The organism is Bacillus salipaludis, assembly GCF_030938565.1.
Lineage (GTDB): Bacteria > Bacillota > Bacilli > Bacillales > Cytobacillaceae > Neobacillus > Neobacillus salipaludis_A.
The window spans coordinates 1,449,387-1,547,500 of the sequence record NZ_JAVGVR010000001.1 but is presented as its reverse complement, the minus strand read 5'-3'; the positions used below and the strand labels follow the sequence as shown (position 1 = coordinate 1,547,500).

Genomic DNA, 98,114 nt, shown 5'->3' with positions numbered 1-98,114 from the left:
AGCGTTTCTTCACTATTGACAAGTTCTTCATATAGTTTAAAGATTTCCGGCTCAATTTGCTTTACCTGGTGCCAAACCGTTAATTCCGGATGAAGTCCATTTTCAATAATGGCTAATCTTGCTAAATGGTGCAAAGAGTGAACAACATAGTTATAAGCATCTAAATATAGATGATTTTCAAATAACGCTTTTCCATCCACATACCGCCGAATTAATTTGGCGAATTCCATCCCCATTTTAATTTTTCTTCCGTAAAACGGAAATTCCCGCAACTCTTTTTTTAGATTTACAACATATTCATTACGATCAAATAAAATTCTAGCATCATCGATCCATTCAAATATCTTCCGATTCGAACCAAGTAGGATCCATTCCTTTAATAAATCCTCAACTATTATATGCATGGCCGCTTTTTTGTCTTGATAAGTATAATGCTTTATAAGTAACGGCTTTTCTGCCTTTTTTACAATAATCAAAAGAATATCGTCAAACGAGTCGGTTGTATGGCTTGATTTTTGTTTTTTCTCCACCATCAAAACTCCAAGAGTATTGGCTTGGCTTGCTCTTTCTTGATAAATCGGCCGAAGGATATCTTCCATTCTTAATTCCTCCATTTTTTTCAGGTAGCATAATATTTTCGACAATAACACGAAAACTCCTTCTTAAAATTGAGACAAATTTCGACATTTCTTTCCCGTAGTAATTTTTCTATTTTCATAAATATGGTATAGTTTCATTAGGAGGGGTAATATGGCTAAATATTCAAGTAAAATAAATAAAATAAGAACCTTTGCTCTAGCTCTAATCTTTATTGGATTCATTGTTATGTACGGAGGAATTTATTTTCGAACTTCACCACTTATTATGACCATCTTTATGCTTTTTGGTCTTCTATTTATTATAGCAAGCACGGTTGTATATTTTTGGATTGGAATGTTATCAACGAAAACCATTCAAGTAAAATGTCCCAGCTGTGGCAAACCTACAAAAATGCTAGGCCGGGTGGATATGTGCATGTATTGCCGTGAACCTCTTACCCTCGACCAAAACCTCGAAGGAAAAGAATTCGACGAATCCTATAATAGAAAATCAAGAACATAAACTAAAGGTGTCCACATAAAAAGGACACCTTTTTTCATATCCCTGTGTTAAATAACAATGTTGAATTTTAAAACCAAGGTGATTGGAGCGGAAATCAACGGACAAGTTAAGAGAACCATACACAAAAAGGGGTGCCCTTAAAAGTTATACTTTCGGGACATCTTTTTCCATAAAAAAGAACCAATTCCATCGAATTAGTTCTTTGCTTTTATTAATGAACTTCTTTATCGGAACACTCCGGGCAGATTCCATAAATTTCCATACGGTGGTTATCTACTTTAAAGCCTGTTACATGTGAAGCTAAATGTTCCACTTCATCTAGGCCAGGATAGTGAAAATCGACAATTTTTCCACAACTTTCACAAATAACATGGTAATGCTGTGTGGTTATAAAATCAAAACGACTAGAGGCATCACCATATGTTAATTCGTTGACAAGACCAACCTCACGAAATACTCGTAAATTATTGTAAACCGTCGCCACGCTCATGTTAGGGAATTTCCCTTCTAAAGCTTTATAAATATCGTCTGCAGTAGGATGTGACATCGAGTTTATTAAATATTCAAGTATCGCATGACGTTGCGGAGTGATTCTTACCCCAGTTTCCTTCAAGGTATCCAACGCTTCTTTTAGCTGATTCATCGCCATGCACCTCTTTTCTTAAAAAATATTATTAGATTATAATTGTTATAATTAGTTTACTAATTTTTTTATACTTTTGTCAATATTGTTACCTCACAAATAGGTCCACATTTGATCAAGAATGCAAGGTTTGCTCTTTTTGTCCGAGCTGATGGTTCACATACCTCGCTGTTACAAACAACAGATCCGAAAGACGATTCAAGTAGGCCAAAACAATCGGATTCACATCTTCCCCTAGCGTTACAGCACATCTTTCAGCACGTCTTGCCGTGGTTCTGGCCACATGAAAGGCAGCTCCTGCGGGATGTCCCCCTGGTAAAATAAAATTGGTTAATGGTGGGAGAATTTCATTCCATTCGTCGATTTGTTTTTCCATCTCTTCGATATCAGCAGTTGAAAGGGACCATTTTACTTCCCTTCCTTTTGGTGTAGCTAATTCTGCACCGACATGAAAAAGATTTGTTTGTATTTTATGATACGCTTTTTCAATTATTTCTTTCCCTTGAAAAATTTCCTTGTTTAAATAGCTTATTGCAAGCCCAATCATCGAATTGGTTTCATCACAGGTTCCGTAAGCTTCGACGCGCAGATCGTTTTTAGCCACCCTTTGACCGTAAATTAACGAGGTAGTTCCCTTGTCCCCTGTTTTTGTATAAATTTTCATTCCTTGTACCCCCTTTTACTCCTGTTTTATATGTATGATGTAATATCAAAAAAAAACAATTCGTCATGAATACTTTTATAAACATATTATAAAGCTTGAAATCATGATTGAATAGAACGGCATAAAAAAAGGGGCCACTATGGACCCGAAATTTTTATCTGAGGAGGTATGCCCTAATAAAATGATATTCAAACCTTGTATTATTGCATTGGACAAATGCCTTTACTGATGAAAATAGGCTTGAAATTGAAATAAAATTATTTAAGATTTTCGCGTATGTAGCTTAATGCTGCGTCAACATGGCCTTTTACTTGCACCTTTCGCCATTCCTTCACCAATTTTCCTTGTTTATCAATGATGAAAGTTGAACGCTCAATCCCCATATACTCTTTTCCAAAGTTCTTCTTTAGCTTCCATACATCAAAGCTTTCGGCGACTGCATGTTCTGTATCCGCAAGAAGTAAAAATGGCAGTCCGTATTTCTCAATAAATTTTTGATGCTTATCAATCGGATCTGGACTGATTCCTAATATTACAGCATCTACATCTGTAAAGTCTTGAATTCGATCACGAAAATCGCAAGCTTCTGTCGTACATCCCGGGGTCATATCTTTTGGATAAAAATAAACAACGACATTTGTTCCGCGGAAATCCGATAACTTTACTTTTTCACCATTACTGGCCTCCAACTCAAAATCCGGCGCAGTTACACCCAATTCTACAGTCATTAAAAACACCCCAATTCATTCGTTTATATTGATAGACTATCCAATTATAGGAAACAATGCAAACGATAATCACTTCTCCCGATTAAGCATCGCTCTTGCCACAAATGCCGCAGGAAGGGTATAGCCGATTAACGCTTCCGTTACCGCAATAATTCTCCCAATCCCCAAAGGTATAATGTCCCCGTTTCCAACTGAGAACAGCATCATCGCACTAAAGTAAAAACTGGATTCAAATATATTATTCCCGTGTTCATGATTGATTTCTTTAAGTAGTGGTATACCCTTTAGCTCGAAAAGCACATAAATCAAACCATAACCGATGATGACTGTTAAATAAATGCACCCCAGGTATAAAAAATTTTCTACAGAAACAAATTTCCCTTTTACTGTATTTGGAACAAAGAGAGTTTTTAAACTCATAAAAATACAAAACACCACAATCGGAAGCAAGAAATAGATCATGTTAAACCACCTCTATAAGAAACATCCGTTACACTATCTCTATGCAGGCTTGGCCCATAAAATATCAAAAACCAGACATTTTGCCTGGTTTTCTCCAAATGTATTTAATTCCCTGCTCCCCGATATTTTTTTACTCCTTGATTCCAAAGCAGGATGGAAAGGGCAAAAAAGATTATACCGATTACTGGAGTTAAAAAGGCATAAACGAACCATTCCTTTTTTCCAAGAAAATACGCCGCCGGATACACTCCCACAAAGGCAAACGGAAGCACCCATGTTAACACAAAACGAATAATTTTATTGTAAATATCAACAGGATAACGGCCATAATTACTAATGTTGTACATCATCGGCATAAGTGAAGTTCTTGCATCTGCCCAAAAACTGATGCAGGCGATCATGATAAAGACTCCACCATAAACTAGGGCACCGCCAACGACAAAAATCAGGAACAAGAAGGGATCATACCATTTCACATCAAGACCGAGTTTAGCCCCCGAGTAAAACATAACAGCAAGACCGGTAATAGCACCTAATAACGATTCGAGTTCGATCCGCTCAAGGATAATTTGAAAAAGACTGTGAATAGGTCTTGTTAAAATCCGGTCTAGCTCCCCTTTCACAATATAGCGTTCGTTAAAATCCCAGATATTAAAGAAGGCTGAAAAAACAGCATACGGAACAAGGAAAAAGCCATAAATAAAAATAATTTCATCTCGATTCCAGCCGTTTAGTAAACTTGTATGACCAAATACCACTAATATAAAGATTAGATTGATCGCTTGAGATAATAAATCCGAGAAAAATTCTACAAATAAATCACCACGATATTGAAATCTTGTCTTTAAATATTGAGAAATATATTGAAAAAACATGGATGTGTAAAACACTTGCTTACCCCCCTTGTATGATTAGCTGTTTTTTTGCCACAGACCACAGGAACTGAATAGGAATAATTAAGATTACTACCCAGAGGATCTGTTGAAAGATGGCCTCCATTGCCTGTGAATGGGAAAAACCGCCAGTAAAAATCATACTTGGAATATAGCTAATCCCCTGAAAAGGAAGATATTTCATGACTCCCTGCGCCCATCCAGGGAAAAAGCTGATGGGAAGGAGGAGACCGGAAAATAAATCAATAACCACTCGTTTAGCCCGAATCAATCCAGCATTATTATATAAGAAGAAGGTTGTAATTCCAGTTAGTAAATTCAGTTGTGTATTAATGAAAAAACTTAATATCGTAGATAACGCAAATAACCCCCAAATCCCCGGGTCCCAAGTGAATTTAATTGGAAAAATAAACGAAACAATGATTAATCCTGGAATCGAGAAAAAGAAAAGCCGAAAAATCCCTTCGCCCAATCCCTGCATCGTTTTCATGCCAAGATAACTGTAGGGACGAATTAATTCAATGGCCACTTTTCCTTCCATAATTTCTAGCGCCATTTCCCGATCCAGATTATTAAAGTAAAAGGCACGGGCCATCCATGAAACGGCAACATAGGTAGTCATTTGAACAACGGAAAGGCCTTCAATATGCTCCTTCGACCCATATATAGCAGACCATAAAAAATAATAGGCACCAATATTAATACTGTAAATCACAATCCCCGTATAATAATTAGTCCGGTAGGCAAGCATCATTAAAAAACGGATGCGGATCATTTCAAGATATTTATCCAAGATTAATTGCCCCCTTCTACTTCCACCGTACCTTTTTCATAAATATTACGGATAATTTCCTCAGTAGAGATTTCATTAATTTTAATGTCCTTAATTTTAAATGCACTGACCACTCTAGCGATCAGCAGGGAAATCAATTCTTCCGTATCCTCAATATTGGCAATATAAATGGCTTCCTTTTCATCTAACTCCCATTTAACAGGAAGTCCCCCAGTTATATCTTTAAGTTTCGCAATCTCAATCTTTTCAAGAAATTGAAATTGCAATTCCTTACGTTCCCCCCATTTTTCTTTAAGGTTTCTAAGAGCACCGTCATAAATGATTTTCCCCTCATCGAGCATAATCACCCGTTCACACAGCGCTTCAATATCTGACAAGTCGTGTGTCGTTAAAAGGATGGTTGTATTATATTTCTCATTTATTTCCTTTAAAAATTCCCGGATTTTTAATTTAACCAGCACATCCAGCCCAATCGTCGGTTCATCTAAAAACAATAACGGCGGATTGTGGATGAGTGCTGCAGCGAGTTCACATCTCATTCTTTGGCCAAGCGATAATTTCCGTACTGGTTTATCTAAAAGCGGTTCAATATCCAATGTTTTAATCACGTGTCCCATGTGGTTGTCGTAATCTTCGTCCGATACTTTGTAGACCTTTTTCAAAAGACGAAAGGATTCCTGAACAGCAATATCCCACCAAAGCTGTGAGCGCTGGCCAAAAACAACACCAATCGTTTGAACAAATTTCTCCCGCTCCTTATGCGGGTTCATTCCATTGACAGTGATTTGACCGGACGTTGGCGTTAAAATCCCTGTCAGCATTTTAATTGTCGTCGATTTCCCTGCTCCATTTTCGCCAATATATCCAACCATTTCTCCCTGTTTTACGGTGAAGTGGATATCATTGACTGCAGGAACCACTTTATAATTACGGGTAAAAAGATCTCGGAAGGCACCTTTTAACCCCGTTCGACTTGAATACGCTTTAAACTCTTTTCGTAATTTATTAACTTCTATTGCATTTTCCATCGATCTTCCTCCTGAAACTTTCCCTAATGTGTTAGTTTAGCCAAATCACAACAGTAAAACAACCGTTCTGCTTGATTTTAGGATTGATTTTATAAGGGAAACTGGCTTGATCCCCAAACCCCTTATGGTTTGTGGTTTCAGTCGCTTCGACCCCCAATTGGCTACCCCTTGGTTTTATTGCCCGTTCCAGCTGGTTTCACCTATTAAAGGGAAAAGGAACTCTGGTTCATTGCCCGTTCCGGCTGGTTTCACCCGAAAGAGGGAAAAGGAACTTTGGTTCATTGCCCTTCCGTGCTGGTTTCACCCGAAAAAGGGAAAAGAAACCTTCTTTCGGTTGCACAGCCCCCCATTGGCAACCGAACCCCCAATGCTGTTTCATTTTAATCACAAATCCGCCAATGCAATGATCAAAAAAATAGCAGGAAAACACTAAAATAAGTGCTAAAATAAGAAAGAATCGAATTTCAGGAGGAAATATTATGCAATTTACTAATTCAGAACGAATACATAGTGAAGCGCTTGAGCACATTGTTGGCGGTGTAAACAGCCCGTCCCGTTCCTACAAAGCTGTAGGTGGTGGTGCCCCAGTGGTTATGGAACGCGGTCAAGGCGCTTATTTTTGGGATGTCGATGGCAACCAGTATATCGATTATTTGGCAGCATACGGCCCCATTATCACAGGACATGCACACCCACATATTACGGAAGCAATCAAACGTGCAGCTGAAACAGGCGTACTTTACGGTACTCCTACACTCCATGAGGTAAAGCTTGCAAGAATGCTAAAGGAAGCCATACCATCAATGGATAAAGTCCGCTTTGTCAATTCTGGAACCGAAGCGGTTATGACAACCATTCGCGTAGCGCGTGCCTACACAGGAAGAGATAAAATTATTAAATTTGCCGGTTGTTACCACGGCCACTCTGACTTGGTCCTTGTTGCAGCAGGATCCGGACCTTCCACTCTAGGAACACCTGATTCAGCCGGAGTGCCAAAAAGTATCGCTCAAGAAGTCATAACTGTTCCATTTAATGAGATTGAGCCACTTAAAGAAGCATTAGAAAAATGGGGCGACCAAATTGCGGCAGTACTAGTAGAACCGATTGTCGGTAACTTCGGGATTGTTGAACCAAAACCGGGCTTCCTACAGCAGGTTAATGAGTTAACGCATGCAGCAGGTGCTCTTGTCATCTATGATGAAGTCATCACGGCGTTTCGTTTCATGTATGGCGGTGCACAAGACCTTTTAGGAATCCAGCCTGATTTGACTGCACTTGGAAAAATTATCGGCGGGGGTCTGCCAATTGGAGCCTATGGCGGACGTAAAGAAATTATGGAGAAAGTGGCACCGCTTGGCCCTGCCTATCAAGCTGGAACAATGGCAGGAAATCCCGCTTCAATGCTATCTGGAATCGCATGCCTTGAAGTGTTGAAACAAGATGGAGTATATGATTATTTAGACAGATTAGGAGCGAAACTTGAAGAGGGAATTTTAGCGGCAGCAAAGGAACACGGAGTTTCAATCACGATCAATCGATTAAAAGGGGCTTTAACCGTTTATTTTACAACAGAAAAAGTTGAAAACTACGAGCAGGCGGAAAATACCGACGGCGAAACATTTGCCAAGTTTTTCAAGCTAATGCTTAACCAAGGAATTAATCTAGCACCTTCTAAATATGAAGCATGGTTCTTAACCATTTCTCATACAGCAGAAGATGTTGAAGCAACGTTACACGCGGTTCACAATGCATTTTCCTCACTTCGAAATGAATAATTATACATTTTTTATGCACCAAAAGGGAGTATTTCCCACTCCCTTTTTCTTAAAAACCCCATGAAAACGTTTACAACAATATATTACCATCTCAATCTGATATGATTTTAATCTAATATTGATATGCAATTTTCTGTATATTTATTTGATTTCTGAAAATTCATATGATACTATAAGATTATTAATTTTCCCATTATACTTTACGCCTCAGATCAGTGGCTTACCACAAATATCATTCTCAATCTAGAAATTTCTTAGGAGGTGAATCGGCTTTAGAGGACACCCTTTTAAAGCCCGACCACAAATGACACAAAAATATAATCCTTCCATTTTTAAAGATTTCCATAAACATGAACACGATTCATGTGGTATTGTTGCCTGCCTTGAAAAAAGCAAGATCCCAACAAGAAAGAATATCTTCGATTGTATCAATGCTCTTGTAACGATGAATCACCGGGCCGGCTTTATTAACGGTGAAGGGGATGGCGTTGGTATTCATATGGATATCCCTGTTGCCCTTTGGAAAGAAAAATTACAAAACGCAGGAATTGATCCTGTGCTCGCTGAAAAAGAGGAGTTTGCTGTCGGGCATGTTTTTATCAGTCAAAAAGCAAACTGGAATTCTACTAAAAATGAATTGCTTCAAAAACTTGCAAAATATGAATTAGAAATGATTTTTGAAACAACAGAAGTTACAGACCCTTCTGCACTTGGACCCATTGCCATCCAGGAAAACCCTGTTTTCTGGCAATTTGCATGTCTTTCTAAAAAAAGCGGCCAAGAATTAACAAAGGTCCTCTTTGAGGCATTGGTTGATTTTGAAATCAACGATCAAATCCATGTTGCATCACTTAGTCAGAGCCATGTAGTTTACAAAGTAATGGGGGCAGGTGATATTCTCCCGCGTTATTATCAGGACCTTTCTAACCCGCTTGCCGCTTCAACTATCACTTTAGGGCACAATCGTTATTCAACAAATACCCTTTCCAGCTTCTTCAGAGTCCAGCCATTTAGTGTACTTGGACATAATGGTGAAATCAATACAATTGCTAAGCTTCGGGATGAAGCAAGAATGATTGGGATTCCACTTGTAAAGGATGGCAGTGACTCACAGGATTTAAGCCGGACAATGGAAACCTTAATCTCAAGGGATGGATATTCTTTATTTGAAGCCATGGATCTTCTATTTCCGCCAATTATTAATGAAATCAAAGCCTATCCTGAAAAACTGCAGGATTTATATACCTACCTTCGCGAAGCTTGGGGGCATTACGCACAAGGTCCTGCCGGAATCATCTCAAGATATGGCGATGAAGCTGTATTTAGTGTGGATGCACTTGGTCTCAGACCGCTATGGATGCTTGAAACGGAAACCTCCTATCTGTTTTCCTCAGAACCAGGGATTATTCCTTCAAGCGAATATGTAAATGATCCAAAACCGCTTGCACCTGGTGAAAAGGTTGGCTTTAAATGGCATGGAGATCAATTGGATGTATATGAGCAAAATCGTTTCCAAAATGAAGTCTATAATCGAATCTCTAAGCGGTTAACAATTGCTAGTTCACGGAATCGATTACAAGCACCTAGCTTAAATAAAACAGTAACCATGAATTATCCGGATAAAATCCATAATGGACAATATAAGGCTTTCGGATGGGAACGTGACCATATCCAATTAATCGAACAAATGGCGGAAAAAGGGGTCGAGCCAATCCGTTCATTAGGTCATGATGCACCACTAGCAGCTTTAAACCCAGAACGAAAAAATATCGCTGATTACTTTAAAGAAAGTGTAGCGGTTGTTACAAACCCTGCGATTGACCGGGATCGTGAAACAGAACATTTTTCGACACGTGTGGTAATTGGCAAACGTCCTTCTCTTTTCGTAAAAGAGGAAACGAATACCGTTCTAGAACTAATCACTCCTGTCTTAGTAGAAGGAAAAGCAGGTTTTAATTGTTCTGGAGAAATCGGACAGCCAAGCTTTGACCAAGTGATTCAATATTTTAATGAACAAAAACTAGCTTCGTTTATCTCAACGACCTTCCGTAAAGATGAAGAAATCAACTTGGCACTTGAAAGAATTGCCTCTGAAGCGGTTCAGGCTGTTCAATCGGGAAAAACATTACTTGTTCTCGATGATGCCAAAGCACATCAAGACGATTTTTATTGGATTGATCCACATTTAGTAACTTCAGCAATCGATCAGGCATTGGTAAAAGCTGAACTAAGAAGAGACTGCTCTTTAGTTTTACGTTCTGCTGCTATCCGTTCCTTGCACGATATTATCACTGTTTTAGGGTTAGGCGCTGATTTAATTAGTCCTTACTACATGTTTATGACTGTTCTCGATGAATCGACTAAGCCATTGACCAATTTGTACAGTGCATTAACAAAAGGACTGGAAAAAGTAATTTCAACCATTGGAATTCATGAGTTGCGTGGTTATGGAAGACTGTTTTCAAGTATCGGTCTTCACGAAGATATCGCAAAAGTTTTAAATATTGTAAACTTCTTTGGTTCAAAGGAACTCGAATTTGGCTACGAGGCTATGAAACTGGATGCATTTTCTAGGGCTGAAGATTACCAGAATGAAAAGGAAAGAGTCGGAAAGACCTTCCACCTCTTCCCGCGGATTTGGAAAGCAATCGGTGAAGTAGCCGCAACCGGTGATTATAATCTGTACCGGGATAAAATCTCAGAGCAGGAGTTGGAAAATCCAACGACCATTCGTCACTTGGCTAGCTTAAAAGTATCCAATCATCCAATTTCACCTGATGAAGTAGATATTCGTGTAGGTGATCATGATTTACCGTTTTTAATTTCATCCATGTCATTCGGGTCGCAGAATGAAATTGCCTTTAGAGCATATGCAGAAGGCGCTGACCGTTTAAATATGGTGAGCTTAAATGGTGAAGGCGGCGAAATTAAAGATATGCTTGGTAAATATCCAAAAACGCGGGGACAGCAAATCGCCTCCGGTCGTTTTGGAGTAAATGCCGAGCTGTTAAACTCTTCGAACCTGTTAGAAATTAAAATTGGTCAGGGTGCAAAACCTGGTGAAGGCGGACATTTACCTGGCTCAAAGGTAACAGCAAAGGTTGCTGCTGCACGTAATGCAACATTAGGCTCTGATTTGATTTCGCCATCAAACAACCATGATATTTATTCGATTGAAGATTTAGCGCAAATGATTCTAGAATTAAAAACAGCAAACGATCAGGCAAAAATTGCTGTTAAAGTTCCTGTTGTTCCAAATATCGGTACGATTGCAGTTGGAATTGCGAAAGCAGGCGCAGATATTATTACATTAAGTGGTTTTGACGGTGGTACAGGTGCCGCAAGAATTCATGCTTTACAACATGTTGGCTTGCCAGTAGAAATTGGTGTAAAAGCAGCACATAACGCCCTATTAGAAAGCGGCCTCCGCCATAAAGTTGAAATTTGGGCAGATGGCGGTATGAAGAGTGCAATGGATGTAATCAAAATCATGCTTTTAGGGGCAAACCGTGTTGGCTTTGGAACATTAGCCATGCTGTCAATCGGCTGTACAACATGCCGCGGATGCCACTTAGATACTTGTCATGTTGGGATTGCAACTCAAATTGAATCAGAGGTTCAAGCGAAGGAACATGGACTACGACGTTTTGTTCCACGCCAATTGGATTTAGCTGTACAAGGAATTATGAATCTTTTCACTGCTTTCGGGCAGGAATTAAAGGTGCTTGCAGCTTCCCTTGGAATTCGTGACCTGCAGGAAGCAGTCGGCCGCTCGGATTTATTAGTCCAAACAAGCGGACACCAAAACTTAGACCTTTCTTATTTGCTAAAAACTCTTGAAATCAGCCAATTTACGAAGGCCGAGGTATCAAAAACAATTGCTGAAGCACATATGCAGGTAGCCGTTGGTGCAGAATATCTTGATGCAAGCATTGATCAATTGCATAGTTCCCGTGAGTTTGAAAGTGTTACATCAGAGCAAAGGGTACTGGGAAGCCGTGTATCTTGCCACCGTGTTAGAGGCAGACTTGATGGTTCATACAAACAGTTAAAGCCTGTACAGTTGAAATATCGGGAAGGTTCCATTCCAGGAAATGGATTAGGGGCATATAACAGTGAAGGCATCGTAATAACCGTTAATGGCGGCGGTCAAGATGGTGTTGGTAAGACATCCTTCGGAGGTAATATTCAAATCCTGAAAGCGAAAGGTAAGAATGGCCGTTATTACAATGGCTCAGTTGGAAAAGGCTTTGGATACGGTGCCCAAAAAGGACTTTTAATTGCACAGGGGAATGCTGATGCCCGTGCTGGAATTCGTCTGTCAGGGGCTGATTTAATCATCGGCGGTTCAGTTAAAAAACAAATCCCTGAGCAGGAAAATGGAAACATCGGCGCCAATGCAAACATTAAGGGATTTGCATTTGAATATATGACAAACGGCCGTGGTCTTGTTCTAGGAGACCCAGGTCCATGGATTTGCGCAGGTATGACCGGCGGTGTCGTGTATACACGCCTTCAACCTGAAATGGGATTAACAAAAGAGGCGATTCAAAGAAGAATTGCCAAAGGGGCTAAGGTTTCTGTTAACCCATTAAACGAAAATGGAAAAAATGATGTGAATGAACTTTTAGGTCAATACATCAGCTTACTCGAGAATGATGGCCAGGTTGAAGAAGCAAAACAGCTTCAATCCCTTCTCGCTAATCTCGAAGGCCATTTCGTACAAATTGTTCCGGTTAAAGAGCAAGCAGATCCATCCGTTTCAACAGAATGATACAAAAAACGTCCGCATCATACAGCGGACGTTTTTTTTGTAGAAAAATATAACATAAAATTCATATTAATTCTCTTGATTATATGTTTTAATCCATGTATAGTCATTTATTGTTTCACATTGAACAAACTAGTATTAGACAATTTTTTGAAAGGAATTCATTTTTTTATGAAGTTAGGCGCCCGCATTTTAAAAACGGGAATAGCAATCATTTTGTCCCTTTATCTTGGTCAGCTGCTGCATTCGCCATCACCGGTATTTGCCGGCATCTCTGCCATCTTTGCGATTCAGCCAACCATTTATCGTTCGTATTTAACTATTATTGAACAAATTCAAGGAAATATCATCGGGGCATTACTCGCGGTATTTTTCGTTCTCACATTAGGAAATCATTTTACTGTCATTGGATTAGCAGCCATTATTGCCATAAGTATCAATCTTAAGCTGAAACTAGAAAATACCATCGGTCTTTCCCTCGTCACATTGGTTTCGATTATGGAAACCACTGGCGGGAATTTCATACCGTTTGCGGCCATCCGGTTCTCTACCATCATGATCGGGGTATTTTCAGCTTTTATTGTCAATTTAGTGTTTATGCCGCCAAAGTATGAAAGTAAGCTTTATTTTAAAATATCGAGCACCACCGAGGAATTAATCCGGTGGATTCGCCTAAGTACCCGGCATGATTTTGAACATCATCTTCTGAAAGAAGAGATTGAAAAGCTCAAAGATAGTCTCATTAAAATGGAACAGTTTTATGGGATGTACAAGGAAGAACATAATTATTTTAAGAAAAAAAACTTGGAAAAATCACGCAAGCTGGTGGTTTACCGGCAAATGATTTTTACGGCAAAAAAAGGTGTCGATACCTTAAGAAAACTTCATCGCTTTGAAAATGAAATTCTCCTGCTGCCGGAACATTTTCAACAGGCGATTCAAGAGCAGCTGGATAACCTCATTTACCACCATGAACAACTCATGCTTCGATTTATTGGGAAAGTGCCGGAACCTGCAACCGAATCAGGCGGAAATGATTTTCTAAATAAAAAAGAGCTTTACGATCTTTTTATCACTCACCAAAAGGAGTACACAGATCCAGATAATCCGCATCTTTACCATATCATGCAAATCACTGCCTTTATTATTGACTACGGAGAACAACTTGAGCATCTTGACACATTAATCTCGAGCTTCTATTCCTATCATGATAACGAGGTTCCCATTGAAGAAAAAAGCCATGAATAAAAAACCGAAGCAGATTTATGCTTCGGTTTTTTCCTTTTGATCCAGCTGTTGTACCTGGAATAATTTATAATAATTCCCTTGTTTCGCCATTAATTCTTCATGGCTTCCTATTTCGACAATTTCACCATGTTCGATGAGAACAATCCGATTGGCATGGGTAATCGTTGATAATCGGTGAGCAACAATAAAGGTAGTCCTGTCCTTTGCAAGCTCCTCAAGGGATTCTTGAATAAGATGTTCACTTTCCAAATCAAGGGCTGATGTTGCTTCATCCAAAATTAAGATAGGCGGATTCTTTAAGAATACGCGGGCAATCGCAATTCGTTGTTTCTGGCCGCCAGAAAGCTTTACACCCCTTTCCCCTACCCGAGTGTTATACCCCTCTGTAAGATTTAATATAAATTCATGAGCATTTGCCGCTTTTGCCGCTTGAATGACCTCTTCATCTGAAGCATCTGGTTTTCCTAACAATATATTTTCTTTCACCGATTCACTAAAAAGAATATTATCCTGAAAAACCACTCCAATTTTGTCTCGTAAGGATTGAACTTTAAAGTGACGGATATCAACCCCATCTAGAATGATTCTTCCTTCTGTTACATCATAAAACCTAGGGATTAAGCTTACGAAGGTTGATTTTCCACCGCCGCTCATCCCAACTAAGGCAATGGTCTCCCCCTTTTTAACATCTAAGGAAATATTCTTTAATACTTTCTCTTCTGCTGCTCCATACGAAAAATTAACTTTTTCGAATGAAAGGTCTCCATTAACGGTTGTACAGTCAATGGCATTCGGTGCATCGACAATATCATATTTTTCATCCATAAATTCAAACACACGGTCCATCGATGCGAATGATTGAGTAATGGTTGTTGAAGAGTTAACCAATCTTCTTAATGGATTATAAAGCTTATCGATATAAGCGAAAAAGGCCACCATTGTCCCTAAAGAAAGATCATGATGGATGACCAAATAGGCAGAATAACCAATGACAATTAAGGGGGCAATATCCGTAATCGTATTAACTGCAGAGAACGCCTTTGCATTCCAGCTTGTGTGCTGTAGTGCTTTTTCTAAAAAGTTCTTGTTCTGCTTATCAAATTGAGTCTGCTCGTAGTCCTCAATCGCAAAGCTCTTAATAACAGGCATCCCTTGGACCCGTTCATGTAAATAGCTTTGGACCTCAGCAAGAGCCTGTGAACGAATTCTGGTAAATTTACGCAGATTTCCAAAAAAGTATCTTACAGAAATAGCGTAAAGCGGGAATAGCAGGATGGATACAATCGTCAGCTTCACATTCATCGAAAACATAATAATAATGGCAATGACAATGGTTGCAATATCCAACCATAGATTCATCAAACCGGAAATAACGAAGGTTTTCGTTTGCTCGACATCATTTATCACACGAGATATAATTTCACCGGCTCTTGTGTTTGCATAATATCTAAAGCTCAATTTTTGAATATGGGTATATAGCTGATCGCGGATATCATAGAGAATTTTACTTGAAGTCCATTGTGCAAAGTATTGTCGATAATATTCAATTGGCGGCCTAAGAATGACGAAAATTACAATCATTGCTCCCAGCATGGTCATTAACTTATGAATTTTCGCCTCATCGGCTAATGAGTGATTGTTAATAATATCATCGACCACGTATTTAATCAGCATTGGGATGATTAACGGGATTCCGAATTTTATAACCCCGATCATAATGGTTCCAAGGATTTGCACCCTGTATGGCTTAACAAACTGTAGGTACCTGCGTATACTATTCAAAGAATTCTCCCCTGTTCTACATATGCTTTTCCATCCAAATAAAAACCTGTTGATGATTGTTTCAACAGGTCTAAAAAGCATTTTTTATCTAGCGTCGATATGTTAAATAACGTTCGTACCAAATATCAATGAAGTCTGGCGCAAAAGGACCTTTTCGCTGACGAATCCAGCGAATGAGCTTATCTACGTTTTTCTTCAGAATTTGGTCGATTACTTCAGGGTATTTCATCTCTCGGCGATGGCGCTCATATTCATCTTCATCTAATAAATTGAATGTCATATCAGGATACACCTTTATATCCAAATCATAATCAATATATTTCAGCGCTTCCCCGTCAAAAATAAACGGAGAACTTAAGTTACAATAATAATAAATCCCGTCTTCCCGAATCATTCCAATCACATTGAACCAGCATTGGGAGTGAAAGTAACAAATAGCCGGTTCCCTAGTAATCCATGTTCTTCCATCTGATTCTGTTACAATCGTCCGATCATTTCCGCCAATCACTAAATTTTGCGATCCTTTTAAAACGGTTGTTTCTTCCCAGACCCGATGGATGTGCCCATTGTGTTTATAGCTATGTATTTGTACTGGTTCTCCTTCGATGGGTACGCCCATATTCTCCCCTACCTTCATTCCTGAACGCTTTGTAACCTATTCGAAAAAATTTTTAAATACCGGTAAATGGCAACAAAGTACAATTCCTCTTTTATATTATTATAACGGTTGAACAAGGATTTTAAAACAAAAGAGCCATTGAATTCAATGACTCTTAAGGAAAAATTTACGTATTTTCTTATATTTATCCTTTTTTCTCTACCTTGAAGGGGTTAAGTTTGTTACTTGATAGGACTGGATGACTTCTTCTGTTTGTTTTTCAAATATTAATTGAATCTCTTTTAATTCCTTTTTCATTTGTTGAATATCAGTCTGAATACTCTCAAGCTCCGTTTCATTTTGCAGATTTTGCAATTCTGCTTCAATCTCAAGACAGCGTTCCAGCTCGGCTTGAAGGTATAATAATTTTTCCATTGTGATCATTTGTTCGGAAACTAATCGGTTAAATTGATCCATTTCCCTCACCGCCTTATATTTTGTACTTTATAAATATTCTTGAACAAATCCATTTATCCTTTGACTATTTATGTAAACTTTATGGAACATTTGTCGAATTTGAGAAGATGTTTCTAAAAGGGACTTATTTGATCTATTTTACGATTACCTGATGAAGACCATATCCCACAACTTCTCCCTTCGTTTTGGCCTTCATCTACGTGATGAGGACCATATCTCCCGACTTCCGCTTCGTTTTGGCCTTCCTGTACATGATGAAGACCATACCTTCAAGCTTCCCACTTCGTTTTGGCCTTCATGTACGTGATGAAGACCATATCCCCCGGCTTCTCGCTTCGTTTTGGTCTTCATGTACATGATGAAGACCATTTCTCTCAGCTTTTCGCTTCGTTTTGTCCCTCATGTACGTGATGAAGACCATATCTCGCGGCTTTTTGCTTCGTTTTGGCTTTCATGTACGTGATGAAAACCAAATCTCGCGGCTTCTTGCTTAGTTTTGTCCTTCATGTGCGAGATGAAGACCATATCTTGCAGCTTCCCGCTTCGTTTTGTCCTTCATGTATGTGATGAAGACCATATCTTCCAGCTTCTCGCTTAGTTTTGTCCTTCATGTATTTGATGAAGACCATTTCTCTCAGCTTTTCGCTTAGTTTTGTCCCTCATGTACTTGATGAAAACCAAATCTCGCGGCTTCTTGCTTCGTTTTGGCTTTCATGTACGTGATGAAGACCATTTCTCTCAGCTTTTCGCTTAGTTTTGTCCCGCATGTACGTGATGAAAACCAAATCTCGCGGCTTCTTGCTTCGTTTTGGCTTTCATGTACGTGATGAAAACCAAATCTCGCTGCTTCTTGCTTAGTTTTATCCTTCATGTGCGAGATGAAGACCATATCTTGCAGCTTCCCGCTTCGTTTTGTCCTTCATGTATGTGATGAAGACCATATCTTCAAGCTTCTCGCTTCGTTTTTGCCTTCATGTACGTGATGAAGACCATTTCTCCTGGCTTCCGCTTAGTTTTGTCCTTCATGTACGTAATGAAGACCCTATCTCCCGGCTTCCGCTTAGTTTTGGTCTTCATGTACATGATGAAGACCATATCTTCCAGCTTCCCGCTTCGTTTTGGTCTTCCTGTACATGATGAAGACCATATCCCCCAGCTTCCTGTGATAAATACAAAAAGAAGAAGGCACTCTTCCGATTGAGAGCGCCTTCCATCTGTGTTAACTTATATTAGCTTTGACCAAATTGGCCAGAACCCTGGTTTTTACGAGCTTCTGCAGCTTGGTTTTGCTTTCTAACCTCTGCAGCATTTGTTTCGCTACCGAATTCTGTACCAAATGCTCCAGCTGCACCTGCTGCACCTGCTGCACCTGCACCAGCATTAGCACGAGCTGATTGAGCATTTTGTTGTCTTACTTCTTGAGCATTTGTTTCACTCGCAAATTCAGTTCCAAATGATCCTGCAGCACCTGCACCTGCTTGAGATTGTGCATTTTGTTGTCTTACTTCCTGGATGTTAGTTCCAGCAGATGTTCTGTTAGCTTGTTGGTTGAATTTTGCCAACTTTAATCACCTCCACGAGATTAATATACCCCCGAGGTGCGTGGACTATCCAAATTATTTTTTAAAAATAACTTTTTCTTAAACCAATAAGGAAATACCGCCATCCACAATAATGGTTTGTCCTCTAATCATGCTTGATGCATCTGATAATAAGAACATAACCGTATTCACCATATCATCAATTTCGACCATTCTTCCCGCAGGTGTTTTGTCTTTTGCTTCCTGAAGGAGTTCTTCGCGATTTGGAAAATGCTTCAGTGCCTCGGTATCAACCGCTCCACCGGAAACAGCATTCACGACAATATTTTTCGAAGAAAGCTCGACCGCTAAATATCTTGTTAAAGCTTCAAGTGCAGCTTTAGATACACCGACTACCGTATAATTTTTTAGATAGCGAATGGAACCTAGTGAGCTTATGCTGACAATTTTTCCGCCACCGTTCTTCTCCATCAACTTTGCTGCTTCTTGCGCGCAAAATAATAATGCCTTACTATTAATGTTCAACGTCCAGTCCCAATGAGATTCTTCAAGCTCCATTAACGGACGCTGTACACCTGATGCAGCATTGTTAACAAAAATATCTAACCGTCCAAACTCTTGATCAATTTGAGCAAACATATCTTTTACTTTATTTACATCCCCAACATTGGCTTTAATGACCAGTACTTTTCTACCAAGTGCTTCGATTTGTTCGGCGGTCTCTAGGGCACCACTCTTACTTCTGGCATAATTGATGACAATATCATATCCTTCTTTGGCTAATCTGAGAGCCGTTGCTTTTCCAATTCCCCTGCTGCTACCTGTAATTAATGCTACTTTTTGTGACATATGTATTTGTCCCCTTCACTCTAATTTGATTACTGTCTAGCTCCAGACCCAGTGACTAGTGTACTTCACTCGCCTTCCCACGATAGGTTAACATCGAATCGACTTGAGCTCCCTGTTTCCTTTATCTCAGTCGACTCGCTCCAGTCCTGTCGTGTGTTAAACGGGCCCTTCCGCTTTTCTATTTATTTTATCTTTTCCATGAATAGAAGACAATTGATAACAAAACACTAAGTTGAATAACATGATTGAAAGGAAGAGGTAAATGTATAATGGGCGGGATATGACAGAACTTTCAATGATGTCGATTAAAGAGTGGGATGATCAAGAATTATCCTTTTTTCATCATTCATTGCAGCAAATGGTCCCATACTTAAATAGTGAAGGACAAACGATTCATCGGGAAATTATCGAAGAAATCATGGATCGCGGGGGACTAAAAAAGAATGAACACCGTAATTGTACGGCGTTCATTCTTTTTTATATTCTTGATAAAGCTTCAAGATTTTTTGGGTAAAAACTGGAAGGGCGTAATCATCTGTATGATCTAGTGAAACAAATTTCCACTCTTGACTTTCAGTAAAATCCGTTGAAATCATTCCAGTATAGACTTTTATCTTCCAAATTAAGTGGGAGAAAACATGCTCCACTTGACCAATCATCTTATCCAAATGAAGATTGAGACTTAAATCCTGTTCAAAAAGGCGGGTGATTTGATCACGGTTATTTTGAATCGGATGGTTGATTTCCAAATTCGGAAATTCCCATAAATTAGCGAGAAGTCCGGACTCAGGTCGTTTATGAATAAGCAAATCTCCTTTTTCATTAGCGAGAACAACTGCAGCAAGCTGTACTTCACGCTGTTTATTTTTCTGAGATTTGATTGGAAGTTCCGTCTGTACTCCCTCATGGAATGCATGGCAATGTTCACGTACAGGGCAAAGCATACAAGACGGGGAGGTTGGAGTACAAATCAATGCACCTAATTCCATTAATGCCTGATTAAATTCTGATGGTTCTTCATGGGAAATGAGTTCTCTTACAGCTTGCTCAAAAACCTTTCGGGAAGAGGGCTTGGCGATATCCTCCCAAATGGAGAGAATTCTTGATAAAACTCTCATCACATTCCCATCCACTGCAGGCTCGGGTACTCCATATGCAATGCTTAAAATCGCTCCAGCCGTATAAGGTCCAACCCCTTTAAGAGTGGATATTTCCTTTGGTGTATTAGGAACAACCCCATCATATTTTACTTTTACTTCCTTAACTGCGGAATGTAAATTTCTTACCCTTGAATAATACCCAAGACCTTCCCATGCCTTCAGAACCTTATCTTCATTTGCCTCGGCTAAGGTCTCGATCGTTGGAAACCACTCAATAAAACGGTTGAAATAAGGTATAACCGTATCCACTCTTGTTTGCTGTAGCATGATTTCAGATACCCATACTTTGTATGGATCCTGATCCTTTCTCCAAGGCAGGTCACGCTGCTCATTTTTAAACCAAGTGATTAAATCATCTTGAAATTCTTTTATATTTACTTTCGTTAAATTATTCAGAACATTTTTCATTACATTTGGGCCTCCAACTTGTTAAACACTACAAAATGAGGGAATATAATAGTATGCATTGTATTACGATAATCCATATTAGTCTTTTTGACAAGAATTGATTAGATTAAAGGAGGAACTTCCTTTTGGATACAGGAACTCACGTTGTCATGGGGATTGCACTTGGAGGTCTGGCAACACTTGACCCCGTTGTAGCAAGCAGCCATGCAGCAACAACCAGCGTTTTAATTGCCACAATTGCAGGGTCACAAATACCTGATATTGATACTGTTTTAAAACTTAGAAATAATGCGATTTATATTCGCAATCATCGGGGGGTTACCCATTCCATTCCGGCAGTGATTCTTTGGCCGCTTGTACTTTTAGCTGTGATTTTCCCATTTTTCCCAGCCGTCAATTTACTGCATTTATGGGCATGGACATTTTTTGCAGTATTTCTCCATGTATTTGTTGATATCTTTAATGCTTACGGCACCCAGGCCCTTAGACCATTTTCGAATAAATGGGTGGCGTTAGGTGTCATTAATACATTCGATCCTTATATTTTTGCGATTCATGTTGTGGGGATTTTTATTTGGATATTTGGAGCAAATCCAGGATACACCTTTTTGATTATGTATTTTGTTATTATTGGTTATTATCTACTAAGGTTCCGTGTCCGACATAAGGTTTTATTGGAGGTCCGTAGAATTGTTCCGGATGCAACGGAAATTATCATTGCACCAACAATGAAATTCCACCAATGGCGGATTGCCGCGATGAATGAGAAACAATTCTTTGTCGGAAAAGCCGTAAAGGATAAAGTGGAGATATTAGATTTATTTAATCGGATCCCAGTACCTGAAACCCCCGTCATTAAGGCAGCTAAAAAAGACAAAAACCTTTCTGCATTTTTATCCTTCTCACCTGTTTATCGCTGGGAAGTGGATGAATATGATGATTTTTATGAAGTCAGGTTTATTGATCTCAGGTATCGAAGCAATGGCCATTACCCTTTCGTTGCAGTTGTCCAATTAGATTGTGACCTAAACCGAATCAGCTCCTATACTGGATGGGTCTTCAGCGAAAAGAAACTGCGGAAAAAATTAAGTATTATACCAAGCTGATAAATAAAAAAGCGATGACATTTTATTTTGTCATCGCTTTTTATTTATAAAATCCTTATATTTCGGATTCGTTGCGATAAAGTCATGAAGTCGATTTCCATAATTTTCAATCCATTGTTTTACAATCCGCTCCGTCATTTCGCTGCCAAGATAGTCTCTGCCTGCTTTTGCTGAGGTCGTTTCAAAATCATCCCATAATAATTCAATCCATGTTTGGGCCTCGTCATAGGTGAGTTGGTTATTTTTAGCCAGCAAATAATCGATTAATCGCTCATGATACTCGTTCATACATTCACTCCTTTGCCATTTTCTTATAACATAACTGAATCTAATTAAGCAAATAATATTGTTACGTGGTTAGCATTGATCTTTTGGATGCTTTGCTTTTCACGATTTCTCATTCCTTTAGATGGAGGTATAGCATGAGAAACAAAGCAAAAAATTTCCCAAACCAAAATAACAATAAGTTAGAGGGAGAGCCAAGAGCAAAAGCAGAGTATGCTTCAAAAAGAGCAGATGGAACCACTAATACGCATCCACAGGAACGGATGCGGGCTTCTGGTCAGCGTGCCAATGATAATGATACACCTGATTCTTTAACCTAGGGAGGCGTTACTATGGGTAAACAGAAATTTTTTCAAAATAAGCCATTTTCAACACCATGGGCGAGTGCAAAACACCAACATTCTCAGATAAATGGCGAAAGCAAACTTACCCAAGACCTCATTATTTTAAAGCACCAAACCAGAAAGCAGTCCTAGAAAACAACCAAACCAGAGAGCTGCTCTCTGGTTTGTGTTTTATTTTACCCGCCTTAACATGGAAATTGGCACAGCTTCTTCTTTTCCATCACCTTTCAAACGGTATCCCCAGGCAAAAACTCCATTTAGATAATCGATCTTAAAATATTGCCCCGGATCCCCTTCAAGTTCATAAATTTCACCCGGCTCAAAGGAATCGGGACTTATTAAATAGGCACGAGCCATCAATACTTTCCTTTCAAGGACAGCAAACTCATTTACCCTTCCTAATTGCTCCGCTTTCCGTGCTTTCTCCTGAAGAGTCGCAATTTCTTGGCGTAATTCATGTTCGCTCAATTCACTATATCGTTTCTCCTGGTGCATGTAATCCACTCCCAAAGTTTCGTTATCCACCACATTTAAGTATAATTATTTTTGTAGAATTAATAAAGGAGTTTAGCAAATGAAAACAATCATGGTTACCGGTGCTGGTTCAGGGTTAGGGAAAGAAATGGCCTTATTATTTTCTGAGCAAAATTATCATCTGATATTAACGGGGCGGAACGAAGAAAAATTAAGGAGCACGAAAACGGAAATTGAAGCAACTGGCGGGAGTGCAGATTATCTCCAATTAGATATTCGTAACCATAAAGAGGTACAAGAAAAAATCGCTGATATTAGCCAGTCTTATGAAATTTATGGATTGGTCAACAACGCAGGAGTAGGACATTTTGGGCCTTTCCCGGAGATGACACAGCAGGAAATTGCGGAGATGCTGGACACGAATGTTCTTGGAACCATCCTGATGACAAAATCAGTTTTACCCTACTTGATTCATCGAGGTGAAGGAAAAATTATCAATATTATTTCAACAGCCGGGCTTCGCGGTAAGGTTAATGAAGCCATTTATGCAGCTAGTAAATTTGCGATACGCGGCTTTACTGAAAGTCTTCAAAAAGAATTTGAGGGAAGCAAGATCCAATTTACCGCCGTTTACATGGGTGGTATGAATACTCCATTTTGGAATGAGGGCAATCATGTGAAAGACCCTTCCCGTTTCCGTTCCCCAAGAGAAGTAGCTGAAATAATTGTCCAACAAATCAATCAAGATTCCATTATCATTGAAAGCAAAAAATCATGACATTTTGTCATGATTCTTCTTTTTCGGCTAAGAATTTTTCAATTAAATCCATCGAAAAACCTTTTCGATATAGGGCTTGTTTCATCTTTTGTTTATACTCAAAACCGCTAAAATGACAGTATTTCCGATAAACCTTTTCTCCTTGAAACCTGATTGCATCCATTTCTGCATCATTATCCTTGTCCAGTTCACTTTCATTTACAGCAATTTGAATAATCCCAAATGGATACCCTTTTCGAAGCAGTAATCCTTCAAGCTTTTGCTTTACAATCCGCTCAGAGTCCTTTGTATTCTTTTCAAAAAATTTCCTAGCAAGTATCGAAGCTTTTTCAACCTGCAGTTCATAAGGAAAATCCTGTAGGGCTTGTCTTGCAAAGTCCTCTTTTATTCCCCTGTCTTTTAATTCCAACCAAATTAAATCTGGTCCCTTGTCGGTTGTATTTACTTGGGTTCTGACAAATGCGTGAGCATATTCCCAGTCATCAATATATTTTTGGGAGGTTAATTTATAAAGAACCTCGTTAATAATGGGCTCATCAATTTCTTTTTTCGTTAAATAATCCATTATTTCTTTTTCGGACCGCATTCTTTTGGATAAATATTGGATAGCATGATGATAAGCTTTACGAATATCGTCCTGATACTGAATTTCTAGAAAGGAAAAGTCATCGAGCTCCATACCCTTTTTTAGCTGAAATTTTATTAAGACATCACTATCAACACTAAATGCAAATTCCTCGCCTTTTCCATAATCCATAAAAACATTATAGCGATCCTGATTTTTCTGCTGCGTGGTGATTTTCGTAATGATTGCCATTTTTCCTCACCTCAATACTACTTTACCATGTTTTTCATGAAATATCGCAAAGAATTGAAAATACACAGTATCATTCCTCCCCTATAAGGTAAAAATGGAAATAAGTACATATTGTGCTTAATTAAAATCCACTACGCTTAATGACATTTAGCAAAAATATGTTGAAAGGAATGAGCAAATATGGCGGAAAAAAAGAAAAAGGATAAGGATCGGGGAAAATATTCCTTAACCAGTATGCAGGAAGTAAGCTATCAAAGGGAATTTAAAATGGCAGATCGGGCTGGAGGATTTTCAGACAGAAAAACCAGACTGTAATTAAAACTTTGAAGCATTTCCCATTCATGGCCCTTTGTTTTTTGCTAACACTAAGAAAGGAACCAAGGAGGTTCCTGAAAGTTATCAATGAAAGGGGTTTTCGTAATGGGTCGTTCACGTGGGCATGGGTCTCGTGGTAAAAATAAAGCATCACTTCCACAGGTGCCAAAAAATCTTAAATCAGATGGAATCGATGAAGAGTATTCTGCTGAATTAGCCGATCAGGCAGATTTAGAGGCACAAGCACGAGCAAATGCAGCAAATCAGCGTGTAAATACCAAAAGAAATAGCTAACCTCTTTTAAAAAAGTTTGAATTTGAAAAAGAAGCAGGTGCCCTGCTTCTTTTTCGTTCTATTTTGTGGATAATGTGGATAATGTGGATTCAGCGTAAAAACCTCTTAAAATACAAGCTATAAAGCTTTTCACATTTTGTTAACAAATTTTGTGGGTAACCCTGTGGATAATGTGCATAAGTTTGTGGAATGCTTATAATATAGGACCTTTGATGTGGATAGTACAGTTAATAAATGAATTTTCATTCATTTATTACAATTTAAAATAAACATTAATTGGAATTCGAGACAATTGGGTAAAAATCTTCGGTATGGGCTACGATATCCCCCCACCCCATAAAATCCTCATCCGACACCTTCCAGGTATGTTTTTCTGTATCGTGACGGACTACTGCAAAATGAAAACAATCAGTAGAATAAATTTCAAAGCCGGCTTTTTTACATTGATCGATAAAAAAGTAATCCTCCGCACGATTTACTTTTTCAAATTGAACCTTTTCACTAACTGCTTTTCGAAACATTAACGTTGCTCCGGCAACCGTGTCTGAGAATGAATTTTCTTCACCAGGGACTAAGACCAAGGCCTTTTTATTCTTAAAATAAATATAATATGAACCTTTGCCGGCAATCGAAACCTTTTCGTTTTTAAAGGCCTGCATGGAACTGGTAATATACTCTGGGCCATAATAATCGTCATCATCGAATTTAGCAATAATATCATGAGTTGCCTTTAAAACCCCAAAATTTAAGCAATCTCCCAATGTTGCTTTTTCATGAAGTTGAAAAACACGTACATTTGGGTAATTCTTTGCTTTTTCCATCCATTTGTCTATACTCATTGAATCCTTATTAAGGACAATGATTAACTCTTTATCCTTCCATGTTTGCTGTTGATAATTTTTAAATACATTATTGATAAATTCATCTCTTATGGTACAAGTAATAATGGAAACCATTTTTCTCCTCCTTTCCTTCCGAATGCTTTTAGGAAGCAATAACTTTTTCAATGAAATTAGCCAGGTTTTTATATTTGCCTAGGTTACTTAGTTTCCGGAGATCAGATTTAAGGCCGTTTATTTGGTCTATTCCAAAACCGGCAGCTCCTAAAATATTAAAATGGCGAATATCCACTTTCAGTAAGATCGCAATCGTTTCAAGGACCAAGATGAATCTGTTTTGAAATTTTTTGGTTTTATCGCCGTATTTTTCAACCAAATTCTTATATTCTTGCAGAATATCATTCATGGTTGTTAAACCCGTTATCCTCGATAGTTCTAAACCAAGAATAAGGATGTCCACTTCATGATGCTTCTTAATAAATAAATGATAATTCTCGATGGCCTCTTTCCACTTGCTTTTTGCGACTGGATGTTCTTGGTGATAGGATATAACATTCTCGGCATTAAGATACTTCGCCCCTGCCTTATATAAGCGGTATCCTAATTCCCAGTCTTCATAACCGTATTTCACAAATTCCTCATCAAAAACCCCTGCTTTATTTAAAAGCTCTCTTCTCAAAGAAACATTCCCTGTCAGGAAGGCCATCCATGGAAATTCAAACCCTTCTAAATCCGTTCCATATTTGCTGGTAAGGTTGCGAAACCACGAGTTCGCATCCTTAATTAAAGCACCATAGGCCTGATTTGTAATATCACTTTTATTAATGAGAGGATAAGGCTTTTCAGTTGTTTTTTCATAATTATCGAATTTACTTTTAAGGTTTTCATTCCCTTTTACCATCTCAGCGATTTGGCCAAGTTTATCACGATCATATTTTGGAAAAATACAAGTAATTATATTCCTAGAATACATAACCCCAGACATAATAAGATTACTTTTTGCTTGGTGATACTTAACGTGATTGGTAACAAAATTAGGGTCAACAAGCATTTCAGCGTCTAAAAATATCAGGATGTTTCCACTCGATGCTTGAATTCCTAAGTTGCGCACCTTTGCCCTTCCAAGATTTTCATTGTTTCGAATATATTTGAATTGATATGGCGCTTGATAGTTTTTAAGGGAGTCTTCGGTTTGATCTGTAGAGGCATCATCAATGAAAATAACTTCCATTTTTTCCGAATTGAATGTCTGGTTTTCAAGAGAATATAGGGTGAATAGGTTTAGTGGATACTTATTGTAGGAAGGGATAATAATACTTACCTCTATTTTTTTATTCTGATTATTCGTCAAACCTCTATAATTATCAGTCTTTGTTTCATTATTCGCTGATACTGGTTCTCTCTTAATTTCTCTAGTGATTTTTTTAGGCCAAATGGCATATAGACCGTTCTCTCGCCCCTTCATTCTAACATTCATATTTACTTTCAGCTGATTTTCGCTTCTGCAATGATTCCAAATTCTAACTTCTTTAATATCCCCTATAAAGAACACTCCAGGCGGATAAACAATGGAACCTGATGGAGAGACATACTTTTTAGGACTCTTTTCCCCTTCTTTTACGAAAGTACCATTTATGAAAAGAAAGGGTCTTTTCTCCTTATAAACAACTGCCACATGTACCCACTCATTAATGGAGGTCTCATAAACTAAAGTGGCGTAAATATTGTTTTGTGTATATTCATAGACAGATACTCCATTCATGCCAATGGAGACGAAGATTCCGGAGCTATTTTGGTCCTCTCCTCTAGCAGGCCCAATAATATAATTTTTTCCATTGCTGTTTACTGGAACTTCCCTGGACTGTTTATCGATTTGATGTATGTTTCCAGGCTTAACCATAAATTCATAGGTAAACGAATTTTTTATATTTCTGATCAATCGGTCAGTGATGTTTCCTGACATGTTGCACCCCTTTTCCTTCTTTATGCTAAACCACGTCCGATTTAGTATAGCTTTTACACAATATGTACAAGGGTATAAATTGGACTAGACTATCTCCCATTTATCTGTTGGTTTTTATTTTTTCATAAAAAAAATAAGACAGCAGCCTCAAAATAAGGCCTGCTGTCTAAGGAAATTTTTTATATTGTAACGGTTAGGTATTCTTTTTTATTTTGAAGGATTTGCGTTCCATCCAGGATTGGGTAATAACTTAATGATGGAAACTCTTTAGCTTTCTGTAAGATCTCCTCATCAGTGGTCTCCACAATAAAAGTTTGATCTGACACTTGATCTACAGGGTGGATGGATGGGCTTAATTCCGTTTTACTCACCCCGCTTATTAGCCAGAAATTATTTACTGAACCGGCAGCAAGGGGTAAAACTTCTATTACAGGATTAGTCTGAAGCTTATTTTGCTGATTACTTTGGCTTACATAAACTAGGTCCTCGATAACTGCACTTGCGGTCGGAAACATTCCCGCGCCAGGACCTTGCAGAGTTATCCTGCCCACGATGTCTGAGAATACATTTACCGCATTTTCTACCCCTTCCACATGATAGAATGGATGGGACTTACTGACAAGCACTGGCCTTACACTTCCAATAAGTTTATCCCCTTCTTTTTGAATACTCACAACATGCTTGAACCGAAAACCAAGCTGGTCTGCCGTTTCAATTAAGTCACTTGTAATAGAAGTGATTCCAACTCGTTCCACAGCCTTCCAATTCGGTGCATTTCCAAAGGCCACTCTGCTTAAAACCATTAATTTATAAAAAGCATCAAAGCCTTCCACATCATTGGTTGGGTCTGCTTCCGCAAATCCCTTTTCCTGAGCCAATTTTAAGGCATCAGCAAATGACTGCTTTTTCTCACGCATTTCAGTCAAAATGAAATTAGATGTCCCGTTAACAATTCCTTGAATTTGCTGAACACGATTGACCTTTAACAATTGTCTTAAGGTTTGAATGATTGGAACTCCACCCGCAACAGTCGCTTCAAAGCCAATCGATACTTGGTGTTCTTCAGCAAGATCCAATAGCTCTTTTCCATGGTGTGCAAACATTTCTTTGTTCGCAGTAATAATATGGCAGCCTCTTTCAATTGCTTGTTTTAAATAGTTAAAGGCTGGGTCTTTGCCCACAATCGCATCAACCACAATATCAAGTTGTGAAAGATTGATAATTTCATTGAAATCCGTTGTGATAAGAACATCCTTTGCGATTTTTCTTTCTTTTTGATTATTTTTAATTAGAACGGCCGCAACCTCCACTTTCTTTCCCAATAGTGCTTCCAGTTCACTTTCATGTGTTTGAATGGTTCGATAAACTCCTTCGCCTACTGTTCCGAACCCTAAAATGGCTACCTTTACTGTCATGATTGATCCCCCCGCTATTAAAAAATGGAAAAAAGAAAACCCTCTTCATAAGAAGAGGGTCGTCATCCTCCTCTTATCTTTCAGGTTAAACATAACCTGCAGGAATTAGCACCTTTTCAAGGATTACCTTGAAGGTTGCCGGGCTTCATCGGGCCTAGTCCCTCCGCCGCTCTGGATAAGAGTATTTATAAAATTGTTAGTTGAATTTCCATGTTATGAATGAAATTGTAGTTGATTCCTGCAAAGCTGTCAATCTTTTTTGAAAATTCCTTTTACAGGGGTAATAAAGAAATTATGTCCCGTTCCTTCACTTGATTAATCATTTCAAGCCATTCTTTAGGTTTATTTGAAAGAATTGAGTAATAGGTAGTCAGAAACTCTACTACTAAAGCTGCCTGTAAATGTTCCAATTCATCATCCATTGGCATAAAGCATAAATCCAATCCTTTTACCGCTTCGCCATTATTCTCCCATGAAGGGTGGACATAGGAAAGGTCAAGACGTTTGTAGCCCAAATGAGACAATACCTCCCTGCGAACATAAGGATCCATCACTTTTACTCCGCCAAACTCGTGATTTTGAACACGATACGGGTCATAGATTTCAGCAAACATACCAAATAGTTCGTTTCCATTGTCTAGTGCTAGTTTTTTTAAGTCTTTTAATCTATTTTGAGCTAAGAATCGGCCAAGTCCAAGCCCAGGCTTACCGATAATCGTAAAATCTGTCATAGCAATATTCCATTCGGGATAATATCGATATTCAGTTGCTCCTACAACCTCATCCTCCTGTAACGCAACAAACACCCGAATACTTGGATCCTCTAATGGTTCTCTCCATAACTCATACTCTAATACTTCTTCTTGGGGGAAAATTTCTCCCATTAATTGATGCAACTTTTTAAAATTCGGATCCTTAATACTCGTAATGCGTTTATAATCCATTTTCATTCATTCCCCCTTTATTTGAATGGGTTTTTCCATTCCATTAAAACAGCATAATTACAGGATTCTTCATCCTCAAGATAGTTTTCTGCAAGTCCGATTGGAACTCTGCCACAATGCAGCAGGAAAGTGATTACAGGGTCCTTAACATCTCCCTTTATGATTGCCTGCAAATACTCTTCCGGCGTCATTTTATTTGCGAGTTTACGATAGCCCGGCATTCTCCCGCCGCCAAGCAACCGATCAAGGCCTTTTTGAATCACAATATGATACATGGACTGCATCATTAATTTACCAATTCCCAGCTTACGATATTTGGGGCGGACACCAATGTCGACAATGTACAACGTGTTTCCATTCGGTTGGTGATTGCGGATATAGCCGTGGTCAGTAATCTCCTCCCACTTATGGCTTGGATGGTTGGGATCAAAATCGACGCACACCCCCGTCAGGGATCCTGCTAATTCACCATTCACTTCAACGCATAATGCTCCGTCTTGAAAAAGGGTTACATGATTTATTAATTGTTCCTCGTTCCACCATAATTCTGAAGGAAATGGCGGTGGGAAACATTCTTTTTGAATGTCAATGAGCTGGGAAAAATCATTCTTTGTGTAATTGCGGACTATCACCGGAACAGGCAGATTTTTATCAAAAACATAAAATTCACTCCGATACAATAGGATCCCCCCTATTTTTCCCAATCCGTATATAAATCCGTTCTTCGGTCACGCCAAGTTGTGACTGAGCCACGGTCTCTCACTTCATAAAGGAGCTCAAGGTCCAGGTCAGCCGTGACGATCATGTCATGATTGATTTCGCCTTCTGCTAAGATTCCTTGGGGTGGAAAAGGTATATCATTTGGTGTAATAATGGCTGCCTGGCCAAAATTTGCGCGCATAAAATCGACCGTCGGAAGGGAGCCGACCGTTCCTGTTAAAACAACATAGACTTGATTTTCAATCGCACGAGCATGGCTTGTGTAACGAACGCGGTGAAATCCATGACGGTCATCGGTACAGGATGGACAGAAAATAACATCCGCACCCTTTGCTTTTGCCATCCGTACGATTTCTGGAAATTCAATATCGTAGCAGGTAAGGATTGCAATCTTCCCTTTTTCCGTTTCAAAAATTTGAAAGGATTCCCCTGCTTCCATATTCCATTCGTTTACTTCAGTCGGTGTAATATGGAGCTTCGCCTGTTCGCCAATTCTTCCATCCGGATAAAATAAATGAGCGGTATTAAAAAGCTTGCCGTCCCTTTCCAAAACTTGGGTTCCGGCGATGATATGCATGTTGGTTTGTTTTGCGAAGTTGGAAAATAGTTCACGGTATTGGTCTGTAAAGCTTGGAAGTTCGTCAATTTTCTTTCCCTTTCCGATGGATAGGAGCTGAGTGGTAAAGAATTCGGGAAAAAGGACGAATTCGGCACCAAATTCTTCAGCAGTTTTTATATAATGCTCACATTGTTGGGCGAATTCTTCAAAGGATTGTATGGTATGCAGATGGTACTGGACCGCTGAAACTCTTAATTTCATTTTTCTCCCCCTGTTACTGATTTAAAATGACACTTATGAGAATTATCTATCATTTTGGTATTTTCTTCAATGGGAATGATTATAAAAAAGGGGGAGGATTTCTAAATCTCTTTGGGCTAATTTTAGCGGCTTTTTATGAAGTCCTTATTAACATCATATTGGAATATTTTAATATAACTTATAAACTTCCTAAAACACTACATTTAAGTGCATTAACTCAATCTCCAAAACCAAAATCCTTGCCCTTTTATATCTTACCTCGCCCATGCAGAAATGGTCGTTATATTCTCCGGTTTTGTCCTGCAGCAGCCACCAATCAATCGGGCACCGCATTCATACCAGTGAAGGGTACTGTCGCCGTAAGTTTCATCAGATGATGCCCCATTCCAAGTTTTAGTGACTGCATCGTACTGCTCGCCTAAATTTGGATATACGATGATAGGTTTAACTGTATGACTGTGCACTTTATTTATCAGCGAAGAAATGTACTGGGGCTGCGTGCAGTTTATGCCGACGGCAGCCACTTGATCATATTTATCCAGCCATTCTGCACACTCAGCAACCAGGGTTCCATCACTAATATGAAGCCCGTCTTTTGCACTGAAGCTAATCCATGCATAGGTTTTGGGAAACTCTTCTAGTAACCTAACGATTGCTCTGGCCTCCATCAGACATGGAATAGTTTCGCAGGCCAGGATATCGGAACCGGCATCGATCAAGGCTTTCATACGGGGCCTATGGAAATTCATAAGTTCTTCTTCGGTCAACGTATAATCTCCTCGATATTCAGATCCATCAGCAAGAAATGCGCCATATGGCCCTACAGAACCGGCTACTAAAGGCTTCGGCCGGTTTGAGCGGTTCTCGGGTATTCCCCAGAATTCATCGCGTGCTTTTAAGGCTATCTGCACGGATTTCTGGATGAGAATGAGCGCTTCAGCCTCGCTTAAACCGCGCCGGGAGAATCCTTCGACAGTTGCCTGGTAACTTGCAGTGATAGCACAGTCAGCTCCCGCTTTAAAATAATCCGTATGTACCTGTTTGATAAGCTCAGGATTTTCGATAAGTATGGTTGCCGACCAAAGACTGTCGTTCAAATTACAGCCATGACGCTCAAGTTCAGTTGCCATTGCACCATCTAATATAACTAACGGGAATTTCTCTAATATGTTTTCAATAGGATTCATTATAGTACCTCCGATACAGTTAATTTTCTGTGATTCCGTAGAAATGATGAAAAGACGAGAACTTTTTATTTCTTATATAATCAGTGTTCATTGAGTTCATCAATATAGACCTAAGTTAGAAAAATGTCTTAGCCGTACTTAAGTTAAACAGATTTTAGGTAGCGTCGAGGCGATGAATTTGGTTAAAAAGGACAGATCCTCCTGCGAAAGAGGTCTGTCCAAGGGCAGGTGAAATTCATTCAGCAATGGATTGGATTAATAGAATAACAGTCTGACAACCGCAAGATATTTGTAGTATTTTTAATTGAATTTTTTCACAACACTATTAATAGTATTTTCCAGTTTAATAGATCTTTTAAACCAAGCCCTCTCTACTTAATATTATCTATATACTGATTGTGTTGATCATAAGAATCTAATAGATTCTTTTTTCCGCGATGTTTAATATAGTAGAAAAAATAGCATAAGCCAATGAAGGGTACTCCACTATATAGAGCAATTCGTTGGCTTTGATCGAAAGCAAGGCCTACACAAGAAGCAAAACATAAAACAAAAGCAGTAATGGGCACAAAGGGATACAGAGGTGTACGAAATTTCAAATGTGTGATATCCCCTCCCTCTTTAATAAAACGCTTTCGAAACATATACTGCGATAACACAATTCCCATCCATACAGTAACCACGGCAAATCCTGAAATAGCTACAAGCACTAAATAAACTGTATCTGGTGCAACTACACTAGAGAATAACGACAAACAGGCTACTGCCATACTTAAAATTAACGCATTAAGCGGCACTCCTTTTGATGTTACCTTTCCTAAGAGGGGGCTTATTGTTTTTCCGTTGGAAAGAGACCATAACATACGAGTAGATGCATAGAGACCGGAATTTGCTACGGATAATAAAGCTGTAAGAATAACGAAGTTCATGATGTCAGCTGCATAAGGAATTCCTATATTATCAAAGACCATAACGAACGGACTTTCAATAACTCCTGCTTCTTTCCAAGAGATTAATCCAGATAATACAAATATAGCTCCGATAAAGAAAAAAACGGTTCTCCAAATTACATTTCTGACGGAACGGGGAATGTCTTTTTCCGGATTTTCGCTCTCTCCAGCGGCAATTCCAATAAGCTCTGTTCCTGAAAAGGCAAAGTTTACGGAAATCATAGCCATTAAAACTGGAAGCATCCCATTAGGAAAAAGACCTCCTTCACCAGTAAAATGTGAGAGCATCGGGGCAGATGCATGGCCTTTCATTGGTATGAAACCAAACATCGCAGCTCCCCCCAATACGATAAATAAAATAATGGTAATTACTTTAATTCCGGCAAACCAAAATTCTGCTTCGGCAAAAAATTTTACTGAAAAGGCATTTAGTAGAAAAAGGGCAATCGCAAAGATGGCACTCCATATCCAAACGGAGGTATCAGGGAACCATCTCTTCATTAATAGACCGGAGGCGGTAAATTCCGATCCTACTGTTACAACCCAGGTAAGCCAGTACATTACACCAATAGTAAATCCGGTAGCAGGACCGACATACTTTGTAGCATAGGTTTGAAATGAACCGGTTACCGGCATGGCTACAGTTAATTCACCAAGACAAAGCATAACAAGATACATAATGAGTGCCCCAACCAAATAAGCGAGAATCGTCCCTCCTGGTCCAGCTTGATTAATGGTATAGCCCGTGCTTAGAAAAAGGCCTGTGCCAATTACCCCTCCTAGCGAAATCATAAACAAATGTCTGCTTTTCATTGTACGTTTTAACTGATTTTGATCAGAATTTTTTACCTGTAGCATCCAGTTTCCTCCTTTGGTATAGGTAACCGCGTGTTCAAAACCTATTAGGTCAATTCCTATTAAACTAGCATTTACCACTCCATTGCTTTATTATCTTTTAACGGCAACCTTAAAACAAACAACTTTTGGTTCTGTCATTTCTTGAAGTGCAAATTTAATTCCTTCACGACCTATACCAGATCCTTTTACACCCCCAAAAGGCATCGCATCTATTCGATAATCGGAGCTGTCATTTACAATAACCCCGCCTACATCCAGCTTACGTACAGCCCCCAAAGCATAATCTAAATTTTGAGTGAAAATACCTGCTTGTAAGCCGAAAGCCACGTTGTTAGATTGAAAAATAGCTGTATCAAGATCAGGAACACTATAAAGGGTAACAACTGGTCCGAACACTTCTTCCGTTGCCAGCTTGCAATCAGTTGGTACATTCTCTAGAACAGTTGGATAATAAAAAGATCCCTTTCGTTTGCCGCCACAAAGCAATTTTGCTCCACTTTCAACGGCTTCATTAACCCAACTCTCCACCCGCTTTGCTTCCTTTTCTGATATCATTGGCCCCATATCGGTTTCCTCTGAAAATTTATTACCCACTCGATATTTTAGAGTACGAGCAAGGAACCTTCCGACAAAGTTTTGATAAATCCCTTCTTGAACATAGACTCTTTGCACTCCGAGGCAATTTTGACCTGCAGCCCAAAAGGCTCCGGAAACAGTTGATTCAACGGCTTCTTCTAAATCAGCGTCTTCCAGAACGATAACCGGTGAGTTCGATCCTAACTCCATACTGAACTTTTTCATGCCCGCCTTTTGCATAATCTCTTGGCCAGTGGAAAGTCCCCCTGTAAAAGATATCATTCTTATCGCTGGATGGGTAATCAGGCTTTCTCCCATATCACTTGGATAGCCAGTAATGACGGATAAAACTTTAGGAGGCAAACCTGCTTTTTCAAATGCTTCTGCCAATAATAGAGCACTTAATGGTGTAGCTGGTGCTGGTTTAACGATGATCGCATTTCCAGCAGCAATAGCTGGCCCCACTTTATGTGCAACAAGGTTTAATGGATCGTTAAAAGGCGTGATCGCCAAAATGATTCCAATAGGAAAACGATAATAATATCCCATGCGATCTTCACTTCCCGGCATTTGGTCAAATAAAATCGTTTCTCCATTTATTCTCCTTGCCTCTTCAGCACTAATACGAAGAGTCTCAATACAGCGCAATACTTCTTTCCTTGCCTCTTTAATTGTTTTACTTCCCTCACATGCAATGGTGGCTGCGAACTTTTCTTTATGCTCATAAATCCAGTCAGCAGCACGATTTAAAATGGTGATTTTTTCGTGCGTCGACATGTCAGCAGCAATTTTTGCTCCCTTTTTTGCCTCCCCTATAGTATGAAGTACATCTTCCTCATTAGCGGCAGGGACAGTTGCGATTAATCGATTATCTTGGGGGTCGAAGACTTTAATGCTTTTGGATCGGGATACCCACTTTCCAGCCAGAAACATCTTATTTTCTTTTGTCTGTGTCTCTATATATGTCATTGTGTAACCACCTCATATAACTAATTTTTCATTTTGTAAATTAATAGTGTAAAAGATTACAATTGACCGCGGCTAATATTAATTAAATCAATAAGAATCGAGAATCCGGTTTCCTTTCGGCCGGCTCCGGCACCAATAAGCGTGATTGGACCGGCTAAATCGCAATCATATGTAATGGCATTTTGTGCACCTGAGACTCCAGCTAAAGGATCTGTAATCGGTATCGCTTCGGGACCCACCTTTGCGATGACTTTATCACCATCTTTTATACATTTAGCAATAAGTTTCCACTTTTTACCCTCAGATTTTGCCCATTGGATATCTTGTAGTGTAAGATGACTAATTCCTTCACATTCTACTTCTTTTCGTTTCATCGGAACGTTCATGACAATATTAGCTAGAATAGTAGCTTTATATTGGGCATCATACCCCTCGACATCACTTGTAGGATCTGCCTCTGCATAGCCAAGAGTTTGTGCCTCAGCCAATGCTGCCTCATAACTCAAGCCTTCTTCCATTTTGGTTAAAATATAATTGGTCGTTCCATTTAAAATCCCACGTATTTCTGTAATATTATTTCCTGCCAATGCCACGAGGGGCATTCTCAATGCAGGTGTTCCGCTCATAACGGTTCCTTCAAAGCCCCATCGAACATGATTCTTTCTGGCTAACCCAATCAGCTCTTGGTAAGCTAAAGAAACTGGACCTTTATTGCTCATTACTACATTCTTTCTACTTTCAAATGCTGCCTTACAATGATTGATGGCAGGTTGGCCTGTTTTTACATCTGTAAAAGTAATTTCTACAACGGTGTCAGCATTACTTTCACGAATGGTCTGAAAACTATCCCATCCTCTTACCAAACCAGGGCTTTCCGGATAGCAATCAAGTTTCCCAGTTTCCTTTACAGCTTGCAATGCTTTAGCAATATCTAAGCCTTCTGGATGATAAAGAGATCCCTTAACAAAATCGGAAATCGCAACAATTTTGGCATCAAAGCCAAGTCCGCTGCGTAACAATTCACCTTTTTCTTCTAAAATTTCTGCAAATCCTTGACCAACTACACCAAAACCAAGCAACGCAATTTTATGTGTCATACTCAATACCTCTTCCATTGTTATATTTTCACTTGCTGCTATTAACAGGCAATTGCGATTCTAAAAGGGAAAAAGCTTGTTCTAAATCCGAAATAAGATCTTCTGTATCTTCAATCCCTACGGAGATACGAACCAAACCTTCTGGAATACCAAGAGCTTTCCGTTCTTCAAGAGTACATTCAACATGGCTAGTGGTTCTTGCCGGTCCGTATATTGTTTCGACAGCTCCAAGATTTCCAGCTTTGTTTGCATACTGTAATTTTGGCAATAAAATTTTTATCGCCTCCATTTCATCTTTCAATACAAAACTTAAAATTCCGCCAAATCCCTTCATCTGTTTCTTTGCAATATGGTGATGTGGGTGTGTTTCTAATCCAGGATAATAAACTGCTTCCACAAGCTTTTGCTTTTGCAAATACTTTGCAATCTCCATTGCACTCTTTTCTTGTTGTCTGACACGAAGTTTTAACGTTTTCATCCCTCTTAAAATCAGATAAGCTGACCATGGATCCATGGTTGCTCCATTAATTTCGCGATAGTGATATACTCTTTTCATCAGTTCTTTGGAGCCGCACACCACACCCCCTAACGCATCGGCATGCCCGCTTAAAAATTTAGTGGCACTATGGATGACGATATCAACTTCTAATTGAATTGGATTTTGATTAATAGGAGTAGCAAAAGTATTGTCTATTATCACCAATGCCCCCATCGATTTTGCAGCTCTCACCATTCTTTCAATATCCGTAATTTTCATGGTAGGGTTGGTAGGAGATTCCAAATATAAAACCTTACATCCTTTGGCCACTTCTGCTTCAATTTCTTCATGATTTCCAGTGTTACATAACGTTACATCTACATCGATATTCGGCAAGAATTCAGTAAAGATTTTATTGGTCCCTCCATATGTATCTTTCACGGATATTACCCGGTCGCCTGGTCTTAAAAAGGTATATAAAGTACTGCTAATAGCAGCCATTCCCGATGAGAAAGCAATCGCTTCCTCTGCCCCCTCAAGAATTCGTACCTTTTCTTCAAAAGCTTGTACAGTTGGATTTGTCATTCGATTGTAAATATGTCCAGGTTTATTTCCGATAGCAACTTCTTGCCACTCATCCACGTCATCGTAATTGTAGGCTACACTAAGCACCACCGGTACTTGGGTTGCATTGTAAGCAAGAGATTCCTTTTCTCCTGCCCATACAGCTTTTGTACCGTCTTGTATATCTTTAAAGTTTCTTTTGCTCATGTTTCTACCACCTCTCATTTTTTATAAAACTAAAAATATGTACTTTTGAATCCCAACTAAATTTCGTTTAAAAAAGTACCCCCTTTATGCTAAATTTTGTACTTCTTTTTTTAATGCAGTGCGTTCTTTGGACACCTTCTAATTAAGACACTTTAAATTATACAATATATTGCGTAATGTATAATACGCTGAATTATCTGAAAATTGTCCATGTAAAAATTATATAATGGACCTTTTGTATTTTCAATGTTAAATTTTAAAAAAATATTTTAAAATTTAACTGTCTTGTTTTAATAATTAAGATATATTTGTATTAACCGGTCTTAAAAAACCACCGCTTCGTTTCTTCTGCTATTCTTTTAACTTTCCTCAAATAGGAATCTACTTTAAAACATAATAGACTTGAAGATAATAGATTTAAAAGAATAATGAGTTACTTTGGGGACGATATTGAAGGATTTGGATGCTCATGCTAATATAAAAAACAAGAATTTCCACTTTTTTTACTTAGGGGGAATAACTATCAAAAAGAGGTACCGATCACTAAAAGACCATGTATATGATTATATCGCCGCAGAAATTCAGAATGGAACATTACTTCCCAAACAAAAAATAAATGAAATAGCACTAAGCGAGAAATTAGAAGTAAGCAGAACCCCTGTGAGGGAAGCCTTAATCCAACTAGCTTCTGAAAATTTACTAGAGTTCTTTCCCCGAAGAGGATTTATCGTTAAGGAAATTGACACAAAGAAAAAGCTAGATGTTTTTAGTGTTGTTGGTGTACTAGATGCCTTTGCAGCAACTTTAGCTCTGGAGAATTTGACCGAAGATGATATGGAACTAATGGAAGAGTTGGTTAGGAAAATCGACCTTTCCATTTCTCAGAAAAATTATTCAGATTATCAAAAATACCAAAACCAATTCCATAAAGTATACATTGAGAAGTGTTGCAACCCTACATTAATTGAGCTTCTTGATTCTTTACAGAATAGTTTTGTCAGGCAGATTTATTTAAGTAAAGATGAAGAGAAACTCTTTACAGCATTAGAACAAATGAATGAACAGCATAGACAAATTATTGATTACTTTAAGAATAAAGACAAAGAAAACTTGGAGCACCTGATTAAGAATGAACATTGGAAAATAACTCATATCGATATGATATAAAATATGGGGCCGGTTAAATGATTTACTAGAAAAGTAATTTAAGTCAAATGATTTTCCTGGGTAAATTTCGATTCCCGTAAAGACATCGAAATGGCGCTCTTATCAGCGCCCCCACCTTCTTCCACAATATGAAACACCTGCTTTATGCTCCATTTCAAAAAAATCCCCCCAAGAAAAAACAGCGATTAGCATATGCCATCGCTGATCTAAATTACTAATTAACCTGTAACATTTGAATAAATCCTTTTCCACATTTCAGTAATAAATACATAACAAAGACCGGCAGCCCCTGGCTGCCGGCTTGCTATCACTATTCTGTTCTCAAATCGATTATTTCTGCAGTTTTCCTTCAGCAAGCTTAATTTGTCCTAGAACTTGCTCAGGTGCAGTACCGCCAAAGCTGTTACGAACCGCCACCACATGCTCAGGTGCTAAGACTGTATAAATATCATCTTCAAATAACGGGCTGAATTCTTGATATTCTTCCATCGTTAAATCAAGCAAAAACTTTCCTTGTTGAATGGCATATAATACAGTCTTCCCAATCACCTCATGCGCCTCACGGAACGGCAAACCTTTACGCACTAAATAATCGGCAATATCGGTAGCATTGGAAAAATCGTTATTAATGGCCTTGCGCATGACATCCTTATTGACGGTCATCGTTTCAATCATAGGAGCTAATAATTTTAGTGAACCTTCAAGGGTTTCAACCGTATCAAACATACCCTCTTTGTCTTCTTGAAGATCCTTATTGTAAGCAAGCGGCAAGCCTTTTAAAACGGTTAACAGCCCAATTAAATTCCCATACGTACGTCCGGTTTTTCCTCTTAGTAACTCTGGTACATCCGGGTTTTTCTTTTGCGGCATGATGCTTGAGCCTGTACAGAATGAATCGTCGAGTTCAACAAATTGAAACTCTTGGCTTGACCAAATCACAAGCTCTTCAGAAAAACGCGAGATATGTGTCATAATAATAGAACCGATTGATAAAAACTCCAGGATAAAATCGCGGTCGCTGACAGCATCCATACTGTTTGGATAGATGGTTTCGAACCCTAATAGATCCGCCACTTTTTCTCGGTCAATCGGGAAGGTTGTTCCAGCCAAAGCTCCTGAACCAAGAGGCAGCCAATTGATTCTTTTTAAACTATCAATCAATCTTTCTTTGTCGCGCTCAAACATCCAAAAATAAGCCATTAAATGATGCGCAAACGATACAGGCTGAGCACGCTGCAGATGTGTGTATCCAGGAATTAATGTTTCTACATGCACTTTCGCCTGCTCAACTAAGGCTTGTTGAACATTTTCAACTAACGTAATCAATTCAGTTGTTTTTGTTCGTAAATAAAGATGCATATCTGTAGCTACTTGGTCATTACGGCTCCGCCCTGTGTGCAGCTTTCCGCCAACAGGTCCGATTTTTTCAATTAATAGTTTCTCGATATTCATATGAATATCTTCATCTTCTACTAAAAATTCAACTTCCCCATTTTCAACCATTTGTTTAATGGAAAGAAGCCCCTGTTTAATTGTTTCCGCATCTTCTACCGGAATAATGCCGCACTCCCCGAGCATTTGCACATGTGCCATACTCCCTGCAATATCCTCTAATGCTAATTTTTGATCAAATGGAATAGAGGCTGTGAATTCCTCAACGAGCTTATTTGTTTCCTTTGTAAAACGGCCGCCCCAAAGCTTAGACATTGCTGCTCCCCCTTAAATATGAACAAGATTGCCCCCGAAATATTTCGAGGGCTTCAAATGATTATTTGAAAAAACGTATTTCAGCAGACTAAAAAATTATTTTACTACTGTGTCCTTTTGGTTAACCTCAGAGTACACCTTTGTTGGAAGACCCCAAAGTTTGATAAAACCAACCGCTGCATTATGATCAAATGCATCGCCTTTTGCATAAGTTGCCAATTCTTCATTGTAAAGGCTGTGCACAGACTTACGGCCGACAACCATATGATTGCCTTTATGAAGCTTAACGCGGATAGTACCAGAAACTACTTTTTGCGTTTCATCAATAAATGCATCAAGAGCACCTTTAAGTGGTGAATACCAAAGACCTTCATAAACAATTTTTGCCATGTGCTGGTCAACCTGTGTTTTAAATTGGGTTACTTCACGAGGCAAGGTTAAAAATTCTAATTCTTTATGTGCATTAATTAAAATTAATGCTGCCGGATTTTCATAGACTTCTCTTGATTTAATTCCTACTAATCTATTTTCAATATGATCGATACGACCAATACCATGCTTGCCGCCAAGTAGATTCAAAGCTTCAATCAATTGAACCAATGGAAGTTTTTCACCGTTTAGAGCTACAGGAACACCTTGTTCAAACTCAATTTCAATATATTCCGCTTCATCTGGCGCTAATTCAATTGGATTGGTCCAGTCATAAGCTGCTTCCGGAGCTTCCGCCCAAGGATCTTCTAAAACTCCCGCTTCACAAGCACGTCCCCAAATGTTTGCATCAATCGAGAAAGGATTATCTAAATCTACTGGAATTGGAATACCATTTTTCTCGGCATACTCAATTTCTTCATCACGGGTCATACCCCATTCACGTACTGGAGCTACAACCTTTAAGCTTGGATTTAATGCTTGAATCGAAACCTCGAAACGGACCTGGTCATTCCCTTTACCGGTACAACCGTGTGCAACAGCTGCTGCCCCTTCTTGTTCAGCAACTTCGACCAATAATTTAGAAATGAGTGGTCTAGAAATCGCAGAAGAAAGTGGATATTTTCCTTCATATAAACAATTCGCCTTTAAAGCTGGTAAAATATATTCTTTTGCTAGCAATTCTTTGGCATCAATCATAATCGCTTTAATAGCGCCGACATTTAACGCTTTGTTTTTGATTGCCTCAAGATCTTTTCCTTCCCCTACATCAAGACCTAAAGCAATAACATCATACCCATATTTTTCTTGAATCCATTTAACTGATACTGATGTATCTAAACCGCCTGAATAGGCTAATACGATTTTTTCCTTTGCCATGACTAATCTCCTCGCACTATCTTTGTATTTAAATTCATTTGATAGTATTATTATACATCAATATTCAAAAAAATAAAGACTATTTTTGCAAGAATTCTTTTAAAATCGCTTTTTGTGCATGAAGACGATTTTCTGCTTCATCAAAAACAACTGAATGAGGACCGTCAATAAGATCAGCTGTAACTTCCTCCCCGCGGTGTGCCGGCAGACAGTGTAAAAAGATGAAATCACTTTTTGCATGTTTACAAAGATCTCCGTTTACCTGAAAGCCTTCGAATGCCTTTAGACGTTTTTCTGTTTCAGCTTCTTGCCCCATACTGGTCCAGACATCTGTTACCACAACATCAGCATTTTGAATGGCTTCAACCGGATTATGAGTAATCGTGATTTGTGCCCCTGTTTCCTTGGCAATTTGCTTTGCATTCTCAACAATCGTTTGATTTGGCATATATCCTTCAGGGCTAGCAATACTGATATCGATTCCTACCTTAAGCGCCCCTTCAAGCAAGGAATGGGCCATATTATTATACCCATCACCAATATAGCACATCTTTAAACCGGCTAACTTGCCTTTGTGTTCAAGAATCGTAAGAAGATCTGCCATCACCTGGGTTGGATGCTGTAAGTCCGTTAAGCCATTGATGACTGGAATTTCAGCATGATGGGCAAATTCCTCAATCGATTCATGGGTAAAGGTACGAATCATTAATGCATCCACATAACGGGAAAGCACTTTCGCAGTGTCTGAAATGCTTTCCCCTCTTCCCAACTGACTATCCTTCGAGCTCAAGAAAATTGCCTGTCCACCTAGCTGCATCATCCCTACTTCAAAGGAAACTCTTGTACGTGTAGAGGACTTGTCAAAAATCATTCCTAATACCTGTCCGCTTAAGTATGGATGTGGCTTTCCTTGTTTTTGCATAGCTTTTAGTTCCACGGCGACATCTAGTAAATACAGAATTTCATCTGTAGTAAAATCCGAGAGTTGCAAAAAGTTTTTCCCTTTAAAGTTAAACTGTTTTGAATCATTTTTTTGCATTGTCTCAATCATCGATTACACCTCTATCCCAATTTTATAATATTCGCTTACAGTAAGAACTTCAAAATCTGATCGTAATTGATCATCAAGCCCCATCATCGCTTCTACCGTATCTAAATGTGTAAATACTTTTACATTGTAGCGGGTTGCTTGTTCACGGATATAAAAACCAAATTTCAGTTTGTTCCGTCCCTGATTTGGAATATTAATAACCGCACTTACTTTTTGATGGCGGAAAAGTTCATTTACATCTTTTTCATCTTTTATGATATTTGCAACGGCAACACCATTTTTTTCGAGAAATAATGCTGTTCCTTCCGTTGCAGCAATTTTATATTGATTGTTCACCATTCCCTGTATGATTGGCAGGCTGGCGGACTTTTCCCGGTCTGAAATTGAACAGAAAATATATTTTTCCTCATCTTGCGATTTGAAAGGGACAGCCTTTGCCAATGCCTCTTTGAAACTGGCACCTAGACCTAGAATCTCACCCGTCGATTTCATTTCCGGTCCAAGAACATGGTCAACACCTTTTAATTTAGTAGAAGAAAACACCGGTGCTTTGACTGAATAATAATTTGGTTCCGGCAGCAGCCCCGATATGGCACTGATTTCAGTAAGAGAAACACCAAGCTGGACCTTGACCGCCCATTCAATCATCGATACTCCTGTTACTTTGCTGATAATCGGCACCGTTCTTGATGAACGTGGGTTTACTTCAAGCACAAAAACTTGATTTTCATAGATGACAAATTGGATATTCATCATCCCAATAATTTCAGCAGACATTGCAATTCGGTTTGCATAGTCAATGAGCGTTTCCTTCACCGAATGAGACATCGTAATCGGTGGGAAAATCGAGATACTATCCCCAGAGTGAACCCCGGCTTTTTCAATATGTTCAAATATTCCCGGAACGACAATATTTACGCCATCGCTGATGACATCAATCTCACATTCTAATCCTGGCAAATATCGGTCAACTAATAATGGCCACATACTCTCCTGCGAATTTTCCTGTAATTGTTCGATATAACTTTGAAGTTCCTCTTCTGAAAAAATCGTAAACATCGATTGCCCGCCGATGACATAAGATGGACGAACCAAAACAGGATAGCCTAATTTTTCTGCGGCTTCCACCAGCTCATCTGCATGGGAGACCGTTTTACCTTCGATATGAGGTATTTTCAGGTCTTCAAGAAGCTGATAAAATTCTTTACGATCCTCCAAGCGATCGACATTTTCAACTGGCGTTCCAAGAATCTTTATTCCTTCTTCTTGTAAAGTATGTGCCAAGTTAATCGCTGTTTGCCCGCCGAATTGGATGAGAACTCCTTCGATATTCTCCTTTTCAATGACATGGAGAACATCCTCTGCAGCCAACGGTTCAAAGTAAAGACGATCCGCAACAGAATAATCTGTACTGACAGTCTCAGGATTATTATTAATCACAACCGCTTCATAGCCCATTTTCTTTATTGCTTTTGCAGCATGAACCGAACAGTAATCAAACTCAATTCCCTGGCCAATTCGAATCGGACCGGACCCAATAACAAGAATCTTTCTATTATTAGACACCTCAACCTCGTCATAGCCCATCCAAGTAGAATAATAGTATGGTGTAACGGCATCGAATTCCGCCGAACAGGTATCAACCATCTTATAGCCTGGTTTCCAGTTAAGAACCTTCCATTTAAGTCTGATCTGTTTTTCCGGAATATCATAAATTTGCGAAAGCAGTTTGTCAGAAATATTTTTCCGTTTCGCATCCTTTAACAGTGAGGCCGGAACCTCATCCCAGGTATAGGAAGCTAAATCCTTTTCTAAATCAACAATCAAGCAAATTTTATATAAAAACCACGGATCAATCTGGGTAAGTTCCTGAATTTTATTAAAAGAAATATCCCTTTTAAACGCCTCTGCAATGACAAATAGACGCTGATCATTGGCTGTCTTCAGTTTTTCAAACAGAGCAGCCTCTCCTAGGTGCTGATAAGTCTTTGTGCAAAGCCCAAAAATATTCATTTCCATCGAGCGAATTGCTTTATTTAAAGCCCCTTCAAACGTGCGGTCAATCGCCATTACTTCCCCAGTTGCCTTCATTTGCGTGCCTAATGTACGATCTGCCTCGGGAAATTTATCAAATGGAAAACGCGGCAGTTTGACAACGATATAATCAATTGCTGGTTCGAAGGAAGCAAAGGTATTTCCTGTTATCGGATTGATAATCTCATCTAAATGGTAGCCAATTGAGCATTTTGCTGCCATCCGGGCAATCGGATAACCGGTTGCTTTCGAGGCTAATGCAGATGAACGGCTGACCCTCGGATTTACTTCGATAATATAATATTGATTGGATTCAGGATGAAGAGCGAACTGAATATTACAGCCGCCGATAATCCCCAATTCACGAATGACTTTGACCGAAGAATCACGGAGCATCTGGTATTGTACATCTGTCAAGGTTTGCGATGGAGCGACTACAATTGAATCACCCGTATGAACGCCAACAGGGTCCATATTTTCCATATTGCAGACAATGATACAGGTATCATTTGCATCACGCATAACCTCGTACTCAATTTCTTTCCAACCTTTGATGCTTCTCTCTACCAACACTTGATGGATTGGACTAGCTGCTAGCCCTTTTTTAAGAACACTTTCGAGTTCATCATCATTATGGGCAAAACCACCGCCATCCCCTCCAAGGGTATAGGCAGGTCGAATAATAACTGGATAGCCGATTTCTTTGACAAATTGTACTCCCTCTTCAAAGCTATGAATTATGGCTGATTCAGGAATCGGCTCATCGATTTCAATCATTAAATTACGGAATTTTTCACGATCCTCACCGTTTTTAATCGATTCGACAGGAGTCCCTAACAACGCCACACCATATTTTTGTAAAATGCCCTGTTCATATAGCTCAACAGTCAGGTTTAAACCTGTTTGCCCGCCAAGTGTTCCGATAATACCATCCGGCTTTTCTTTCATAATAATTTTTTCAATGGCTGTAACATTGAGTGGTTCAATATAAACCTTGTCAGCAACCGTTTCATCCGTCATGATTGTAGCCGGATTATTATTGATTAAAACAACCTCGATTCCCTCTTCTTTAAGGGCTATACATGCTTGTGTTCCCGCATAATCAAATTCTGCGGCCTGACCGATCACAATTGGTCCAGAGCCAATGACGAGAACTTTCTTTAGATTTTTATTTAACGGCATAACGTGTCTCTCCCAAGGAAGTAATTTCTTTTACAAACTCTGTAAGGATATGTGCTGTATCGCTTGGTCCAGGATGTGCCTCCGGATGAAATTGAACCGTTTGAATAGGGTACTGATGGTGCTTTAGCCCTTCGATAGACTTGTCATTGACATTGCGATAGGTTACAGCAAATACATCTGTGTCAATACTATTGTCAACCACTACATAGCCGTGGTTTTGTGCAGTGATTTTCACCTTTCCAGTCATTAATTCTTTCACTGGATGATTGCCTCCGCGGTGTCCATATGCAAGTTTTTCCGTTTTTGCACCGAAGGCAAGCGCTATTAGCTGGTGCCCAAGACAAATCCCTAATGTCGGGAAGTGCTGGCAAATTTTCTTGATTTCCGGGAACCACTTTTTCAATTCCATTGGATCTCCAGGTCCATTACTAAAAAGAACTCCATCTGGATTTAAGGCTTTTATTTTTTCAAAAGGAGTGTTATAAGGTACGATGGTCACCGAGCAATTCTCCGCTAACAATGCTGTTAAAATCGACTTTTTAAATCCAAAGTCCATTAACACTACATGTGGTCCATTGTTTTTAAAATATTGAATTTTTTTCGTTGATACTTTTTCCACCCAGAGGGAAGAATTCAGTGTTGAAGCAATCCCTTCCACCTTTTTAGTACTTAAAAAACCTTTTACTGTTCCGCGGCTGCGGATGGTTTTGACTAAGAGTCTTGTATCTACCCCTGCAATCCCGGGAACACCTGCCTCCATCAGCTTTTCTGAGAATTTACTGATAGACTGATAGTGACTTGGCGTTTCACACAAATCCCCAATGATTACCCCGGAAAGGGCCGGATGGACACTTTCATCATCCTTTGCGTTAATTCCATAATTCCCGATGATTGGGTAGCAAAAGGTAATGATCTGTCCTGCATAGGATGGATCGGTGATGATTTCTTGATAACCGGTCATACTTGTATTAAAAACGACTTCTCCAAGAGAGTCCTTATTTGCACCAATTAAAATTCCTTCAAAAACTTCTCCAGTTTCCAAAGTAAGATATCCTTGCTCCACTTTCCTCACTCGCCTTTCTATATACTTTGGAATGTCTTTTCTAACTTGTTGATAAATTCATTGATTTCTTCTACTGTTGCCGTTAATGGTGGCAGTACCCTAACCACATTTGGCCCCGCTGTAAGAATAAGAAGCTTGTTGCCGATTGCTTTTTGTACGATTTCCGCCGCATTCACTTCGACGACAATCCCCTTCAGCAAGCCTTTTCCACGAATACCTTTTATAAACGAATACTTATCTTTTAAAGTTTGGAACTCAACATCCAAGTAAGTTGAGATTTCTTCAACATGTTTTAATAATTGGCTTTCTACAATATGGGTGATGGTTGCAACACCTGCAGCAGTGGCCAAAGGATTTCCACCAAAGGTGCTGCCGTGGCTGCCCGGATCAAACCCTTTTGCCGCCTTTTCTTTAGCGATAATTGCCCCGATTGGAAAACCGGAGCCAAGACCTTTGGCAACACTTATTACGTCCGGTTCAATGGAGTATTGCTCATAAGCAAACAATGTACCGGTCCGTCCGATGCCCGTTTGGATTTCGTCAACCATCAATAAAATATCGTTCGCTTCACAAATTAATGCGAGTTTCTTTACCCATTCCTTGTTTGCTGGAATGACTCCTCCTTCACCTTGAACAAGTTCAAGTAAAACGGCAGCAGGTTTGATTTCCGCCAGCTGTTCAATTGCTTCGTTATCATTAAAAGGTAAATAGCGGAAGCCTTGAACCAAAGGCAAGAATCCCTGTTGAATTTTCTCTTGGCCCGTAGCTGAGAGGGTCGCCAAGGTTCTGCCGTGAAAGGATTGCTCGAAAGTGACAATTTCATAAGAGTCCGTCCCTTTTACCTTTTGTGCATATCGACGTGCCAATTTAATGGCTGCCTCATTTGCTTCCGCGCCGCTGTTGCAAAAGAAAACTTGATTCCCACAGCTGTTTTCTGTTAAAAGGGCAGCAAGTTCCTGTTGATTCGGTATATTATAGAGATTGGAGCAATGCCATAAATTTTGGACTTGTTCCTCAAGTTTTTCTTTAACTGAATCCGGTACATGACCTAAATTACATGTAGCAATACCAGAAGTGAAATCTAAAAATTGAGTTCCTTTGTCGTCCCACACATAGCTTCCTTTTCCTTTTACTAATGTAACTGGGAAACGATTGTATGTAGCCATTAGTGGCGATTCAAGGGAAACGGAAGTGTTATTTGCCATTACACAATCTCCTCTTCTAGAACGATTTTCGTACCAATCTTTTTACCGTTTACATAGTCTATTAGACTATTTTTCTCAAAGCCGTTGATAATGGCAACCTCTGGTATATTGTGAACAAGTCCGTCAATTGCGGCGGTAACCTTTGGAATCATTCCTCCATAGATGGTTTTATTTTGAATCAATTCCTCAACTGCCGCCTTCGATACTTGATCAAGCTTCTTCTTTTCACCATTTGCTTCAATTAAAATTCCTGGAATATCACTGATAAAGCAAAGGTTTGCTTCTAACACTTTCGCAACGGCGCTTGCAGCAATATCCCCATTTATGTTGTAACGCTGCCCATTTTCATCAATTCCAATTGGTGATATGACGGGAATATATCCCTGATCAATGATGCCTTCCACTACACTTTTGTTCACTTCGACAACTTCGCCGACAAAACCAATTACTTCGGAATTCCCCACCGGTTTCGCCTTTAAAAGAGAGCCATCTACCCCGCTGACACCATAAGCATTACCGCTCGCTTCAATAATATTTCTAACCACTTGTTTATTAACTGACCCGCTTAGTACCATTTCCACGATATCCAGAACCTGAAGGCTCGTTACGCGCAGGCCGTTCACAAAGGTGGTTTCAACATTTAAGTTTTTAAGTAATCCTGTAATTAAAGGGCCTCCACCGTGGACAATAATAGGAGTCCACTCGCCCGATTCGTGGATTTTTACGATATCCTCATAAAATGATCTCGGCAGATTTTCTAACACACTGCCGCCACACTTGATAACTAGGTATTTCACTTTTGTGCCCCTCCTCTATGTGCGATAGGATCCATTGATTTTGACATAATCATAGGTTAAATCGCATCCCCAGGCTGTAGCACTGTGATTTCCTAGATTTAATTCAACAAAAATTTTGATGGTTTCCTGCTCTAAATAGTTTTTAACTTCCGCTTCATCGAATGGACAAGGCAAGCCATTTTCAAACACTTGGTAAGGCCCAATCGCTACCTTGATGGCATTAGGCTGAATTTGCACACCACTATAACCAATCGCCGTAACAATTCTGCCCCAGTTTGCGTCCGTTCCAAAGATAGCCGTTTTAACCAGACTGGAAGAAATAATAGATTTCCCGACTATGCTTGCATCCTTCTGATTTTGTGCTCCTTCAACGGTTACCTCGATTAATTTTGTTGCTCCTTCACCATCACGGGCAATCTTTTTAGCCAGCTCCTCGGAAACGATTTTTAAACCCGTTACAAATCCATCCCAATCAGGATGATCTTTAGTTAGTAGATTGTTTTCTGCAAGTCCGTTGGCCATAACCAACACCATATCATTTGTACTTGTATCCCCATCAACGGTAATCATATTAAAGGTTTGATTTGTCACCTCTTTAAGGGCAAAAAGAAGATCCTCATGGGCTATATTTGCATCAGTTGTAATAAAACCAAGCATGGTTGCCATGTTTGGATGTATCATTCCCGAGCCCTTTGCAGCTCCGCCAATACTGACTGTTTTCCCGTCAATTTGAGTTTGGACCGCAATATGCTTCACAGCCGTATCTGTTGTTAAAATCGCTTGTATAAAGTTTTCTTCAGCCTCATTTTCTGCCTGTAAAATTTGGCCGATTCCCGGATTGATTTTTTCCATTGGAAGCAATTCTCCGATTACGCCCGTTGCAGTTACAGCAACAAGGTGTTCAGGTATTCCCAATTCATTGGCAAAAGCCTTTTGCATTGTGGAGGCATCTTTTAGTCCCTGTTCCCCTGTGCAAGCATTGGCATTACCAGAATTCACAAGCACAGCCTGAATTTTATGTTCTTTCGCAATGCTTTCTTGTGTAACGACTAACGGCGCTGCCTGAAAGATGTTTGTTGTATATACCCCGGCCGCTGTAGCGGGAACTTCCGAAACGATATAGCCTAAGTCCAGTTTTCCCTTTTTAATCCCGCAATTCATCCCGCCTGCGTTAAATCCCTTTGGTAAGGTAACGCCTTTTTCTTTTAAGACAACCACTTTATGATTAGAAATTGCTTGCATCAAGTTTTCCCTCCTGTGCTTCCCAAAAATAATGTTCTATGGATACATTGGAATATCGCTAAGCCCAGTCTGTTCATCCCAACCGTTCATAATGTTTGCATTTTGAATTGCTTGCCCTGCAGCCCCTTTTACTAGGTTATCAATCACCGAAATAATGGTTAGACGGGCGGTCCGTGGATCAACATGCAACCCGATGTCACAATAATTACTGCCAAGGACCTCTTTAGTTGAAGGAAGGTTACCTATTGGTCTTACCCTTACAAACGGCTTATTTTTATAAAATTCATCATATAATTCATGCACTTCTTCAGTTGAAATATTATCCTTTAAGTTTATATAAGTCGTACACATGATTCCTCTTGTCATGGGCACTAAGTGAGTTGTAAAGGAGATTGTGATCGGTGTTTGCGCTTCATCACTAAGAGTTTGCTCAATTTCCGGTATATGTTGATGGGCTCCAAGTTTATAGGCCCTTATGTTTTCATTTATTTCTCCGTAGTGTGAGGTTAATGAAAGCCCTCTTCCTGCTCCAGATACCCCCGATTTTGCATCAATGATAATAGACTTATAATCTGCTAAACTTGTTTTCAAAATTGGTAAAAGCCCAAGTGTAGCTGCCGTTGGGTAGCACCCCGGATTGGAAAGCAGATTAGCATTCTTTATATTTTCTGTGTAAATTTCACTAAGTCCATAGACAGCCTGATTTAAATAATTTTCATCTGCGGGTGAATGTTTATACCACGATTCGTATTCAACAGTAGACCTTAGTCGGAAGTCACCGGATAAGTCTACGCATTTGATTCCGGCTTTTAAAAGCTGCGGAACCATGTCCTTACTTACACCTGAAGGAGTTGCAAGAAAAACCATTTCATTATTTTTGCTTAATTCACTTGGGTCAAATGTTTCGAGCGATAAATCTACTATATTCAACAAGTGCGGATATGCTTCACTAAATTGGGTACCTGCTTGCGAGTTAGATACAACGGTACCAATTTCTAAATATGGATGTTTATTAATTAATCTGATTAATTCAATTGCCCCGTATCCCGTTCCACCGATAATCGCAACCTTCAATCTTTTCATCTCCCGAATTCGTCTTCTTAATGAATTATTATACTTACAGATTAATAATTATTCAATATCAAAAGTACTAAATTATCAGTTTTAATTGAAATTTTAATAAAAATATACTGAAAACGCTTTCATTTTTCCTTGTTAGATTATACATTTTTTATACAAATAAAAAAGCAGAACGCCCACAGTTTGCAGGATTCTGCTTTCTCTTTTCTAATTAGAGTGGTTTTTGTTTCTTCTATAAGAGTACATTTTCCATTGATAATGGATGAAGCATCCAATACAAAATCCTAATATTGCAACGAAAGCTGCTATTGCAACAAGAATAGTAAATACATAACCGACTGTATTCCATCCTGTAATAAAGCCTATGAAGCTTAATCCTAAACATATAACGGCAATTTTTTGGTTAAATTGCTGTTGATCCCAATCTTCAGGAATGTAAGCCTTTGGCTCTTTACGCAAAAATCTCTTTGCAATCTGCATAATGGGATTAAACCCAAAAAACAGTCCAAGGAGACCAGATATAAATGGTATCAGTAAAAACCATTCTTGGCCCGAAAATAATGTTAAAACAGAACATATAACAATGACCGATTGATTTGTCCTGACAAGCGGTCGTGGTATAGAGCGGATAGATTTTGACAATTTAATCTAACCTTTCTTATTGGATTTATCGGTTTAATATTACTAATATTTTATCCATTTTATCTCGTTTTGTACACACAATAAACTTTCCACTTTTTAGAGAGGCGAATAAAAAAATCGTTAAAGCTTGGAGCTTTAACGATTTTTTCATTTTTACCTTTAATCTTCATTTCTATTTAAATAATCATTCACTTGGAGGAACTCAGGGGATGTATGGGTTGCCATGATACCATGGTAACTTATATCCAGACCAAGATCTTCTTCATCATTTGAGGCTCGAATTGGTACCCATTTATTGATGAGCTTTAAACCTGCCCATGTAAGCAGGAATCCCCATCCGCATAATATGATTAATCCTAACAACTGAATCAATAATAAATGCCAGCCCCCTCCTTCTAAAAGGCCCCCTTTTGTTGCGAAAAGACCGACAGCAATTGTTCCCCATACACCAGAAACAGCATGCACTGGAAATGCGCCAACTGGGTCATCGATCCGCTTTGCTTCCAACCAATTCGTCGCACCCATCATCAACAAACCAGAAATTGCCCCTATTAAGATGGATGACTGGTCGCTTACAAAGGCACAGCCAGCTGTTATTCCCACAAGCCCGGCGAGGGAGGCATTAATGACAGACGGGGCATCCGAGCGACCGTATCGGAATAAAGTATAGATTAATGCGGTTGCTCCGCCTGCAGCAGCTGATAACATGGTTACAATCGCGATGTGACCTATTCTCACATCAGTAGCTGTCAGTGTACTTCCAGCATTAAATCCAAACCAGCCGAACCATAATAAAAATGCTCCTACTGAAGCAAGAGGCAGGTTGCTAGGCAAAGCAATGGACGAGGAGTTTTTTGACGTAAATTTACCTTTCCTTGGTCCGATTAAAATGGCTGCGGCTAATGCCGAGAATCCTCCCAACGCATGTATAACGGCTGAGCCTGCAAAATCTTCCATCCCCAATTTCCCTAACCAGCCGCCTCCCCACACCCAATGCCCGGCAATGGGGTAGATGAACATCGTCATCAATAGGACATATAAAAGATAGGCACGGAAATTAATTCTCTCCGCTACAGCACCAGAAACAATGGAAATAACTGCGATAACAAAAGCACCTTGAAAAAGCCAAAAGGTATCCGTCGAAATAGATAATTTTAAATGGGTAAAATTCCCTTTTAACATGAATCCATCCGTACCAATTACACCCAAAAGGTCTGAACCATACATAAGTGCAAAGCCGACTAAGTAATAACAAAGTGTACCAATCGTAATATCGGCAAATACCTTCATAATAATATTCACACTGTTTTTCGAGCGAACAAAGCCTGCTTCAAGCAGAGCAAATCCGCCTTCCATTAATAAAATCATGGCTGCAGTCAGAACAACCCAGATCGTATCAAGACCTGTATGAATGGCATGTATTGTCATTACGATTGTCCCCCTATTCCTTTATAGCTTTTAAGTTCCTCTATAACACTATGAGAAAGAACAATAGCTTGTTTCTCCTCGTTTTGCACCATAACTATAATTCTCTCTAAATCATTAATTTTTCTCTTAATATCTTCTATGTTCATTAATCGCTGTTTCACATTAACAAGGTACTCAACTGCTTGATGATGGCTGGGGGGACGTCCTGTGAAAAACTTTTTTATAGCTGGTAATGATTGATACCAAGCCTCATGTGTTCTTCTTTTTTCTTCGTACTTTATAATTTTGTTTTTAATTTGAACTATTTCTTTTTCCTTATAAATCTTTATTTCTTGCAAGATATGAACTAATTCTTTGGGATCAAATTGAAATTCTAAAGTGCGATATAATTCATCAATGACGTCCATGTTATATCTCCTCACATGAAATGTTACTTTTTTCTGATTATATTGAGTATTTCAATTTTAGTCAATATTTAGTTCTCCCCTTTTTATTCCCATAAAAAAAAGAACCCCTATATATATGAGGTTCCTTGCATTAATATTTTAAAACGCAATCGATACATATTTTACTTCGAGATATTCATCAATCCCGTAATGTCCGCCTTCGCGTCCTAGACCACTTTCTTTAAATCCTCCGAACGGTGCCTGTGCAACCGTTGGAAGTGCATCATTTAGCCCGACGATTCCATACTCAAGCTTTTCACTAATCCGAATCGCTCTGCTTAGGCTTTCCGTATAAACATAGGCAGCCAATCCGTATATTGAATTATTCGCTCTCTCAAGTACTTCCTCTTCTGTTTTAAACGTTGCCACCGGTGCCAGCGGTCCAAACGTTTCCTCTTTCATACAAAGCATTTCATCCCCAGCATTTGTGATAATTGTCGGCTCAAAAAAGTAACCCTCTGCAATATTAGCTCTGCTGCCGCCTTGAAGCAGTTTCCCGCCCTTACTAAGAGCATCATCAATTTGTTCCTTTACTTTATCAATTGCATGTGAATCAATCATTGGACCAATGTCTGTTCCTTGATCTAATCCATCTCCAATCTTTAATTTTGCAACGGCTTCACGGAATTTTTCATTAAATTCGGCTTCAATTGATTCATGAACATAGATACGATTCGTACAAATACAAGTTTGACCGGCATTCCTGAACTTCGAGCCAACAACCCCTTCAACCGCCTTATCAATATTTGCATCATCCATCACGATAAACGGCGCATGACCGCCTAATTCTAAAGAAATTTTCTTAACGGTATCTGCCGCACCCTTCATTAGCATCTTACCAACCTCTGTCGAACCGGTAAATGTTAGTTTACGAACGCGCTCATCTTGCAGCCAAGCATCACCAATTGCCCGGGAATCTCCAGTCACGACATTTAACACGCCTTTTGGAATTCCAGCCAAATGTCCAAGCTCAACCATCTTTAAGGCCGTTAACGGAGTTTGAGTGGCCGGCTTAATAACAGCCGTACAACCGGCTGCCAGTGCAGGTGCTACCTTTCTAGTAATCATCGAGGCAGGGAAATTCCATGGTGTAATCGCTGCAACTACACCTACCGGTTGTTTCTGAATAAGAATTCGTTTATTCGGATGGGAGGATGGAATCGTTTCGCCATAAATCCGTTTTCCTTCTTCTGCATACCAGGAAACATAGCTGTTCGCATTAATAATCTCACCCAACGCCTCTTTCAAGGGCTTCCCTTGCTCTTCTGTCATAATCCGTGCGAGTTCTTCTTTATTTTCATCTATCAATTGAAACCATTTCATTAATAATTGACTGCGTTCCTCAGCCGTTTTAACAGACCATTCCTTAAAAGCGGCAAATGCTGCATCTACCGCCTTTTTCGCTTCAACCATTCCCCCTTTTGGAACTTCTGCGATCACCTGATTATTCGCGGGGTTAATTACCTTAATCATTTCCTTACTTTCACTTTCAACACTTTCCCCGTTGATCTGCATTAAATGTGTGCTCATAAGAATTCTCCTTTTCTATTATTTCTCATAAAAATTATACGTTTATACTAAACTAACGCTGCCAGAAGAAACGAGCGCTGCCTCAATGGAATTCTCTAAAATGGTTAACCCTTCCGCCAATTGCTCATCGGTAATGACCAGCGGCATAAGCAGACGAAGGACATTGCTATATATACCCGCGCTTAAGATTAACAATCCTCGTTTGTTCGCTTCCTTAATAATCTGATTGGTCAAATCTTTTGCCGGCTCTTTTGTTTTCCGATCCTTTACAATCTCAATGGCACACATGGCCCCAAGTCCTCTTATATCACCAATGCAATCAAATTTGTCATAGAATACCTTAAACTTATCCATGACGATTTTTCCGATTTCTTCCCCGCGCTGATTTAACCCTTCTTCTTCAATAATATCCAAGACAGCTAAGGCCGCTTTACATCCCAATGGGCTGCCGCTATAGGTTCCGCCAAGTTCCCCTGGATCTGCTGCGTCCATAATTTCTTTACGTCCAATCACACCGCTGATTGGTACGCCCGCTCCCATGGATTTTGATACCGTAAGCAGGTCTGGAACCACATCGAAATGCTCAATAGCAAAGTAACGGCCGGTACGGGCAAATCCAGTTTGAATCTCATCTGCGATAAAAAGAATTCCATTTTCTTTACACAATTGAGAGACTCCCTGTACGAAGCGTTTTCCAGGAACAATAAATCCACCTTCACCTTGGACCGGCTCCATCACAACGGCTGCAATTGATTCCGGTGCCACATCACTTACAAAGAAATTACGAAATTCCTCAAGCACAAAATCTTCATACTGCTCTTCTGTTAACCCATCAGGGCGTCTGTACATATACGGAAACGGCGCTCTATAAACCTCAGGAGCAAACGGTCCAAATTCAAATTTATAAGGCTTAACCTTACTTGTCATGGTCATCGTCATTAAGGTCCGGCCGTGATATCCCCTTGAAAAAGAAATAATCCCTTGTCTTTTAGTATACTTTCGTGCAATTTTCACGGCATTTTCAACCGCTTCTGCACCGCTATTTTGTAAAAGTACTTTCTTCTCATGTTGCCCTGGTGCGAGACTAGCAAGTTTTTCAGCAAGCTCAATATAGGATTCGAACATCATTACATTAAAACCTGTATGGATAAATTGATCCACTTGTTCATGTAATGCTTGTTTCACTTTCGGATGACTGTGTCCTACGTTTTGTACTCCGATTGCTCCAACAAAATCAATAAAGGTATTCCCATCCACATCTTTGATCAGCGCCCCATCGGCTGATTCAGCAAAAGCCGGAACCCCATAGCTCACGCCTTTTGGTACGATATTTTCACGTCTTTCAACTAAACTTTTTGATTTTTCCCCTGGTAAATTTGTATTCATTTTTGCAAAACTCATTATGCTCATCCTTTCGTTCATAAAATAATTAATCATTTACTATTTTTTCAGAATTAAATCCAATATCCGACTGGTTTTTGACCTTCTCCTTTTTTCGAAAAAAAAGAAAGTAAGAACCAATTACGAGGATCGTAAGAAGTGAAGTAAGATAGAATTGTTCACGCATTGAATCGATAAAAGCTTGGGCAACAAATATAATAAATAGGGCGATAATCGTAGCATAGGTTAAGTGAGGAAATAACCACATTTTCACTTTAAGTTTCTTAGGATCATTTTTTTCTGCTCTTAATCTCAAGCGTATATGGGAGAAGGCTATAAAAATATACATCACGATGGTTACACCACCAGAAGCATTAGCCAAAAATACAAACAATCCATTCGGCGAGACAAATTTAAACGTTGTGAATATATAGGTAAAGATAACGCTTACAGCTAAGGCCCAAAGCGGAATCCCCCTTTTGCTGACTCGTGATAGGAATTTTGGCGCCGTTCCCTTTTTTGATAGAGAGTATAGCATCCGCGAACTTGTATAAAGTCCGGAATTCAAAACAGAAAGAAGCGAAATGAAAATAATTCCATTCATGACTTGAGCAGCAGCGGGAAGACCGGCCATATCGAAAACACTGGCATAAGGTGATTGCAACAAATCCTTGGCATTTTGCGGAATAATCATAACTAAAATAGCTACGGAACCGACAAAGAAAAGCAGAAGCCGCCAAACTACAGCATTGATCGCCTTAATAATATTCTTTTCCGGATTTTCGGACTCTCCCGCTGCAATCGCTGCTACCTCACTCCCTGATAGTGAGAAGGTAATAAAGATGACACTTAGTAGTACAGGCATCCATCCATGCGGGAAGAAGCCTGAACCTGACATCAGGCTGGTAATCCCTGTCGCTTTAACTCCTGGAAACCAACCAAAAATGATTACTGTACCTACACATAGAAAAATAATAATGGCAGAAACCTTAATAAAAGCTAACCAGTATTCAAACTCCCCATAGGCTTTAACCGAGAAGACATTCGTAGCAGTCATTAAAATAGGAAAGACTAAACTTGCCACCCACGCAGGTATGGAAGGAATCCAATTGTGAACAAACGTTCCCAATAAGGTTGCTTCAATCGCTACAATAATCACCCAATTGAACCAGTATAACCAGCCAATCGTATACCCGGCCCACGGACCAAAGGCCTGCTGCGCGTAAGTAGCAAACGAACCACTATCAGGGTTTACAACTGCCATCTCTCCCAGCATCCGCATGACTAGAACAATCATTAATCCTGCAATGATATAAGAAATCAATGCACCCGGTCCTGCCGACATAATCATCGTTCCACTTCCTATAAATAGGCCGGCACCGATAACACCGCCAATCGAAATCATGGTTACATGCCTTGTCTTCAGATCATGTTTCAGTTCATGATTTTGAATCCCCACTAAACATCCCCCCCCAATTTTATCGATATACATCTATATTTAATGCAATTACCGTGCCAACAGTAATTTCCCTTAATTTAGACAAAAAAGTCGAACTTTTTTAAAAAATCGATTCATTTTCGAATTAAAAGTAGATTATTTTGATTCACTTATTGATTATTAATTCGATTCTGAATTATATTTATAGTAGATTACAAGGTAGAAAAGGAGCGCCCATGTCGATAGCAGAAATTATTTTAGAGACCATTGTAAAAACTTCCAATAACAATATCACCATCACGGATGAAAAAGGGGTTATTTTGTATACCAATAGTGAGCATTGGACGGTTTATGAAGACGGACCAAAAGAATACATTGGGAAATCTATTTTTGAACTTCAGGAACTAGGGATCTTAACGCCCTCGATTACAGCAAAAGTACTCACAGAACAAAAACCCATTCAAATTATGCAAAACACAAAAAAAGGAAAAGTCATCATGTCGACCGCTTATCCCATTTACAATGATAAGGGGGAAATCATCCGCGTTATTAGTTACGCTCTTGACCGAACGGAAATTAGCAGCCTTCAGGCTCAATACGAACAATTAGAAAGAAAGTTAAAAGAGTATCAAATCGAGATGGAGGAATTAAAGGGCAGAGAGGATATCCTCTATCGAAGTAAGGAAATGCAGCAAATCGCGAAAACCATCCAGAGGGTAGCCCCTACCGATGCTACAGTGTTGATGTTAGGAGAGTCTGGAGTTGGAAAAAGCATGCTAGCCCGAAAACTGCATTCTTATAGCAACCGGCATAAGAAGCCTTTTATCGAAGTAAATTGCACAACCATCCCAGCAAGTTTATTTGAATCGGAAATGTTCGGTTATGAATCCGGTTCCTTTACAGGCGCACAAAAAAATGGGAAACCAGGATTGATTGAACAAGCCCATGAAGGGACGCTATTTTTAGATGAAATCGGTGAACTACCCTTGTCTATCCAAGCAAAATTATTAAAGGTTTTACAAGAAAAAAAGTTTATCCGAGTGGGCGGAACGAAAGAGCGGCATGTTGATTTTAGGTTAGTAACAGCTACAAATAAAAATTTAGAAGAAATGGTGCAAAAAGGGGAATTCCGTCTTGATTTATATTATAGATTAAATGTAATTCCTCTTCCCATACCTCCCCTACGCAATCGAAAGGAAGATATTTCTCTATTAATTAACCATTATATCGAGTTAATGAACAAGAAATATAAAACGGCGAAAAAATTACACCCTTCCTTATTTGAAAAACTACTTAATTATAAATGGCCTGGGAATGTTCGGGAATTAGAGAACTTACTTGAAAGACTTGTTTTAACTACCGAAGAACCCATTATTCGTCAGCATTCACTCCCCACTTCCATTTTGGGTGATGGATCCACACACGAGGAGGATGTCTCCCTAATTGAAAATCTGATAACAGAAGAAACGGATCTTAAAACTGTATTAGATCTGGTGGAAAAATGGATGCTGGAAAAAGCTCAAAAGCATTGTAAATCCACTTATGAAATAGCTAAATATCTTGGTATCAGCCAGCCATCGGTTATTCGTAAACTAAAAAAACACAAAGAAGACTTAGATAATTTCTAATAAACCTAGTTATGAAAAACACCTCATTCGTTCTAAATGAGGTGTTTCGTTTATCCGATATATTTGATCATGGCTACTTCATCACAGCAATTAAACTTAGGGCAGTTCATACAATCCACCCAAACCTTTTCAGGCAAAGTCTCCTTTGCCACAATTTCAAAGCCGCACTTTTTGAAAAACTCAGTTTCATAGGTGAAGGACATTACACGGCTAATTCCAAGTTCAGGTGCATCCTCTACAAGGCGATTTACCAGTTTACGGCCAATCCCCTTCCCGGCATGCTCCGGAGATACAACTAAAGAACGAATCTCTGCAAGATCCTGACCTAAAACATGTAAACCAGCTACACCTAGTATTTTATTATTCTCTTTCATAACATATAAACATTGTAAGTGCTGATAAAGTGATAAGTACGTACGCGGCAATACAATTTCTTTTTCCGCATAAATTTGAATTAATTTATAAATATCTTTTACATCACTGGTAACTGCATGATAAATATCCATCTGATTGCTCCTTTTGCAATAATATTATAAATATACAACTATATGTATTTTTACTCAATAAAAATATTTTAAAAATACAATATATTATTGTGTTCTATTTTTCAACAAATGTTTCTTTAAAGGCTATGTTAAACTTGGTTGTTGATTTCCGCTCCAGGCACTTCGCTTTCCGTGGGCGGTTCGGGGAGCCTCCTCGTCGCTTCGCTCCTGCGGGGTCTCCCCTGTCCCGTACTCCCACAGGAGTCTTCGTGCCTTCCGCTCCAATCAACGTCGTTCGAAATCAACATTGTCCTTTAACACAGCTAAATAAAAAAGACAAATTCAATTCCTGAACAAAGGTCCAGGAAAATGAATTTGTCTGTATATTTACCCAAAGGGGTTGGGTACAAAATAATGATTTTTATTGATTAAATCGTCCGCGCTGACGAAGTAATTCCCGATTTAAGTTTGGATTCTTTTCAAACGCTGCACGGCCATGAAGCCAGAAAATATTATTAACAACAACAAGATCTCCAACTGGAAGTTCCAACTCCGTTACACTCTCGTCATTTTCCATTGAGGCAGACAAGTCACGAAGATATTTTGCTTGTTCAATTGTTTCAGGGTACACAAATTGATCGATAAAACACATACCAGGTTTGTTATTATAATTGAAAAAAGTTAGGCGCTCAATCTCTTGGTCGACATTTTTACTTCTTGGTGCTTTATAGGTAAATTTGTAGTTTGCTAACGGATGGCTAGTATAATAGTCGAGCTCCTTCCAGTCATCAAGATGTAATAATCGTGATTCCCCGCCAACTGCATTTTCTTCCACCATCTTCATCATTAATAACCAATCGGTAGGTTCATCCACAAACGTACCATCCGTATGGAGGGTAAATAAACGATACGCTTGGCGCAAATACGAATCACTGCTATCTGTATCCTTTACGCTAAACCGTGCATAATATTTTCCTGACATAGAATCATGGTTAGGACTTCCTAATAAATGAGAGATGGCTGTTGCAAAAATAACATATTCGTCTGTATTTTCGGTGACACCTTCTAAACCAAGGGTAAAGCCACCTGATTCCCTGTCATGAACAATGCCGCGAAGGATTTCACCAAACTCTTCTCCTACCTGGTCTAATAAATAGGAAGCTACAAGAATACGAGCATATGGTGTGTATTCCAAGTGCTGAACAGAATAATTTTCCTGGGCTACACGATTAAGGAATTTAACAATGCTATCTTTTGACAGCTGAATGTGGTATAAACGGTTCGTCTGTGGATGAACCTTTACTTCATAGTTTTCCGTAACCCTTTCAAATTTCGCAAATGTTTTTTGTGCAATACTCATCTTTCATTCCTCCGATTTTTAATGAATTTAATATTTTAAAAACAGGAAATATAAAAAAGCCAGTTGCAAAAGGATTCCTAAACAATAAGGAATTTACTTTTTTGCAACTGGCTTGGGTTCACTTGGTCGTTCTACGGAAATAGAATCGTAGCGAATAGGCAGTCTGTTATTATTTTTCCTGTTTTCGATTATTTATAATTGTTCCCGAATTTGAAATGGTAGTTTTCAAAAGGAAAGCATACTATAAATATAAGTTACTTATAGTATAAACCTTAAAAACTTACTTGTCAAACTCTTTTTAATATTTAAACGATTATAGCGGATTTTATTATTTTTGTTTCTGCAGGAATCCGCCTTACGATCTCTTTCCCAATCTCAATCGAAGCTGTTGCTGCCGGCGATGGAGCATTACATACATGGATAGAGCGTTTTCCCATAATAATATTGAAGTCGTCTACCATATTCCCATCATACTTTAAGGCCTGGGCACGCACACCCGCCGGAGCCGGAATCAGATCATCTTCCTGAATTTCAGGTATTAATTCTTGAAGACTTTTGGTAAATTGCTTTTTACTAAAGGAACGGACATATTCTTCTAATCCTTCTTTCATAAATTTACCAGCAAGTTTCCAAAACCCTCCGTAACTTAAAACTTCGGCAAGGTCTTTCGCGTTAAAATCCGTTTTTTTATACCCTTCCCGTTTAAAGCTTAATACAGCATTAGGACCTGCATCGACTTCACCGGATATCATCCTGGTAAAATGAACACCCAAGAATGGGAATTTAGGATTAGGAACAGGATAAATAAGGTGTTTTACAAGGTAGCGTTTTTCCGGTTTTAATTTAAAGTATTCACCACGGAACGGGACAATTTTCATGTCTGTTTTATAGCCTGCAGCTTCAGCAACACGGTCACTGTGCAGTCCGGCACAATTGATAACCATATTTGCTTTAATTGTGCCTCGTGAGGTTTCAATCGTCACTTGATCTGATTCCTCGTGGATTTTTTCTACTTTTGTATTTAATTGAATCTCACCGCCGTTTGCTTTAATGATCTCAGCAAATTTCTCACTGACTTGGCGATAATTTACGATCCCTGCCATCGGTACTCGTATAGCACCAACTCCATTTACATGGGGTTCAATTTCTTTTAATTCATCGGATCCAATGCGCTGTATATTCAAACCGTTTTCTAGTCCCCGTTTATGTAGATTCTCTAGAAGATGAATTTCTTCCTGTTTGGTAGCAACAATGACTTTTCCACAAATATCATGTTCAATCCCATGCGTTTCACAGAATTCCCTCATCGATTGGCTTCCTTGGCGCGCAAAGCGAGCCTTAAAGCTGCCTGGCTTATAATAAATACCAGAATGGATTACCCCGCTATTATGCCCGGTTTGATGTTGTGCAACAGCGGCCTCCTTTTCAATTACAACCACTCTTGCATCAGGAAAACGTTGATAAATGGCCATACCTGTTGATAGACCAACAATTCCCCCTCCAATAATCGCAAAATCAAACATTGCTAATCCCCCTTTTTAGTTATTCAGCTCTTCCATATACTGAATTAAATTATTCTTAGTTCGTAAAATATGAAATTCCACGGCTGCACGGAGTTCTGCAGCATCCCCCCGTAAAACAGCTTCATAAATCATCCGATGCTCCCGCTGTGTTTCACAGTAATAATCAACTAGTAGATTCGGTGCAATTGGTGAGATTCCAAGAGTTTCCACCATTTTTTGAACCCTCGGCCATGGACAATCCTTCCGCAATGTTTCGTGAAAAGCAGCATTCAACTGAATATATTGATCATTGGTAGCATCTGATATTTCCAGTTCTTCCATTTGGATAAGGATATCTTTTAATCTTTTTTTATCATCTTCTGTTAAAAAAGGAAGTGATTTTTCAACAGCCAATCCTTCTAATAATGCACGTGTATGGTAGATTTCTTCAATGTTGTCTTTTGTAATCGGAGTAACTACGGCTCCCTTATGGGGAATCATTTCTACTAAGCCTTCCATCTGAAGCTGTGTTAGCGCTTCACGAATCGGCATTCGGCTAACTTCTAGTCGTTCTGCCCACTCTTCTTGGATTAGACGGTCGCCTTTTTTCAATGTTCCATTCAAAATCGCTTTTCGGAGGCTCTTCGTTACAAATTTTACGATTGTTGACTTATCTTCACTTGTTTTACCCAAAATTTTATCCACTCCTCTTTAGATTGGATACAATATAATCAATATATCAGCAAAAATGGCAATTTTCAATATATTTTTTATAATATTGGATACAATTATTTTTATTTGTATCCAATTTAGTTTTTTTAAGACCAAAGCATCTTTTCTTTTAAAGTTACTTTTGAAGGAGACAATTACCATTTTTAGTAAACATCTGTTTAGAATTTGAACGCATTTTGTTTACCCACCGGTTTTTCTTCATTATCTTCCACTTTAGAGTATTTACATTCCGGTTCTCTCCTTTTACCCACCGCTTTTAGTAAAATACCTTCCGCTTATCATTTAATCTATTGAAAACTAAGTTATCTTTCTTATTTAAATACCTTTTCGAATAGAAAATCACCATTTTTAGTAAAATAACATTGGGATTTTGAAACCTCATTTCGTTTACCCACCAGTTTTGTCTCTTTACCTACCACTTTGGAGCATTTACAAACCGGTTCTCCTCTTTTACTCACCGCTTTTGGTAAAATACCTTCTGCTTCTCCCTTATTGAGTGGAAATCTTAGATTTAGCCAAATAAAAAAAGAGACTCTCATCGAGTCTCTTTTTTTATTGCTTCATCTTCGGATCCAGGACATCCCTCAGTCCATCACCCATTAGGTTGAATCCCAGTACAGTCAGCATGATGGCGATACCAGGGAAAAACAATGTCCACGGTGCCTGTACAAGATATTGCTTGGAATCCGAAAGCATTTTCCCCCATTCTGGCGTTGGTGCTTGAGCACCCAGACCAAGGAAACCTAATGCTGCCGCTTCGATAATCGCTGTTGCAATTGCAAGTGTTGCCTGTACAATTACTGGCGAGATACTGTTTGGCAGAATATGCTTTAACAAAATTCTCGTATCCTTCATTCCTACAGCCCGTGCCGCCATAATATATTCTTCCTGTTTAACACTAAGAACCTTTGAACGTACAAGTCGGCCGAAGTTTGGGATATTAATAACTGCAATCGCAATTAACGCATTTTGCAATGAAGGTCCCAAAATTGCCACAACCGCAATCGCTAATAGAATACTAGGGAAAGCCAGCATAATATCAAAAATACGAGAAATAATCGTATCTACCCAGCGGCCGTAATATCCAGCGACAATTCCTAAAAGTGTCCCAATAACTACGGATCCTAACACAGAGAAAAATCCTACCCATAAAGAGATTCTTGCTCCATAGACAATCCGTGAGAAAATATCGCGTCCAAAATCATCCGTTCCAAACCAATGTTTTCCGGATGGAGCCTGCAGCCTTTCAGCCAGCACCTGCTCTTTATAGCTATAAGGTGCGATTAAAGGCGCTACTATCGCTAAAACAATGAAAAATAGAACAATCGCCAAACCAATAACAGCTAATTTATTTTTGTAAAACGCTTGTACTGCTTCCTTCCACGGAGGTGTAAGCTTTTCTTCTTCAACGGCTGCCGAATTGATCTCGACTGTATTCTTTGCAAGTTCAGCCACTTAAAATCCCTCCTACTTCGTGTACTTTATTCGTGGATCAACAAATACATACAACAGATCGACAATTAAGTTAATTAAAACAAAGATTGCAGCGATGATCAGGATTCCTGACTGTATTACCGGATAATCCCGATAGGCAATGGCATCGTATAAGTAACGTCCAATTCCAGGCCAGCCGAAAATGGTTTCGGTTAGGATTGCTCCGCCTAACAAAAGTCCCATTTGTAAACCGATTACAGTTAAAACAGGGATAACGGCATTTTTCAATGAATGCTTGTACACTACCCAAAACATTCTAAGCCCTTTTGCCCGCGCTGTTCGAATATAATCAGACCGCATAACCTCAAGCATAGTAGCCCGTGTCATCCTTGCGATGATGGCCATTGGAATGGTTGCCAGGGCGAAACTTGGTAAAACCAAATGCTTTAAAACGGTAGCAAATTGGTCAAACCTACCTTGCAGTAAGGTGTCGACCAGATATAAATTTGTAATTGCCGAAACCGGGTCTCTGACATCTTCGCGTCCAGTGGTTGGAAACCAGCCTAAGTGGATAGAAAACGCCCATTGCTCCATTAAACCAAGCCAGAAGATCGGAAGGGATACTCCTACAAGGGCAAGGACCATTGCTACATAATCAAACCATGATTTTGAAAACCATGCACTGATAATCCCTGCATTCACCCCAACAACAACAGCGATAATCATTGCCACAACGGCAAGTTCAATCGTTGCTGCTAGGTAGGGCCAAATTTCTTCATTAATTGGACCCCTTGTCCGTAATGAAGTTCCCAAGTCACCATGAAGGAGTGCTTTAATATAGTCAAAATATTGTATGTACCAAGGATTATTCAAGCCTAATTGTTCGGTAAGCGTAGCGATCGCTTCTTTTGTTGCTCTTTGGCCGAGGATTACCTGTGCAGGGTTTCCGGGAATAGCGTGGATAATGGCAAAAACGACTAGAGTCATTCCAAATAATACTGGGATTAATGAAAAGACACGGCGGACCGTATATGTAAACACTTTCTCACCCTCTTTTTTCAATGATGGTTTATGAGTCCGATGCTGTAGTTAACAAAAGGGGAGGCCACGCTCCCCTTCCGCAACAAAATTACTTGAAGTATACGTTTGTAAATGGCTCAGATCCTGTTGGATGTGGAAGATATCCAGCAACATCCTTTGCAGCTGCCATTAATGGCGTTGAGTGAACAAGTGGGATCCACGGTGCATCTTCGTGAATGATTTCTTGAGCTTGTTTGTAAAGCTCATTACGTTTTGCTTGATCACTTTCTTGTTGAGCCTTGATTAGAATGTCATGTAATTTGTCATTGCTGTACTGTGAATAGTTATTACTTCCAATGCTGTCTTTATCTAATAATGTGTAAATAAAGTTATCAGCATCTCCGTTGTCACCAGTCCAGCCAAGCATATAGGCGTCAAATTCACCTTTGTTTGCCTTGTCCAGGTAAGTAGCCCAGTCAACTGATTTAATTTCAGCTTTTACACCAATTTTACTAAAGCTTTCTTGAATAACCTCAGCTACTTTTTGTGCTTCAGGCATGTAAGGACGAGCTACAGGCATTGCCCAAAGATCCATTTTAAATCCATTTGGATATCCTGCTTCTGCCAATAGTTTTTTCGCTTTTTCTAAATCATATGGATATTCTTGAATCGCATCATCATAGCCTTCAATGGAAGGAGGCATTGGATTTTTCGCCGCAACTGCTTTACCGCCGTAGAAGGAATCAATAATCGCCTTCTTATCAACTGCCATGTTTAATGCTTGACGGACAAGCTTGTTATCAAATGGTTTACGTGTCACAGTTAAACCGATGTAACCTACATTCATAGAAGGGCGCTCGATTACCTGCAAATTCGCATTGGATTTTACTTGCTCTTCATCAGAGTTGTTCAATCCATCCATGATATCAATTTCACCATTTGCTAAAGCATTAAGACGCGCAGTATTTTCAGGAATAACACGGATAATCACTTTGTTTAACTTAGGTAAACCTTTTTGCCAGTAGTCAGGGTTCTTTTCAAGAACAATACGGTCATTTTGCTTCCACTCAACAAACTTAAATGGACCTGTACCAACTGGATGTTCTCTGAATTTATCACCATATTTTTTAACAGCTGCCGGGCTGGCAATTCCAAATGGCGACATCGCTAAGTTCTTTAAGAATGGAGCCTGTGGTCTTTTTAAAACGAATTGAACGGTATTTGCATCAACTGCTTTTACCTCTTTAATCACATGGCCTTTGTCCTTCTTAAAGCCGCCGAACATTGTATAGTAAGGGAATTTATCAGCATCCCCATTCATCCAGCGGTCAAAGTTAAACACAACAGCATCTGCATTGAAGTCTGTACCGTCATGGAATTTAACTCCTTGACGAAGATGGAATGTGTAGGTTAACCCATCTTTCGACACTTCCCACTTCTCAGCTAATCCTGGTTGTACAACTGTATCCTGTGGACCATAATCTAGAAGAGTTTCAAAAATGTTTTCAGTTACACGATACGTTTCCCCTTCAGTTGTCGTAATTGGATCCAATGAAGTGGAATCACCGCCGCGCGCAAAGACAAGCGTATCTTTCTTCGACCCGCCGCTCGCTGCAGTGTCTTTTTTGCCATCAGTATTATTGCTTGTTTTACTGCTGCAGCCAACAAGGAACATGCTGATGGCCAAAATCGAAATCAGTAACAATTTCATTGTTTTCTTCATGCGTTCTTTTACCCCCGGTTTCTCTTTAAAAATTTTTATCATAAACGCCTCATGCTTTACTCGTTAAACAAGTGGCATGCTACGTAATGACCATTCACATTTCGTTCTTCTGGTCTAGCTGTTTTGCAAATGTCCATACATTCCGAACATCTTGTGTGAAAAGCACAACCTGAAGGAGGATTGGCCGGACTTGGCAGCTCCCCCTCAATTAAAATGGTTTCCCGTTTAATATCAGGATCCGGAATGGGTACGGCTGAAAGAAGTGCTTTTGTGTAAGGATGCAATGGATTTTCGTATAGTTCTTCACTATCTGCTAATTCTATTAATCTACCCAAATACATTACGCCTACCCGGTCACTAATATGCCGGACAACCCCTAAGTCATGGGCGATAAATATGTATGTAAGGCCAAATTCCTGTTGGATATCTTTCATCAGGTTCAATACCTGAGCCTGGATCGATACATCGAGAGCGGATACAGGTTCATCAGCGATAATCAGCTTCGGTTTCGTCATCAATGCTTTTGCAATCCCAATCCGCTGACGCTGGCCGCCGCTGAATTGATGTGGATAGCGCTTTGCGTGATAGCTGCTTAACCCGACTACTTCAAGCATTTCTTTTACCCGCTTCTGTCTTTCTTCTTTTGTTCCAATGCCGTGAACAATCAACGGCTCCTCAAGAATCTGTTCAACAGAGTGGCGGGGATTCAAAGATGCATAGGGATCCTGGAACACCATTTGGATGTCCCTACGCGTTCTTCGCAAATCAGATTTCGACATGCTGGTAATCTCTTTATCTTCAAAAATAATTTTCCCATCACTAGCCTCAATCAGACGCATCAACAGCCTTCCGGTTGTGGATTTGCCACAGCCGCTTTCGCCGACGATTCCTAGCGTTTCTCCCTTTCTAACATAAAAAGAAACATCATCAACTGCCTTAACTTCTCCTACTTTTCTGCCGAGAAGGCCGCCCGTTATTGGGAAGTATTTTTTTAAACCGTTAACTTCAAGAAGTAACTCCGACATGTTTGTCACTCCTCTCCCCTGATGAATGTAATAAACATCTCACAACATGCCCATCTTTTTCCATTTTGTACAATTTCGGTGATTCTTCAAAACATTGTGAAAACGCTTCCGAACATCTCGCCGCAAATTGGCATCCCTTATTTATCGTTCCGGGTGCTGGAACATTTCCTGGGATGCTGTACAATCTTTCTTTTTTTCCTCTTAGATCTGGTACGGATTTTAGTAATCCCTTTGTATACGGATGCTGCGGATTTTTAAGGATGGTTCGTACATCGCCTTGTTCGACGATTTGGCCGGAATACATTACAATGACTCGTTCACAAATTTCGGCTACTACTCCTAAATCGTGGGTAATAAGAATGATGGATGTGTCTGTTTTTTTATTTAAATTCTTCATTAATGCAAGGATTTGTGCCTGAATGGTTACATCCAGAGCAGTTGTCGGTTCGTCGGCAATCAGCATTCTTGGGTTACAGGCCATGGCCATCGCAATCATCACACGCTGCCTCATCCCACCGGAGAGCTGGTGTGGATACTCTTTAAGAATTCCCTCAGCCCGTGGAATACCAACTAGCTTTAATAATTCAATGCATCTCAGATTTGCTTCTTTTTTGGAAAGATCAGTATGTAATTGAATGGCTTCAATCAGTTGATTCCCAATCGTAAATAACGGATTTAGTGATGTCATCGGTTCCTGGAAGATCATTGAAATTTGATTCCCGCGGATTTTTCGCCACTCTTTTTCCGATAAGGATGTTAGATCCTTTCCTTCAAAGGAAATTTCTTCGGCTTCAATTTTTCCCGGAGGAATTGGAATTAAGCCCATGGTGGTTAAGGAGGTTACGCTTTTTCCACTGCCTGACTCCCCAACAATTCCAAGAATTTCTCCCTCTTTTAACTCGAAGCTGATTCCATCTACCGCAGGTACGTATTTCTTTCCTGATAGAAAGGAAACTTTTAGGTCTTTAATTTTTAGAATAGGGTCTTTGCTCACGTTTACACCTACCTGTAAGTAAATTATTTTATGTCTTTCTGAGCTTTGAAGATATTATAATATAATGATTATTGTGGGAATTATGACATAATTTATTATATCGACAATTTCTGAATATAGCAATAATTTTAAAAATATAATTATTTTTATTTGAATAAAATAAAAAAGACCTGCTCCAACGCGTTTTCACTTTAAAGCGCTGGAGACAGATCTAATTGTTTTTTTCTATTATTTTCTAGTGGATTAATCTTTAATCTAATTCTGATATAACGTTTAAAAATGGAGTTTTTTCTTTTAACCTACTGATTATAAATTATTGTGTAAAAGTGATAATACTTTTCTTAATTCATTCACATCAATTTGACCTGGAGCAGAAGATTTCTTTGCGGCTCCAAAAGTCAGTGCTGAACCGAACAGTTCTCCTGCTAAACGGCTGATTACGCCTTTTCCAGCCATTGACATAGTGATAAAAGGGCGATCAGCATGCTGTTCATTCATAGTGTTGGTTGCATCTAATAGAGTTAATACATCTGCAGGACTTTTTGGCATTACGGCGATTTTCGGTAAATCACCACCTAATTTCTGAGCTTTTTGCAATCTTGCTATGATTTCTTCTTTTGGCGGCGTTTTTTCAAAATCATGATTTGATAGAATGACCAACACATTATGTGCTTGGGCAAATTCAATTAAGCTTTTAACCGTTGATTCCTCATTAAATAACTCAACATCAATCATATCAACTAAACCTGTTTCAGCAATTCTTTTGTTTAATTCTAGATAATCAGTCAGGCTGATTTCCTTTTCTCCGCCTTCTTTGGCACTTCGAAAGGTAAAAATTAGCGGTTTATTCTTAAGAAGTATTCGGATTTCACTAAGTGCTTCCTTCACTTTTTCAATCTGCTCAACATGATTAAAAAAATCAACACGCCATTCCACGAGATCAGCATCAATTGTGTCTATATATCTGGCTTCTTCCATTAATTCCGCTAATGTGGTTCCCACTAATGGCACACAAATCTTTGGAGCGCCTTCTCCAAGTGTAATCCCCCGAACCGTTATCGTTTTTTTCATTACAACCCATTCCCTTTTTCGACTAACTTTAATAAGTCGATGATTTCATCGGCAGCTTCTTCCGGCCCCTTATAATCCGTTTGAATTTTAACATGGTGCTGTACATAAACTTCCTGCCGTTTATAAAATAGTTCTTCCATTTCCTCCAAAGACTTTCCTTGCAATACAGGACGGCTATCGATAATAAGGCTAATGCGGCCCTTCCAGCACTCCCAGGATATATCTAGGAATATAACCGTACAAGTGGATAAACAGATTTTACGGATTTCCTCTTGCAGGAATGCCCCACCTCCAACCGAAATAATCTGTCTGCCCAGATTACATTTTTCCGTGATAAGACTTTTTTCTTTTGAACGAAAGGTACTCTCTCCATATTGCTTGAATATTTGCGATACAGGTAGATTGAATTCATTCTCGATTTCTTCATCTATATCAATAAATTCCCGATTCAATTTTTCAGCTAGGATTTTTCCAACCGTGGTTTTTCCAGCACCCATAAAACCGATTAAAACAATGCTTTTTTCTTCTTTTTGCAAAATTTTTCACTCCCGAAAGCCTAAAATAGCAACTTGTATAAAGTATAAGCCTTGGATGATAGTAAAAACAATTGATAATTCTGAAAAAGTTCCCACAACTGTTTTCTAATTTAAATCTTCCTCGCGTAAATGAAACTTCTATAAAGAGCGAAACTGAGCAAAAAGGTTAGAAGTGAAAGGATTACGGCGATACTTGAGAATGCAAGCACATAGGCATTGTATTCTGAGATTCTGCTAATAATTGTAAACGTATCCATCTGTAAAATTCCTGCAGCAAAATTAACTAAAACTAATACAAAGAAGATCATTAGAAGTCCTTTTGTTAAATTTTGGATATCTGCCCTACTTAAGCCAATATGCCCGGAAATACAGACAGCAAGAACTAGGAAAATCCAAAACAATGGATTGATTAAATTTTCAGGAGTAAAAATACTTTTGATGATTGCAATAACGGAAGCTCCTACTGCTTTTAAAACATTTACGTCTATGGTTTCAAAAGAAACATGCAAATGTATTTCAGATCTTACGGCGTCAAAGGATTGCGGCAGCAAAAGGTACATTCCCAAAAGCAAGGAACCAATACCGCTAAAGATTGGCCCTAAACCAATAAAAAAGTTCCCTATCTGTTGATAGGTACTATCGCGATTGTAATAGTGCTCTACATATCCTAGGACACCATCCGGGCTATTAAACTGCAGGAATTTCACTCTAGACACTTTGTGCCCCCATATAAAGCACATGATTAGATGACCGAGTTCATGAATCGGTGTACCAATCCAGGCTGTCCAAAGCACACCTCTTACTCCAAAAGTCCGAATCAAAAATTTGTTCGAGTATTTCTCAAGTATCCCAAGGATCAAACCGACAACAATTATAGCTCCTACAAGATATAACAGTTCTATAAAACTAATGAATAAGGTATATATTAAAGAAGACAGAATATTCATCCTTCTCTGGGTCCTCTCAATCAATTTATTTTCCTATCCTCAGCTAAACTTAACCAAATATTTACATTGCTTTGATTATTAATTTGCATTTTCTGGTTAAAATGAAACTATAAAGATAGATTTCTAAGGAGGGATAGGGGCTTGCACCAATTTCTGAATGTTCTTTTCCTAACGTATGTCGCCTCATGTTTTTTTAAAATCTTTTATTATTCCTTTGTTAATGTTAAAAAATAACCCATTTCTTCTCATTCTTCAACTTTTTTCACTCCAGTATGATCAGAAATCATTCAAATAATTTTTCTGTAATGGTTTGTCCTCCTTATTGCATACCCTTTTATAAAGGGGGATTGCCATGTTTCGTTCATTTACAACCTTTAAACTTATTCGTTATGCTGTCGCCTACGTATTTATTACTTCCGGTTTTATGAAATTACTGAATACAGACTTAGCCAATCATTTTATCGGATTAGGCTTGCCTTATCCGTATATTCTACTGAACACTGTTATTCTCCTTGAGATTGTCTGCGGGATCCTAATCATGCTCAACAAGAGCGTTCGAAATGCAGTGATTCCGTTAATCGCTATCATGATCGCTGCTATCATTCTAACCAAAGTACCAACTATCCACACAAGTATTTTACAGTTTGCCTTCAATGCACGCTTGGATATTGTCATGCTAATCCTGCTTATTGTTCTATATAATCGGAATCCAAATTGAAAAATCCCCCTTTGCCAAGGGGGATTTTTTTGACATAAACCTACAAATTTCGAGTGGTGACAGGCACCAATGACTTTTCAAGAATCGGCCCATAAGTATCGGTTCGTCGATCTCGTAAAAACTGTAATAGGTTTCTGGCAAATTCGATTTCTTTTAAATTGATGCTTTGAACTAGTATTCCTTCTTGTTCATCCAAGGAAAGGATGATTTCTCCCATCGGGTTGCTGATGAAGCTGCCCCCGTAAAAGTTCATGTCTTTTTCTTGGCCAACCCGGTTGACTGCAGCAACAAAGACACCATTATGAATTCCATGTGCGGAAATCGCCTTCGTCCATGCAGTCCTTGTCGAAAGCTCCGGATGATCCGGCTCGGATCCGATTGCAGATGGATAGAAAAGGATATCCGCACCCTTCAATGTCAAAATCCTAGCAACTTCAGGAAACCACTCGTCCCAACAAATACCGATCCCGATTTTTCCAAATTTCGTATCATATACCGGGTAACCAGTATCTCCCGGTGTAAAATAATACTTTTCATGATATTGCGGACCATCCGGAATATGATTTTTTCGGGTTGTTCCTAAATGATTGCCTGCTTCATCAAAAACTGCTGCACTATTAAAATAAACTCCTTTTGCCGCCCATTCATAGAATGGGACAATTAACACGACTCCAAGTTCTCTGGCAAGCTCCTGCATTTCCACAATCGCTTCATGATCATGGGGGATAGCTAACTGATAATGATCCAGCGAAACTGTCTGGGCAAAATATTGCGCATGATAGAGTTCCTGCAAACAGACAATGTTTGCACCTTGGGCTGCTGCTTCCCTCACCTTTGCTTTTGCCTTTTCGATATTGATTTCGACTCTCTCATCACACGTCATTTGCACCAATCCAATTTTCACAGTACTCATAAAGAAACCTCCTCAACTATTTCATGGACAACCTTTCCGTCAACCATGGTAAAAACTACTTTTGTATTTTTGATTTCCTCATACGGAACCTCAAATAGATTCCGGTCAAGGACAATAATATCTGCTAATTTACCAGCTTCTATCGTCCCAAGTTCATGTTCACGGAATGAGCCATATGCTGGTACAGACGTATAGGAAAGGAGTGCATCCTTTAGAGAAATTCTCTCCTTCCCATCCCACACTACTCCATCATCATCCAATCTAGTAACCGCGCGATAGATTCCTGGAAACGGATCCAATTTAACGACAGGATAATCCGTGCCAAAAATAACCTTTGTACCCTGATCCAGCATCGTCTTTAATAAATAATTATGTTTCATTCTTTCCGGCCCAATTAATTCCTCATAAACATCTCTTGCTGTCACATTAATATGCTCTGGCTGTACGGAGGCAATCACACCTAATTGATGAAAACGTTCAATATCATTCGGATCAATCATTTCCACATGCTCAATCGCATGGCGGGAATCTCTTTCCCCATTTTCCTTTTGTGCTGCTTCAAATGAATCCAAAGCCAATTGAACAGCGCCATCCCCAATACAATGGAACCGCACCCGGAACCCTTCCTTATCCGCCTCAACTGTCCACCTTTTAATTGTTTCCTCCGGAAAAACCGTGCTCCCTTTGGTTTCCGGATTATTGGTATAAGGTTCTAGCAAATAAGCAGTATAGCTGGTGGTTACGCCATCAGCAAACTGCTTAAAACCGCAGAATTGAACCATATTACTTTTATATTTTTCTCGTAAACTTTTAGCGAGCTCCAGATCACCGTTTAACGGAGCAACGAAATGAACCCGTGTCGTCAGTTTTCCTTCTATTTCATAGCCGGCGTAGAGTTCTGCTTCTTCTGTACTCATTTCCGGAATCCGCAATAAGTCATGTACCGAAGTCACCCCGCATTTTACGGCCTCCGATAAAAAGTTATTTAGCAGCTTCTCTTTTACTTCGAGACTAATCGGCAGTACCTTCGTAACAAGTCCAACAGCATGTTCTAGTAATAATCCAGTCGGCTCACCGTTTTCATCTTTAACGATTTCCCCATATGGCGGATTTTCCGTATATCGATCGATACCCGCTAATTCCAGTGCCTTTGAATTCACCCAGGCACTATGGAATTCTGCTTGATACAGAAGGACTGGGCGATCTGGAATAACCTCGTCCAAATAGAATCGATGTGGTTCCCCTTCGTCCCATTCATTCTGCTCCCAGCTGCAGCCAATAACAAAGGGATCATCATTTTTTGAATCGGCATATTCTTTAACCATCTGCGCCGCTTCCTTTGCCGATCTGGCTAAATGAAGTCTGACACTATCATTCAATAAACCTCCCATTAGGAGATGAATATGAAAGTCATGAAAACCAGGCATAATTAATTGATCTTCAAAATCGTAAATCTTCGTCTGATGATCAATATAATCAGAAACATCCTCTGATTCTATGACTTTAACAATTTTATTTTCTTTTATGAGGATGGACGCTGGTACCGGTACATCTGAGGTACCTGTGAAAACTGCGTTCCCACGAATCACAATGTCTGCTTTAAGTTCCAATTTCTATCTCTCCCTATATAGTTAAATCATTGCTAGAATCTTCAGTAAAATCAAGTTGTGGCGGCTGAACACGGAATAATTTTGTTTTATATGCCAGATAGGCAATCCCTACAGCAGTCCAAATTCCTCCTAAAGTCATTGATTTACTATCCAAATCACTCCATAGTTTTATCGAAATGACGGCTCCAATTAGTGGAACAATCAAATACAATACAATTCCTTTTAACGACCTTTGCTTCCCTTTTATAAAATAATGAGCAATTACACTTAAATTTACAAAGGTAAAAGCGATTAAGGCCCCAAAATTGATAAAGGAAGTAATTGTGACAAGGTCAGTAAACAACGCCGCTAAGGCAAAAATACTCACTAAGACAATATTGTTAACAGGTGTTTTAAATTTTGGATGGATATAAGCAAAAAACTTTTTCGGAATAACGGAATCTCTGCCCATTGCGAATAAAATTCTTGATACACTCGCATGGGAAGCCATTGCAGAGGTAAATGCACAAACGACCATTGCAGCGATAAAAAGTGCATTAAAAAAGGTTCCGCCAATCAATTTTGCTACTTCAATCGCAGCCGTATCAAGATTTTTGTATGAAGTAAAATCTGGGTGAATTAAATGTGAAAGATATGAAATGAAGATAAAACAAGCTCCGGCAAAAAGTGTTACAAACATGATGGCCTTCGGGATCGTTTTTTCCGGTTTAATCGTTTCTTCGGCAAACGTCGTTAAGGCATCGAACCCTAAAAACGATAAACAGAGAATCGATGCCCCTGAAAATACGGCAATCAATGAAGTATGTTCAGTCGCAAATGGTGTTACTGAGAACAACGTTCCTTGCCCTGTTCCACCTAAAAGAGCCTTTACACTTAGGATAACGAAAAAAATCAGTACGAGGTATTGGAATCCGAGAAGAAGCATGTTCATGGTCACCGTTACCTTCGTACCAATCACATTGAAGACGGTTACAAGAACAATCATACTAATTATCCAGACACTAAAGGGAATGGACGGAAAATAATCTGTCAAGTAAAGAGCTATGATGAGAAAGTTAATCATCGGGATAAATAAATAATCCATTAGAATAACCCAGCCAACCATGAAGCCTAGGTGTGAGCTGATCGATTTTTGTGTGTAGGAATAAGCAGAACCTGCAATCGGAAAAACCTTTCCCATTCTTCCATAGCTGTAAGCGGTAAACAGCATGGCAATAAGGGCAACTATGTAAGCAGAGGGTGTTGCACCTTTCGAAATGGACTCAACAATTCCGAAGGTGGAAAAGACGGTCAATGGAGCCATGTAAGCAAGGCCTAACAATACAAGATGAAAGAAAGTTAACGACCGTTGTAATTGAACGGGTTTTTGCATCTATCATTCCTCCTTTTTAAAAATAGGCTCTGTTAAACCTAGTTGTTGATTTCCGCTCCAGGCACCAATCAACGTTGTTCAAAATCAACAATGTCCTTTAACACAGCCTAAAAATAAAAATGCAATTTTTGTGCCAATCCCAAGAAAGTAATAAGTGACTGACTTTTCAGAAAACATTTTATATTTCGAGCCCCTTAGTTATGCATAATTAAATAATATATGTAAAAATGCATAATTGCTTTTTTACTAGAAAAATCCTTGAACGATTTTAGATAGAATCCGTCATTATTTCGGACACCCATTGTAAAATAAGTGTAAACGATTGGAGAGTCAGAAATGAAGATTTTTTTGAAATACACAGAGATATTCCTAGAGAAGGTCCTGGAAATAATGAGTCTACTAGAAAAGCCTATCAATTAATTGAACAGTATGTTTCTCAACCCGTAATTTTAGATATTGGCTGTGGTCCTGGTATGCAAACGATTGAGCTTGCCGGTATAACGGACGGCAGTATTTTAGCTGCTGATTTAAATGAAGATTTTTTGAAGGTCCTTTCTGTGCGTGCTGAACAACAAGGATTTTCAAAAAAAAATTGACCCTCAAAAAGCTGATATGTGCAATCTTCCATTCGAAGAGGAAAAATTCGATGTAATTTGGTCGGAAGGAGCCATTTACATTATTGGTTTTGAAAAGGGATTAAAGGAATGGAAACGGTTTGTTAAACAGGATGGGATTGTGGCCGTTACGGAATTTACCTGGTTGAAAGACAATGCCCCAAAGGAAGCAAGAGATTTTTGGGACGAAGCCTATCCTGGAGCGGGTACCATTGACTCGAATGTACAATTGGCTAAGTCGCTGGGATATCGACTCATTAATTTGTTTTACCTGAGTCCGCTTGGTGGGAAGATTACTATACTCCTTTGGAAGAACGGCTCTCATTGCTTCGTGAAAAATACAAAGACCATGAGGATGCTCTAAAAGTAATTAACCATATCCAACAGGAAATCGATTTATATCAAAACTATCATGAGTATTATGGATACGTTTTTTATTTATTTCAAAAGGTAGATTAAAGCAAAGAAATTCCCCTCAAAATATGGGGAATTTCTTTTTCTATGCAGTACCGCATAAGTATAGCTATTTTGATTTCAGAATTTCCACAGTGATTGGAGTCAATTTCTTCGCGCTGATGAGGCTTAAAAAAAGAAACAGGTTCTCAAGTCCTGTTCCTCATTCGATTTCATCTTTAGCCAAAAATCTTACCATTTCAATGTGATCTCCATAATTTGAAAATCCATTACCGATTAGATCTTTAGGAGACAGCACCTTGTTATTAGAATCATAGGGAACCCAGCCAAAATTCAGCTGATCATTTTTAGATGTACCCTGGTCAATAAATGAATTCAATACTACCACCCATTCCCTTGGGATTTTCAACACCCCATATGGTTTGGTCTGGAATGAGATGTTCTTCTCCATTTGAATCCTAGGTAAATAATGTTCTTTCCCGTCTGTTATAAAAAATCCCCTGTCTCTCAACATATAAAACTTACCATCACTCAATTTACTATCCGGATCCATATTCCAAGTAAAATAGTACGTTGACGGGTCTTCGAGGTTAATTTTCCATAATTGTGGTTCACCTGTTGTATTGATCGATTCAAGTTCCCATTTACGCTGATTCCACGCCCATGAACTTGCACCGTATTTGTCTCCTTTTGATATATACGGCACAAATACATGTTTTTTATCAAGGGTGATTGTATCTTGAATCTTGCTTGCCGCAGCTTCGGGGAAAAGCTTATTAATCTCGCTAATTAATTGTTTTTTTGCAGGGAATGGGCTTAGAATTTGAAAGTAATACCCATAAACCATGACAGCTGCGAAGACTAATAAGACTAGACTTCCAGCTACCCATAAACTTTTTTTCAACAACTTAATTCCCCCTTTCTAACAACGAATTTTGGGAGCGAAAATAAAGCTGTTCATTCGGTGTAACAATTAGTAATCCTTTACCTTCATTTTTAACATAAACTATTACTTTCAAGCCGCTGCCAAACTTAGGTGAGGAGCCAATAAGCTGGTAAGGAAATCTTTCATATTTTTTCTTTGTATCCATGTTGGAATAAAACCATTCTTCACTATAGAGAGGTTCTTGTGTCATAGTATCAAGCTGCTTTTGTAAGTTCTCCTTATTTAGAGAATCATCTTTTGCTGGGGAATAAATTTTAACCAGCGAAGCCTGATTAATATTGGAAATATAGGTTGATACCTCTTTTTGAGGATATAACATTTGCTGAACAGGGATGGCAACAAAAGATGTAAGTAAAAATATAAAATTCGCCCAAAACCCCAGCCAAGCAAAATGACGATAAATCGTCCAGGAATCCCCCCTTCCTTTTAATATCCAGTATAAAATCCACACCCCAAGCGGCAAAATTGGAAACTTAATCTGCGTCCCAGACATATTCCAATTAATCGTAAACGAAAAAATACCGATAACGATGGCAACAATCGCTTTCCATTTCGTTGGCTTAACAGTCCGTTTTTTATACATTTGCAAGGCAATGGTGACAATGATAGCCCATGACACTGCTCCCATTAATAAACCGACCATAGAAAAGGAAAAATCAAATTTTATTATGTTGAAGCACCTCCCCATATAACAAAAAGGAATATTTTAACAACTAGTAAAAACTACAATAACACATATATCATCTAGCAATCTATAAAAAATAAGTGTCCCAAAATTCCTTTCGGGACACCCTTATCATCTTATTTCCTCAATTTATCGATTTCATCAGCCACAAATTGCACTTGAGTTCCAACCACTACATGAATGTTTTGCGGCCCAACAACTATCACACCCGGAACACCCGTTGCCTTAATCTTGTTTTGATCCACAGCACTCATATCTTTTACTTCAACTCTTAATCGGGTTACACAATTTTCAACAGAAGATACATTTGCATCTCCACCCAAGCCTTCATAAATTTTGGCTGCAAGCTCTGCAAATTTCCCTCCGCTTATAACGGACCCAACGGCTTCTTCATCTAAATCCTCTTCTCTTCCAGGTGTCATCAAATTAAATTTCACGATGATAAAGCGGAATAAGAAATAGTAAATGACGGCAAAAACTAACCCCTGGACAAGGAGCATATACGGTTGATTGGCGATTGGAATTTTCAAGCTTAAAACAAAGTCAATCAATCCAGCGCTGAAGCCAAATCCGGCGGTCCAATGGAATAAAGCTGCTACGGCTAAAGATATACCCGTTAATACAGCATGAACCAAATAAAGGACCGGTGCGACAAACATAAAAGCAAATTCAACTGGTTCTGTCACTCCTGTAAAAAAGGAAGCAAATCCTGCTGCCATCATTAAAGAGGCAACTTGTTTCTTATGCTTCGTTTTTGCCGTATGATACATGGCGAGCCCTGCAGCAGGCAAACCAAACATCATTACAGGGAAGAAGCCTGCTTGATACATACCGGTAACACCTTTAACCCCTTTACTCGCCCAGAAGTTCCCAATATCGTTAATTCCGGCAATATCAAACCAAAAGACCATATTTAAGGCGTGATGTAATCCTAGTGGAATTAATAATCGGTTGAAGAATCCATATAGACCAGCACCAAGAGCACCTAATTTACTAATCGCTTCACCGAAGGAAACCAGACCGGTAAAAATTACTGGCCAGACAAAATAAAGTACGAGGGAAATGAGCAACATGGCAAGTGAGGTCATGATCGGCACGAGCCGTTTACCACTAAAAAAGGCTAGTGCATCCGGTAATTTTACATGGCTAAAACGATTATACGTACGGGCAGCGACAAGACCTGAGAGAATCCCAACAAAGGCATTTTCGATTTTTCCAAAAGCAGGGTCGACTTTAGCTGCGTCAATACCTTGTAACATCGCAACAGAACTGCTTGAAAGCAAGGTGGTCACGACCAGGTAAGCTACCAAGCCGCTTAGTGCCGCCGAACCATCCCTCTCCTTTGCCATGCCCAATGCAACTCCAACGGCAAAAAGAATCGGGATATGATCGATGATTGAGCCTCCTGCTTTAATTAAGAAAGCCGCTACTGGACTGCCAGCCCCCCATCCGGTTGGGTCAATCCAATAGCCAATCCCCATGAGGATGGCTGCGGCCGGCAATACAGCAACAGGTAACATTAAGGAACGACCAATTCTCTGCAGATATTTCTTCATGTTAATTCCTCCTGTTAAAAGATTCTAGAAAGCTAACAACCAATTAACATCAAAAAATAGTTTAACAATGAGAAAATATAATGCCCTTTAAATAGTAAATTACCTTAGGTCCCGCTCGCCATGGACCACCCCCTCCATCATAATTTTTTATTATTTTATTACTCCGCAACCGTTAAAATACATATTTAGCCAAATTCATAGGGTGAAAGGAAAAAGTACTTAATAGATTTCTTTTTTAGAGGCTGTGTTATACTTGGTTGTTGATTTCCGCTCCAGGATGCTCTCTTTCCGCGGGGCGGGCGGTGAGCATCCTCGGCGCTTTAGCGACTGTGGGGTCTCACCTGTCCCGCTGCTCCCGCAGGACATTGAATGACATCCTTGAATCCACCCACGCACGAAGAAAATGCGTTAGCATTTTCGAGGAGTCTCGCATCTTCCGCTCCAATCAACTTTGTTTAAAAATCAACATTGTCTTTTACAAAGCCTAGAAAAAAGAAAAAGGATAGCTAAACACATCAGCTATCCTCTTCAATATTAAAACATTTGAATGATTTTCCTTGCCGAATCCACCCCATTTTCGATACAGTCAGGGATTCCCACACCATAATAAGAACAACCGGCAAGGATGATTCCAGGGTAATCAGCCGCCATTTTGCTTTCAAGTGCTTCAACACTTTTTGGATGGGTAATTAAATAATTCGGCATTTGATCGGTCCATTTGGTGATTTCATTGGCAACTGGCTTTGCTTGAATTCCAAGGCTTTTGCGAATGTCGCCAAGCGCAACCTCTAGTAATTCTTCTTCATCCATTTCCTCTAAAGAAGCAAATGAAGGATGACTGCTTTTATAAAAGAGTCTGACCAACAGGTTTCCGGATTTTGAAGTGTGGTCCCATTTCCGGCTTGTCCACGTACAGGCATTGCAGGATAATTCATCCGTATTTGCAGTGATAAATCCCGTTCCATCCGCTGGAAGTACACTGTCGGGTACATCAAAGCCAAGATACGCACTAATTAACGAACTATTTTTCAATCCTGAAAACCTGCTTTGAAGATCCTGGTCATCGATTAACGATTCAGCAGCCGTATTTGGAATACTTAGCAAGATGTAATCCGCTTCGATAATTTCCTCATTGTTCAGAAACAACTGATAACGGCTGCCCTCTTTTTCAATTTTATTGACTTTTGTATTTTTTAAAATTTCAGCTTCATCCAGCTTTTGCTCATACGCGTCAATCAGTGAACCTAAACCATTTTGAAAAGAAAGAAACTTCCTTTCTCCGCCTTTAAATTTTTGTTTATTAGCTTCAAGTCCTTTTATGATGCTTCCGTATTTTTCCTTATAATCAATCAAATATGGAAGAGTAGATTTGATCGTTAAGTCACTGAGTTTTCCGGAATAGACGCCGGAGAGGACTGGGGCAATTTGTTTTTCAACCAATTCTGTTCCTAAGAAATGCTCAAGAAAGGATCCGATGGAGTCATTTTTTGTAAATGTTTCATTTTTTGTATAAAAATCCTTTAGTGCTGCCACTTTTCCATCTGCAGAAACGAGCGTGCTCTTCGCCAGCGATTCAATGCTTGCCGGAATTCCAAACACTGCATCCTCTGGAATTGGATTCAATTCTCCATCACTGTAAATAAAGGAAATACCTGTCGCATTATAAACCACTTCTTTTTCCATCTCAAGTTCTTCGATCACCGTTATGTTCTCCATTTTACGGGCGACAATGGAATCCGCTCCTGCTTCCATTACAAATCCATCTTGTTTGACGGTTCGGATTTTCCCTCCAAGCTGATTGGAAGCTTCTATCAGAATCAGCCTGACATCTGCCCCATTCGCCTTCTTCCATTTATGTAATTCATATATGGCCGATAACCCCGTAATACCGCCACCGATTACTACGACTGTTTTCACTTCTGCCACCTCTTATATAGTTCTATATTTAGTCCATTACAGTTTATCATATCAAGGGAGGTAGCCGTTACCTCAATAAGAATGGATAGATTTTAACTCTCTCCCTATAAAGTTAGCAGGAACAGGACTAAGTTTTAATTCTTTTGCCCAAATGGAAAGTTGACCAATGTGATGGATCTCGTGAGAAATGATATGATGTAGGATTTCATCAAATGTATATGTATGTTCATCCCAAGGAACACTAACAAGTTTCTGTTTTAATTTGGCAAAATCTATTTTTAAAAATTCAACTATTTCTTTTCGATACGAATCTGATAGTAATTTAACTTTATCAAGTGTATTATAATCAACAAACCGAACTGCCACATCTTCTTTACCTTGACTGCCACGAAGCCAACTATATTCCACATCAATAATATGAAAAAGAGTATATAAAATACTCCCTACTCCACCACTGCGTTCCTTTAACAATTCTTCTATCGGCAGTTGCTTACACCAATCAAACCATTCATCTCTTATTTGCCAGTTATACTCAAAAAACTTGATCAATGCAGTCACTCCCTTATTTAGTTATGTATTCAGGCAAAAAATGAGCTTTGGAATGTCCAAAGCCCTTTTTTGTTGATATTCAAAGCGTGAAATGAGCGTAAATTTACTTGTGATTAGCTCTCGTATTTAAGGTGAATTGTTATGTTGCACCCAAAACTTAGAGCATACCTTATGATTTCTTTGCAATCAATTCAATTTCAACCTCTGCATCAAGCGGCAGGGCAGCAACGGCGACTGTCGTTCTTGCCGGAAACGGTTGGCTGAACTGTGTTCCGTATACTTCGTTCATTGCCTTAAAATTTTTCATATCAGTTAAATAAACATTCACCTTAATCACATCATCCGGCGTTAAGTCTGCAGCCTCGAGAACCTTGAATAAATTCAAAAAGCATTGTCTTGTTTGCTCCCCAATACCACCTTTGACCAATTCGCCTGTTGCGGAGTCAATTGGCGTTTGACCCGAAAGATAGATCAAGTCACCTGACTCAACAGCATGTGAATAAGGACCGATTGCTGCCGCACCCTCAGCATTATACGCTTTTCTTGCCATTTTAAGCTCCTCCAATCTTTAAGCCTTACTGTTATGAATCTTTTGAATCTGAATTTCGATTCTTTCACTTAGGAAGGTTGAACCAAGGATCAGGATTCCGCCAACCATTTGCATGAGGCCGATGCCTTCCCCTAAGAAAATCGCTGCAAATATTACTGCTGAAATCGGATCAATATAGCTTAATACGGCAATCCTTTGGCCCTTTAATTCTTTAATGGACGTAAAGTAAAGGAAATAAGCAATCCCCGTATGGATAATCCCAATGATGATAATAAATACAATCGAATTTGAAGTAATACCAGAAAAATTCAAATGATCCTTTAGGAAAACATATGGAAAAAGGACTATAGATGCAACGAGTAACTGAACGAATGTAGTTTCAAAGCCAGACAAGTTTTTAATAAACTTATTGATTAATACCACACTCGCATATAAGGCTGCTGCTGATAGACCGTAAAGAATTCCAGTCACATGGTGGTAATTCTCCCCGCTATCAGCTCCCCCAATATTTACTACAAGGAACAAGCCAATCATGGCCGTGATGATGCAGCCCACCTTAGCAGGAGTCAGTCTTTCCTTTAATACAAAAGGAGATAAAGCCATGACAAAAACTGGTGCAAAATAATAGCTTAAGGTTGCATTAGAGACGGTTGTATAGCGATAAGATTGAAACAAAAGGATCCAATTAAAGCCGATGGCCGCTCCGGAAAAAATCAAAAGCATAAGATTCTTTTTAACCGCTTGAATGGAGGGCTTCTGTTTAGCAATCACTAAGAAAAAAATAAGAAATATACTACCAATGATTCCTCGCAAGAGTGCAATTTCACTTGAGGATAGATTAATATTTTTCACAAAAATGCCAAGACTCCCCCAAATGAGCATAGCGGTAATTATTTTTAATTGACCTTTCACATGAAACTCCTTTCTGCCAAACGATTGAAGTATTAATTAAAGATTATTCTAATATTTGGAAGGTTTCAAGAATTAATTTTTCTAAGCCGATAGATCAGAAATCGCTCATTCGGATTGTGTTCGAAAAGCCCCGGTAGTACGATTTCCTCCTGGAGTTCAAATGGGGTATGGTTTTCGAGATAGTAAATATAGTTTTCCGATGGATAATATAGAACTAAATCGATTTCACGCAGTGATTTTTCTGCTGAAAGTAAGACATTATTTACGATTTTGATGAAAATTTGAATCGTAAAGGGATTAAAGAAATAAAAGCAATTGTCTAATGGGTTAATCTGGTATTCTTCAGCAAAACAGCAATGGAACTGAATTTTTTCGGTCCGCAGTTTTGCTTTTTGCAAATAACGCTCTCGATTCGCAATGGCCTCCTGAAATAATCCCTCGTTCATTTCAACGCCGATTACCGTTGAATGGAATAAATGATGGGTGAAAAAAAGAAGCCTCCCTTTTCCACAACCAAAGTCTACAACCCGATCACTGCTTTTTAATTTATATTGGCCAAAAAATGTTTCTAGTGCTTGATAAGGAGTTGGCTCGTATCGATGATAATGAAATGATTTCGTGGGAGTCATTTGAACCGCACCGGTCTTAATGTTCAGTTGTTTGTCATATAAATGTTCTTTCATGGTTTTACTCCTAATGGTTTATTAAGAATATGTATTAATTACAGGCATGGAAAAGCTATGAATCCATTCATTAAAGACATTTTATCAAGTTTCTTCACGAGTTTAGTCCTTAAAATCTTTTTTTAGGACATTTCTACTTGGCTCTTTACGTGTTTTGTCCTTAAAATCCTTTTTTGGGGCATTTCTTTATGGCTCTTCACGCGTATTGTCCTAAATCTTATTCAACAAAGTTTGCCCTATACCTAAATTAGACGACTGTTAGTGTCTCGGCCCCCAAAGCATAACAGATACCCCAATTATACATATTACCGCACCAATCCAATCATAGGTATCCGGGGTTTTCTTATCCATACCCCATCCCCACAATACAGATAGAATAATGAAAACACCGCCATAGGCAGCATACACTCTCCCAAATGAAGGAAACTTCTGAAGCGTCGGGATGATACCATAAAGAATTAAAACAATCCCGCCAATAATCCCATACCAAAAAGGCTTGCCATCGCGCAGCCAAAGCCAGATCAGATAACCTCCCCCGATTTCTGCAATCCCTGCTAAAATGAATAAGGTAATCGTATAAATATCAAATCACTCCTAAAAATCTTGTGCTAGAATAATAAAGAATATTTTCATGTGAACGGTGGAGATCGTAATTTTAAAAGATAAAATCAAAAGCCTCCCAACATCTCCAGGAGTCTATCTCATGAAAGATTCCCACGGCAATATTATATATGTTGGAAAGGCAAAAAACCTGAAACGCCGTGTTCAATCTTATTTCCAAAACTCAAAAGCCCATTCACAAAAAATTGTAAAACTAAAAAATAACATAAAGGATCTTGACTATATCCTTACCGACACTGAATTCGAAGCTTTTATGCTCGAATGTCATTTAATCAAGGAAATAAAGCCATTTTTTAATCGAAAAATGAAAAACCCGCGATCCTATACCTATATTGTGATTAAAACGGATAAGAAAGTTCCGAGTATAGATGTTACGCATAATCTAATCTTCAATCACAAACACCTATATTTCGGGCCATACATCAACAAGTACACTGTTGAAAAAGCAATCTCAAACTTAAAAGAATTTAAGAAAATCTTGTGTACGAATCTAACCAAAAGGAACGAACCTTGCCTGAACTATTCATTAGGTTTATGTAATGGCATTTGTCTCGGGCATCCCACAGCCCTTGAACAATACAATAACAGCATAAATGACATCATTGCTTTATTAAATGGCACTGACCTAAGCATTCTGGGAGAAATGAATGAAAAAATGGCCCAGGCATCCGAAAATTTCGACTTTGAAACGGCCTCGAAATATCGGGATTTTATAGATTCCATCAATTTTATTTTAAATAAAGAAAAAGTAATCGAATTTACGGAAGCAAATAAAAATATTGCTGTAATCGAATATTTACAGGATCGCACATTAAAGCTTTTTCTTATTAAAGGAAACAGAGTTCTTTACAGTGACAAATATATCGTTGCGAGCATAATTGAACTTTGTCCACTCATTAAAAAAGACATTTTGACTTATTTTCAAAAGGGAGATTCAGATGAATCCCACAAAATCAGTAAAGATGAAATCGATGAAGCCCAAATTATCTACAGTTATATAAAAAGCAGCACCAGCAAACATCTGATAATTCCTGGTCATTGGCTTAATTCAAAAAACGATGCTTTAGATTGTGAAATAAAAAAATTATTAATAGGGGATGAGAGCTAAAACCTATTTAAAAGCTCTCTAACCCCATCTACTATATCAAAAGGCATGACTCCATAATGGGATAAAGTTTTAGCTTTTTCTTCTCCAGCTTTTGCATGTAAATAACTTGCCGCAATCATTGCCGCTAGCGGCGTAGCACCTTGAGCGAGAAATGAAACAATTAACCCAGTGAGCACATCCCCACTGCCGCCCTTCCCAAGAGCGTCATGACCGTACGGATTGATATAAATCTCGCCATCTGGACTAGCAATCACCGTGCGATGCCCCTTCAATAACAAGAAAACATTAAAATCTTTTGCAAAACTTTTAGCCGTCCCTATCCGATTTGCTTCCACTTCTTTTACCGAAGAATTTAATAAACTCGCCATTTCACCCGGATGCGGAGTAAAAATAACATTTCCATTATATTCACGAACGAATTCTAACTCGTTCCGAAGTAGGTAAAGTGCATCCGCATCAACTACAATCGGTTGACCTGTTAACCCGCCAATTATATTCTTTACCCATTCTTCACCTCTGGAAAATCTACTAATTCCCGGACCAATTGCAATACTATCAAACTACCCCATACGAGGCTTAATCTCTTCAACGGAGCTGCCTGCGAAATGACCATCTTCAGCAGATAATGGCAACATTAACGATTCCGGACACTGTGCGGACACCATGGAGTAAATGCATTCTGGAATGGCTAATGTCACCAATCCTGCCCCTGAATAGAGGGCAGCCTTGGCGGAAAAAATGGGCGCGCCCACATAATGACAAGATCCACCTAGAACAAGTGCATGCCCAAATGTTCCTTTATGACCATTTTTCGGACGCACCGGCACTGCAGCTTCAGCCAGTGATTCTGTAATTAGCCTTGGCATATCAAGTCCCAATTCCTCACAAGCCGAAGGAGGCACGGAAATATCTACTGCCTTCCACGCACCAACATACATGGGACCGTCTTGCAGGAAAAATCCCTTTTTCGGAAAAACAAAGGTTATTGTTTTTGCAGCGTTCACTGCTGCTCCTTCTACTTTTCCAGTATCACTGCTCACCCCCGAAGGGATATCGACTGCAATAACCCATTTCTTATCGGACAATTCATTTACCATCGAAATAACCTGATTGAAAGGCTCTCGAACAGGTCCGTTCACTCCCGTTCCCAAAATCGCATCAACGATAATGTCAGCTTGAACTAACTTCATCCGAAGGGCCTCTTGCGTATTTTCATGTAAATAGAAAATTGGAAGCCTCCGATTCATGTATACATCAAAGTGGACTTTTGCATCACCTTTTATTTTCTCAGGCTTTACTAACAAACAGAGCAGCGGCTTCAGGCCTGCATCAACCAGTTTTCTGGCAATCACAAAACCGTCTCCTCCATTATTTCCTCCCCCAGCAAGCACAATAATTCTAGGATTTTCATATGGGGTGCATGCGAGAATTTCTTCTACTACTCTCCCTCCAGCATTTTCCATTAAAATTATACCAGGCACCCCGATTTTTTCCATTGTATATTGATCCATTTGCTGCATTTCCTTTTGCCCTGCAATGAACATTTAAATCACGTCCTTATACTTCCATTTTTATGATTATAAGAAATTTTTTTTACGATTCATGGTCTCTTTTTTACAGTAGATTTACATCTCTTTAACTATGCCTTAGTATTTTCAATTTAGAATATAGAGTATAGATAAAGTCATAAGCGTTCAAATGACATAACAGTATTAAGTTTATACCCATTCTCACCAAACTTTCCATAGGGAGGAATAATATGCAAAATTTACTTAATGGTATGTTCGAATTATTTCTGGTGATTTGCTTTGGTAAGATTTTTTACTACTCCTTTTTTGCTCCCCGAAAAAAGCGGATCTAATGCAAATAATATTTAGCGTGACTCTTTTTTTTGCCCCAAAAATAAAAAACCCTCCTATATGTAAGAGAGTTCATCCATTAAGTTAAATTAATCATTCGGAATCATTAAATTTTGCTTCATTAAAATTTCATCTAAAAACGTCATTAATTCTGATCGCAGTTCATTCGTTTGAAGAGCCATCTCAATCGTTGTTTGAATGAACCCTAGTTTATCTCCTACATCAAATCTCTTTCCTTCAAATTCATAAGCAAAGACCCTTTGTATTTTGTTGAGCTGCTGAATAGCATCAGTTAATTGAATCTCACCTCCAGCGCCTTCTTCTTGCTTATCTAGGAACATAAAAATTTCAGGAGTCAAAATATATCTACCCATTATGGCTAAATTAGAAGGAGCTGATCCTAAGGAAGGCTTCTCCACGAAATTCCTCACTTGATACAATAGACCATCTTGTTCTGATGGGTCAATAATCCCGTATCTAGAAGTTTCGCTTTCTAAAACGGTTTGAACACCAATTACAGAGGTCTGAATTCTATTGTAAACATTGATCATTTGTTTCAAGCAGGGAGTTTCCGCTTGTACAATGTCATCCCCCAGCAAAACAGCAAATGGTTCATCTCCGATAAATTTACGTGCACACCAGATGGCATGACCGAGTCCTTTTGGTTCCTTCTGCCGAATATAATGTAAATCAACTTTTGATGATTCCTTTACCTTTTCAAGAAGATCAAATTTCCCTTTTGTAACCAAGTTTTCTTCTAACTCAAAAGAGTTGTCAAAATGATCTTCAATTGCCCGTTTTCCTTTTCCCGTTACAATAATTATATCTTCAATTCCAGACTCCATTGCTTCCTCAACGATATATTGGATAGTTGGCTTGTCCACTATAGGAAGCATTTCCTTGGGCATAGCTTTTGTAGCCGGTAAAAATCTTGTACCCAATCCTGCCGCAGGAATAATTGCTTTACGAATTTGCTTCACTACTCTCACTCCTTTTCCAAAATAAACCTAAACACAAGAAAGCATGTTTTCGAATACATCGCTCCAGTTTTTCGCTTTCGCTACCTGCTTGCGAATAAGCATATTGTTATCTTGATTCTTATAACTTGCTAATTTTTCACATTCATAGATAAATTCACTTGGTTGATTGTTTTCTATATAGCTATAAACCGATTCTTGAACATACTTTTTGGTAGAAGGTAAATTAATCCCTACAACCGGTTTACCTGCTGCCAGAAATTCAAATAATTTCAATGGGAATACGGCCTGATTGTATTGGGAGGGTTTATATGGCATGATCCCAATGTCGATTAAATTCATATATTTCGGAACATCAGCAGGAGAAACACTGCCGGTCCATAATACGTTCTGTTCCGTTAGTAACTTTTTAAAATCAGAATCTTGATTTGTTCCATCTGGACCTACGAACAAAAATAGCCACTCCCGCTTTTTTCTTGCCACTTGCTGGATTAGCTCAAAATCAAGCTTCGGTTTAATTCCCCCGATAAATCCCAAAACAGTGCCATTAAAGTTTTCCGGAAGAACATGTTCAACTTGAGTATGTTCGCTTGCAAATAGCTCGAATTCAACCCCATTTTCAAATGTAAAGACTTTTTGAGTCGAACCTGTTTTTTCTATCATTTGATCACGTAAATATTCAGAAGTGCAAAAGATGGTATCGGCCCTCTGAATAATCCGATTTTCTGCTTTTGCAATAATGTTCTGTCTAAGAGTAGATACGACTGAACTTTTCCCGTTCATGGGTGAAGCCCATAAATCACTGCAATCATATATGACCTTGTCCCATGGAAACAGATCTGAAAGTAATGGGAAACCGGGAAAGGTGTACCAAAGATTGATCATATACTGTCCTTTGAATTTTTTTAAATAGGAAAGGAAAGGGAGCAACTTTGATTTATAGAATCCATCCATATAGCGTCCAAACCGAAACATCTTATTTGGCAGCAAATCTTGTACCGACCATTGTCCGATTCCGTTTGACAGTGTTTTTGCAGAAACTTCCTTACGATTTGGGCTTGGACAAACCCAAATCACTTCTTTCGTATCCGGTTGTTGTTGCAAAAATTCTGCAAGTCGATGTCTTCGATAACGGAGCCCATCATTTTCCCATTCCCCTGTTGCTACCACAATATGAATTTTTTCCATTTATCCAAAACCTCTTTTATATTCTTTTAACTACTGCATGATAAGCATAATGAGAGAAACACCAAAATGCTTTAAGAAAATTCAACTTCTCAATCTTGCGATACACAAACCAATTCATCTTGGCAGCTTTCCATTTGTTTTTTGAAATCGAGGGATTTCCAATTCGATACTCAGCTAAATTTTCATTTAATCCATAGGCTTTAAATCCCTTTTTTAAAATCGCAAGCCACATTGCCAAATCCTGCCTTGTTCGAATATTGGGCATTTGAATTCGGCCTACTTTACGGCGATCAATCATGACCGTTAGACATCCGATAATTGTATTCTTTAACATATCCTCATAGGTAATTTTTTCTGGTGCTGATACGTATTTATTCAAACGAACACCATCATTATTAATAAATTCGTACCCAGTGAAAGTGAAAGCATAGTCATTTTTCTGCATAAAGGTTAGCTGGCGCTCTAATTTATCTGGTTTCCAACAATCATCACTATCTAAAAAAGCAACATATCTTGCTTGTGCATGCTGTAAGGCAAGATTTCTGGCGATCGCAGCACCACTATTTTCTTTTGAAAAAATAACTCGTATTCTTTCATCCTCTTCAGCATAACGGTTTAATATATCCGGTGTTTCGTCAGTTGAGCAATCATCGACAATAATCATTTCCCAATTTTGATAAGTCTGCATTAAAACAGAATCGATTGTTTTATCGATAAATTTGCTGGCATTATACGACGGGGTAATAATGGAAATAGTTGGCTGTTTTTGAATCATAAGGTTATCCTCCTTTTATCCCGCATTAACGGGCAGTAAGACCCCCACTTCAAGGGTTAGCGGAAACAGGAAGCATAAGTGGGGGTCAACTGCCCGTAAAAGCCCGATTGGTTCAACTAACAATCAGTGGGGGATGAAAAAAACCCCCACTGATTGAAGTTTCACTTTATTCTGACTGTCCCCGAACCAGTTCAGGAATCAAAACCCAAGCACAAGCGAGTGTAATTCCAATTAAAATCCCTGCTACCGCCCGTTCCTTTGAGTTGAGGGCCTTATTGTCCGTCATTACCTCACTTGGATCTGAAGATTCTAGTAATAGCGCCGGTTTAATTTCAAAAAGTGTCGTTTTCAGTTCATTAAGAAAGCGTTGTTGGTCAACTATTGTATCTTCGCTGACCTTCTCCTGGCTTAATGATTGAATGGAATCCTGAATGATTTTCTTTTTCTCTTGAAAACGTAATTGATCCATCTTTAAAAATGCCTTTGAAATATCGTTTATTACTTCAGTTGCATTCTCTTTTGGAGAATCTGTATAAGAAAGTTTAATGATTTTATCCGTTACAGCCGTTACTTGTAATTTGCTTAAAATCTCAGCCCGTTCCTCTTTCGATAGATCTGATAAATTATCTCGATAGAAAGGAGGGTTAGTTAATAAAATCATTACATTTTTGGAATTATTTAAATCATCATAATCATAACTCCCTAAAGAAAGCGTCGCTTCGGCAGTATACGTGGTTGCTTCTTTCCCAACAGGAAGTAACCATCCCACCAATCCGAGAACAATTGGAATTGCTATTAAAATTAAAAGATATTTTTTACTTCTTTGTGCCAGTCTATTAACGATTAATTCCATTCCGAAGCTTACTCCTTCGCTTATTTTCACTCTTAATTTTTCTACTTTTGTTGTTATATACATTTACCGTAGCAATGACAAACCCCAGGAAAACCCAATGGAAATATAGATTGCTTACGGAGCTCGGACTTATACTGGAAATAAGGAAGGCAATTTGCCCAATCATGCATGCTTCAATGATTCCTTTTTCCTTCTCATCCCTCGTTTTTTTGAAGGCTTTATAAAGGCAACAAAATAGATAAACATACGTAAAGAGATAACCTAAAAATATAATAATCCCAAAATTACCTAAAATTTCCATTAACCAATTATGCACTTCAACAACATGGTTGGTATCGTAAATGGCTTCATTTTTCAAGTAGTATGGAATATTGCCCGCCCCTACACCAAATCCAAATGTATCCAATATAAAGTGGAAGGCATTTTTCAATAAATTCAGCCTTACTACATTCGATGAATGCCCATCATCCGCTGCAATGATATTTGACACCTTGTTGAAAAAAAACACGGAACAAAGAACCATTGCAATCAAACCGATGTTCAATGTCACCTTCTTTAAATAGGAAGGCAGGTGGATAAATAAATAGAAAATCAAACCTACGAAGACCCCTAGCAAACTAGCTCGTGATTCAGTTAAATAAATGATATAAACACATAACAATCCAAGTAGTATTGTTGAAGTTTTAATCCACACATTCCGACTATTTTTTGCTGCCGCTGCATAAAAAGAAAACGAGATAGTAAGAAACGTTGCAAAGTCGTTTTGATTAAAAAACACCGCAGTTGGATAAGACAACTTATATTCCGGCCCTCCATACAACGTTGAGCTTGGGAGCTGAATATGAGTAAAATGATTGATTAAGCCAATACACAATAGAATCAGTGTCATGAATAGCCATATTCCATAAAAAACGAGCAATCTAGATATTTTTGTGAACGTAAACACTGCCAAAAAGACAAATAAGATACCCGTCCCCAGCAGGAATAAATACTTAATCCCATCAACGTATGATTTCGCCCATAAAAGCGAAACGGTTCCGTAAACAAGCCAAAACATCAAAAAGTGCAGAACCTCTTTTACTTTTATTTGCTTCCAATATTGTGAGAGGTTCTTTTCTTTTACAATGGAAACAATGAAGAGAGTCGCCGCAGAGATCAATATCAATCGATATAAAAACAAACTAAAAAAACCAAAATGAATACTTAATACAGACTGATTGAGAAAGGTGGTCGCTACTAATAAAAACATCACACCACAAAACAGCCGGTTCGTTTCTACATAAGGTCTTACCATTAGGAAAGCTGGCGTACCAACTCCTCGTGCAACACTGTTATTACCTTCCATAAAACCTTTTTCTCCCTTTTATCTCGATCTTGTCACAAAATAAAATCTTTTCATTTGAAAAACTCCTAAAGTGACTTTGACGCGGCAGTTTTCTGTCGAACTTCCGGCCTCCCAACTGAAAGATAGGTGAAACCAAGATCTTTCATCGTTTCCAAATCAAAGACATTTCTTCCGTCTACAATAAGCGGCTGTTTCATTAATTCCTTTACTTTGATTAAATCCAAGTCTTTGACATCCTGCCAATCGGTTAAAATCACGCAGGCATCGCTATTTTGAATCGATTCATATATGTTCTCAGAATAGGCACACTGGTATCCCAGCTGCTTTTTCGTTTCCTTAATGGCAATCGGATCGAAAGCTTGGAGATTTGCCCCATGAACAGCTAAATATGGAATAATGTCTATTGCCGGTGAAGATCTGATATCGTCTGTATTTGGTTTAAAGGCCAATCCTAAAATACTAATCGTCTTCCCTTTTAAGGTTCCTAAAGCCTTCTCGAGTTTTTTCACTAATTGGACCCGCTGTCCCTCATTCGTTTCAATTACAGACTTAATTAAATTAAATTCATATCCACACTCTTTCGCGATATGTAGAAGAGCTGATGTATCTTTTGGGAAACAAGATCCGCCAAAGCCTACTCCTGCCTGTAAAAATTTATTGCCGATTCGGCTGTCTAACCCAATACCTTCCGAAACCTTGGTGACATCAGCCCCGACACGTTCACAAATATTAGCAATATCATTAATAAATGAGATCTTTGTAGCTAAAAATGCATTTGCCGCATATTTTATTAATTCCGCTGTTTCCAAAGAAGCTTTTACGATATTGGATGTAAAGGGCTGGTGCAGCTCTGCAATAATTTGAAACGCTTTTTCACTGGTTGCGCCAATTACCGCACGTTCCATATTCATGGAATCCTTAATGGCATCACCTTCACGTAAAAATTCAGGATTCGCTACAATATCAAAAGGAATCTGTTCAAAGGAATGTTCTTGGATGACAGATTTTATCAGTTTCCCCGTACCAACAGGCACTGTACTTTTCGTAACAATTACCTTATAACCATTTAAATTTTCACCAATGGTTTTGGCCACCTGTTTAATATAGGTAAGATCTGCTTTACCCGACGATGTCATGGGAGTTCCTACCGCAATGTAGATGACCTCGGCTTCTTGAATGGCTTGGGTAATTTGATAGGTAAAATGAAGAGTGCCCCTTTTTACATTTTTATCGACAAGTTCTTTTAATCCAGGCTCATAAATCGGCATAACGCCTTGCAGGAGATCATTAATTTTCATTTGATTAATATCACAGCAAGTAACCTGGTTGCCGGCTTCCGCAAAGCATGTGCCCGATACAAGACCTACATAACCTGTTCCAACCACCGTAACTTTCTTCAATTTTCATCATCCTTCCATTTAATTTAATAGGTTTCTATAATTCTCTTTCAGTTGTATTGCGTTCTTATGGGAATAATAATTTTGTTGTACCTGCTCATAGAGATCCAGCAGAATTTTCGGTGAATATAAACTTCGGTTTAATACATCCTGAATTCTCTGTACTAGACTTGATACAGACTTCGGCTCGATTAATAGATCACGATGTTCACCAAATAATTCCGGGACACCGCCCACCGCTGTACAAATAACAGGGATTTTTAAAGCAATGGCTTCAAGTACTACAGTCGGCATTCCTTCCGTATAGGAAGGAAGGGCAAATAAATCACTAGCAAACAAGTAATCTCTCACACTTTCATTTGCAACCTGCCCCGTTATGAAAAGCCTGCTATTGAATTCCGGATTCCGGCTTAATTTATCTTTAGCGGGGCCGTCCCCTACGAAGACAATGGCGACTTCATTTGATAGAAACTT

At 39.0% G+C, this 98,114-nt stretch carries 92 protein-coding genes, 2 pseudogenes and 1 riboswitch (2 of these 95 cut by a window edge); of the genes and pseudogenes, 17 read left to right on the top strand and 77 right to left on the bottom strand.

Features of this window, described 5'->3' with window-relative positions:
- Window positions 1–599: the 5' portion of a nucleotidyltransferase-like protein gene (locus RCG21_RS07475; RefSeq protein WP_026573530.1), read on the bottom strand. Its footprint begins 271 nt before the window's first position; the window shows 599 of its 870 coding nt (coding positions 1–599); its start codon is at window positions 597–599; its stop codon lies beyond the left edge, outside the window.
- Window positions 600–750: 151 nt separating this feature from the next.
- Here RCG21_RS07475 and RCG21_RS07470 point away from each other — a divergent pair, with 151 nt between their 5' ends.
- The gene (locus tag RCG21_RS07470; RefSeq protein WP_133337263.1) at window positions 751–1,101 is read left to right on the top strand and encodes a YgzB family protein; all 351 of its coding nucleotides are present in this window, start codon (window positions 751–753) and stop codon (window positions 1,099–1,101) included.
- Between the two features lie 211 nt (window positions 1,102–1,312).
- On the opposite strand, the gene perR is transcribed toward RCG21_RS07470, so the two are convergent.
- The 7 genes from perR to RCG21_RS07435 form a co-directional block, all read right to left on the bottom strand.
- Window positions 1,313–1,750 carry a peroxide-responsive transcriptional repressor PerR gene (gene perR / locus RCG21_RS07465; RefSeq protein ID WP_133337265.1) on the bottom strand — a complete coding sequence of 146 codons (438 nt, stop codon included), beginning with the start codon at window positions 1,748–1,750 and terminating at the stop codon, window positions 1,313–1,315.
- A 109-nt stretch (window positions 1,751–1,859) separates the two neighbouring features.
- Complete coding sequence (locus RCG21_RS07460) at window positions 1,860–2,408, bottom strand: cob(I)yrinic acid a,c-diamide adenosyltransferase (protein WP_133337267.1); 549 nt, start codon at window positions 2,406–2,408, stop codon at window positions 1,860–1,862.
- 257 nt (window positions 2,409–2,665) lie between these two features.
- The gene (bcp, locus tag RCG21_RS07455) at window positions 2,666–3,136 is read right to left on the bottom strand and encodes a thioredoxin-dependent thiol peroxidase (protein ID WP_133337269.1); all 471 of its coding nucleotides are present in this window, start codon (window positions 3,134–3,136) and stop codon (window positions 2,666–2,668) included.
- A gap of 69 nt (window positions 3,137–3,205) precedes the next feature.
- Window positions 3,206–3,598, bottom strand: coding sequence for an ion channel (locus RCG21_RS07450; RefSeq protein WP_133337271.1), 393 nt, complete (start codon window positions 3,596–3,598; stop codon window positions 3,206–3,208).
- A 104-nt stretch (window positions 3,599–3,702) separates the two neighbouring features.
- Window positions 3,703–4,488 carry an ABC transporter permease gene (locus tag RCG21_RS07445; RefSeq protein ID WP_133337273.1) on the bottom strand — a complete coding sequence of 262 codons (786 nt, stop codon included), beginning with the start codon at window positions 4,486–4,488 and terminating at the stop codon, window positions 3,703–3,705.
- A gap of 4 nt (window positions 4,489–4,492) precedes the next feature.
- Entirely contained in the window at window positions 4,493–5,284 is a 792-nt protein-coding gene (locus RCG21_RS07440; RefSeq protein ID WP_133337275.1) for an ABC transporter permease, read from the bottom strand.
- Window positions 5,285–5,286: 2 nt separating this feature from the next.
- Window positions 5,287–6,312 (bottom strand): ABC transporter ATP-binding protein, encoded by a 1,026-nt coding sequence (locus RCG21_RS07435; protein WP_308913037.1) that lies wholly within the window; start codon window positions 6,310–6,312, stop codon window positions 5,287–5,289.
- 479 nt (window positions 6,313–6,791) lie between these two features.
- Between RCG21_RS07435 and RCG21_RS07430 the strand changes: the two genes are divergently transcribed.
- The 3 genes from RCG21_RS07430 to RCG21_RS07420 all read left to right on the top strand — a co-directional run bounded on the left by RCG21_RS07430 (window position 6,792) and on the right by RCG21_RS07420 (window position 14,106).
- Window positions 6,792–8,087 carry a glutamate-1-semialdehyde 2,1-aminomutase gene (locus RCG21_RS07430; RefSeq protein ID WP_133337279.1) on the top strand — a complete coding sequence of 432 codons (1,296 nt, stop codon included), beginning with the start codon at window positions 6,792–6,794 and terminating at the stop codon, window positions 8,085–8,087.
- A gap of 304 nt (window positions 8,088–8,391) precedes the next feature.
- The gene (locus RCG21_RS07425) at window positions 8,392–12,861 is read left to right on the top strand and encodes a glutamate synthase-related protein (protein WP_133337281.1); all 4,470 of its coding nucleotides are present in this window, start codon (window positions 8,392–8,394) and stop codon (window positions 12,859–12,861) included.
- A 168-nt stretch (window positions 12,862–13,029) separates the two neighbouring features.
- Window positions 13,030–14,106, top strand: coding sequence for an FUSC family protein (locus RCG21_RS07420; RefSeq protein WP_133337283.1), 1,077 nt, complete (start codon window positions 13,030–13,032; stop codon window positions 14,104–14,106).
- A 15-nt stretch (window positions 14,107–14,121) separates the two neighbouring features.
- Here the strand turns inward: RCG21_RS07420 and RCG21_RS07415 are convergent, their stop codons facing one another.
- From RCG21_RS07415 to fabL, 6 genes are all read right to left on the bottom strand, one after another.
- Window positions 14,122–15,888, bottom strand: coding sequence for an ABC transporter ATP-binding protein (locus RCG21_RS07415; protein ID WP_133337285.1), 1,767 nt, complete (start codon window positions 15,886–15,888; stop codon window positions 14,122–14,124).
- 88 nt (window positions 15,889–15,976) lie between these two features.
- Window positions 15,977–16,507, bottom strand: coding sequence for a nucleoside tri-diphosphate phosphatase (gene ntdP, locus RCG21_RS07410; RefSeq protein ID WP_026573517.1), 531 nt, complete (start codon window positions 16,505–16,507; stop codon window positions 15,977–15,979).
- Between the two features lie 198 nt (window positions 16,508–16,705).
- On the bottom strand, window positions 16,706–16,963 hold the full coding sequence (locus RCG21_RS07405) for a YgaB family protein (protein ID WP_133337287.1): 258 nt from the start codon (window positions 16,961–16,963) through the stop codon (window positions 16,706–16,708).
- Window positions 16,964–17,609: 646 nt separating this feature from the next.
- Complete coding sequence (locus RCG21_RS07400) at window positions 17,610–17,852, bottom strand: hypothetical protein (protein WP_133337289.1); 243 nt, start codon at window positions 17,850–17,852, stop codon at window positions 17,610–17,612.
- 340 nt (window positions 17,853–18,192) lie between these two features.
- Window positions 18,193–18,525: a gamma-type small acid-soluble spore protein gene (locus RCG21_RS07395; RefSeq protein ID WP_133337291.1), complete on the bottom strand. Its 333-nt coding sequence runs from the start codon at window positions 18,523–18,525 to the stop codon at window positions 18,193–18,195.
- Between the two features lie 78 nt (window positions 18,526–18,603).
- On the bottom strand, window positions 18,604–19,353 hold the full coding sequence (gene fabL, locus RCG21_RS07390) for an enoyl-[acyl-carrier-protein] reductase FabL (RefSeq protein ID WP_133337293.1): 750 nt from the start codon (window positions 19,351–19,353) through the stop codon (window positions 18,604–18,606).
- Window positions 19,354–19,615: 262 nt separating this feature from the next.
- On the opposite strand from fabL, the gene yfhS reads away from it, so the two are divergent.
- Window positions 19,616–19,867, top strand: a complete 252-nt coding sequence (yfhS, locus tag RCG21_RS07385) for a mother cell protein YfhS (RefSeq protein ID WP_308913036.1) — start codon at window positions 19,616–19,618, stop codon at window positions 19,865–19,867.
- Here the strand turns inward: yfhS and mutY are convergent.
- Window positions 19,821–20,921 carry an A/G-specific adenine glycosylase gene (gene mutY / locus RCG21_RS07380; RefSeq protein WP_308913035.1) on the bottom strand — a complete coding sequence of 367 codons (1,101 nt, stop codon included), beginning with the start codon at window positions 20,919–20,921 and terminating at the stop codon, window positions 19,821–19,823. The genes yfhS and mutY overlap by 47 nt on opposite strands.
- 125 nt (window positions 20,922–21,046) lie before the next feature.
- Here mutY and RCG21_RS07375 point away from each other — a divergent pair, with 125 nt between their 5' ends.
- The gene (locus tag RCG21_RS07375; protein ID WP_133337299.1) at window positions 21,047–22,027 is read left to right on the top strand and encodes a metal-dependent hydrolase; all 981 of its coding nucleotides are present in this window, start codon (window positions 21,047–21,049) and stop codon (window positions 22,025–22,027) included.
- Between the two features lie 30 nt (window positions 22,028–22,057).
- Here the strand turns inward: RCG21_RS07375 and RCG21_RS07370 are convergent, their stop codons facing one another.
- Window positions 22,058–22,315, bottom strand: coding sequence for a YfhJ family protein (locus RCG21_RS07370; protein WP_133337301.1), 258 nt, complete (start codon window positions 22,313–22,315; stop codon window positions 22,058–22,060).
- A gap of 134 nt (window positions 22,316–22,449) precedes the next feature.
- On the opposite strand from RCG21_RS07370, the gene RCG21_RS07365 reads away from it, so the two are divergent.
- Together RCG21_RS07365 and RCG21_RS07360 are read left to right on the top strand one after the other, a co-directional pair.
- Window positions 22,450–22,632 (top strand): small, acid-soluble spore protein K, encoded by a 183-nt coding sequence (locus tag RCG21_RS07365; protein ID WP_133337303.1) that lies wholly within the window; start codon window positions 22,450–22,452, stop codon window positions 22,630–22,632.
- 12 nt (window positions 22,633–22,644) lie between these two features.
- Complete coding sequence (locus RCG21_RS07360; protein ID WP_133337305.1) at window positions 22,645–22,788, top strand: YpzG family protein; 144 nt, start codon at window positions 22,645–22,647, stop codon at window positions 22,786–22,788.
- 39 nt (window positions 22,789–22,827) lie between these two features.
- On the opposite strand, the gene RCG21_RS07355 is transcribed toward RCG21_RS07360, so the two are convergent.
- Complete coding sequence (locus RCG21_RS07355; protein WP_026573508.1) at window positions 22,828–23,151, bottom strand: YfhH family protein; 324 nt, start codon at window positions 23,149–23,151, stop codon at window positions 22,828–22,830.
- 79 nt (window positions 23,152–23,230) lie between these two features.
- On the opposite strand from RCG21_RS07355, the gene RCG21_RS07350 reads away from it, so the two are divergent.
- The gene (locus RCG21_RS07350) at window positions 23,231–23,908 is read left to right on the top strand and encodes an SDR family NAD(P)-dependent oxidoreductase (RefSeq protein WP_133337307.1); all 678 of its coding nucleotides are present in this window, start codon (window positions 23,231–23,233) and stop codon (window positions 23,906–23,908) included.
- A 7-nt stretch (window positions 23,909–23,915) separates the two neighbouring features.
- Here the strand turns inward: RCG21_RS07350 and recX are convergent, their stop codons facing one another.
- Window positions 23,916–24,725: a recombination regulator RecX gene (gene recX, locus RCG21_RS07345; protein ID WP_133337309.1), complete on the bottom strand. Its 810-nt coding sequence runs from the start codon at window positions 24,723–24,725 to the stop codon at window positions 23,916–23,918.
- A 180-nt stretch (window positions 24,726–24,905) separates the two neighbouring features.
- Here recX and RCG21_RS07340 point away from each other — a divergent pair, with 180 nt between their 5' ends.
- Both RCG21_RS07340 and RCG21_RS07335 read left to right on the top strand, forming a co-directional pair.
- Complete coding sequence (locus RCG21_RS07340; protein ID WP_081810689.1) at window positions 24,906–25,040, top strand: YfhE family protein; 135 nt, start codon at window positions 24,906–24,908, stop codon at window positions 25,038–25,040.
- A 105-nt stretch (window positions 25,041–25,145) separates the two neighbouring features.
- Window positions 25,146–25,334, top strand: a complete 189-nt coding sequence (locus RCG21_RS07335) for a YfhD family protein (protein ID WP_133337311.1) — start codon at window positions 25,146–25,148, stop codon at window positions 25,332–25,334.
- A 272-nt stretch (window positions 25,335–25,606) separates the two neighbouring features.
- On the opposite strand, the gene RCG21_RS07330 is transcribed toward RCG21_RS07335, so the two are convergent.
- From RCG21_RS07330 to RCG21_RS07280, 11 genes are all read right to left on the bottom strand, one after another.
- A complete protein-coding gene (locus RCG21_RS07330) occupies window positions 25,607–26,290 on the bottom strand; it encodes a glycosyltransferase family 2 protein (RefSeq protein ID WP_133337313.1) in 684 nt (227 codons plus the stop codon).
- Between the two features lie 28 nt (window positions 26,291–26,318).
- Window positions 26,319–28,136, bottom strand: coding sequence for a glycosyltransferase (locus tag RCG21_RS07325; RefSeq protein ID WP_133337315.1), 1,818 nt, complete (start codon window positions 28,134–28,136; stop codon window positions 26,319–26,321).
- A 179-nt stretch (window positions 28,137–28,315) separates the two neighbouring features.
- Window positions 28,316–29,551, bottom strand: coding sequence for a homoserine dehydrogenase (locus RCG21_RS07320; RefSeq protein ID WP_235824879.1), 1,236 nt, complete (start codon window positions 29,549–29,551; stop codon window positions 28,316–28,318).
- Window positions 29,552–29,621: 70 nt separating this feature from the next.
- Window positions 29,622–29,733: riboswitch (SAM riboswitch) on the bottom strand.
- Between the two features lie 90 nt (window positions 29,734–29,823).
- Window positions 29,824–30,495, bottom strand: coding sequence for a GNAT family N-acetyltransferase (locus tag RCG21_RS07315; RefSeq protein WP_133337319.1), 672 nt, complete (start codon window positions 30,493–30,495; stop codon window positions 29,824–29,826).
- A 17-nt stretch (window positions 30,496–30,512) separates the two neighbouring features.
- A complete protein-coding gene (locus tag RCG21_RS07310) occupies window positions 30,513–31,175 on the bottom strand; it encodes a GNAT family N-acetyltransferase (RefSeq protein WP_133337321.1) in 663 nt (220 codons plus the stop codon).
- Between the two features lie 11 nt (window positions 31,176–31,186).
- Entirely contained in the window at window positions 31,187–32,035 is an 849-nt protein-coding gene (locus RCG21_RS07305; RefSeq protein ID WP_133337323.1) for a carbon-nitrogen hydrolase family protein, read from the bottom strand.
- 254 nt (window positions 32,036–32,289) lie between these two features.
- Window positions 32,290–33,222 (bottom strand): homocysteine S-methyltransferase, encoded by a 933-nt coding sequence (gene mmuM, locus RCG21_RS07300; protein ID WP_308913034.1) that lies wholly within the window; start codon window positions 33,220–33,222, stop codon window positions 32,290–32,292.
- 371 nt (window positions 33,223–33,593) lie between these two features.
- A complete protein-coding gene (locus RCG21_RS07295; protein WP_133337327.1) occupies window positions 33,594–35,030 on the bottom strand; it encodes an amino acid permease in 1,437 nt (478 codons plus the stop codon).
- 90 nt (window positions 35,031–35,120) lie between these two features.
- The gene (locus RCG21_RS07290; protein WP_235824880.1) at window positions 35,121–36,575 is read right to left on the bottom strand and encodes an aldehyde dehydrogenase family protein; all 1,455 of its coding nucleotides are present in this window, start codon (window positions 36,573–36,575) and stop codon (window positions 35,121–35,123) included.
- A 56-nt stretch (window positions 36,576–36,631) separates the two neighbouring features.
- Window positions 36,632–37,672, bottom strand: a complete 1,041-nt coding sequence (locus tag RCG21_RS07285) for a homoserine dehydrogenase (protein WP_133337329.1) — start codon at window positions 37,670–37,672, stop codon at window positions 36,632–36,634.
- A gap of 28 nt (window positions 37,673–37,700) precedes the next feature.
- Window positions 37,701–38,921 (bottom strand): cystathionine gamma-synthase family protein, encoded by a 1,221-nt coding sequence (locus tag RCG21_RS07280; protein ID WP_133337331.1) that lies wholly within the window; start codon window positions 38,919–38,921, stop codon window positions 37,701–37,703.
- A 450-nt stretch (window positions 38,922–39,371) separates the two neighbouring features.
- Between RCG21_RS07280 and RCG21_RS07275 the strand changes: the two genes are divergently transcribed.
- Window positions 39,372–40,088, top strand: a complete 717-nt coding sequence (locus tag RCG21_RS07275) for a GntR family transcriptional regulator (protein ID WP_235824881.1) — start codon at window positions 39,372–39,374, stop codon at window positions 40,086–40,088.
- A 330-nt stretch (window positions 40,089–40,418) separates the two neighbouring features.
- Here the strand turns inward: RCG21_RS07275 and argH are convergent, their stop codons facing one another.
- The 15 genes from argH to RCG21_RS07200 all read right to left on the bottom strand — a co-directional run bounded on the left by argH (window position 40,419) and on the right by RCG21_RS07200 (window position 59,642).
- Window positions 40,419–41,795 (bottom strand): argininosuccinate lyase, encoded by a 1,377-nt coding sequence (gene argH, locus RCG21_RS07270; protein WP_133337333.1) that lies wholly within the window; start codon window positions 41,793–41,795, stop codon window positions 40,419–40,421.
- Window positions 41,796–41,891: 96 nt separating this feature from the next.
- A complete protein-coding gene (locus RCG21_RS07265) occupies window positions 41,892–43,103 on the bottom strand; it encodes an argininosuccinate synthase (RefSeq protein ID WP_133337334.1) in 1,212 nt (403 codons plus the stop codon).
- A 79-nt stretch (window positions 43,104–43,182) separates the two neighbouring features.
- Complete coding sequence (gene argF / locus RCG21_RS07260) at window positions 43,183–44,154, bottom strand: ornithine carbamoyltransferase (RefSeq protein WP_133337336.1); 972 nt, start codon at window positions 44,152–44,154, stop codon at window positions 43,183–43,185.
- A 3-nt stretch (window positions 44,155–44,157) separates the two neighbouring features.
- Window positions 44,158–47,370 carry a carbamoyl-phosphate synthase (glutamine-hydrolyzing) large subunit gene (gene carB / locus RCG21_RS07255; protein WP_133337338.1) on the bottom strand — a complete coding sequence of 1,071 codons (3,213 nt, stop codon included), beginning with the start codon at window positions 47,368–47,370 and terminating at the stop codon, window positions 44,158–44,160.
- Window positions 47,357–48,433 carry a carbamoyl phosphate synthase small subunit gene (locus RCG21_RS07250; RefSeq protein ID WP_133337340.1) on the bottom strand — a complete coding sequence of 359 codons (1,077 nt, stop codon included), beginning with the start codon at window positions 48,431–48,433 and terminating at the stop codon, window positions 47,357–47,359. Before RCG21_RS07250 ends, carB begins: the two co-directional genes overlap by 14 nt.
- 17 nt (window positions 48,434–48,450) lie before the next feature.
- On the bottom strand, window positions 48,451–49,638 hold the full coding sequence (gene argD, locus RCG21_RS07245; RefSeq protein ID WP_308913033.1) for an acetylornithine transaminase: 1,188 nt from the start codon (window positions 49,636–49,638) through the stop codon (window positions 48,451–48,453).
- Window positions 49,638–50,435: an acetylglutamate kinase gene (argB, locus tag RCG21_RS07240; protein WP_026573488.1), complete on the bottom strand. Its 798-nt coding sequence runs from the start codon at window positions 50,433–50,435 to the stop codon at window positions 49,638–49,640. Before argB ends, argD begins: the two co-directional genes overlap by 1 nt.
- Before the next feature lie 15 nt (window positions 50,436–50,450).
- Window positions 50,451–51,677, bottom strand: a complete 1,227-nt coding sequence (gene argJ / locus RCG21_RS07235) for a bifunctional ornithine acetyltransferase/N-acetylglutamate synthase (RefSeq protein ID WP_133337342.1) — start codon at window positions 51,675–51,677, stop codon at window positions 50,451–50,453.
- A gap of 36 nt (window positions 51,678–51,713) precedes the next feature.
- Window positions 51,714–52,751, bottom strand: a complete 1,038-nt coding sequence (gene argC / locus RCG21_RS07230) for an N-acetyl-gamma-glutamyl-phosphate reductase (protein WP_133337344.1) — start codon at window positions 52,749–52,751, stop codon at window positions 51,714–51,716.
- Window positions 52,752–52,964: 213 nt separating this feature from the next.
- Entirely contained in the window at window positions 52,965–53,399 is a 435-nt protein-coding gene (locus tag RCG21_RS07225; RefSeq protein ID WP_026573485.1) for a DUF4395 domain-containing protein, read from the bottom strand.
- 159 nt (window positions 53,400–53,558) lie between these two features.
- Window positions 53,559–54,827 carry an ammonium transporter gene (locus RCG21_RS07220; RefSeq protein WP_308913032.1) on the bottom strand — a complete coding sequence of 423 codons (1,269 nt, stop codon included), beginning with the start codon at window positions 54,825–54,827 and terminating at the stop codon, window positions 53,559–53,561.
- On the bottom strand, window positions 54,827–55,234 hold the full coding sequence (locus tag RCG21_RS07215; RefSeq protein ID WP_133337348.1) for a hypothetical protein: 408 nt from the start codon (window positions 55,232–55,234) through the stop codon (window positions 54,827–54,829). Before RCG21_RS07215 ends, RCG21_RS07220 begins: the two co-directional genes overlap by 1 nt.
- 138 nt (window positions 55,235–55,372) lie before the next feature.
- The gene (locus RCG21_RS07210) at window positions 55,373–56,788 is read right to left on the bottom strand and encodes an NAD-dependent succinate-semialdehyde dehydrogenase (RefSeq protein ID WP_133337619.1); all 1,416 of its coding nucleotides are present in this window, start codon (window positions 56,786–56,788) and stop codon (window positions 55,373–55,375) included.
- A gap of 57 nt (window positions 56,789–56,845) precedes the next feature.
- Window positions 56,846–58,213 carry a 4-aminobutyrate--2-oxoglutarate transaminase gene (gabT, locus tag RCG21_RS07205; protein WP_133337620.1) on the bottom strand — a complete coding sequence of 456 codons (1,368 nt, stop codon included), beginning with the start codon at window positions 58,211–58,213 and terminating at the stop codon, window positions 56,846–56,848.
- 19 nt (window positions 58,214–58,232) lie between these two features.
- Window positions 58,233–59,642, bottom strand: coding sequence for an amino acid permease (locus RCG21_RS07200; protein ID WP_268884122.1), 1,410 nt, complete (start codon window positions 59,640–59,642; stop codon window positions 58,233–58,235).
- Window positions 59,643–59,857: 215 nt separating this feature from the next.
- Between RCG21_RS07200 and RCG21_RS07195 the strand changes: the two genes are divergently transcribed.
- Window positions 59,858–61,249, top strand: coding sequence for a sigma-54 interaction domain-containing protein (locus RCG21_RS07195; protein ID WP_133337352.1), 1,392 nt, complete (start codon window positions 59,858–59,860; stop codon window positions 61,247–61,249).
- A gap of 50 nt (window positions 61,250–61,299) precedes the next feature.
- Here the strand turns inward: RCG21_RS07195 and RCG21_RS07190 are convergent, their stop codons facing one another.
- The 12 genes from RCG21_RS07190 to RCG21_RS07135 form a co-directional block, all read right to left on the bottom strand.
- On the bottom strand, window positions 61,300–61,755 hold the full coding sequence (locus RCG21_RS07190) for an N-acetyltransferase (RefSeq protein WP_133337354.1): 456 nt from the start codon (window positions 61,753–61,755) through the stop codon (window positions 61,300–61,302).
- A 400-nt stretch (window positions 61,756–62,155) separates the two neighbouring features.
- Complete coding sequence (gene glaH / locus RCG21_RS07185) at window positions 62,156–63,094, bottom strand: glutarate dioxygenase GlaH (protein ID WP_133337356.1); 939 nt, start codon at window positions 63,092–63,094, stop codon at window positions 62,156–62,158.
- Between the two features lie 305 nt (window positions 63,095–63,399).
- Entirely contained in the window at window positions 63,400–64,617 is a 1,218-nt protein-coding gene (gene lhgD, locus RCG21_RS07180; RefSeq protein ID WP_308913031.1) for an L-2-hydroxyglutarate dehydrogenase, read from the bottom strand.
- A 15-nt stretch (window positions 64,618–64,632) separates the two neighbouring features.
- The gene (locus RCG21_RS07175; RefSeq protein WP_235824882.1) at window positions 64,633–65,289 is read right to left on the bottom strand and encodes a GntR family transcriptional regulator; all 657 of its coding nucleotides are present in this window, start codon (window positions 65,287–65,289) and stop codon (window positions 64,633–64,635) included.
- Window positions 65,290–65,880: 591 nt separating this feature from the next.
- Window positions 65,881–66,783 (bottom strand): nickel transporter permease, encoded by a 903-nt coding sequence (gene nikC, locus RCG21_RS07170; RefSeq protein ID WP_133337360.1) that lies wholly within the window; start codon window positions 66,781–66,783, stop codon window positions 65,881–65,883.
- Window positions 66,784–66,795: 12 nt separating this feature from the next.
- Window positions 66,796–67,803 (bottom strand): ABC transporter permease, encoded by a 1,008-nt coding sequence (locus RCG21_RS07165; protein ID WP_133337362.1) that lies wholly within the window; start codon window positions 67,801–67,803, stop codon window positions 66,796–66,798.
- Window positions 67,804–67,891: 88 nt separating this feature from the next.
- Window positions 67,892–69,505: an ABC transporter substrate-binding protein gene (locus RCG21_RS07160; protein ID WP_133337364.1), complete on the bottom strand. Its 1,614-nt coding sequence runs from the start codon at window positions 69,503–69,505 to the stop codon at window positions 67,892–67,894.
- Between the two features lie 56 nt (window positions 69,506–69,561).
- Window positions 69,562–70,530, bottom strand: a complete 969-nt coding sequence (locus tag RCG21_RS07155) for an ABC transporter ATP-binding protein (protein ID WP_133337366.1) — start codon at window positions 70,528–70,530, stop codon at window positions 69,562–69,564.
- Window positions 70,511–71,524: an ABC transporter ATP-binding protein gene (locus tag RCG21_RS07150; protein WP_133337368.1), complete on the bottom strand. Its 1,014-nt coding sequence runs from the start codon at window positions 71,522–71,524 to the stop codon at window positions 70,511–70,513. The genes RCG21_RS07155 and RCG21_RS07150 overlap by 20 nt, the downstream gene beginning before the upstream one ends.
- Window positions 71,525–71,830: 306 nt before the next feature.
- Window positions 71,831–72,595 (bottom strand): type I 3-dehydroquinate dehydratase, encoded by a 765-nt coding sequence (gene aroD, locus RCG21_RS07145; RefSeq protein ID WP_133337370.1) that lies wholly within the window; start codon window positions 72,593–72,595, stop codon window positions 71,831–71,833.
- Window positions 72,595–73,092 carry a shikimate kinase gene (locus RCG21_RS07140; protein WP_133337623.1) on the bottom strand — a complete coding sequence of 166 codons (498 nt, stop codon included), beginning with the start codon at window positions 73,090–73,092 and terminating at the stop codon, window positions 72,595–72,597. Before RCG21_RS07140 ends, aroD begins: the two co-directional genes overlap by 1 nt.
- 149 nt (window positions 73,093–73,241) lie before the next feature.
- On the bottom strand, window positions 73,242–73,925 hold the full coding sequence (locus RCG21_RS07135; RefSeq protein ID WP_308913030.1) for a hypothetical protein: 684 nt from the start codon (window positions 73,923–73,925) through the stop codon (window positions 73,242–73,244).
- A gap of 505 nt (window positions 73,926–74,430) precedes the next feature.
- Here RCG21_RS07135 and RCG21_RS07130 point away from each other — a divergent pair.
- Window positions 74,431–74,796: a DoxX family protein gene (locus RCG21_RS07130; RefSeq protein ID WP_133337374.1), complete on the top strand. Its 366-nt coding sequence runs from the start codon at window positions 74,431–74,433 to the stop codon at window positions 74,794–74,796.
- A 40-nt stretch (window positions 74,797–74,836) separates the two neighbouring features.
- On the opposite strand, the gene RCG21_RS07125 is transcribed toward RCG21_RS07130, so the two are convergent.
- Genes RCG21_RS07125 through RCG21_RS07115 form a run of 3 tightly spaced genes read right to left on the bottom strand, consistent with a single transcriptional unit; the run spans window position 74,837 to window position 78,691 of the window.
- Complete coding sequence (locus tag RCG21_RS07125; protein ID WP_308913029.1) at window positions 74,837–75,709, bottom strand: carbon-nitrogen hydrolase; 873 nt, start codon at window positions 75,707–75,709, stop codon at window positions 74,837–74,839.
- A complete protein-coding gene (locus tag RCG21_RS07120; protein WP_133337378.1) occupies window positions 75,706–77,319 on the bottom strand; it encodes an amidohydrolase in 1,614 nt (537 codons plus the stop codon). Before RCG21_RS07120 ends, RCG21_RS07125 begins: the two co-directional genes overlap by 4 nt.
- 13 nt (window positions 77,320–77,332) lie before the next feature.
- Window positions 77,333–78,691 carry an APC family permease gene (locus RCG21_RS07115; protein ID WP_133337380.1) on the bottom strand — a complete coding sequence of 453 codons (1,359 nt, stop codon included), beginning with the start codon at window positions 78,689–78,691 and terminating at the stop codon, window positions 77,333–77,335.
- A 473-nt stretch (window positions 78,692–79,164) separates the two neighbouring features.
- On the opposite strand from RCG21_RS07115, the gene RCG21_RS07110 reads away from it, so the two are divergent.
- Both RCG21_RS07110 and RCG21_RS07105 read left to right on the top strand, forming a co-directional pair.
- Complete coding sequence (locus tag RCG21_RS07110; RefSeq protein WP_235824883.1) at window positions 79,165–79,287, top strand: hypothetical protein; 123 nt, start codon at window positions 79,165–79,167, stop codon at window positions 79,285–79,287.
- Window positions 79,253–79,669: a class I SAM-dependent methyltransferase gene (locus RCG21_RS07105; RefSeq protein ID WP_308913028.1), complete on the top strand. Its 417-nt coding sequence runs from the start codon at window positions 79,253–79,255 to the stop codon at window positions 79,667–79,669. Before RCG21_RS07110 ends, RCG21_RS07105 begins: the two co-directional genes overlap by 35 nt.
- A 252-nt stretch (window positions 79,670–79,921) precedes the next feature.
- Here the strand turns inward: RCG21_RS07105 and RCG21_RS07100 are convergent, their stop codons facing one another.
- The 9 genes from RCG21_RS07100 to RCG21_RS07060 all read right to left on the bottom strand — a co-directional run bounded on the left by RCG21_RS07100 (window position 79,922) and on the right by RCG21_RS07060 (window position 88,099).
- On the bottom strand, window positions 79,922–80,626 hold the full coding sequence (locus RCG21_RS07100; RefSeq protein WP_133337382.1) for a hypothetical protein: 705 nt from the start codon (window positions 80,624–80,626) through the stop codon (window positions 79,922–79,924).
- Window position 80,627: 1 nt separating this feature from the next.
- Entirely contained in the window at window positions 80,628–81,293 is a 666-nt protein-coding gene (locus RCG21_RS07095; protein WP_208025399.1) for a hypothetical protein, read from the bottom strand.
- A gap of 173 nt (window positions 81,294–81,466) precedes the next feature.
- A complete protein-coding gene (nagE, locus tag RCG21_RS07090) occupies window positions 81,467–82,906 on the bottom strand; it encodes an N-acetylglucosamine-specific PTS transporter subunit IIBC (RefSeq protein WP_133337384.1) in 1,440 nt (479 codons plus the stop codon).
- A 534-nt stretch (window positions 82,907–83,440) separates the two neighbouring features.
- On the bottom strand, window positions 83,441–84,823 hold the full coding sequence (gene hemG, locus RCG21_RS07085) for a protoporphyrinogen oxidase (protein WP_308913027.1): 1,383 nt from the start codon (window positions 84,821–84,823) through the stop codon (window positions 83,441–83,443).
- A gap of 72 nt (window positions 84,824–84,895) precedes the next feature.
- Window positions 84,896–85,372: a DinB family protein gene (locus tag RCG21_RS07080; protein ID WP_133337388.1), complete on the bottom strand. Its 477-nt coding sequence runs from the start codon at window positions 85,370–85,372 to the stop codon at window positions 84,896–84,898.
- Window positions 85,373–85,541: 169 nt separating this feature from the next.
- On the bottom strand, window positions 85,542–85,922 hold the full coding sequence (locus RCG21_RS07075) for a RidA family protein (RefSeq protein WP_133337390.1): 381 nt from the start codon (window positions 85,920–85,922) through the stop codon (window positions 85,542–85,544).
- Window positions 85,923–85,940: 18 nt separating this feature from the next.
- Window positions 85,941–86,834: a DMT family transporter gene (locus RCG21_RS07070; protein ID WP_133337392.1), complete on the bottom strand. Its 894-nt coding sequence runs from the start codon at window positions 86,832–86,834 to the stop codon at window positions 85,941–85,943.
- A gap of 65 nt (window positions 86,835–86,899) precedes the next feature.
- Window positions 86,900–87,517, bottom strand: a complete 618-nt coding sequence (locus RCG21_RS07065) for a class I SAM-dependent methyltransferase (protein WP_133337394.1) — start codon at window positions 87,515–87,517, stop codon at window positions 86,900–86,902.
- A gap of 258 nt (window positions 87,518–87,775) precedes the next feature.
- Window positions 87,776–88,099, bottom strand: a complete 324-nt coding sequence (locus RCG21_RS07060; RefSeq protein WP_133337396.1) for a YnfA family protein — start codon at window positions 88,097–88,099, stop codon at window positions 87,776–87,778.
- Window positions 88,100–88,157: 58 nt separating this feature from the next.
- Between RCG21_RS07060 and RCG21_RS07055 the strand changes: the two genes are divergently transcribed.
- Complete coding sequence (locus RCG21_RS07055; RefSeq protein WP_328591988.1) at window positions 88,158–89,246, top strand: GIY-YIG nuclease family protein; 1,089 nt, start codon at window positions 88,158–88,160, stop codon at window positions 89,244–89,246.
- On the opposite strand, the pseudogene RCG21_RS33480 reads toward RCG21_RS07055, so the two are convergent.
- From RCG21_RS33480 to tuaC, 9 genes and pseudogenes are all read right to left on the bottom strand, one after another.
- A pseudogene (locus RCG21_RS33480) lies at window positions 89,243–90,112 on the bottom strand (NAD(P)H-hydrate dehydratase). The gene RCG21_RS07055 and the pseudogene RCG21_RS33480 overlap by 4 nt on opposite strands.
- 42 nt (window positions 90,113–90,154) lie before the next feature.
- A pseudogene (locus RCG21_RS33475) lies at window positions 90,155–90,790 on the bottom strand (NAD(P)H-hydrate epimerase); the annotation flags it as partial.
- 404 nt (window positions 90,791–91,194) lie between these two features.
- Window positions 91,195–92,085: a UTP--glucose-1-phosphate uridylyltransferase GalU gene (gene galU, locus RCG21_RS07045; RefSeq protein WP_133337403.1), complete on the bottom strand. Its 891-nt coding sequence runs from the start codon at window positions 92,083–92,085 to the stop codon at window positions 91,195–91,197.
- 27 nt (window positions 92,086–92,112) lie between these two features.
- Window positions 92,113–93,270 carry a teichuronic acid biosynthesis protein TuaH gene (gene tuaH, locus RCG21_RS07040; RefSeq protein ID WP_133337405.1) on the bottom strand — a complete coding sequence of 386 codons (1,158 nt, stop codon included), beginning with the start codon at window positions 93,268–93,270 and terminating at the stop codon, window positions 92,113–92,115.
- 16 nt (window positions 93,271–93,286) lie between these two features.
- Window positions 93,287–94,045 (bottom strand): teichuronic acid biosynthesis protein TuaG, encoded by a 759-nt coding sequence (tuaG, locus tag RCG21_RS07035; protein WP_133337407.1) that lies wholly within the window; start codon window positions 94,043–94,045, stop codon window positions 93,287–93,289.
- A 166-nt stretch (window positions 94,046–94,211) separates the two neighbouring features.
- Window positions 94,212–94,898, bottom strand: a complete 687-nt coding sequence (locus tag RCG21_RS07030) for a YveK family protein (protein WP_133337409.1) — start codon at window positions 94,896–94,898, stop codon at window positions 94,212–94,214.
- Entirely contained in the window at window positions 94,882–96,243 is a 1,362-nt protein-coding gene (tuaE, locus tag RCG21_RS07025; RefSeq protein ID WP_308913026.1) for a teichuronic acid biosynthesis protein TuaE, read from the bottom strand. The genes RCG21_RS07030 and tuaE overlap by 17 nt, the downstream gene beginning before the upstream one ends.
- A gap of 65 nt (window positions 96,244–96,308) precedes the next feature.
- Window positions 96,309–97,643, bottom strand: a complete 1,335-nt coding sequence (gene tuaD, locus RCG21_RS07020) for a UDP-glucose 6-dehydrogenase TuaD (protein ID WP_133337413.1) — start codon at window positions 97,641–97,643, stop codon at window positions 96,309–96,311.
- An 18-nt stretch (window positions 97,644–97,661) separates the two neighbouring features.
- A protein-coding gene (gene tuaC, locus RCG21_RS07015) for a teichuronic acid biosynthesis protein TuaC (RefSeq protein WP_133337415.1) crosses the window boundary here: on the bottom strand, window positions 97,662–98,114 show its final stretch. Its footprint extends 723 nt past the window's final position; the window shows 453 of its 1,176 coding nt (coding positions 724–1,176); the start codon falls outside the window, past its right edge; it ends in the stop codon at window positions 97,662–97,664.

What these genes read in the sequence shown, in the direction of transcription:
- RCG21_RS07470 (WP_133337263.1), top strand. Translation starts at nt 751, where the DNA reads ATGGCTAAATATTCAAGTAAAATAAATAAAATAAGAACCTTTGCTCTA.
- perR (WP_133337265.1), bottom strand. Translation starts at nt 1,750, where the DNA reads ATGGCGATGAATCAGCTAAAAGAAGCGTTGGATACCTTGAAGGAAACT.
- RCG21_RS07460 (WP_133337267.1), bottom strand. Translation starts at nt 2,408, where the DNA reads ATGAAAATTTATACAAAAACAGGGGACAAGGGAACTACCTCGTTAATT.
- bcp (WP_133337269.1), bottom strand. Translation starts at nt 3,136, where the DNA reads ATGACTGTAGAATTGGGTGTAACTGCGCCGGATTTTGAGTTGGAGGCC.
- RCG21_RS07450 (WP_133337271.1), bottom strand. Translation starts at nt 3,598, where the DNA reads ATGATCTATTTCTTGCTTCCGATTGTGGTGTTTTGTATTTTTATGAGT.
- RCG21_RS07435 (WP_308913037.1), bottom strand. Translation starts at nt 6,312, where the DNA reads ATGGAAAATGCAATAGAAGTTAATAAATTACGAAAAGAGTTTAAAGCG.
- RCG21_RS07430 (WP_133337279.1), top strand. Translation starts at nt 6,792, where the DNA reads ATGCAATTTACTAATTCAGAACGAATACATAGTGAAGCGCTTGAGCAC.
- RCG21_RS07425 (WP_133337281.1), top strand. Translation starts at nt 8,392, where the DNA reads ATGACACAAAAATATAATCCTTCCATTTTTAAAGATTTCCATAAACAT.
- RCG21_RS07420 (WP_133337283.1), top strand. Translation starts at nt 13,030, where the DNA reads ATGAAGTTAGGCGCCCGCATTTTAAAAACGGGAATAGCAATCATTTTG.
- ntdP (WP_026573517.1), bottom strand. Translation starts at nt 16,507, where the DNA reads ATGGGCGTACCCATCGAAGGAGAACCAGTACAAATACATAGCTATAAA.
- RCG21_RS07405 (WP_133337287.1), bottom strand. Translation starts at nt 16,963, where the DNA reads ATGGATCAATTTAACCGATTAGTTTCCGAACAAATGATCACAATGGAA.
- RCG21_RS07400 (WP_133337289.1), bottom strand. Translation starts at nt 17,852, where the DNA reads ATGGTCTTCATCTCGCACATGAAGGATAAAACTAAGCAAGAAGCAGCG.
- fabL (WP_133337293.1), bottom strand. Translation starts at nt 19,353, where the DNA reads ATGTCACAAAAAGTAGCATTAATTACAGGTAGCAGCAGGGGAATTGGA.
- yfhS (WP_308913036.1), top strand. Translation starts at nt 19,616, where the DNA reads ATGTATAATGGGCGGGATATGACAGAACTTTCAATGATGTCGATTAAA.
- mutY (WP_308913035.1), bottom strand. Translation starts at nt 20,921, where the DNA reads ATGAAAAATGTTCTGAATAATTTAACGAAAGTAAATATAAAAGAATTT.
- RCG21_RS07370 (WP_133337301.1), bottom strand. Translation starts at nt 22,315, where the DNA reads ATGAACGAGTATCATGAGCGATTAATCGATTATTTGCTGGCTAAAAAT.
- RCG21_RS07365 (WP_133337303.1), top strand. Translation starts at nt 22,450, where the DNA reads ATGAGAAACAAAGCAAAAAATTTCCCAAACCAAAATAACAATAAGTTA.
- RCG21_RS07360 (WP_133337305.1), top strand. Translation starts at nt 22,645, where the DNA reads ATGGGTAAACAGAAATTTTTTCAAAATAAGCCATTTTCAACACCATGG.
- RCG21_RS07355 (WP_026573508.1), bottom strand. Translation starts at nt 23,151, where the DNA reads ATGCACCAGGAGAAACGATATAGTGAATTGAGCGAACATGAATTACGC.
- RCG21_RS07350 (WP_133337307.1), top strand. Translation starts at nt 23,231, where the DNA reads ATGAAAACAATCATGGTTACCGGTGCTGGTTCAGGGTTAGGGAAAGAA.
- recX (WP_133337309.1), bottom strand. Translation starts at nt 24,725, where the DNA reads ATGGCAATCATTACGAAAATCACCACGCAGCAGAAAAATCAGGATCGC.
- RCG21_RS07340 (WP_081810689.1), top strand. Translation starts at nt 24,906, where the DNA reads ATGGCGGAAAAAAAGAAAAAGGATAAGGATCGGGGAAAATATTCCTTA.
- RCG21_RS07335 (WP_133337311.1), top strand. Translation starts at nt 25,146, where the DNA reads ATGGGTCGTTCACGTGGGCATGGGTCTCGTGGTAAAAATAAAGCATCA.
- RCG21_RS07330 (WP_133337313.1), bottom strand. Translation starts at nt 26,290, where the DNA reads ATGGTTTCCATTATTACTTGTACCATAAGAGATGAATTTATCAATAAT.
- RCG21_RS07325 (WP_133337315.1), bottom strand. Translation starts at nt 28,136, where the DNA reads ATGTCAGGAAACATCACTGACCGATTGATCAGAAATATAAAAAATTCG.
- RCG21_RS07320 (WP_235824879.1), bottom strand. Translation starts at nt 29,551, where the DNA reads ATGACAGTAAAGGTAGCCATTTTAGGGTTCGGAACAGTAGGCGAAGGA.
- RCG21_RS07315 (WP_133337319.1), bottom strand. Translation starts at nt 30,495, where the DNA reads ATGGATTATAAACGCATTACGAGTATTAAGGATCCGAATTTTAAAAAG.
- RCG21_RS07305 (WP_133337323.1), bottom strand. Translation starts at nt 32,035, where the DNA reads ATGAAATTAAGAGTTTCAGCGGTCCAGTACCATCTGCATACCATACAA.
- mmuM (WP_308913034.1), bottom strand. Translation starts at nt 33,222, where the DNA reads ATGAATCCTATTGAAAACATATTAGAGAAATTCCCGTTAGTTATATTA.
- RCG21_RS07295 (WP_133337327.1), bottom strand. Translation starts at nt 35,030, where the DNA reads ATGCTACAGGTAAAAAATTCTGATCAAAATCAGTTAAAACGTACAATG.
- RCG21_RS07290 (WP_235824880.1), bottom strand. Translation starts at nt 36,575, where the DNA reads ATGACATATATAGAGACACAGACAAAAGAAAATAAGATGTTTCTGGCT.
- RCG21_RS07285 (WP_133337329.1), bottom strand. Translation starts at nt 37,672, where the DNA reads ATGACACATAAAATTGCGTTGCTTGGTTTTGGTGTAGTTGGTCAAGGA.
- RCG21_RS07280 (WP_133337331.1), bottom strand. Translation starts at nt 38,921, where the DNA reads ATGAGCAAAAGAAACTTTAAAGATATACAAGACGGTACAAAAGCTGTA.
- argH (WP_133337333.1), bottom strand. Translation starts at nt 41,795, where the DNA reads ATGTCTAAGCTTTGGGGCGGCCGTTTTACAAAGGAAACAAATAAGCTC.
- RCG21_RS07265 (WP_133337334.1), bottom strand. Translation starts at nt 43,103, where the DNA reads ATGGCAAAGGAAAAAATCGTATTAGCCTATTCAGGCGGTTTAGATACA.
- argF (WP_133337336.1), bottom strand. Translation starts at nt 44,154, where the DNA reads ATGATTGAGACAATGCAAAAAAATGATTCAAAACAGTTTAACTTTAAA.
- carB (WP_133337338.1), bottom strand. Translation starts at nt 47,370, where the DNA reads ATGCCGTTAAATAAAAATCTAAAGAAAGTTCTCGTCATTGGCTCTGGA.
- argD (WP_308913033.1), bottom strand. Translation starts at nt 49,638, where the DNA reads ATGGCAAATAACACTTCCGTTTCCCTTGAATCGCCACTAATGGCTACA.
- argJ (WP_133337342.1), bottom strand. Translation starts at nt 51,677, where the DNA reads ATGCAAGCAATTTCTAATCATAAAGTGGTTGTCTTAAAAGAAAAAGGC.
- RCG21_RS07220 (WP_308913032.1), bottom strand. Translation starts at nt 54,827, where the DNA reads ATGACAATACATGCCATTCATACAGGTCTTGATACGATCTGGGTTGTT.
- RCG21_RS07215 (WP_133337348.1), bottom strand. Translation starts at nt 55,234, where the DNA reads ATGGACGTCATTGATGAATTATATCGCACTTTAGAATTTCAATTTGAT.
- RCG21_RS07210 (WP_133337619.1), bottom strand. Translation starts at nt 56,788, where the DNA reads ATGCAGATCAACGGGGAAAGTGTTGAAAGTGAAAGTAAGGAAATGATT.
- gabT (WP_133337620.1), bottom strand. Translation starts at nt 58,213, where the DNA reads ATGAGCATAATGAGTTTTGCAAAAATGAATACAAATTTACCAGGGGAA.
- RCG21_RS07195 (WP_133337352.1), top strand. Translation starts at nt 59,858, where the DNA reads ATGTCGATAGCAGAAATTATTTTAGAGACCATTGTAAAAACTTCCAAT.
- RCG21_RS07190 (WP_133337354.1), bottom strand. Translation starts at nt 61,755, where the DNA reads ATGGATATTTATCATGCAGTTACCAGTGATGTAAAAGATATTTATAAA.
- glaH (WP_133337356.1), bottom strand. Translation starts at nt 63,094, where the DNA reads ATGAGTATTGCACAAAAAACATTTGCGAAATTTGAAAGGGTTACGGAA.
- lhgD (WP_308913031.1), bottom strand. Translation starts at nt 64,617, where the DNA reads ATGTTTGATTTTGCGATTATTGGAGGGGGAATTGTTGGTCTATCAACA.
- RCG21_RS07160 (WP_133337364.1), bottom strand. Translation starts at nt 69,505, where the DNA reads ATGAAGAAAACAATGAAATTGTTACTGATTTCGATTTTGGCCATCAGC.
- RCG21_RS07155 (WP_133337366.1), bottom strand. Translation starts at nt 70,530, where the DNA reads ATGTCGGAGTTACTTCTTGAAGTTAACGGTTTAAAAAAATACTTCCCA.
- aroD (WP_133337370.1), bottom strand. Translation starts at nt 72,595, where the DNA reads ATGAAAAAAACGATAACGGTTCGGGGGATTACACTTGGAGAAGGCGCT.
- RCG21_RS07140 (WP_133337623.1), bottom strand. Translation starts at nt 73,092, where the DNA reads ATGGGTGCTGGAAAAACCACGGTTGGAAAAATCCTAGCTGAAAAATTG.
- RCG21_RS07130 (WP_133337374.1), top strand. Translation starts at nt 74,431, where the DNA reads ATGTTTCGTTCATTTACAACCTTTAAACTTATTCGTTATGCTGTCGCC.
- RCG21_RS07125 (WP_308913029.1), bottom strand. Translation starts at nt 75,709, where the DNA reads ATGAGTACTGTGAAAATTGGATTGGTGCAAATGACGTGTGATGAGAGA.
- RCG21_RS07115 (WP_133337380.1), bottom strand. Translation starts at nt 78,691, where the DNA reads ATGCAAAAACCCGTTCAATTACAACGGTCGTTAACTTTCTTTCATCTT.
- RCG21_RS07110 (WP_235824883.1), top strand. Translation starts at nt 79,165, where the DNA reads ATGCAAACGATTGAGCTTGCCGGTATAACGGACGGCAGTATTTTAGCT.
- RCG21_RS07095 (WP_208025399.1), bottom strand. Translation starts at nt 81,293, where the DNA reads ATGGGAGCAGTGTCATGGGCTATCATTGTCACCATTGCCTTGCAAATG.
- nagE (WP_133337384.1), bottom strand. Translation starts at nt 82,906, where the DNA reads ATGAAGAAATATCTGCAGAGAATTGGTCGTTCCTTAATGTTACCTGTT.
- RCG21_RS07075 (WP_133337390.1), bottom strand. Translation starts at nt 85,922, where the DNA reads ATGGCAAGAAAAGCGTATAATGCTGAGGGTGCGGCAGCAATCGGTCCT.
- RCG21_RS07065 (WP_133337394.1), bottom strand. Translation starts at nt 87,517, where the DNA reads ATGAAAGAACATTTATATGACAAACAACTGAACATTAAGACCGGTGCG.
- tuaH (WP_133337405.1), bottom strand. Translation starts at nt 93,270, where the DNA reads ATGGAAAAAATTCATATTGTGGTAGCAACAGGGGAATGGGAAAATGAT.
- tuaG (WP_133337407.1), bottom strand. Translation starts at nt 94,045, where the DNA reads ATGATTCAAAAACAGCCAACTATTTCCATTATTACCCCGTCGTATAAT.
- RCG21_RS07030 (WP_133337409.1), bottom strand. Translation starts at nt 94,898, where the DNA reads ATGGAATTAATCGTTAATAGACTGGCACAAAGAAGTAAAAAATATCTT.
- tuaE (WP_308913026.1), bottom strand. Translation starts at nt 96,243, where the DNA reads ATGGAAGGTAATAACAGTGTTGCACGAGGAGTTGGTACGCCAGCTTTC.